The 107,407-nt window shown below is 60.1% G+C and carries 123 protein-coding genes, 1 tRNA gene, 2 pseudogenes and 1 riboswitch (2 of these 127 running past the window's edge); of the genes and pseudogenes, 44 read left to right on the forward strand and 82 right to left on the reverse strand.

What is annotated here, in order from left to right:
• The 29 genes from ACZ5IL_RS15285 to ACZ5IL_RS15425 form a co-directional block, all read right to left on the reverse strand.
• Positions 1–2,969, reverse strand: the 5' end (the start) of a protein-coding gene (locus ACZ5IL_RS15285) for a PLxRFG domain-containing protein (RefSeq protein WP_464592762.1). It extends 9,814 nt beyond the left edge of the window; the window shows 2,969 of its 12,783 coding nt (coding positions 1–2,969); it begins with the start codon at positions 2,967–2,969; its stop codon lies beyond the left edge, outside the window.
• Positions 2,970–3,044: 75 nt separating this feature from the next.
• On the reverse strand, positions 3,045–4,106 hold the full coding sequence (locus ACZ5IL_RS15290) for a hypothetical protein (RefSeq protein WP_464592764.1): 1,062 nt from the start codon (positions 4,104–4,106) through the stop codon (positions 3,045–3,047).
• Positions 4,107–4,108: 2 nt separating this feature from the next.
• On the reverse strand, positions 4,109–5,713 hold the full coding sequence (locus ACZ5IL_RS15295; protein WP_464592766.1) for a hypothetical protein: 1,605 nt from the start codon (positions 5,711–5,713) through the stop codon (positions 4,109–4,111).
• A 1-nt stretch (position 5,714) separates the two neighbouring features.
• The gene (locus ACZ5IL_RS15300) at positions 5,715–6,872 is read right to left on the reverse strand and encodes a tail fiber domain-containing protein (RefSeq protein WP_464592768.1); all 1,158 of its coding nucleotides are present in this window, start codon (positions 6,870–6,872) and stop codon (positions 5,715–5,717) included.
• A gap of 12 nt (positions 6,873–6,884) precedes the next feature.
• A complete protein-coding gene (locus ACZ5IL_RS15305; protein ID WP_464592770.1) occupies positions 6,885–7,340 on the reverse strand; it encodes a GNAT family N-acetyltransferase in 456 nt (151 codons plus the stop codon).
• The gene (locus tag ACZ5IL_RS15310; RefSeq protein ID WP_464592772.1) at positions 7,337–7,570 is read right to left on the reverse strand and encodes a hypothetical protein; all 234 of its coding nucleotides are present in this window, start codon (positions 7,568–7,570) and stop codon (positions 7,337–7,339) included. The genes ACZ5IL_RS15305 and ACZ5IL_RS15310 overlap by 4 nt, the downstream gene beginning before the upstream one ends.
• Entirely contained in the window at positions 7,570–9,330 is a 1,761-nt protein-coding gene (locus tag ACZ5IL_RS15315) for a hypothetical protein (protein ID WP_464592774.1), read from the reverse strand. Before ACZ5IL_RS15315 ends, ACZ5IL_RS15310 begins: the two co-directional genes overlap by 1 nt.
• A gap of 78 nt (positions 9,331–9,408) precedes the next feature.
• A complete protein-coding gene (locus tag ACZ5IL_RS15320) occupies positions 9,409–9,990 on the reverse strand; it encodes a DUF4376 domain-containing protein (RefSeq protein ID WP_464592776.1) in 582 nt (193 codons plus the stop codon).
• 9 nt (positions 9,991–9,999) lie between these two features.
• Positions 10,000–10,641, reverse strand: coding sequence for a hypothetical protein (locus ACZ5IL_RS15325; protein WP_464592778.1), 642 nt, complete (start codon positions 10,639–10,641; stop codon positions 10,000–10,002).
• Positions 10,641–11,489 carry a hypothetical protein gene (locus ACZ5IL_RS15330; protein ID WP_464592780.1) on the reverse strand — a complete coding sequence of 283 codons (849 nt, stop codon included), beginning with the start codon at positions 11,487–11,489 and terminating at the stop codon, positions 10,641–10,643. Before ACZ5IL_RS15330 ends, ACZ5IL_RS15325 begins: the two co-directional genes overlap by 1 nt.
• A gap of 9 nt (positions 11,490–11,498) precedes the next feature.
• On the reverse strand, positions 11,499–11,822 hold the full coding sequence (locus ACZ5IL_RS15335) for a phage fiber-tail adaptor protein (RefSeq protein ID WP_464592782.1): 324 nt from the start codon (positions 11,820–11,822) through the stop codon (positions 11,499–11,501).
• A gap of 9 nt (positions 11,823–11,831) precedes the next feature.
• Positions 11,832–14,702: a beta strand repeat-containing protein gene (locus tag ACZ5IL_RS15340; protein ID WP_464592784.1), complete on the reverse strand. Its 2,871-nt coding sequence runs from the start codon at positions 14,700–14,702 to the stop codon at positions 11,832–11,834.
• A 47-nt stretch (positions 14,703–14,749) separates the two neighbouring features.
• Positions 14,750–15,193, reverse strand: coding sequence for a hypothetical protein (locus tag ACZ5IL_RS15345; RefSeq protein ID WP_464592786.1), 444 nt, complete (start codon positions 15,191–15,193; stop codon positions 14,750–14,752).
• Between the two features lie 15 nt (positions 15,194–15,208).
• Positions 15,209–15,832, reverse strand: coding sequence for a hypothetical protein (locus ACZ5IL_RS15350; RefSeq protein ID WP_464592788.1), 624 nt, complete (start codon positions 15,830–15,832; stop codon positions 15,209–15,211).
• Positions 15,829–16,506 (reverse strand): phage adaptor protein, encoded by a 678-nt coding sequence (locus ACZ5IL_RS15355; protein ID WP_464592790.1) that lies wholly within the window; start codon positions 16,504–16,506, stop codon positions 15,829–15,831. The genes ACZ5IL_RS15350 and ACZ5IL_RS15355 overlap by 4 nt, the downstream gene beginning before the upstream one ends.
• Positions 16,507–16,509: 3 nt before the next feature.
• A complete protein-coding gene (locus tag ACZ5IL_RS15360; protein WP_464592792.1) occupies positions 16,510–16,797 on the reverse strand; it encodes a hypothetical protein in 288 nt (95 codons plus the stop codon).
• Positions 16,798–16,897: 100 nt separating this feature from the next.
• Entirely contained in the window at positions 16,898–17,353 is a 456-nt protein-coding gene (locus ACZ5IL_RS15365; protein WP_464592794.1) for a hypothetical protein, read from the reverse strand.
• A gap of 79 nt (positions 17,354–17,432) precedes the next feature.
• Positions 17,433–18,536, reverse strand: a complete 1,104-nt coding sequence (locus tag ACZ5IL_RS15370; RefSeq protein ID WP_464592796.1) for a N4-gp56 family major capsid protein — start codon at positions 18,534–18,536, stop codon at positions 17,433–17,435.
• 120 nt (positions 18,537–18,656) lie between these two features.
• On the reverse strand, positions 18,657–18,884 hold the full coding sequence (locus tag ACZ5IL_RS15375; protein WP_464592798.1) for a hypothetical protein: 228 nt from the start codon (positions 18,882–18,884) through the stop codon (positions 18,657–18,659).
• A gap of 70 nt (positions 18,885–18,954) precedes the next feature.
• Positions 18,955–20,013, reverse strand: coding sequence for a hypothetical protein (locus ACZ5IL_RS15380; protein ID WP_464592800.1), 1,059 nt, complete (start codon positions 20,011–20,013; stop codon positions 18,955–18,957).
• A gap of 33 nt (positions 20,014–20,046) precedes the next feature.
• Entirely contained in the window at positions 20,047–22,407 is a 2,361-nt protein-coding gene (locus tag ACZ5IL_RS15385; protein ID WP_464592802.1) for a portal protein, read from the reverse strand.
• Positions 22,397–22,843 (reverse strand): hypothetical protein, encoded by a 447-nt coding sequence (locus ACZ5IL_RS15390; RefSeq protein WP_464592804.1) that lies wholly within the window; start codon positions 22,841–22,843, stop codon positions 22,397–22,399. Before ACZ5IL_RS15390 ends, ACZ5IL_RS15385 begins: the two co-directional genes overlap by 11 nt.
• Positions 22,843–23,535 (reverse strand): hypothetical protein, encoded by a 693-nt coding sequence (locus tag ACZ5IL_RS15395; RefSeq protein ID WP_464592806.1) that lies wholly within the window; start codon positions 23,533–23,535, stop codon positions 22,843–22,845. The genes ACZ5IL_RS15390 and ACZ5IL_RS15395 overlap by 1 nt, the downstream gene beginning before the upstream one ends.
• Positions 23,535–23,939, reverse strand: coding sequence for a hypothetical protein (locus tag ACZ5IL_RS15400; protein WP_464592808.1), 405 nt, complete (start codon positions 23,937–23,939; stop codon positions 23,535–23,537). Before ACZ5IL_RS15400 ends, ACZ5IL_RS15395 begins: the two co-directional genes overlap by 1 nt.
• Positions 23,939–24,061 carry a hypothetical protein gene (locus ACZ5IL_RS15405; RefSeq protein WP_464592810.1) on the reverse strand — a complete coding sequence of 41 codons (123 nt, stop codon included), beginning with the start codon at positions 24,059–24,061 and terminating at the stop codon, positions 23,939–23,941. The genes ACZ5IL_RS15400 and ACZ5IL_RS15405 overlap by 1 nt, the downstream gene beginning before the upstream one ends.
• A gap of 10 nt (positions 24,062–24,071) precedes the next feature.
• Positions 24,072–25,661, reverse strand: coding sequence for a hypothetical protein (locus ACZ5IL_RS15410; protein WP_464592811.1), 1,590 nt, complete (start codon positions 25,659–25,661; stop codon positions 24,072–24,074).
• Positions 25,658–25,957, reverse strand: coding sequence for a hypothetical protein (locus tag ACZ5IL_RS15415; protein ID WP_464592813.1), 300 nt, complete (start codon positions 25,955–25,957; stop codon positions 25,658–25,660). The genes ACZ5IL_RS15410 and ACZ5IL_RS15415 overlap by 4 nt, the downstream gene beginning before the upstream one ends.
• Positions 25,957–26,142 carry a hypothetical protein gene (locus ACZ5IL_RS15420; RefSeq protein ID WP_464592815.1) on the reverse strand — a complete coding sequence of 62 codons (186 nt, stop codon included), beginning with the start codon at positions 26,140–26,142 and terminating at the stop codon, positions 25,957–25,959. Before ACZ5IL_RS15420 ends, ACZ5IL_RS15415 begins: the two co-directional genes overlap by 1 nt.
• Positions 26,143–26,146: 4 nt before the next feature.
• Positions 26,147–26,560 carry a hypothetical protein gene (locus tag ACZ5IL_RS15425; protein ID WP_464592817.1) on the reverse strand — a complete coding sequence of 138 codons (414 nt, stop codon included), beginning with the start codon at positions 26,558–26,560 and terminating at the stop codon, positions 26,147–26,149.
• 251 nt (positions 26,561–26,811) lie between these two features.
• Between ACZ5IL_RS15425 and ACZ5IL_RS15430 the strand changes: the two genes are divergently transcribed.
• Positions 26,812–27,006 carry a hypothetical protein gene (locus ACZ5IL_RS15430; RefSeq protein ID WP_464592818.1) on the forward strand — a complete coding sequence of 65 codons (195 nt, stop codon included), beginning with the start codon at positions 26,812–26,814 and terminating at the stop codon, positions 27,004–27,006.
• 295 nt (positions 27,007–27,301) lie between these two features.
• Here the strand turns inward: ACZ5IL_RS15430 and ACZ5IL_RS15435 are convergent, their stop codons facing one another.
• The 18 genes and pseudogenes from ACZ5IL_RS15435 to ACZ5IL_RS15520 form a co-directional block, all read right to left on the reverse strand.
• Positions 27,302–27,517 carry a hypothetical protein gene (locus ACZ5IL_RS15435; RefSeq protein WP_464592820.1) on the reverse strand — a complete coding sequence of 72 codons (216 nt, stop codon included), beginning with the start codon at positions 27,515–27,517 and terminating at the stop codon, positions 27,302–27,304.
• A 110-nt stretch (positions 27,518–27,627) separates the two neighbouring features.
• Complete coding sequence (locus tag ACZ5IL_RS15440) at positions 27,628–27,948, reverse strand: hypothetical protein (protein ID WP_464592821.1); 321 nt, start codon at positions 27,946–27,948, stop codon at positions 27,628–27,630.
• Positions 27,938–28,657 carry a hypothetical protein gene (locus ACZ5IL_RS15445; protein WP_464592823.1) on the reverse strand — a complete coding sequence of 240 codons (720 nt, stop codon included), beginning with the start codon at positions 28,655–28,657 and terminating at the stop codon, positions 27,938–27,940. The genes ACZ5IL_RS15440 and ACZ5IL_RS15445 overlap by 11 nt, the downstream gene beginning before the upstream one ends.
• Positions 28,658–28,768: 111 nt before the next feature.
• The gene (locus ACZ5IL_RS15450) at positions 28,769–29,503 is read right to left on the reverse strand and encodes a hypothetical protein (protein WP_464592825.1); all 735 of its coding nucleotides are present in this window, start codon (positions 29,501–29,503) and stop codon (positions 28,769–28,771) included.
• Complete coding sequence (locus ACZ5IL_RS15455) at positions 29,500–30,042, reverse strand: hypothetical protein (protein ID WP_464592826.1); 543 nt, start codon at positions 30,040–30,042, stop codon at positions 29,500–29,502. The genes ACZ5IL_RS15450 and ACZ5IL_RS15455 overlap by 4 nt, the downstream gene beginning before the upstream one ends.
• Positions 30,039–30,311 carry a hypothetical protein gene (locus ACZ5IL_RS15460; protein ID WP_464592828.1) on the reverse strand — a complete coding sequence of 91 codons (273 nt, stop codon included), beginning with the start codon at positions 30,309–30,311 and terminating at the stop codon, positions 30,039–30,041. The genes ACZ5IL_RS15455 and ACZ5IL_RS15460 overlap by 4 nt, the downstream gene beginning before the upstream one ends.
• 1 nt (position 30,312) lies before the next feature.
• Positions 30,313–30,588, reverse strand: coding sequence for a hypothetical protein (locus tag ACZ5IL_RS15465; RefSeq protein WP_464592830.1), 276 nt, complete (start codon positions 30,586–30,588; stop codon positions 30,313–30,315).
• Positions 30,588–30,929 carry a hypothetical protein gene (locus tag ACZ5IL_RS15470; protein WP_464592832.1) on the reverse strand — a complete coding sequence of 114 codons (342 nt, stop codon included), beginning with the start codon at positions 30,927–30,929 and terminating at the stop codon, positions 30,588–30,590. The genes ACZ5IL_RS15465 and ACZ5IL_RS15470 overlap by 1 nt, the downstream gene beginning before the upstream one ends.
• A 1-nt stretch (position 30,930) precedes the next feature.
• Positions 30,931–31,332 carry an ASCH domain-containing protein gene (locus ACZ5IL_RS15475; RefSeq protein WP_464592834.1) on the reverse strand — a complete coding sequence of 134 codons (402 nt, stop codon included), beginning with the start codon at positions 31,330–31,332 and terminating at the stop codon, positions 30,931–30,933.
• A complete protein-coding gene (locus ACZ5IL_RS15480) occupies positions 31,329–31,475 on the reverse strand; it encodes a hypothetical protein (RefSeq protein ID WP_464592836.1) in 147 nt (48 codons plus the stop codon). The genes ACZ5IL_RS15475 and ACZ5IL_RS15480 overlap by 4 nt, the downstream gene beginning before the upstream one ends.
• Positions 31,472–32,047 (reverse strand): hypothetical protein, encoded by a 576-nt coding sequence (locus ACZ5IL_RS15485; RefSeq protein ID WP_464592837.1) that lies wholly within the window; start codon positions 32,045–32,047, stop codon positions 31,472–31,474. The genes ACZ5IL_RS15480 and ACZ5IL_RS15485 overlap by 4 nt, the downstream gene beginning before the upstream one ends.
• A 237-nt stretch (positions 32,048–32,284) precedes the next feature.
• A complete protein-coding gene (locus ACZ5IL_RS15490) occupies positions 32,285–33,559 on the reverse strand; it encodes a hypothetical protein (protein ID WP_464592839.1) in 1,275 nt (424 codons plus the stop codon).
• On the reverse strand, positions 33,556–33,960 hold the full coding sequence (locus tag ACZ5IL_RS15495; protein ID WP_464596983.1) for a hypothetical protein: 405 nt from the start codon (positions 33,958–33,960) through the stop codon (positions 33,556–33,558). The genes ACZ5IL_RS15490 and ACZ5IL_RS15495 overlap by 4 nt, the downstream gene beginning before the upstream one ends.
• Positions 33,961–34,612: 652 nt before the next feature.
• Positions 34,613–34,873: pseudogene (locus ACZ5IL_RS15500) on the reverse strand (hypothetical protein); the annotation flags it as partial.
• Between the two features lie 9 nt (positions 34,874–34,882).
• Entirely contained in the window at positions 34,883–35,710 is an 828-nt protein-coding gene (locus ACZ5IL_RS15505; RefSeq protein ID WP_464592841.1) for a DUF2303 family protein, read from the reverse strand.
• A gap of 48 nt (positions 35,711–35,758) precedes the next feature.
• Complete coding sequence (locus ACZ5IL_RS15510) at positions 35,759–36,130, reverse strand: hypothetical protein (RefSeq protein ID WP_464592843.1); 372 nt, start codon at positions 36,128–36,130, stop codon at positions 35,759–35,761.
• A gap of 35 nt (positions 36,131–36,165) precedes the next feature.
• Positions 36,166–36,759 carry an MT-A70 family methyltransferase gene (locus ACZ5IL_RS15515; protein ID WP_464592845.1) on the reverse strand — a complete coding sequence of 198 codons (594 nt, stop codon included), beginning with the start codon at positions 36,757–36,759 and terminating at the stop codon, positions 36,166–36,168.
• Positions 36,759–37,220: a helix-turn-helix domain-containing protein gene (locus tag ACZ5IL_RS15520; RefSeq protein WP_464592847.1), complete on the reverse strand. Its 462-nt coding sequence runs from the start codon at positions 37,218–37,220 to the stop codon at positions 36,759–36,761. The genes ACZ5IL_RS15515 and ACZ5IL_RS15520 overlap by 1 nt, the downstream gene beginning before the upstream one ends.
• A gap of 75 nt (positions 37,221–37,295) precedes the next feature.
• On the opposite strand from ACZ5IL_RS15520, the gene ACZ5IL_RS15525 reads away from it, so the two are divergent.
• Positions 37,296–37,454, forward strand: a complete 159-nt coding sequence (locus tag ACZ5IL_RS15525; RefSeq protein ID WP_464592849.1) for a hypothetical protein — start codon at positions 37,296–37,298, stop codon at positions 37,452–37,454.
• Positions 37,455–37,531: 77 nt separating this feature from the next.
• On the opposite strand, the gene ACZ5IL_RS15530 is transcribed toward ACZ5IL_RS15525, so the two are convergent.
• The 3 genes from ACZ5IL_RS15530 to ACZ5IL_RS15540 all read right to left on the reverse strand — a co-directional run bounded on the left by ACZ5IL_RS15530 (position 37,532) and on the right by ACZ5IL_RS15540 (position 38,660).
• Positions 37,532–37,867 carry a hypothetical protein gene (locus ACZ5IL_RS15530; RefSeq protein WP_464592851.1) on the reverse strand — a complete coding sequence of 112 codons (336 nt, stop codon included), beginning with the start codon at positions 37,865–37,867 and terminating at the stop codon, positions 37,532–37,534.
• Between the two features lie 311 nt (positions 37,868–38,178).
• A complete protein-coding gene (locus ACZ5IL_RS15535; protein ID WP_464592853.1) occupies positions 38,179–38,457 on the reverse strand; it encodes a hypothetical protein in 279 nt (92 codons plus the stop codon).
• Positions 38,454–38,660, reverse strand: a complete 207-nt coding sequence (locus ACZ5IL_RS15540) for a hypothetical protein (RefSeq protein ID WP_464592855.1) — start codon at positions 38,658–38,660, stop codon at positions 38,454–38,456. The genes ACZ5IL_RS15535 and ACZ5IL_RS15540 overlap by 4 nt, the downstream gene beginning before the upstream one ends.
• 88 nt (positions 38,661–38,748) lie before the next feature.
• On the opposite strand from ACZ5IL_RS15540, the gene ACZ5IL_RS15545 reads away from it, so the two are divergent.
• From ACZ5IL_RS15545 to ACZ5IL_RS15625, 17 genes are all read left to right on the forward strand, one after another.
• Entirely contained in the window at positions 38,749–39,102 is a 354-nt protein-coding gene (locus ACZ5IL_RS15545; RefSeq protein ID WP_464592857.1) for an XRE family transcriptional regulator, read from the forward strand.
• A 673-nt stretch (positions 39,103–39,775) separates the two neighbouring features.
• Positions 39,776–40,195, forward strand: coding sequence for a hypothetical protein (locus ACZ5IL_RS15550; RefSeq protein WP_464592859.1), 420 nt, complete (start codon positions 39,776–39,778; stop codon positions 40,193–40,195).
• Position 40,196: 1 nt separating this feature from the next.
• The gene (locus ACZ5IL_RS15555; RefSeq protein ID WP_464592861.1) at positions 40,197–40,505 is read left to right on the forward strand and encodes a hypothetical protein; all 309 of its coding nucleotides are present in this window, start codon (positions 40,197–40,199) and stop codon (positions 40,503–40,505) included.
• Entirely contained in the window at positions 40,502–41,503 is a 1,002-nt protein-coding gene (locus ACZ5IL_RS15560; RefSeq protein WP_464592863.1) for a hypothetical protein, read from the forward strand. Before ACZ5IL_RS15555 ends, ACZ5IL_RS15560 begins: the two co-directional genes overlap by 4 nt.
• A gap of 7 nt (positions 41,504–41,510) precedes the next feature.
• Complete coding sequence (locus ACZ5IL_RS15565; protein ID WP_464592865.1) at positions 41,511–42,365, forward strand: ERF family protein; 855 nt, start codon at positions 41,511–41,513, stop codon at positions 42,363–42,365.
• A gap of 1 nt (position 42,366) precedes the next feature.
• Positions 42,367–42,999, forward strand: a complete 633-nt coding sequence (locus tag ACZ5IL_RS15570; protein ID WP_464592867.1) for a lambda exonuclease family protein — start codon at positions 42,367–42,369, stop codon at positions 42,997–42,999.
• 149 nt (positions 43,000–43,148) lie between these two features.
• The gene (locus ACZ5IL_RS15575; RefSeq protein WP_464592869.1) at positions 43,149–43,721 is read left to right on the forward strand and encodes a hypothetical protein; all 573 of its coding nucleotides are present in this window, start codon (positions 43,149–43,151) and stop codon (positions 43,719–43,721) included.
• Positions 43,722–43,938: 217 nt separating this feature from the next.
• On the forward strand, positions 43,939–44,343 hold the full coding sequence (locus ACZ5IL_RS15580; protein WP_464592871.1) for a hypothetical protein: 405 nt from the start codon (positions 43,939–43,941) through the stop codon (positions 44,341–44,343).
• A complete protein-coding gene (gene ssb, locus ACZ5IL_RS15585; RefSeq protein WP_464592873.1) occupies positions 44,343–44,825 on the forward strand; it encodes a single-stranded DNA-binding protein in 483 nt (160 codons plus the stop codon). The genes ACZ5IL_RS15580 and ssb overlap by 1 nt, the downstream gene beginning before the upstream one ends.
• 9 nt (positions 44,826–44,834) lie before the next feature.
• The gene (locus tag ACZ5IL_RS15590) at positions 44,835–45,026 is read left to right on the forward strand and encodes a hypothetical protein (RefSeq protein ID WP_464592874.1); all 192 of its coding nucleotides are present in this window, start codon (positions 44,835–44,837) and stop codon (positions 45,024–45,026) included.
• The gene (locus tag ACZ5IL_RS15595) at positions 45,023–45,250 is read left to right on the forward strand and encodes a hypothetical protein (protein ID WP_464592876.1); all 228 of its coding nucleotides are present in this window, start codon (positions 45,023–45,025) and stop codon (positions 45,248–45,250) included. Before ACZ5IL_RS15590 ends, ACZ5IL_RS15595 begins: the two co-directional genes overlap by 4 nt.
• Positions 45,251–45,255: 5 nt before the next feature.
• Positions 45,256–45,495 carry a hypothetical protein gene (locus tag ACZ5IL_RS15600; RefSeq protein WP_464592877.1) on the forward strand — a complete coding sequence of 80 codons (240 nt, stop codon included), beginning with the start codon at positions 45,256–45,258 and terminating at the stop codon, positions 45,493–45,495.
• Positions 45,488–45,802, forward strand: coding sequence for a hypothetical protein (locus tag ACZ5IL_RS15605; RefSeq protein WP_464592879.1), 315 nt, complete (start codon positions 45,488–45,490; stop codon positions 45,800–45,802). The genes ACZ5IL_RS15600 and ACZ5IL_RS15605 overlap by 8 nt, the downstream gene beginning before the upstream one ends.
• Positions 45,799–46,959: a DUF5131 family protein gene (locus tag ACZ5IL_RS15610; protein WP_464592881.1), complete on the forward strand. Its 1,161-nt coding sequence runs from the start codon at positions 45,799–45,801 to the stop codon at positions 46,957–46,959. The genes ACZ5IL_RS15605 and ACZ5IL_RS15610 overlap by 4 nt, the downstream gene beginning before the upstream one ends.
• Positions 46,949–47,266, forward strand: coding sequence for a hypothetical protein (locus ACZ5IL_RS15615; RefSeq protein WP_464592883.1), 318 nt, complete (start codon positions 46,949–46,951; stop codon positions 47,264–47,266). Before ACZ5IL_RS15610 ends, ACZ5IL_RS15615 begins: the two co-directional genes overlap by 11 nt.
• Positions 47,263–47,451 carry a hypothetical protein gene (locus ACZ5IL_RS15620; protein WP_464592885.1) on the forward strand — a complete coding sequence of 63 codons (189 nt, stop codon included), beginning with the start codon at positions 47,263–47,265 and terminating at the stop codon, positions 47,449–47,451. The genes ACZ5IL_RS15615 and ACZ5IL_RS15620 overlap by 4 nt, the downstream gene beginning before the upstream one ends.
• Positions 47,452–47,456: 5 nt before the next feature.
• Positions 47,457–48,644 (forward strand): tyrosine-type recombinase/integrase, encoded by a 1,188-nt coding sequence (locus tag ACZ5IL_RS15625; RefSeq protein ID WP_464592887.1) that lies wholly within the window; start codon positions 47,457–47,459, stop codon positions 48,642–48,644.
• 8 nt (positions 48,645–48,652) lie between these two features.
• Here ACZ5IL_RS15625 and ACZ5IL_RS15630 read toward each other — a convergent pair.
• Both ACZ5IL_RS15630 and tuf read right to left on the reverse strand, forming a co-directional pair.
• Positions 48,653–48,728 (reverse strand) — tRNA-Trp (locus tag ACZ5IL_RS15630).
• Positions 48,729–48,864: 136 nt separating this feature from the next.
• On the reverse strand, positions 48,865–50,055 hold the full coding sequence (gene tuf / locus ACZ5IL_RS15635) for an elongation factor Tu (protein WP_464592889.1): 1,191 nt from the start codon (positions 50,053–50,055) through the stop codon (positions 48,865–48,867).
• A gap of 202 nt (positions 50,056–50,257) precedes the next feature.
• Here tuf and ACZ5IL_RS15640 point away from each other — a divergent pair, with 202 nt between their 5' ends.
• From ACZ5IL_RS15640 to ACZ5IL_RS15650, 3 genes are all read left to right on the forward strand, one after another.
• The gene (locus tag ACZ5IL_RS15640; protein WP_464592891.1) at positions 50,258–50,818 is read left to right on the forward strand and encodes an RNA polymerase sigma factor; all 561 of its coding nucleotides are present in this window, start codon (positions 50,258–50,260) and stop codon (positions 50,816–50,818) included.
• Between the two features lie 62 nt (positions 50,819–50,880).
• Complete coding sequence (locus tag ACZ5IL_RS15645) at positions 50,881–51,840, forward strand: FecR family protein (RefSeq protein WP_464592893.1); 960 nt, start codon at positions 50,881–50,883, stop codon at positions 51,838–51,840.
• 194 nt (positions 51,841–52,034) lie between these two features.
• Positions 52,035–54,470, forward strand: coding sequence for a TonB-dependent siderophore receptor (locus tag ACZ5IL_RS15650; RefSeq protein ID WP_464592895.1), 2,436 nt, complete (start codon positions 52,035–52,037; stop codon positions 54,468–54,470).
• A 166-nt stretch (positions 54,471–54,636) separates the two neighbouring features.
• Here ACZ5IL_RS15650 and ACZ5IL_RS15655 read toward each other — a convergent pair whose 3' ends face one another.
• The 3 genes from ACZ5IL_RS15655 to ACZ5IL_RS15665 all read right to left on the reverse strand — a co-directional run bounded on the left by ACZ5IL_RS15655 (position 54,637) and on the right by ACZ5IL_RS15665 (position 56,415).
• Positions 54,637–55,347 carry an outer membrane protein gene (locus tag ACZ5IL_RS15655; RefSeq protein WP_464592897.1) on the reverse strand — a complete coding sequence of 237 codons (711 nt, stop codon included), beginning with the start codon at positions 55,345–55,347 and terminating at the stop codon, positions 54,637–54,639.
• 257 nt (positions 55,348–55,604) lie between these two features.
• On the reverse strand, positions 55,605–56,039 hold the full coding sequence (locus ACZ5IL_RS15660) for a hypothetical protein (protein ID WP_309775154.1): 435 nt from the start codon (positions 56,037–56,039) through the stop codon (positions 55,605–55,607).
• Between the two features lie 169 nt (positions 56,040–56,208).
• Positions 56,209–56,415: a His-rich protein BRANT gene (locus ACZ5IL_RS15665; RefSeq protein WP_464592900.1), complete on the reverse strand. Its 207-nt coding sequence runs from the start codon at positions 56,413–56,415 to the stop codon at positions 56,209–56,211.
• A gap of 300 nt (positions 56,416–56,715) precedes the next feature.
• On the opposite strand from ACZ5IL_RS15665, the gene ACZ5IL_RS15670 reads away from it, so the two are divergent.
• From ACZ5IL_RS15670 to ACZ5IL_RS15680, 3 genes are all read left to right on the forward strand, one after another.
• Positions 56,716–57,495, forward strand: coding sequence for an NAD kinase (locus ACZ5IL_RS15670; RefSeq protein ID WP_464592901.1), 780 nt, complete (start codon positions 56,716–56,718; stop codon positions 57,493–57,495).
• Positions 57,496–57,696: 201 nt separating this feature from the next.
• On the forward strand, positions 57,697–58,242 hold the full coding sequence (locus tag ACZ5IL_RS15675; RefSeq protein ID WP_464592903.1) for a response regulator: 546 nt from the start codon (positions 57,697–57,699) through the stop codon (positions 58,240–58,242).
• An 11-nt stretch (positions 58,243–58,253) separates the two neighbouring features.
• Positions 58,254–58,832, forward strand: coding sequence for an Hpt domain-containing protein (locus tag ACZ5IL_RS15680; protein ID WP_464592905.1), 579 nt, complete (start codon positions 58,254–58,256; stop codon positions 58,830–58,832).
• Between the two features lie 205 nt (positions 58,833–59,037).
• Here ACZ5IL_RS15680 and ACZ5IL_RS15685 read toward each other — a convergent pair whose 3' ends face one another.
• From ACZ5IL_RS15685 to folE, 4 genes are all read right to left on the reverse strand, one after another.
• Positions 59,038–60,747, reverse strand: coding sequence for a DUF2336 domain-containing protein (locus tag ACZ5IL_RS15685; RefSeq protein ID WP_464592907.1), 1,710 nt, complete (start codon positions 60,745–60,747; stop codon positions 59,038–59,040).
• A gap of 244 nt (positions 60,748–60,991) precedes the next feature.
• A complete protein-coding gene (locus tag ACZ5IL_RS15690; RefSeq protein ID WP_464592909.1) occupies positions 60,992–61,936 on the reverse strand; it encodes a transglycosylase SLT domain-containing protein in 945 nt (314 codons plus the stop codon).
• Positions 61,937–62,087: 151 nt separating this feature from the next.
• Positions 62,088–62,546, reverse strand: a complete 459-nt coding sequence (hisI, locus tag ACZ5IL_RS15695; RefSeq protein WP_464592911.1) for a phosphoribosyl-AMP cyclohydrolase — start codon at positions 62,544–62,546, stop codon at positions 62,088–62,090.
• Between the two features lie 20 nt (positions 62,547–62,566).
• Entirely contained in the window at positions 62,567–63,265 is a 699-nt protein-coding gene (folE, locus tag ACZ5IL_RS15700) for a GTP cyclohydrolase I FolE (RefSeq protein ID WP_079446462.1), read from the reverse strand.
• 247 nt (positions 63,266–63,512) lie between these two features.
• Between folE and ACZ5IL_RS15705 the strand changes: the two genes are divergently transcribed.
• Entirely contained in the window at positions 63,513–63,968 is a 456-nt protein-coding gene (locus ACZ5IL_RS15705) for an iron-sulfur cluster assembly scaffold protein (RefSeq protein ID WP_464596916.1), read from the forward strand.
• A 90-nt stretch (positions 63,969–64,058) separates the two neighbouring features.
• Here ACZ5IL_RS15705 and ACZ5IL_RS15710 read toward each other — a convergent pair whose 3' ends face one another.
• On the reverse strand, positions 64,059–64,976 hold the full coding sequence (locus tag ACZ5IL_RS15710) for a COG3904 family protein (RefSeq protein ID WP_464592913.1): 918 nt from the start codon (positions 64,974–64,976) through the stop codon (positions 64,059–64,061).
• Positions 64,977–65,252: 276 nt separating this feature from the next.
• On the opposite strand from ACZ5IL_RS15710, the gene yidD reads away from it, so the two are divergent.
• On the forward strand, positions 65,253–65,597 hold the full coding sequence (gene yidD, locus ACZ5IL_RS15715; RefSeq protein ID WP_464592915.1) for a membrane protein insertion efficiency factor YidD: 345 nt from the start codon (positions 65,253–65,255) through the stop codon (positions 65,595–65,597).
• Between the two features lie 212 nt (positions 65,598–65,809).
• Here the strand turns inward: yidD and ACZ5IL_RS15720 are convergent, their stop codons facing one another.
• Entirely contained in the window at positions 65,810–66,856 is a 1,047-nt protein-coding gene (locus tag ACZ5IL_RS15720; RefSeq protein ID WP_464592917.1) for a hypothetical protein, read from the reverse strand.
• Positions 66,857–67,071: 215 nt separating this feature from the next.
• On the opposite strand from ACZ5IL_RS15720, the gene ACZ5IL_RS15725 reads away from it, so the two are divergent.
• Positions 67,072–68,118 (forward strand): patatin-like phospholipase family protein, encoded by a 1,047-nt coding sequence (locus ACZ5IL_RS15725; RefSeq protein ID WP_464592919.1) that lies wholly within the window; start codon positions 67,072–67,074, stop codon positions 68,116–68,118.
• Positions 68,119–68,130: 12 nt separating this feature from the next.
• Here ACZ5IL_RS15725 and ACZ5IL_RS15730 read toward each other — a convergent pair whose 3' ends face one another.
• The 3 genes from ACZ5IL_RS15730 to ACZ5IL_RS15740 all read right to left on the reverse strand — a co-directional run bounded on the left by ACZ5IL_RS15730 (position 68,131) and on the right by ACZ5IL_RS15740 (position 69,943).
• Positions 68,131–68,559 (reverse strand): CBS domain-containing protein, encoded by a 429-nt coding sequence (locus tag ACZ5IL_RS15730; protein WP_425909066.1) that lies wholly within the window; start codon positions 68,557–68,559, stop codon positions 68,131–68,133.
• Between the two features lie 195 nt (positions 68,560–68,754).
• Positions 68,755–69,537: a rhomboid family intramembrane serine protease gene (locus tag ACZ5IL_RS15735; RefSeq protein ID WP_464592922.1), complete on the reverse strand. Its 783-nt coding sequence runs from the start codon at positions 69,535–69,537 to the stop codon at positions 68,755–68,757.
• A 166-nt stretch (positions 69,538–69,703) separates the two neighbouring features.
• The gene (locus tag ACZ5IL_RS15740; RefSeq protein ID WP_464592924.1) at positions 69,704–69,943 is read right to left on the reverse strand and encodes a hypothetical protein; all 240 of its coding nucleotides are present in this window, start codon (positions 69,941–69,943) and stop codon (positions 69,704–69,706) included.
• A gap of 765 nt (positions 69,944–70,708) precedes the next feature.
• Between ACZ5IL_RS15740 and ACZ5IL_RS15745 the strand changes: the two genes are divergently transcribed.
• From ACZ5IL_RS15745 to rpsD, 3 genes are all read left to right on the forward strand, one after another.
• A complete protein-coding gene (locus tag ACZ5IL_RS15745) occupies positions 70,709–71,266 on the forward strand; it encodes a PAS domain-containing protein (RefSeq protein ID WP_079446454.1) in 558 nt (185 codons plus the stop codon).
• A 346-nt stretch (positions 71,267–71,612) separates the two neighbouring features.
• On the forward strand, positions 71,613–72,464 hold the full coding sequence (gene murI / locus ACZ5IL_RS15750; RefSeq protein ID WP_464592926.1) for a glutamate racemase: 852 nt from the start codon (positions 71,613–71,615) through the stop codon (positions 72,462–72,464).
• 329 nt (positions 72,465–72,793) lie between these two features.
• Positions 72,794–73,411: a 30S ribosomal protein S4 gene (rpsD, locus tag ACZ5IL_RS15755; RefSeq protein ID WP_464592928.1), complete on the forward strand. Its 618-nt coding sequence runs from the start codon at positions 72,794–72,796 to the stop codon at positions 73,409–73,411.
• 69 nt (positions 73,412–73,480) lie between these two features.
• Here rpsD and ACZ5IL_RS15760 read toward each other — a convergent pair whose 3' ends face one another.
• Together ACZ5IL_RS15760 and grxD are read right to left on the reverse strand one after the other, a co-directional pair.
• On the reverse strand, positions 73,481–73,747 hold the full coding sequence (locus tag ACZ5IL_RS15760; RefSeq protein ID WP_464592930.1) for a PepSY domain-containing protein: 267 nt from the start codon (positions 73,745–73,747) through the stop codon (positions 73,481–73,483).
• Between the two features lie 367 nt (positions 73,748–74,114).
• A complete protein-coding gene (gene grxD / locus ACZ5IL_RS15765) occupies positions 74,115–74,453 on the reverse strand; it encodes a Grx4 family monothiol glutaredoxin (RefSeq protein ID WP_079446450.1) in 339 nt (112 codons plus the stop codon).
• 302 nt (positions 74,454–74,755) lie between these two features.
• Here grxD and egtB point away from each other — a divergent pair, with 302 nt between their 5' ends.
• Positions 74,756–76,009, forward strand: coding sequence for an ergothioneine biosynthesis protein EgtB (gene egtB, locus ACZ5IL_RS15770; RefSeq protein ID WP_464592932.1), 1,254 nt, complete (start codon positions 74,756–74,758; stop codon positions 76,007–76,009).
• A gap of 43 nt (positions 76,010–76,052) precedes the next feature.
• Positions 76,053–77,018 carry an L-histidine N(alpha)-methyltransferase gene (egtD, locus tag ACZ5IL_RS15775; protein ID WP_464592934.1) on the forward strand — a complete coding sequence of 322 codons (966 nt, stop codon included), beginning with the start codon at positions 76,053–76,055 and terminating at the stop codon, positions 77,016–77,018.
• A gap of 7 nt (positions 77,019–77,025) precedes the next feature.
• On the opposite strand, the gene ACZ5IL_RS15780 is transcribed toward egtD, so the two are convergent.
• Complete coding sequence (locus ACZ5IL_RS15780; protein WP_292611719.1) at positions 77,026–77,259, reverse strand: BolA family protein; 234 nt, start codon at positions 77,257–77,259, stop codon at positions 77,026–77,028.
• Positions 77,260–77,829: 570 nt separating this feature from the next.
• On the opposite strand from ACZ5IL_RS15780, the gene ACZ5IL_RS15785 reads away from it, so the two are divergent.
• A complete protein-coding gene (locus tag ACZ5IL_RS15785) occupies positions 77,830–78,198 on the forward strand; it encodes a hypothetical protein (RefSeq protein WP_464592937.1) in 369 nt (122 codons plus the stop codon).
• Positions 78,199–78,438: 240 nt separating this feature from the next.
• On the opposite strand, the gene purL is transcribed toward ACZ5IL_RS15785, so the two are convergent.
• The 5 genes from purL to purC all read right to left on the reverse strand — a co-directional run bounded on the left by purL (position 78,439) and on the right by purC (position 84,115).
• The gene (gene purL, locus ACZ5IL_RS15790; RefSeq protein ID WP_464592939.1) at positions 78,439–80,649 is read right to left on the reverse strand and encodes a phosphoribosylformylglycinamidine synthase subunit PurL; all 2,211 of its coding nucleotides are present in this window, start codon (positions 80,647–80,649) and stop codon (positions 78,439–78,441) included.
• Between the two features lie 168 nt (positions 80,650–80,817).
• Complete coding sequence (locus ACZ5IL_RS15795; protein ID WP_464592941.1) at positions 80,818–82,038, reverse strand: cytochrome P450 family protein; 1,221 nt, start codon at positions 82,036–82,038, stop codon at positions 80,818–80,820.
• A gap of 313 nt (positions 82,039–82,351) precedes the next feature.
• On the reverse strand, positions 82,352–83,053 hold the full coding sequence (gene purQ / locus ACZ5IL_RS15800) for a phosphoribosylformylglycinamidine synthase subunit PurQ (RefSeq protein WP_464592943.1): 702 nt from the start codon (positions 83,051–83,053) through the stop codon (positions 82,352–82,354).
• Positions 83,054–83,065: 12 nt separating this feature from the next.
• Positions 83,066–83,305 carry a phosphoribosylformylglycinamidine synthase subunit PurS gene (gene purS, locus ACZ5IL_RS15805; RefSeq protein WP_079446443.1) on the reverse strand — a complete coding sequence of 80 codons (240 nt, stop codon included), beginning with the start codon at positions 83,303–83,305 and terminating at the stop codon, positions 83,066–83,068.
• 42 nt (positions 83,306–83,347) lie between these two features.
• Positions 83,348–84,115: a phosphoribosylaminoimidazolesuccinocarboxamide synthase gene (gene purC / locus ACZ5IL_RS15810; RefSeq protein WP_173815946.1), complete on the reverse strand. Its 768-nt coding sequence runs from the start codon at positions 84,113–84,115 to the stop codon at positions 83,348–83,350.
• A 332-nt stretch (positions 84,116–84,447) separates the two neighbouring features.
• Here purC and ACZ5IL_RS15815 point away from each other — a divergent pair, with 332 nt between their 5' ends.
• Positions 84,448–84,771 carry a DUF1476 domain-containing protein gene (locus ACZ5IL_RS15815; protein WP_464592945.1) on the forward strand — a complete coding sequence of 108 codons (324 nt, stop codon included), beginning with the start codon at positions 84,448–84,450 and terminating at the stop codon, positions 84,769–84,771.
• 142 nt (positions 84,772–84,913) lie between these two features.
• Here the strand turns inward: ACZ5IL_RS15815 and cynS are convergent, their stop codons facing one another.
• Positions 84,914–85,414 (reverse strand): cyanase, encoded by a 501-nt coding sequence (gene cynS, locus ACZ5IL_RS15820; RefSeq protein WP_425908980.1) that lies wholly within the window; start codon positions 85,412–85,414, stop codon positions 84,914–84,916.
• Between the two features lie 287 nt (positions 85,415–85,701).
• Between cynS and ACZ5IL_RS15825 the strand changes: the two genes are divergently transcribed.
• The gene (locus ACZ5IL_RS15825; RefSeq protein WP_464592947.1) at positions 85,702–86,325 is read left to right on the forward strand and encodes a hypothetical protein; all 624 of its coding nucleotides are present in this window, start codon (positions 85,702–85,704) and stop codon (positions 86,323–86,325) included.
• 38 nt (positions 86,326–86,363) lie between these two features.
• On the opposite strand, the gene ACZ5IL_RS15830 is transcribed toward ACZ5IL_RS15825, so the two are convergent.
• The 3 genes from ACZ5IL_RS15830 to ACZ5IL_RS15840 form a co-directional block, all read right to left on the reverse strand.
• Complete coding sequence (locus ACZ5IL_RS15830; protein ID WP_464592949.1) at positions 86,364–87,977, reverse strand: hypothetical protein; 1,614 nt, start codon at positions 87,975–87,977, stop codon at positions 86,364–86,366.
• Positions 87,978–88,050: 73 nt separating this feature from the next.
• Complete coding sequence (locus ACZ5IL_RS15835; RefSeq protein WP_464592951.1) at positions 88,051–88,848, reverse strand: hypothetical protein; 798 nt, start codon at positions 88,846–88,848, stop codon at positions 88,051–88,053.
• 156 nt (positions 88,849–89,004) lie between these two features.
• The gene (locus ACZ5IL_RS15840) at positions 89,005–90,210 is read right to left on the reverse strand and encodes a TrmJ/YjtD family RNA methyltransferase (RefSeq protein WP_464592953.1); all 1,206 of its coding nucleotides are present in this window, start codon (positions 90,208–90,210) and stop codon (positions 89,005–89,007) included.
• Positions 90,211–90,453: 243 nt separating this feature from the next.
• Between ACZ5IL_RS15840 and ACZ5IL_RS15845 the strand changes: the two genes are divergently transcribed.
• A complete protein-coding gene (locus ACZ5IL_RS15845) occupies positions 90,454–91,671 on the forward strand; it encodes an NADP-dependent isocitrate dehydrogenase (protein WP_464592955.1) in 1,218 nt (405 codons plus the stop codon).
• Positions 91,672–91,695: 24 nt separating this feature from the next.
• Here the strand turns inward: ACZ5IL_RS15845 and alaS are convergent, their stop codons facing one another.
• Positions 91,696–94,386: an alanine--tRNA ligase gene (gene alaS / locus ACZ5IL_RS15850; protein WP_464592957.1), complete on the reverse strand. Its 2,691-nt coding sequence runs from the start codon at positions 94,384–94,386 to the stop codon at positions 91,696–91,698.
• Positions 94,387–94,642: 256 nt separating this feature from the next.
• Positions 94,643–94,747, forward strand: a riboswitch (glycine riboswitch).
• A gap of 131 nt (positions 94,748–94,878) precedes the next feature.
• Between alaS and gcvT the strand changes: the two genes are divergently transcribed.
• From gcvT to gcvP, 3 genes are all read left to right on the forward strand, one after another.
• Positions 94,879–96,042: a glycine cleavage system aminomethyltransferase GcvT gene (gene gcvT, locus ACZ5IL_RS15855; RefSeq protein WP_464592959.1), complete on the forward strand. Its 1,164-nt coding sequence runs from the start codon at positions 94,879–94,881 to the stop codon at positions 96,040–96,042.
• A 9-nt stretch (positions 96,043–96,051) separates the two neighbouring features.
• Positions 96,052–96,417, forward strand: coding sequence for a glycine cleavage system protein GcvH (gene gcvH, locus ACZ5IL_RS15860; RefSeq protein ID WP_464592961.1), 366 nt, complete (start codon positions 96,052–96,054; stop codon positions 96,415–96,417).
• 76 nt (positions 96,418–96,493) lie between these two features.
• Positions 96,494–99,358 carry an aminomethyl-transferring glycine dehydrogenase gene (gcvP, locus tag ACZ5IL_RS15865; protein ID WP_464592963.1) on the forward strand — a complete coding sequence of 955 codons (2,865 nt, stop codon included), beginning with the start codon at positions 96,494–96,496 and terminating at the stop codon, positions 99,356–99,358.
• Positions 99,359–99,800: 442 nt separating this feature from the next.
• On the opposite strand, the gene recA is transcribed toward gcvP, so the two are convergent.
• Complete coding sequence (gene recA / locus ACZ5IL_RS15870) at positions 99,801–100,892, reverse strand: recombinase RecA (RefSeq protein WP_464592965.1); 1,092 nt, start codon at positions 100,890–100,892, stop codon at positions 99,801–99,803.
• A 298-nt stretch (positions 100,893–101,190) separates the two neighbouring features.
• Here recA and ACZ5IL_RS15875 point away from each other — a divergent pair, with 298 nt between their 5' ends.
• Positions 101,191–101,985 carry a hypothetical protein gene (locus ACZ5IL_RS15875; protein WP_464592967.1) on the forward strand — a complete coding sequence of 265 codons (795 nt, stop codon included), beginning with the start codon at positions 101,191–101,193 and terminating at the stop codon, positions 101,983–101,985.
• Between the two features lie 48 nt (positions 101,986–102,033).
• On the opposite strand, the pseudogene ACZ5IL_RS15880 reads toward ACZ5IL_RS15875, so the two are convergent.
• Positions 102,034–102,913 (reverse strand): annotated as a pseudogene (locus ACZ5IL_RS15880) (IS1595 family transposase).
• A gap of 449 nt (positions 102,914–103,362) precedes the next feature.
• Between ACZ5IL_RS15880 and ACZ5IL_RS15885 the strand changes: the two are divergent.
• Together ACZ5IL_RS15885 and ACZ5IL_RS15890 are read left to right on the forward strand one after the other, a co-directional pair.
• Positions 103,363–103,494 carry a hypothetical protein gene (locus ACZ5IL_RS15885; protein WP_274533951.1) on the forward strand — a complete coding sequence of 44 codons (132 nt, stop codon included), beginning with the start codon at positions 103,363–103,365 and terminating at the stop codon, positions 103,492–103,494.
• On the forward strand, positions 103,472–103,636 hold the full coding sequence (locus tag ACZ5IL_RS15890; protein WP_464592969.1) for a hypothetical protein: 165 nt from the start codon (positions 103,472–103,474) through the stop codon (positions 103,634–103,636). The genes ACZ5IL_RS15885 and ACZ5IL_RS15890 overlap by 23 nt, the downstream gene beginning before the upstream one ends.
• A gap of 344 nt (positions 103,637–103,980) precedes the next feature.
• Here ACZ5IL_RS15890 and ACZ5IL_RS15895 read toward each other — a convergent pair whose 3' ends face one another.
• The 3 genes from ACZ5IL_RS15895 to ACZ5IL_RS15905 all read right to left on the reverse strand — a co-directional run bounded on the left by ACZ5IL_RS15895 (position 103,981) and on the right by ACZ5IL_RS15905 (position 107,109).
• Entirely contained in the window at positions 103,981–104,430 is a 450-nt protein-coding gene (locus tag ACZ5IL_RS15895) for a hypothetical protein (RefSeq protein WP_464592971.1), read from the reverse strand.
• Positions 104,431–105,184: 754 nt separating this feature from the next.
• Positions 105,185–105,472, reverse strand: coding sequence for a hypothetical protein (locus ACZ5IL_RS15900; protein WP_464592973.1), 288 nt, complete (start codon positions 105,470–105,472; stop codon positions 105,185–105,187).
• A 194-nt stretch (positions 105,473–105,666) separates the two neighbouring features.
• Complete coding sequence (locus ACZ5IL_RS15905) at positions 105,667–107,109, reverse strand: caspase family protein (protein WP_464592975.1); 1,443 nt, start codon at positions 107,107–107,109, stop codon at positions 105,667–105,669.
• A gap of 178 nt (positions 107,110–107,287) precedes the next feature.
• Between ACZ5IL_RS15905 and ACZ5IL_RS15910 the strand changes: the two genes are divergently transcribed.
• A protein-coding gene (locus ACZ5IL_RS15910) for a hypothetical protein (RefSeq protein ID WP_464592977.1) crosses the window boundary here: on the forward strand, positions 107,288–107,407 show its 5' portion. Its footprint extends 27 nt past the window's final position; the window shows 120 of its 147 coding nt (coding positions 1–120); the start codon lies at positions 107,288–107,290; the stop codon falls past the right edge of the window.

Raw genomic sequence — 107,407 nt, forward strand, 5'->3', positions numbered from 1 at the left:
GCATTTTCTGCACTTTGCTCCGCCGCCTTCGGCCTGATCTCGAACCGCTGCCTTTGCGTCTGCACGATCTCGTGCGAGGCGGTCAGTCCCTTCTTATCCATGTAGGTCTGCGAACGCTCGCGCGTGCTGAACCACTTGGATTTCGGACCGACGGCCGGGAAAGTGGATACCGGTTTCCCATCTGCTTTCGGCGCCGCGGGCTGCTCCGGAGCGGCCGCCTTTGCGATCGCGCCCTTCTTCGGCTGATCGGACTTAACCCACGACTTAAACTCGTCGATCGGCATCGCCGTGACCGCGGCAAGGCCCTCCCAGTCCTTCGCATAGTTCGCGCTATAGGCCTTGCGCGCTTCGGCTTCGCTGTCGAAGCCGATCATGACCTTGTGTTCGTCGAAGTGGCCGTTCGCTTTGTTTTGATCGACGACGTAGACGGTGCCGTTCCAGTCGTTCGGCGTACCGGCCTTTACGAACGCATCGACATGGTCCTTATCGAACCCGACCGTGCCTTTGATGTAGCCGTAATGGCTTTTCATCTTGACCGACCACGGCTTGCCCTTCGGATCGACGCCTTTGCGTTCCGAGCCCTCCGGATTCTCGATCGAGAGATCTAGCCCGCCGATAGCGTGATGGCCGAGCTTGTAATTACCGGCCTCCTTTTGCGCCTGGGTGGGCTCGTTACGATCGTTCTGCGGTGACGTCGCCGCCTCGTGCGCGGCTTCTTCCAGCGTCGGCCCGTTCATCGCCGGCCGGATCTTGTTCTGGATGGTTACGCCGAGCGCGTCCCATTTCATCTTCGGGCTGCGCTTCACCCCCGCGCGGTCCAGCATCACCTTGCGGGCGGCCGGCTCCATGCCGTCCCACGCATCGCGTGCAGCCGTGAGCGTCTTGGGATCGAACGCCGGCGCCACCTGCGCGGCATCTTTTCCGGACTTCGCGGCCTGTTCGACTATATGGCGGTATTCGTCGGACGCCTTGTTGACGTCCTCGAGTGGGATACCGAGTAGATCCGCGGTGCGCTGGCGTTCGGTCTCAATCAGCTTATCGGCGCCGCTGGTATCGCGGCCGCCCTGCCGGAAACTGTTCCGGCGCTGCCCAACGTCATAGAGCGAGGCGAGCCCATCGCTCGGGAACGCCACCTTTTTGCCGGCCACATCGAAACTGAACGGGACCGGCTTGGCCTCTCGCTCGCCCTCGGGGGCTGGCCGTGACTTGGGCGCAGCGGCCGCGGCCGCCTCGCGAATACCCCCCTCAACCGGCGAAACCGCCGGAACGGTTTCAGGCTCTAGTCCTGGCTCGATCGCTTCCGGTACCGGTTCGGCCGCAGAAGGCTCTACCCGCGCGGTGTCAAGTGTTCCGCCCTCTCCAACGTCCTGTGCCAAGTTTGGCACCCCGATCGCCGGCGCAGCCTCGGCTCCCTCCGGCAACGGCTCCGGATGCGGATCCGATGCAGTCAACGGTGCGGTGCCTCCGAGCGGCGTCACCGTCACGTCCGGATCGTTCATCGGCAGGGTGTGAACCTCGCCGCTGTCGTCAACCACGTCCATACCGTCGGCGTGATAGCCCTGCACGGTGACGTTCAAAGCCGGCACGCCGGGCATTGAGACGGCAACCGGCGTTCCAACCGGGACCATAGCCTCGGCCGCGGCTGCGGTTTCGCTGGCCTTGCCACGCTCCATCGCGCGACCGAGAGGGCCCGCGGGCGGGGCTGCCGGTGTTGCCGACGGCATCGCGCCAGGCGCAGCCGGAGCAACTTGTGCAGAATTTGCACTTGTTGCCGGAGCCGTTGTGCTCGGCGCCGGGACGGTTTCCGCGGGCGTATCGACATAAACCCGTGTCGCGCCGTTCGCCGGGTCCACGGCCGGGCGTTGGGGTTGTGGAGATGCGGCCGCGCCGGAATCTAACGGGGCATTTGGATTCTGCGCCGGAGCCGGAGCTGGCGTCTGCTGACCGCGGCCGGCAACAGCTTGAACAGCGTGCGCACCACCGCCCATCGCGCCGCCGCCGAGTGCGCCGCCGATCGCATTATCGAGAACGTTAATGACGCGCTGGCTCGCCGGCGTTTTATCGCCCAGCACCTCTGAAACACTCTCTTGGATAACCTGCTGCATCCCTTCGGTGCTGCCTTCGGCAACAGCACCGCGCGCGATCGCGTTGGTGACGCGGCCGATGATCGATTGTTTGAGCCTGCCGACGGTTGCCTTGTCGATCGCCCCGCCCAGCACCTTGCTAAGGCCGAGCGTTTCGACTTCGCCCATGATGTCGAGCGCCGCGAGCGGCACGCCGGCCATCATCGAATAATCAACGATCTTCTCGGGCGTGAGTTTTCCGGCTTTCACCTGCTCGGCGATGCCGGGGCTATCGCGGAGCGTCCCGTACATATCGCCGGTGTTCTGGATGTAGGACGGGGCGGCCGCGCCCGCTGCCATGCCGAGGATCGGGTTTTCGGTGACGAACGTGGCCAGCACGCCAGTAACGAGGCTCGGCGCCGACGATCCGATGGCGTTGCCGGTCGAATATTTGATGTAATCCCACGCATCGCTGAACGAATGCACGTCCGCAACGCTACCGACACGCGGCTCGAGTCCCTTGGTGCCGCGGGCCGATGCGTCCTGGACGGTCTTACCGGCATCGTAGAGCGTTTGGTTGCTGAACTTGACGCCGAGAGCCTGGGCAAAGTTGCCCGCCATCGTCCCGTTGCCGATGAGCCCGGCTTCGACGCCGGCGGAGAACGGGCGGGTCTGGCCGGGCGAGCTCGCGGCCTGCTTCTGCTTGAACCCCTCGAATTCCTCGGGCGTCATGGCCGCGTAGGTGCCGGGCTCCTTGGCGTTGAGCGTCGCAACCTGCTGGTCGGTCGGATCGAGGCCGGGCGCGGCAACTCGAGAGGTCGGATTCACAAGCCCCGGACTTAGACCGTATGTGGTCTCCGCATCACCGATTGCAGCGTCGAGGGGATTGAGTCCGAATCCGGCCATGGCGAGGGGCACCCTTGATCGAGTGGGATGCCGCGCGTCCTACGCGGATTGATTGTTCACTATAGTCTGATTGCGTCAGGCTTGCCAATTCATCGGAAGCTGATCTTGCGAAAGTAGGATGCTGGCGCTGGAATCGACGATCTGCGGCGCGCGCGCGACCGGCCCTCGAGTCAGAGGCAAGACCGTAATCTGCGGAGCTTTGATCCCGCCAAACGGGTTGCCCATTGGCTTGTGACCACCAAGCCCGGGGGTGAATCCCTCGAGGCCGCGTGGCCCTCCCGAAAGGTCGGCCGACGGCGCCGAGTTTGACGCCGGCGAGTTTGATGCGACGTCTACCCTACTTGTGTCGAGGCGCGGCGCGTTCGGAAATGCGTCGCGGTAGTCCTGATCTGACATCCGATTGCTGGCGACGTTCGTGTCTTGTGGCGTTGCCCCGATGTTGCTCGCCCACTTTTCGTAGGCTTTAACGCCGCGCGAACCGCTCCCGCCGGCGTTCCCGGGGGAAAAGAACGTCTCTCCGCCATAATCGGACCGATAGGTGAATGCGCCGCTCTTTCGCTGCTTATCCGCGAAACTTCCGGACGCATTGTCTGTTGCCAAGTTCGAGACGTTCGATCCGGCGAGCACTTTGTCGAGGTTGGTCTCGATCATCGACAAGACTTTCGGCCGTCCGAGCGCCTTGGGGTTGTATCCCGCGTAGTACCCGTGCTCGTCGATGCCGCTGGTCTTGTGCAGAGTGGCCTGCGCGGCCAGCGACGTTCCGCTCATAGCCGCCCGGTTCATCATGGTCTCTAACACTGCCTGGTTCGCCGTCGGGTCCAGGTTCTCGCCCGCGGCAATCGCCATGATCTTCTGTCGAAGTGCTGGATTCTCCTTGAGCTCGGCTGCGAACCTCGACCGATCGATCCCGGACACCTGCGCGGGCGACGGCGGCGTTGCCGCTGGCTGGTTGGGTTGGCTGGTGCCGGTACCGACCGCGCCGCCATTGAGAGGCGTCTTCTGAGACATATCCCCGACGAGATATGGACGGGTGGCCTCGGCGCTGACGAACATATCACCAAGGCCGGGCTGCTGCCGGCTCAGGTCGGTGGGGTCGAAAATGTTGCCAAGGCCCGTGCCACTGTAGTTATCGAACATGACTATCGCCCTTTAGGCAGATACGCCTGCGCCTGCTGTTCATGCAGCGCGTTTGCGTATTGATCGGCGCTTACCTCGTCCTTGAACACGCCAAGGTTCTCGCCGCTCTGCTTGAAATGCTGGATCGCCTGTTCGTTCGAGACCACACGGCCGCCGATGACGGTAGGGATAAGCACCGCCTTCCCATCTGGCAGCGTGACCGTGATCGAGCGCACGGTGCTGATCGATCCGTCGGCATTCTTTACCGTCGGGCGCCGGCTCAAGTCGATGTTGCCTTGCCGAACCATGCCATCGGGCGGCTGCTGGGTGGCAAGGTAGAGCGGCTGACCTTTGCCGCCTGCCACCGCTGCCGCAGCGGTCGGCTGTGCGGCGATGCCTGGTGCTGCCGCAGCCGGCGCGGACGCGGATCTCGCCAACATGGCCGGTAGGCCGATTCCCATCGCTACTCCCTGCGGTGCTGTCGGCGTCGGTTCTGCCGGCGTACTCGACGGGGCACTCGACGGTGGCGGTGCTGTCACCGAGGCCGGGCTTGTCGGCATGGGTAGCGCGCCGGCTCCACCGGCCCCGGCTACCGGCTCGCCGGTTTTCTGGTTGACGATGATCTTTCCAGCAGATGACTTTCCGCCAGGCGCCGCGGCAACTGGCTGTGCAGCAACCTCGGCCGGGGCGCCGGGGACAGGCTTGGCAGGCTGTGCCGGAACACCAATTCCCGGCGCGGAGGTCGCCGCGTAATCATCCTGCTGCTTGAGAAAGGCGCGCACGTCCGCATCGGTCGGCGGCTTGCCGTCGATGCTCGCCTTGGTGAGAACATCTTGCGCAGCGGCATACCGCTCCTGCGGCGTCTTGCCCTTGAGCCCGCGGGCTTGCTGGGCCTCGGCCGCACGGATATCGATGTCCTTTTTCAGCTTATACTCTGCAAGATCCCCGCTGAACTTCTTCGCGGCCGCCGCATCCTTCATCGTCTCGCTAAAGAGCGCCGACGGGTTCGCCCATCCCTCGATGGTCTGCCGAAGCTGATCGGGGCTATCGAACTGATAGATGTGCTCCTTGCCCTTGCTATCGGTGAACGATGCCGTGGCGTTGAATTTGCCGCTCTCGTCAGTCTCAGCGCGCAAGCCATCGAACTTGCCCATGCGCGTGCGCATTTCCTTGGGCAGGGTATTGAAGAACTTTCCCATTTCGGTTTCGAGGCCGGAATAATCGCCAGTGTTGGCGCCGTCGTAAAGCTGGCCGATGACCTGGCCCATCGACTTGATCTGCTTCTTTGTGTTGGTGTCGCTCGACCACTTATTCCACTTCGCCGCGCTCTCAACATCGCCCTTGGATAGAAAGAAGCTCTCCATTTTCGGCGCATAGTTCTGCGAGAACCACTCGTCCGGGTGGTTCGGATCGGCTTGGCCGTTGGCCACCGCAGCCTCGAACCCGGCCTTGCCCTGCTGGCCAAGCGAATCCATTTCGGCTTTTTGCTGCTGGGTGCGCTGCATGTCGTGCAGCTTCATTTCGTTCATTGCGTTTGCTTGGCGACCTTGCTGAATGCGCTGGCCAAGGCCGTAGCCATTCTGCATTCCGGTCACAAACGAACCAAGGCCGATTCCCCATCCCGACATATTAGGCCGCCTTCTTCATGGGTTTCTGCTTCGGCGCGCGCGCGCGCGCCGTGTTCCTAACGCCGAGGCCGACCGCGTGCTCGATGCGATCAACCTGCCCCGATAGCTCCTGCACCGCGCCCATCGTGATCCCAATGGCATCCATGAGCGGGATCATCTTGCCGTCGCCGTGGCCGGTTGCCTTCTTGAAGTCCTCGGCATAGGGGCCGGTGTGCTCGGCCGCGCCGCCGTCCGCGATGCCCTCTTTGTAGCGCCACCGCTCGACCGGCATCTTTTTGACCGCCTTGAGGTTGCCCTTCGACTTCTTCTTGTCCTTCTTGAACTTCTTCGACGATGCTCCCATGAACATGCCCATGATGCCGCCGATGCCCTGCATGATGCTGGCGGTCTGCTGCGCCTTCATCTGTTCTTGGGTCTGCCATGCCGAAACCGACGTCTTGTACTGATCGTTCAGGATGTTGGCCTGGTTAGAGTATCCTGCCATCGCACCCTGATATCCTTGGCTCACCATCGGAACGGCGGCGAGGAATTGGCCGTTCGCGGCGTTGGTTACGTTCGCCGCGCCGGTACCGGCGTTCAGCCCGAGCCCGACAGCCTGCGATGCCTGCGCCGGCAAGCCGTTCCCGATGTTGATGGCGTTGCCGCGGAGCGCGATGCCCGTCTGCTCGACGGTCTTGCGCGCGTTCGTCTCGGCGCCGGCCGCGGTAACTGCGGTCCCAAGATCGGCGGCGCGATTGATGCCGGCAAAGCGCCCCGAGTTCGGGTTGACACCCATCGCCGACATCTGCCGGTTGGTCGCCCCGCGTTGCTGGGTTGCGTTGCTGATGACATCGGCTTTGGCGGTGGCCGCTGCTGCGGCCTGACGCTCCGGCGTGTCGTAGTTCTGCGCCTCTTCGACGAATTGATCTTGTAGCGGCTGGAATTTATCGACGTAGCGATCGTGGGCCTCCCTCGCCCAGGACTGCTGCTCCAACGCCGTGTCGTACTGGTTTTGCGTAACCTTCTGCGCCAGCGCATCGATCGGCTTTTGCCGCTCCTGCGAGACCGCATAAGTGTCCTTGGCGAACGAAAGCCACTGTTCGCCGAGTTTGGCATTCATCAATGCCGCTTGCCCGATCTGCGGATCGGGAGCCGGAGGCGAACTTCCACCCTTGCCCATCGTTCTTGTCCTTTACGCCGCGTGCTTCGCTAGATTGAGGTCAATCCAGCGGCAGTTCTCTTTGAGTAAACCCATGATGATCTCGTCCCGCCCGCCCGGCGCGGCTCTACGCATTCGCCCCTCCTCGATAAATCCGAGGTGAAACCCGAGCCGCAACGAATCCGAATTGATCTCGTCAACTTTCGCGGTGACACGCGGAAGACCGAGCTGCACGAACGGATAGGCGAACGATCGATACAGAAACTCGCGCGTCATCCAGCGCCGCGAGCCATCGGAGGCGATCGAGATCAAGCAATTGCACTGATCGAATCCGCTCCACACCGTCACAGCGGCGATCTCGTCGCCGACTTCGCAAGCGATCGCGTACGCATCGCTGGGAAACACCGTCCCCGGCGCAATGACTGCCGCCGCCCACTGGCAAAATTCCTCGGTGCGGCCATCGATGTGCCCGTACGCCACGCGCTTCATGGCTTCACCTGCGCTGCAATGACGTCGATCGCCGCCCGGAGCGCCTCGTAGTCCGCCAAAAGCTTGTTATACGCCGTGTCCGTCACGGTCCCGGTCACGGGAACGGCGGTCGATTTCGGAAGTGAAACGAGCGCAGCGAGATCACGACGACGCACCGCTGCGGCCGGCCGCGCTTTCGGCCCGCGCGCGCCGGCGAGTATCTCAAGCCGTTCTTTATCGATCGCGTCCATCAGCTCGCCGCCATCGATCGGAGTTCAGCCACGCTGGTCGCAAGGGCGATTTGCTCCACATTCGCCGTGCCGAATACGTCAACCTCCCATTTCCGCGCCTTAAATCCGGACGGCAAACGCACGACGGCGCCGGTGCGCGTCACAGCGGCTTTCAGCACACCATCGGCGTAAACGTTCACGGTTATGGTGCGGGCCGGCTCGGGGAGCGGAATGAGAGGATCGCCCGCGACCGCATAAGTATTAACCTCGGCTCCGTTCAATTCCGCGCCCAGTCCCAGCGGCGATGCCAATAGGGCTTCATTCGCGGCTATGGCCGCAGCGCGCGCAGCATCGATGTTCGCAACATCCTGCAAGGACGGTGCGTTGTCGGAATCGACCCGGATAGCGGCGAAATTGCTGGGAGCTGCCAACAGGAGCGGCTTGGATTTCCAATATTGATCGAGCGGCGGACCGCTCGGAGCATCGAACCGCTCGATCGCCCCCGTGCTCGTCAGGAAGTAGAGCGCGCCCTCCGAAATATCGTAATAGAAGGCAATCGCGCGGATATTCGAGCGGGTGAGAAAGGCAACATCACCTTCGGCGATGATGCTGAAAGAGCCGATGAGTGGCGTCCCATCTGGATTTGTGGCGTTGTAAGACGCGACATAGCGGCCGGAGGCTTGCCCGGCACAGATCGTCGCGGGATTAAACTGCTGCCATGCTTCACGGCTGAATAGCTTGCTGGTGACGAGCTGCACCTGCCCGCTCGCGCCGGCGAGCGCTAATCCCTCGTGGCTCGCATAGGCGATGGCAAAACCGAGATCCACAACGCTGAACGGGTTCACGCACGGCAGGTTGGACTCGATCTTAATCATCTGCATCGAGGACGGATCGGTGCCTTGCACCAGATACGGCATTCCCTCGGTCATAACGATCAGAGACGTGCCGATCGCGCCGAGCGCCACAATGTCGTAGTCGGTGGTGAGCACGTAGGCTTCTGGCCAAGCGTGCGGCAGCCACGGCTCGCAGAAATGGAGATCCCGTCCCGTAAACCCAGCCATCATGCCGTTCGGCATGGTGGTGAAGCCCTTCAATCCGTCCGGAGGCGCATTGTAGGCGCGCGACGGAATCACCTCGCCGAACGCATCCTCGGCGATTGTATCGACATAATCCGAGTTCGAGACATTGCGCTCTGCGATGAAATAGAGGTCGGTCCCGTTATTGCCGGTTTGCGTGCGGTAAATGCGCTGCTTGGTGATATTGCGCCCGCCAGGATCGCCCTCAAAGCCGGACAATGTGACCGTCTGGCCTACCTGCAATCCGACGATATCCGAGGCCGGGTTCGGCTCCGATTCCTCGCCGTAGGCGGTCACAAACGTATAGACATAGACGCGCGAGATCGTCGCACCGCTCCCTGATCCGGAAACGACGCCAGAAAGCGCGGCCGTGGGAAATGGCACCGCGAGCGGGTACTCCGTGCTCCCGACACGCATTTTCGGGGCGCCGTCGCCTGAAATATAGAGCCGATCGGTCGCGACAGGGCCGGGCACCGCGCGGACGTAACCAGCCCAACCGAGCCATGTATCGGAGTGGCGGCAGAGCGACTGATACCCGCCCGGATAGCTCTCGAATTGAGAAATGTGCTGTGGTTCACGAAGCGGAGCCAGCTTGCCGCTATCGAGGCGCGTGTTCACGGCCTGCTGCGCGGCGTTGGGCGGCAGCAAGTTGGCGCTGATGCGGGGCTGTTCGCCCGAAAATGCGTTGAGCAACCACGCGCCCATGACGATAAGGCTTCCTTTTCAGAAAGCCGCGCGTCCTACGCGGGAAGACCTATCCTATAACCGATTTGCCGGCCGGTCTCAACCGAACGCCGCGTCAACCTGTGCAGCGCCGGCGATTTCCTCGGAATCGATCTTAGCTGCAACGGTCGCGAAGGTGGCGAAGCACGTGGCGACATGCTCGAGCACCGCATTCGAGATCGCAATCACTTCGGCCGCGGTCAATGTGTGAACGCTGTTGTCCGCCGCAACCCATGGCGTTGTGAACCCGCTATCGGCCGCGGCAGCCAAACGCGCGCCCATAATCATCTGCTTGGAGCGATCGTCAGTCGCGATCGGGATGCCGTTGACGATGACGCCACCGACTTCCTTCCGCCATCGCCTGTCCGCCGCATAGGCTTTGAGGTCGGTCTTTAGGTCGCCGTAGGAGATCACCTGAACGATGTTGCCCTCACCATCGCGGCTGAACGTGTAACCAGTGGGGACGCGGCCCGCTGTCATAGCCGCCGGCTGCACCCGATAGACGCCGATCGCGGCGAGCTCCTCGTCGGTCCACAGCTCCGCGACGTCCCATCCGTGCTGCACGTCGTTGACGTCCCGGAAGGACGCACCCTGCATGATTTCGACGAACGTATCCGCTGGGTTCTCTTGTACGATCAACATCACCTGTCCTCATGTCCACGAAATGTAAACGCCACCATCGCCGCCGGAAGCCGCGGCGTGCTGGTCCCCATACGGCCATGTGAAAGACCCTGGGCTGCCCGGAGACCCGCGGCTTCCAACGACGATTACGAGCGATTGGCCTGGCACGAGAAGCCCTCTACTGACGGTGCGCACAGAGCGCCCACCGGGGCCGCCATTTCCGGCGTAATAATAGGCGTGGTTCTCTGTAGACCCGAAATACGAAATGACATGCTCCCACCCACCGGCGCCGCCGCCCGGACCGCCACCGGGATAGTGAGAGTCTCCACCCGCGGCAGAGCCGGCAGAGCCGTTGCTCGTGTTGTTTGTTCCGTAGACGCCACCGGCCCCACCACCACCGGGATACCCGATGACATTGAGCAAGCCGGAATTGGGGTAGTAGTAGGCTTGAGAATAAGTACCGTCGCCTCCGGGATTTCCGGACGGCTGCGGATTCTCCGCCTGCGCGCCAGCAGAGCCGCCGCCGCCGCCGCTGGCCCCGCGAACGTCAAACGTCATCGTGCGGTGCTTGGGGATCGGGAGCGAGTAGACCCCAGGCGTCGTGTAGCTAAGGCTCCCCGGCACAATCGGAGCGTGGCGGCCGATCAACTTAGGCCGAAACGGAAAGCACATTAGGTCACTCTCCACGCTGACACGTGGCAGTAGCCGCCGTCGTACCACATCGCACCAACGAGCGCGTAGGCCCCGGAAGATGATGTGACGAGCGGCACCTGACCATCAGGAAAGACGAAGTTGCCAGACCAGCTAATCGTCTTCCCGCCGCCAGCAGGCTGCACGAAAGCGAAGTTGATCACCTGCCCGCTCTTGAGGTTAGTCGGGTTGTTCATGGTGACGTTGCCGGACAACACGATGTAGAAACTGCTGCCCTCATTGGCATCAAGGGCCAGCGAGCCAGAAACCCCCGATTTGGTCACGCGAGCGGCGGCTGCCCAAGCCTTTTCCGGGGTGACACCATCGGTGCTGGTGTTCGACATGATGTCAGTAGCCGTCGCGACATCCTTGTGCGCCATCGCCCCGAGCTCATCCATCACTTGCGCAACGCGCAGCGGACTCATCCATTTGTTGGCATCTACGCCCGCTAGAGCATCCGCTTCGGAGGCGGCGTTCGCGATTGCGACGTAATCGTCCGGCAAGTCATCGAGCAGGGTTTGGAGCGCGCCGAAGAATTCATTGAAGGCGCCGGCTGTGACGCGAAGACCCACGTGGCTGCCCGCATCGAAAGCTGCCGCGGAGGTGCCCTCCTGACCACGCGTCACTGTGAACATATCGCCGCTGCGATCGGTGCAGCGCATGATTTCATAACCGCCGCTCGCGTTGACAACGGTCAGCGGGAACCAATCTCCCGCGCCAAGGGTGGGGAATTTCGACCCGGCTCCCGATCCGACCGAAAAGGTCGTAGCGACATCATCGATCGCGCCTGCGAGCACCGAGTTGGCGTTGTTCGTGATTTTGATAGCCATCTTTTGTCCTCACCCGAGCGATCGAACTTTGAAAACCACCATGTCTTGCTCCACTTCGCCTGTGGACGTCCCGACGGTGAACACGATCTCGTAGGTTTCGCCATCGTCGCCGCCCTCGACGCGGTAGGTAATTCCGTCACCGGCGGCGTTCGGCTGATAGTCGTTAACCTCGAGCGGCGTCACAGCCGGATCGACAAACCCGCTCGCTGTCACCGTCACATCAATGACAGACGTGATTGTCTCGCCGCTTTGCAGCCACCTCGAATAGTTGATGGAGCGGTCTTTCTTCTCGATTGGGGTCTTGGTGTATGTATCGAGCCGTCTCGGCTTCATGACTTTCCCCTATGCGACAGAAGTGCGCCGCTCCGGCGCGGCTTGTGAAGGTCTCTCTTTTGCTGGAACAACCGCGGTGCGTCGTTCTTCCATAACGATCGCTGTGCGGTTTTCTGCTGGAACGATGGCCGTTTGCTCTCTCGACAGCACCGACATGAGGCTGAACGCGCGCGACCGCCTACCGACCAGTGCGACGCGACCAGTGATTGCTAAGGCTCTGACGTGGCGTGATGCGACTGCGGTTGGTTGCGCGCCTATGATCGAGATCGCGCCGGCATAAGTAATCGCGCGCCGACCGGCGGTCGCATCCGGAATAGCGCCAACGATGGCGATAGAGCCAGCGGGAGCCAAGGCGAATTTATGTTCGGTGACGTTGGCGGTAGGCTGCGAACCGGCGACCGACAGATTGCCGGCGACAGCCGCGGCTTCCTGATGATCGGACGCAACAGAAAAGCCACCCTGGCCTTCTGCGCGAATATGCCCAGCACTGGCGATGACGATCTTATCGTTCGTCGCAAGCCCAACATTCCCGATTAAAGAACACGACCCGGTAGAGGCCAGTGTTTCCTTGTGGTCGGTCGCCTGCGCAGCACCTTCCGAACCGACCGTCGCTACTGAGCCAGCAACAGCGTGTGCACTCTTCCCGCCCGTCGCTTCGGCGTACGGCACCGCGCCTGAAACAGACACGCCGCCGGAGATTGCAACCGATGATTTGTGGTCGCTCGCGCGCGCAGTCGGTGTGCCACCCTCGACAGAAATGCTCCCCGCTTCGGCTATCGCTTCCTTGCGGTCGGATGCAAAAGTGAAAGCCACCTGCCCGACGTCAGCAACGTGCGCCGATGCCGCCAACGCACTTACGTGAGCACTCGTAAATGCCACGGCTCCCGTCACACTAACGGACCCGGCAACCGCCGCAGCACTGTCCGTGGTATCCCACTCAACGAATCCTGAAAGAGGCGGATAGGTCAGAGAGGAGAAACGAACGCTAGTTGTGAATCCCCCGCTGCTGGCATTGGCCTGAACGCGCCATGCCGTGAGCCCAACGCCAGAGACATCGATATTGGTGAAGACTGTCGCGCCATTATAGCGCATCGACGCCGTTTTATTCGGGACGTCCAGGTCAACCGTGAAAACGCCATTGGCAACAGGGGCTGGCGTGCTTGGGCCTGTGGCGATGATATTGCCTACTGCGTCCCCAGCTATCCAATTCGACCCATTCCAATCAAACCAGAAACCATTTCCATTGACGCTGTTGCGGACGCTAAAAATCCCAACGCCTTCGAATGTTTGTTTGTCTTTCGCGGTCCTCTTGGTGACACAGTAGGACACACCTGTGGACGAGAACGTCAGGTTGCCGTTTGATAGCGTGCCGGTTCCTGTGAAATTGACGATTGACGCAGGATCGAGGGTGGTTGGACCCGCGCCGATACCTGTGGTTACGGCTGCGATGCCAACACTTGTAGAATCGGAAACGGTCCCGGCAATCGCTTGAGCGATGATGACCGCCGTAGCAACCGCATGTGGCGTGGCACCAACAACTCGAACTTGACCGACAGAGGCTAGAGCGATGCTATCTGAAGCCGCGACGCCGATGCTCCCGATGATTGAAGCCGACCCGGACGCCGCTGTGGCCCTCTTGTGATCGCTCGCGACGGCGACAGGCAAGCTCCCCGAAATGCTGGTCAGCCCCGGCGTCGCAACCGCCAGGTTATCGAGAGTGGCGGTGCCTGCTGCCGGTGTGACCGAAATCACGCCCGCCGTGGCCCGAGCAGAAATGTCTATGGCTGCGAGGATCTGCGAGCCGATCGCGGATATCGCGCCGGGGGAAGCGAATGCGTCCTGCCTGTCGCTTGCTGAAGCAAGACCGATTGCTCCGGAATCTGTGCACGAACCCGCAATTGCGAAGGCCGCCCTGTGGACAGTCGCCGTTGCTTCCGCCGTGTCGCCAACGACGCCAATATGCCCAGCGGCCGCAGAAACAGACTTGTTATCGCTGGCGCGCGCAAGAACCGGATTGCCATCAACCGAGACGCCGCCTGCTAACGCAATGGCTGCTTGGCTATTCGAAGCGAACGCGAACCCGTTGTTGCCAAGTATGGAACCATGCCCGGCCGCGGCGGCAGACCGAACGTTGGCGGTTCGTGTTGAGACACCAACCTTACCGAGCGCTTTTATCGATCCCGAAGTCGCGACGGATGTGCCACTGCTCCCCGTTGCTGGCCTAATCGCAACAACGATCGACGACCATCTCACGTAGGGCTGATTAGCATTCCCGTTGGTTCGGGTGCGCGCTCCCGTCGCGCCCGCCGTCGTCTGCGTTCCGTCTCCAATCCAGCTAATCGTTCCGGATCGTCTAACCGATATTGTCGGCGTACCGGCCGATACGGTACCAGAGCCAGGGCCGTCCCAAGTGCTTTCCGCATAAAGCAGGAAGCAGCCATTGGTAATAGGAGTTATCGATTGATAAGTCGTCGTAGTCCTGGCTGCTCCCGCGGGAGACGTCCCCGAATTCGCCGTGACCGCAACAACATCAAACGGAGTCGTCGTATCGACCCCGGTGAGCCGAAACATAAAGCCTTCGGTGTCGGCCGAAGCATGCGTAAAGGTGTAGTTCCCAGACTCGCCGGAAGCCACCTTACCGGCGACATGTATTGCGACCGTGTAGGGGTCGGGGTTGTCGATTGCTGACGGACTACCGGAAGCCGCCACAAAGCCGGATGGCAAACCTACGGACAGCGCCGGAACGCTCGACCCGTCACCGACGTGGAGAACCGATAAGAGAAAGTCGCCGTTGGCGATACTACTCGGCGCGATGATGGTTGTATTGGTTCGGGTGGCCAGAGTTGGCGTATTGCTGACCGAACCTACGGCGATTGCCATCCCAAATTCCTATTGCGGCTTGGCGATAACCGCACCCTTTGAGGCGACTATGCGTTTACGCTCTGTTGGAACCAGCCGTTCGATGCGTGAGGACCAACAGTCAGCGTGTTGCCATCGGTCGCGGTCAGGTCAGCCGGCGTGGCGTCGAGCAGCATGTAGCCAAGGAGCTTGTCGGCGGTGGTGTCACGGATGACGGCGCGCCGCGCGGTGATCGAACCGCCGGATGCGGTCCAGACCTGATTGTCGCTCGTGAACTTGGCCACACCACTGGATCGGGTCCATGTCACGTTCGCCAGAGTGGCGCCGCCATTGGTGTAGCCGTTCGCGGTCGAGAGCTCGTTGGTCAGGTTGGCGTATGCATCGTGCGAGCCGGAAGGCGTGTAGGATGACGTGTGCAGTGTGATCTTGAACGTGTGGCCGTCGAGATCGATGGTGCCATCGCCAAGATATTCCGCTACGCCGTCGTAGAGCGTGAAAGTACCAGCCGCCATTGTTGTGTCTCCTTGTTAAAAGTATCGCCCGCGCGTGCGGGTGCGCCCGCCCTGCTGGCCGCGGATGCCCTCGTTCGAGAGGGAGTTGAGTCGGCTTTCGAATAGCGAGATCAGCCCGGCGCCGAGCTGCGGATTAGCGAAAGCCATGTTCGGCATGATGAGCAGCTCGCCGGCGGCGCCGTTGGCGAGATCATCGCCGTACTCGTCAAGTAGGAAATCAGGCAGCGTCAACGCGGTTGCGGCTGGCTTGGCGATGAATTCAACGAACAGGGTGCCGGATGACCGCGGAACGGCTTGGATCGAGCCTCGCTCCGGTGCGACGTACCAGCTCGCAGCCGCGCAGCCGATCTCGGCGGTGCGCCAGTTGGGGCTCTTTTTCGCAAGCTCATTGAGCGTGATCGGATCTAGCGGGCGATCGTCGATCGCGCACGATGAAATCTGATACAGAACGGAATCCGGCTCTAGCGAGATCGGTTCGGCATCGTTGCCGGTGGTGATTATGGTGTCGGTGCACTTCCAGAGCTTTGTGCGCTCGCAAAACTTGGTCGCGGCAGTCCGTAGGCAGCGAACCATGAGCGGTTCGGGCGCGCTGCCGGCGTAGGGCAACACCAGAGGCAGGAAATCGTCGATATCCCTCATGTGCCGGCCACTCCCGGACGCGCATTCGGGCTGTTGGCGCCCTCAACTTGGGTCTTAAGACCGACGGCGACGGCGAACGCCTGAAAGTGTGCGACCGAGCCCGCGGGATTGCCGGCCTCGTCGTCCTTCGACATCGCGCGAAACAGCACGTAATCAAGGATCGGCGAGAGATAGATGTCTTGCAGGCCGATAGCCTGGGTGTAATCCGCAGCGATCGGAGTCGGGAGCTTCGACAGCACCGCCTCAACCTTCCCGGTGCCATCGTTGCCCGGGTAGACGTAGAAGGATTGAGGGCTTTCTTCGTCAAAGACGAACTGCCGAGCCTCTTTCTTGTACTTGGTGCGCGTCGGATCGTGCCAATACGGCTCTTGAGCGTCGAGCGCGTCTCGCGTGGTCACTCGGATGATCCTGCCGCCAACGCGCGGCGGCCCAATGGTGGTGATGTTGCGTACCACCCGCAGCAGCGACAAATACTGCTCTGGAATCGCTTGATAGGTGCCAACCGCGAGCGAGAGAACATCCGTCACCGAATTCGCGGACGGCTTTGCCAGCAGGATCGCCTTGACGGCTTCGTTAATCCATTCGGCCAACTCAGGCTTCGTCCAGCGCACCGCGTCCTCGTCGTTGAGAACGCGGCCTGCCAGTGTCATCACCTGAGTTGCCGTGATGGTCATTGCTTACTTGGCCTTCGCGGGCTTCTTGACTTCGGCGTCATCCTTTTCAGGAGCGTCCGTTGCGGTATCCGCAGTCGCCTCAACCCGCGCAGTATCAACCGCCGCCTTCTTGGGTTGCTTTACGAGCCGATAGCCCTCCTTGATCGCAAGGAAGGTCTGGATATGATCTTCGTCCTCGACCTCGCACACATGCTCAGGCTTGCCCTTGATGTGCGTGAAGAAGTGATAAACATCGTCGCCGAGCTGGACCTTCGTCCCTTCGGCACGCTTGATGAGACACTCGATGAGCATGTCGGCTTCCTTCGCCTGCTGAGAAAAAGGCCGGACAGTGCGAACCGCCCGGCCGAGGTTCGAGCGCCGGGCCTTGGGGAGGCCCGGACTCGGGAAAGCGTTAGCCGCGGTAGAGGACCGTCAGTCCGACCTTGCCGGCCTGCGCCGCGTCCGGGATAGCGCTGATCTTCACGCCGATGCCGCGATCGACATCGGATCGAGCGATGCGGAATGCCGTTTTCAGCGTCGGCCGAGCAACTCCACCCGCCTGCGCAACGGTCGATGCAGAAAAGAACTCGGCGCCGCAGGTACGGCCACCGTCGTTCACGCCGAAGCTACCACTCATGATCCCGACATCGATCGTGATTGCCGGCGTGCCGTCAGTGTCGAGATCGTCCGAGTCGAGGATGACATCGACAGCATCGCAGCCTGCTGGCAGCGGACCCATTTCGATGATGTTGTTGAGCGTAAGATCTCCGGTCGCGAGGTCGATCGCAGCGCGATAGCTGACGATCTCGCCAGCATTGGCAGGGGTCGGAGCAAGCACGCCGCCCTTTGCGTAATCAGTCTGTAGCATGGTGAGCCTCTGCTCGTTGAAATGGAGGGGATTTGTTGAAGCGCCGCAAAGCGGCGCCTCACGATGTCATGGCCCGGATTTAGGACGTCGGGTTCGGATCCTTCGCCGCGGTGTCGAGCGCGAGGATGCCGAAGTCCTTGTTGTTGAACCGCGTCTTCTTGACGCCGACGATAGTGCCGGCCGCGGTCGTCGGCTCGTTGCCGTAGTCCTTGAGCTCCTCCTGCCAATCCATGCGGAGGCCGCCCTTGGTGCCATAGGCGATGACGCCGGCCTGCCGTCCCATGAATAGGGCCCGGGCGGCCTTGACGTTGCTGCCCGCGCCATAGTCGTCGAAACGAATCACCGACTCGTGGCTGTGCAGCACGGCGTTATTAATCATGCCGAGACCGCCCTTGAAGATCGGGTTCGACCGACCTTCGGCCGCAGCCGCCGCCTTCTGGATCTCGAGCCAGCCGCCGGTATCGCTGCTGGTGCGCAGATCGTGCTCTTGGAACGGCGTCATCACGGTAACGTAGTGGCCCTCGCCACCGATCTGCACCGGCAGCATATTCGCCGCGGTTGGATCCAGCGCGCGCATCATGCGAGCCTTCACCGTCGCACGCTCGACGACGGACTTCGTCATGATATCTTCCGCGGCGATGGTGGCCTTGGAGACGGCATCACCGCCGTAGACGACGTGCTGACTATCCGGCGCCTGGATGGCGTTGGTGGCGTGACCGGTCCATTCCTCGGACTCGATGAAGTCCTCGTTGATGCCGCGCGCACCCGACAAGTAGATGAACAGCATTTCGTCGAAGAACTTCGCCCAATAGTCGGACAGACGATCGCGGCCGGTCTTGCGGAGATTGTGCACGGTGCGCTTGCGCGTCATGCGGCCACCGGCCGAGACGGAGTGACGCAACTGGTCGATAACGACCTGATCGGAGTAGAATTTGAGGCTCTCTTCCTTGCCCTCAACGCGCTGATCGCCATAGGTGGGACGGCCGCGCAGTTGAACGGAGAGATCGTAATCGACGGTATCGCCGGGCCCGGACTCGAGATCGGTCAATCGCTGAATGACGGCATTGTCACTCGTGCTGATGAACTTCCGTTCGAAATAGCTCTTTTTGAGGGTCTCGTAGAAAAGCGAAGCGGACCAACGCTTCTGAGCTTTCGCGTCGCCGAAGGGAACGGTAGTGCGCATCGGATCGTACTCCTTGTGAGCGCATGTTTGCGATCACAATCGGCGCGTCCTACGCGGATTGCTTTGAATTGAATCTTTATGCCCGAGAATCAGTTCGGTTTCAAGCGGCGCTGTGAAAACTCAACACTCTGCGCAGCGCAGCGGCCCGCGCGCTTCGCCAGTGAGACCAAAGCCGATCTTGTTCTCCTGATGGTTCATCATCCTGCGGATAATGAAACTCTCAACGACGTCGAAGATCAGACTGACCGAGTTGCCCGACTTATGTTCGACCCGCATGGTCCCGAGTGAGCCATGGTTACGGTCGCTAAACGAAATCGTTTCACCGACACGAACATTTAGCGCGAGCATCTTTGCCTTCCCCTGCTGATGAATGGATGCCCGGTATGGTTCCGGGCATCCTGTTGATGGTTACGCGCGGTTACGCGCCGGCCAAGTAGGCGTCTTTGTCCGCATCGCTGAGGCGAGAGAATGCTTCCTCGAATGCGTGCGCGTCTCGCTTCTCGAGTCGCTCGAGCCGTGAGAACTTGCCGCCCTCGGCGTCCTCGATCTCGTCTTGAGGCACGCGAGCGAGCGTCGGTGGCACCTGCGGCCTCTTGCCGGCTACCACGGGCGTCTTGTCCTTTTTCCCGTCCTTCTTGCCGTCACCCTTCGGCTCCGGCGCCTGGCCCAACGCCGCTTGAATGTTGGCGTGCGCCTTCCGCAGGATCCGCGGATTGAACGGGTCGTTGGTAGTTTGTTGCAAGGCGCGCACCTCGCCATCCAGCATCCGATTTAGCGTTTCGTTGCTGGCGTACTGTTTGTGCTCGCGCAGGAACCCCTTGACGGTCCTGTTCGACCAATCAGCCATCGCTTTGTTGAACGACTTTTGAGCGTCGTTGATTTGCGATTGCAGGGAAAAGCGCTGGTCGGCGAGGGTTTGTTGCTGCTGGTGATACTCGCGAGCGGTGAGATCGCCGGCGTCGAACTTGTCTGCGAGTTCTCCGATCTGATCGGTGAGGGCCTTCAACTTATCTTCGGAATCCTTCGGCAACTGCCACTCTTGCGGCAAAACCGAGCGCGTGATGTCGAGGTCGTCTTCCTCGTCATCGCCATCGGTCGCATTATCGCCGGTAGCGCCATCCTCAACGCCAGTGTCGGCCACCTTGTCGCCGTCCGCGCCGTCCGCATCGTCCTCGTCGGAGCCGCCGTCGCCGTCGTCGCCGTCTTCGTCTTCTTCGGCTTCTTTCTTGCCTTCGCCATCGTCGTTGTCGGACCCTTCGTCATCGTCCTCGCCGTCGGCATCATCACCATTGGTGTCGTCACCGTCACCGTCACCGTCGTCGTCGCCACCGCCATCGATGCCGGCGCGCTCCTCATCGGTCATGTCGGCGAGCTGCTCGTCGCTCATGTCGCCGAACAGGGCCCTCTTTTCATCGTCTGCACCGTCCGTCGGCGGGTTTGCAGCGGTTCCGGCTAGTAGCGCATCCTTCGTGCCCATGGGGGTTCCTTCTCTGTCGTTGTTGCTGTGTGGTTACGCTGGTGTGGCGCTGATCCCGGGAGCTATCGCGGTTCCGGGCGGCGGCATCATCTGGTCTTGAGCCGGCGGCGCGATCTGGCGCGGACGGTCGATCGCTTCCAGAAGCGCGTGCGCTCCGGACTTCCGTACCGGAAGGCCCTCAAACCCGGCTTCCAACAAGAGATTGTCAGCCACCGGAACGGCAGGCGCCGCCATGAGCATCTTGATGGCGGTGTCGATCGCCGTCCCCTGCGCGGTGGCGTTCATTCCAACCGCGTTGGCAAGCGTCAGCTTGATATCGGCATGGAGCTTGTCCACTTGTGCAGAATAGACGCTGGCCTGCGCCATGGCCTTCTTCGCGGTTGCCACCTTTGTGGCGAGCTCCGCTTCCATGATCGCGTTCTGCATCGCATCCATGCGAGCCTTGGCCTGCATAGAGGCAACCTGCTCCGGCGTCGGCTCATCTTGATCGGGATCGGATAGGCCGGTCGCGGAACGGATCCGCTTCACAATCTCATCGCGGTTCGGCAAGTCCATGTTCTCGACAAGGAGGTCGATTATCGTGACTGCTATCTGCGGCGGAAGCACCTTGAGCGATTCAAGAAGCGACTCGGCCGCGGCCTGGCGCATAGTGGCGTGCCAATCTGCCTCGGTGATGACGTAATCCGCCTTGCTGCGGGTGATGTCGTCCTCCGGTAGCCCGGAATTCAGGGTCACGAACTCCGGTGTGCCGCGCGTGTTCGTGATTCGGAATTGCTTCTCCTCGGTGTAGAACTGTTCGATCAGGCTCAACTGCTTCTCGCCGTGCACCGCATTGGCGAGGCGCAAGTGGTCGAATATGTTCGTGGTCGTTGTGGAGCCCTGATCCTGCCGGCGCTGGATGGCGACGCCAGATGTCGCGTTGGTGTGCCGGCCGAGCAATTCGTCTGTGATGCCGCTCGCCTGCTGGATCATGACGATCGACCGAGACATGAGCTCGAGGTGGGCCGCTGCCAGATCACGATCTACGTTCAGTGTGAGCTCGTAGCCCTTCTTTTTGATGATGATCGCGTTGGGGTTTGCCACCTCCTCGGCAAATTCCTCGAGCGAAACATTATCTGGCAGCGCTCCCTCGTCCATGATGACCTTGTTATTGGACAAGATCGCGAGGGACTTGGAGGCGCGCTTGTTGATGTCGCTCTGGATGTCGCGTAGACCGCGGATCATGCCATATGGCATCCCGTCGCGGTCGCGGCGGTAGCACCAGATCGGAGTGAACGGGAAACGGTTGTGCCGATATGGGCTTTCACCGCAATATAGCACGCCTTGCGCGGTGAAGATGCAGACGTGCATCCGCATCGTCGCCTTCTTCTCGATGCGCGCCCGGCCGGAGCGCACTTCCTCGTCGTGCGCATCACTGAAATCGTAAATGTCGCCGGAAAACATGCCGCCGACCATCCTGTGACTTGATGTCGGCTTTCGGAACCAGCACTCGATTGCGCGAACGCGGGGTCGGTAATACCCGTCGATATCGTCGCGCATTGCACCGCCCTGGTCGCGCTCAATCTCAACGCTATCCATGGCCTCGTCGCCGTCGGACTCGATTCCGCTGGCGTAGATGTTCTCGTGGTCTAGCGATTCATCGATCAGTTGGGCACGCTTGGGGAAGATCGCCTTGAGGATGTCGGTGTCTACCCATTTGGAGCGGTAAACGTAGCGCGCGTCCTCGAGCGTCAACTCGGTGCAGGCGCTATCCCAAAGCATGTTGCGCCATGACTCGTAGCGGTCATAGACCGGATCTGCTCCGTCGCCCTCCTCAACTCCGCATTCCAGCCAGCCGATGCCGACTTTAACAGCGTCCTCAAAGCCCCGGCTGCGGTGGAACGGCGATCTATTGACGTCGCTCAGATACTTCATAAGCGCAGTCTTGCGCTCCGCCGGCTTGCTGTCGGTCTTGCGCCGCGGCAGGATCTTGTAATCCATCCGGCTACGCTTTTCGGTGCCAGTGACCCAATTGATTGAAGTCGAAATCACGTTGTAGACCAGCGGTACCTGCCCGCGGTCTTCCACCGTCTTCGCATCCTCTGCGTTCCATTGGATATTGTCGTAGCAGTCGGCATCAACCTGCTGCTCGTACCGATTTTCGTACTGACGATCGAGCTCACGCCGATACAGAGCCATCAGCGTTGCGTGCAGGCCCGCCATTTTCTCGCCGTCGAGATCGAACCTATCAGCCCTTTCCCTATTGCGCCGTGCGCCGCGGTATGTATCAGCCTTGCGCGGCTTCTTGCCCGTCGGTGCCGGGTCTGGATCGTTCGGGATCGGGGATTCCGCCCGCTTGGTGCGGCGGTTGCCCATATCGAGGTCGTTCGGCAGCGGATCTTCGTTAGCGTACATCGTCCTTAACCTCCACCTGCCGCTCTTTGCCGGTCTGTTTGTTAATGATGAGGATGTCCGCTACGGCGTCCTGATGACTGGTCGGTCGCGGCGGAATTCGCTTAATCAGATCCTCGATGTGGTCTCGGATGATCGATGTGATGCGGTAGAGGTTGGGCCAGTCGGGTGTCATGCCGAGGCCGAGGGCGAATTCGGTGGCCTTTTCCAGCGCGAACTCCGGCGATCCCGATTCCTCGGACCATATCCACGCCAGATCGAGCGTCACCACGCACGGCACGCCGCCGTGCATCGGCAGCAACACCATGCAAGGCCAGCAGCCCTCGCCTTTGTCTTTGTCTCCGAGCCACCATGTGCCGTACACGGTGATGTCGCCGTGCCGTTGGCGCCAAGCGTATTTCGATAGGTCGAGTACCGGCGTGATGAGCGATCTGTGCATCACGCCCTCGCTTTTCTCAGTTCAGACGCGAGGAAGGCGGCGCCGCGCTTGGTCAGCTCGTAGACCGAGGCTCTCCGGTAAAGCGTGTCGATTTCGCCGACGGTTGCTTCTGGCTCGAACTTCTTCTTGGCGGGCACCTGATCATATCGAAGAAACCGAATCAGCCCGCGCGTCAGCGCCTCTTGAATCAGACAATGATCGTCGTCCGCCTTCCTGCTGTTGCAGTCCACGTATCCGATCTCGCCGGAGGCATTCGCCATGCAAAGAATGTCAGCGACGGTTCGCTTGCTTGCCCCCGCCTTGGCGTCCGGCCGCTTATTCCACGGCTTGAATGTCTTCAAAGCCTCGATGTCGGGCCACTTGCCCTCGAACGTGATCGCCCTGTCGTCGATGCTGACGAATGCCGCAGGCTTATCGAACGGGAAGTCGATCAGGCTGATAATTCGGCTGGCATCGATCTCGCCGACCGCCTCCTCGAGGTGCTGCTTGACGTAGGACCACATCGCACGACGCCCGATCGGGTCGGCTGATCGGCTCGAGAAGATATCGACCTGGAAGTGTTCGACCGCGGCCACGATGAATTCCATCGCGCCTTGTACTGGCGGGTCAGGGATGACGCCGGCGCCCTTCCAGCCGCTTTTGTAGCTGTGGATCACGCCGTCGAAGTCGAGGCAAAGGGTCGGTTTTGCCATCAGACGATACCCCGATACGTGCCGCGCTCCGGCAACGATGGAAGCTTCTCCGCCTCCACCTCGGTCGGGCGGGCCGGTCCCGGCTCAAAATCCGGTGAGTGTGGGCAGTAACTGGCGTGTTCCTGCCCTGAGATCGTGAAGCACGTGCAAATGTATTTTTGCGCACGTTCCTTAGCTCTGCGCTCACACACCTCCGCCGTTACGTCGGTGGTGACGATGCCCGGCTTCTCTTCGGCCTTCTCCGGCTCGTCGAACTCGTCCTTGATGAAGGCGAGCGCGTCGTCGATGTCGGAGAACGCAGCTAAGGCGCAATTGTAGGAATCCGGCGGATAGGATGTGAGGACGGCATAGCCCCCGCGTGGGAGCTTCTCGATTCTCAAGGCGGTGTTTTTGTGCTCAGGCATCATATCCTCCCTGCTATTGCTGCGAGTTCGGCGATCAGGAAAGCGGTCAGCACACACGCGACGGCAGCCCCGCTGACGATCAGAACCAAGCACAACCTTTGAAATCGCTCTTCGATGTCCATTGTCGTGCTCCTATGCGGCCATGCCGCTCGTCCGTTTCTTCCGGCGGCTGCCTGCGGTGATGTGTGGATCAGTGAACATCTGCGCGTGCTGGCGCAGTGCATCCATGGCGTGCTGATGGCCGTTCTTCAGCGGCTCGTCGGCGTAAGTGCCGAGCCGATCATTCCATCGCTTGCGGTAATGGTCAGCGTGGTTGAGCCCGACCTTGGTGCGGGTCTGGTCGAACCGATACGTCGGAAATTTGTCACGGCACTGACGAATAGCGATTCCGACGTTCGGCGTTCTTGGCACAATCTCGATATTTCGCAGGCCGAGCTCATAGAGCATGTCCTGCGCTGTTTTCAGTTGTTCGATGCCCCAAGCACGCTGCACACCGTCATGCGGCAGATAATGCCGGCCCCAGGTGTAACCGAGGCTCTGCATGTGATTAACGATGGTCGAGAACGGCGCGTCAGAAACCTCGTAATAGTCGATGAAGTTTTCCCAAGGCCCGACCTTCTGGTGAAACCAGATTGCATTGTCGTCGTTCTTGCCGAGATCCCAAAAGGTATTGACCGGCAGGCTCGGGTCGTGCGGCAGATCGCAGATACGCCCTTGCCGGCGAGCCGCGGCCATCTGCTCGGCGTAGTAGACGCCATCGGTTGACTGCTCGAAAGCCTCTTCCGGTGTTGACGGGTACTCTTGGCGCATCAACTGCGCGTCGCTGCCGAAGTCGTTGTCGCGTGTAGCGATGTACCAGGCGCGCTTTCGCGGCGAGATTTCCCGGCCGATGGTGTTCTCTAGCCTGTTGAAATAGTCGTGTTCCTTGCCGGTGATGGTTACGAATTCCGGATCGGTCTCGTATTCGTCAGCATCCCACCATGAGGCGAAGTGAAACTTGTATTCGCGAACGGAAAGCTGCCGCTTGAGTTGAGCGACCTGCTGCGACTTCTGACACTTCTCGTAGAAGTCGCCTTCTCGGCCCTCGGCGGTGCTCTCGATGAAGCAGAGGCCGGTCTGCGCGACAGCGGGAAGCGAACCTGAGACGATTTCGCGGGCCTTGTCGGGGAATTTTGCGCAGATTTTGCCGAATTCCGAGACGTGCAGAAATTGCAACGTGCCGGACCGGGCAGAGGTGGTTACGCCCAACGTGGAACCGTTGCCAAGGATCAATTCGGAGGCGCTATCGCGAACCAGCGGTGCTATCCGCTGGATCACAGGCAGCAGCTTGTCGTATGCAAACTTGATCTTGCGGAAGATCTTGGTTGACGCGTCCTGATCTTGGGCGATCACGGCGGCGTTTGTGTTCTCGGTGAACAGGCAGGTGTCCAGCATGAGAAGCTGGATCATGGTTGAGAACCCGCGCTGCCGAGCTTTCAGGATGACATTTCGGTACCAAAGCTCGCGGAGCAGCTTTTCCTGTTCTGCCCACGGCACGAAAACGACGTCCCGCCCGTCCTTATCAAGGACGCGGTACAGATTGCGGAGGCGCCAGAAGGGATCACGGGCAAGCGCCATGATCTCATCGTGTGGCATCGCTTCTAGGTCGGCGAATTGCGTCTCCGTGCGACATCCTGACGTTACCGCGTCATCGAGTGGCCTACCTGGAATCGGGCCAGTCATCGACGCACCCGCCGCTTCCGGGTGAGGAGCTGGTACTGGAAAAGGCCCTTCTCGATGTAGTCGCGCTCGACGATGTGTCCGCCGAAGCGGGTTTTCCGCATGTCGCGGAGCCTGGCCGAGATTGATTGCATTGGCGCGAGGATATCGAAGCGGCGGTAGAGTTCTTTCCGGATATCGGAGAGCGTGCGCGGTCTGCCGTCGCGCATGACGGCAAAGACATGGTCGTACTGCTTCGTGAGGCGCTCTCGATCGCGCCCCGCGTCGTACGTCCTGCCGCTGAACCGCCGCTGGGCCATCAGTTCGACTTCTCCTCGAACTCGCCGCACCAGTCAGAAGAATCGACCAGCGGCCAGATCGCCACCGCCCCATCCTCTCGCCCGACGGTGAGCGAGACATGAGCCTGCGGCGCAGCACGACGACAGTCGCCAGAAACGCCAATGACATGCTCGAAGAACCGGCAGTCCGCGCATTGCTTCGCCATCGGCCTACTCCTCGCCGCCGCCGTTGGTGTGCTGGTTCAGCGCGTCCTCGAGGGCTTCGACCTCTGCCTCTTTCGCGCCAAGAACGGTTTCGTACTTGTCGAAGGCGACATGGGCCCGTTTTTCGACTCGAGCTGCTCGCTCTGCGATTTGGCTGCTGCGCTCGTCGAGGTTCGCGATCATGGATTTCATGCTGAGTGCGACGTGGCTGGGCGATGTCATGGGCTTGTCCTTCCGGGCTTCTGATGCCGGTTCGATCGGGATGCGCTGGGAAAGATCGGTGTACGGATTGTAGGCAGCCTGCTCTTGCAGGCCGCTTTCCTCGAGGATGGTCTCTGCGATCGCCTGCGGCTGCGCGCTCGGCGTGCGCAGAACGGTGCGGAGGCGCTGCTGGCTGGTGCTGATGCCGCGATCGATCATGCCGCGCTCCCGGCGTTCTTCTTCCGGGCGCGGTAATCGCGCATATAGGCCGCGCGATCTCGCTTTGGCTTGCGGATCGGGACCACGTTGGAATTATTGCAGGGCTCTCCGCGATTAGCCGATCTATGCAGGTGCTTCGCTTCACCTGTGGAGGGCGGCGTCTCACCCATCGCGGATTGGTATGCTCCGATAGCCTGCGTACCGGCCGGACTACCCTCCAAATGAACTCGTGATGCTTCCGGCACGCAACGATGCACTCTGCCGACGAGGGCAAAGGGGCGGTTGCAAGCTGGGCACCGATCTTGAAGCATTACCTTGACCTTTGCCGAGGCTTTGAGACCGGGAGCTTCGGCGGCTTGGCGGTGAGCCTTGTCGGCGCCGGCGGTGGTGGCGTGCGTGGTGTCTTGATCGACACTTTGCCGATGCCGATTCCCGGCCCTGGCTGAGACGGCATTGCGCCGTTCGGCATGGGCTGCGTCGCCTGTGCTTTGCTGGGGGGCGCTTTACGCTTCATTGCGACACGCGCAGTTGGCCGGCTTGGATCTGGCGAAGGCGTCGCGCTACTTCGCGCTTGCCGTTCGGCGTGTAGAACCTCGCTCCGCTGCGATACCGACGGCGGCTGCGGCGGCGGCCTCTCGATGGCACCGGCGGCAAAGTCATCGCATCCCGCATATGCGGACTCGCAAAGACCGACGAAAATAGCGACGCCCCTATCAGGAATAGATCTTTCATCCGCATCGTTCACGCCCTCCGCTTCGGCTTCGCCGATACAGGCGGCATAGCGATCTTCAACTTTCGCACGGGGAACGGCTCGCCGGTACGCTTGAAGGTCTTGATCGCCTTGCACTCTCGGTAGTTCGGCGGGCCGATGTGCAGGACAACAGCGATGCACTTGTCCGATGGGACGCGCTTGCGCTCGAGGCGCCGCGTGGCGCGCACGACTTGCGTGGGCGACATGAACTTGGTTACGCGGTGCGCTCTCGATCGGATGAGAGTGTCCACAACAGATTGAATCTGGCGCATTGGAAGGGCTTCCTTGTGCGGTGATGGTTACGGAGGCTCGGCGATCAGCCGATGATCTTGCTCAAGCGATCGATCTCAGCGTGCGCACGCAGCGTCATGCGTTCGATTTCCGCGGCGTCGTTTGCGATGCCGTGAACAAGTCCGGCGCCCTGTTGCTCAGGCGATTCACCACCTCCAGAACCAGAAGCGCCGGCTGGCTTAGGTTCGGAGCCGATCAACTGAGCCACAAGCATGATGATGCGGTCCGTGAGGTCCGATACGGACTTCCTTGCATCCGCTACGTCCGAGAACGGTGTCTGCACCTTCGGCGGTCTGATCACCTGGTTCTTGAGATTGTCGTAGGCACGTTGATCATCACTCATCATCGTCATCGTCCTCGTAGGATTGCGAAATCGTGTGGATGCGCGGTGTGCGCGGGCGATCGTCTTCGTCATCGACGGTGCGCGTAACCACTTCAGCGCGCGTAACCGACTCGGCAGTGGTTACGTTGGTTGCGGTCTGCGGCTGCGGGCGGATCACGCTCGGTTCAGCGGCAGCGTGCTCGATGATCTTTGGCTCAGGCAATCGTGGGCGGATCGCGGTGCCCATCAATTGCTGCGCGAACAGGCGGATCGGATCGTCGGGTGGCGTCTCGTGCTCGATGTTCTGCTTGTTCTTCCATCGATCTGGCGCGCGGTTGGTCAGCCAGAACTCGCCGGCGCGTGGATCAGGCGGAACGTGTTCGAGATACGGCGCATAGATCGGCTTGCTCGCGCCGGCGGGCATGAAGATCTTGATAGCTTCGTGGGTGTAACCGACGGCGCGCTCGAACATGCTGTGCTCGACGCGCTCGTTCGCCGCCTCTGCCCCCAGCTTGCACGACTCGAAAAATTCGGGGTGGCTGATCTTCCACTGCCAGATTGTGCTAATGGCAACATCGAACGCGGTGGCGAGTTCAGCTACCGTTGCGCCTCTAGCGCACAAGGCTTTCGCAACACTCGGGTGGATTTTCGGATTGTAGATCGGCGGGCGGCCGGGATTATCCGCGCGCTTGTCGGTGGCCGATTTTTTCGGAGTTGCGCGCTTCTTCGCCATGCATGATGGCGTAACCGCTTCGCTGGTTACACGTAACCAGGGGGGCAGTGGTCAAAACTATCAATGGTTACACATTGAAAGAATTGACCAGTGCAGGTGTGCGTAACCACGTCAGCCGACGGCCTTGCCACTACCGATTCCGAACAGGCCGCCAGATAGCGCGGTCTGCCTTTCCTGAACGCGCGCGTCGAGATCCTTGTCATCGGATGGGGCGTAGTTGTTCTTGCGTTTCCACCGGAAGAACATGCCGCGTAAAGTGTTCTGGCCGTAATTCTCAATCTCCTTGATAAGATCGAGCGCCGCGCGACGACGTGGATCGCTCGGACGCGGCTCCCCTGCCGGCTTGTAGAGACCCTTCCCGACGTGTTGAAAGTCCGTTGTGGCGTAAATGTCCTCGGACGGATTCGCCAGTACACCTTCAAGGATATTGATGATCGACAGCGCGGCCCACTCATACCCCATGCGGAATAGCGGCGGCGGCAACTCGTTAACGCGGCTACTGCTGTCGAAATGATAGATGTCGTCCCGCTTCTGAGCGAGCATGGCGGCGACCTCGCATTCATCCCAATCCGGGTCGCCATCAGCGACTGACCGCTTCGCCAGTTCAGCAAGGATATCCTGAAAGGCCGCCTCTCGATCGCGGGCCTCTTCCGCCAACCCCTCGTCGTCGAGGCCGCGCAGGTCGCATAGGGCAGCCCTTTCCGGGCGTGTTCGCCGGAGTGCGTCTCTCGCTATGCCGGCAGCGTCGCAATTAGTGAGATAGAGACCCTTCTCCCTCCAACGTTCTTGCAACACTTGTGCGATCGCTTCGGTGAGGCGCTGCTCTTGGCTCTCGGTTACGCTCATTCCCCCTCCTTCTCAGGACCGGCGAGACGGCGGATATCTTCATGCGCCTTGCGCAATTCGTCACGGTATTCCGGAAAAATCATGAAAGCGAAATTCCCAATAGCAACGCGAAGCTGTTCGCTCCCTGCGCCAATGTAGACGCCGAGAAGATTGTCGAATATCTTGTAACGAGTGGCGGTCACCGCCTCGTCGCGCTCTTGCTGGGCCTTCTCCATTCTGTCGTGTAGCTGTTGGTTCTCGTTGACGTAGCTATCGCAACAAGCCAATGCTTGATCGCGCTCTTGCTGGAGGCGGGTGGCGCGGTCTTCCAGCGTCCTCACCAATGCGTCCACGCGCGGTATTGATTTCGCGTCGAGCAAAGGCGGTCTAGCCTCCAACTCCTTCACTCTCGCTTGCAGCGCGTCTCGTTCTTTGAGGAGCGAGTCGAGTTGGGTGGCGGCTTCGCGCAATGTCGTGTCGTTACGATAGGCAAGGGGCTGGTCAATCTCAGCCCGCAGCCTCTCACTCAGTCCAGCAATGTCATCGCGCGGGGTGGTCAAGACTTGCGGCCTTCGAATTCTTTGAAAATCATGTCCCACTGATGGAAGTACGACCGCACAAGATCGGGGTACATGGACAGAACTACCTCGCGTTTCTTGTCGTCATAGGCCCCAGCGAGAATAGACGCCAACGCTTGCCCCATCGCGTTTATAACTTCAGCTAGATTTAATTCGCCGGAACGTGCAGGAGCTATTGCGGCTTCACGGATCGCATGAACTAAAACTGTCATTTCATGCTGTTTTTCTTCTCGTGTCAGGATCAGCGCCATTCTACTCGCCCCTCTTTCTGCTGGCGTCCTCGGATTGGGCGCGGCGAACTACGTCCACAAGCGGGTGCTTGATGTAGTCCGGGAATCTGAACCCAATATTGGCAATTCGGCCTAGAACGCACCGCGACCATTCGGTGCCGCCGCGTGCGAGGATCTCCGCCGTCTCGTCGATGCTTTTTGGAAGCGCCTTTAAACGAGATTCGTATCCGACCATGTTCTGGTAAGGCCGCCAGATTTCCTCCAGGGCGAACTTTTCGAGGTTAGTTACGCGCCCCATCACTTTACCCCCGCGGCGCGCGGCATGAAGCCAAGGTCCACAAACCGTGGACATTCGAATTTCTGCGATGTGAGCGTCCAGACCAAGCGACCGTGCGGGTGGGAGCTACCTTCTTCTTTCAGGCGCTTCCAACCGGTTCGACTTTCAATGTTTCTGAGAACTCGATTTGCCTCTTGCGCTTGTTCTGTCCATGGGACCGCAATCAGGTCCAGATCGCGCGTGAACGAGCCGTGCATCGCGATGGCGTATCCGTAGGACCATCCCACCAGCCGAGCCACGGTGAAGAACGCTGCATAGTCTGGGTCGATTATCCCGTAGGGCAAGCCGTCGTTCGTCACCATCTCACTTCTTCTCCACGGATTGCGCGAGTGCGGCGCGGACACGCTCAAACTCCAGCCGCGTAACCATGCTGCCCGGCAGGCAACCTTTGTGCGACCGGCAAAAGAACTCCACGAATTCGGATGGCCAGTTGTTCGGATGTCCCTGGGGGAAGCCTTCGCGCCGGGTTTCATCGAACCCGTAGTCGAGATCATCGAGCATCGCCCGCAATGGCTCGCGCCGAACAGATACAAGCCTGATGACACCGAGGCGCTCGACGGATTCTCCTGGGCGGAAGCCCATGCACTTTTTGACTGCACAGAGTTCGTCGCCGGCCTTAGCTTTCAGCCAGCCCATGCGCCGGGTCACGTCCTTGGAGCCGTCCAGGAATTGCGGGGTGGTCAATGCGAAGGAAAGCAGCCTCATGACTCAGCACCCCCGTCGCGGGCGGGCTTTGCGATTCGGAATGGAAGCCGCAATTTGCGCGCCATGCGCCGAACCTGATCGGTTGTCTTGCCGCGTTTGATCTGGCGATATCCCTTGTTGTTGTGGTGGCGGCGCAGTTTCATCCTTCACCTCCGTCGCGGGCGGAGCGGATCGAGGCATTCAGCATGGCGCGGTAAAACGGCCTAGCGACCTCTCGCCATACTCCAGCAGCTTGCATCGGAATGGGCTTGACCTTTTGGTTTCCGAAACTCCACGCCGCTTTACATTCCTCCACGATAGCATCGAGGATTTCGCGAGTTGGTTCTTTCGGGACAGAAACAGTGTCAGCCCTTATGCCCGCTTCGTTCTGCACAAAGCCGGATGCGAAATCCGTGGCCATGTTGAGCACGTCAGCGATGCATTCGGCGTATTCCTCTGTCCTACTGTCGGACAGATTGAACCTCTTTTGGAAAGAAGCTTTGCAGAACCCAAGAGCCAACTCTTGATTATGCCGCGCAATCGCTTCCCTCCTTTCGCCCGGAGGCTGCAATGTGGCGAGGGCGGCTCTCGCTTTGTCGCCAGCTTCCTTTAGCGCATTCCAGGCAAGGGTGGTCCTGCCGTCCCAATGGCCATTCCATTTGACGCATGATCGGTAGTTAGCCTCCGCTTTTTGCAGAAGCTCCAACGCCTCTTTGATGCTCGGTGTCTGGGTCATGGGCGGGGCTCCGAACAAACAGGGATGCGAGAGCCGTCGAAATCACAATGCATACATGCGGACCAGCCGCATTTCGTGCAGCCGGGGCCGTTGCAATAGCCGCCGCTTTTGACGAACACATCAACCCGACCCGGCTCGTCATCGTAGTCTTTGAGGATATGACCTCGTCTACGCGCAACGTTAAGCCAAGCCTCATGCCACTCATCAAAATCCATTCCAGGCTTGATATCACCCATCTCACCGCTCCCCCTGCTTGTCGCAATCGCTGGCGCGGATCATCTCTACGCTAGTCTTGATCGTGAGATGATCTGGCGCGTCCAATCGGATAGGAGCCTTGCCGCCATCTGGCGCGAAGTGCTTGAACCGGTCGCAATCGATGGCGTGGGGGTCTAACGAGACGGGCGCTTCATGCGATACTAGCAGGTCGGATGAAGCTACCGGATTTGCAACGTTGACAGCATCCGACCCTTTGCCGCGCGGCGTTTCCGCTGTGCTAGGCCTGCTGTTCGTATCCGACCCTTGCTGAAGGCTTTCGCCGTGGGAACTGGGATTATCTTCTACCCGTATTCCCGTCTCGTTAGATTTCGTTGCCCCTTCGCTGGCGTGGGGGTGTGTGGCGAGGGCTTTCGCATTCTGGAACAGAACCTTCTTTTCACAATCTGCTGGGAACGCCTTCTTGTTGCGTGAAAATTCCAGTTCGATTTCTGACACGGTCCATGCCAACGCCTCCCTCAACCGCGCCTCTGCGCTGGCATTGGCCAACTGCCTCTTCATTTCCGCTAAGGCCGACTGAAAAACCTCATGTGGTGATTTAGGCTGCGCTGCATCTGACATGCCAAGCGCGCGGAGCATCTCAGCTAGATCGTTTTGCAATTCTGCGCTGGCATTGGCAGCCACATGAGCGGGCTTGGAGAGGGCTTGCGCCGCGATGCATTCGACAACTATCTGTTCCTCATACGAACCTTCACCGAGACATTGAGGACAGCACTTCGGGCCTTCAACGAGTCCGGTCCCATCGCATTTGTCGCAAGTGCGATCCTGAAGCGACAGGACTTTGCGGGGCTTGACAGACTCCCGCTCCCCCACCCCAGCGTCAGCCCCGCCATGATCGGGCACAAGCTGCGGGGTGCCTTCTTTCGGGCTTACCGCTTCGTCAAGCCTACGGATGAACTCTCGAAAGTAGCTTGCCTGTTCAACGTCAGCGAACTTCTCTTGATTGGCGTATCCGTCGCGGACCTTGCGAATACGGGCTAGAGCCGATTGTGCTGCGATATCTCGTTCGATCAAACCCGCAGCCGTTGGCGGGTAGAATGTGTAGCTCCCGTCCGTCCACTTCATGCGCCACGCCACCGGCTTCTGATCCTGCGCGGCGAGACGCTTGCCATCGGCTTCGATTAGGTCGGCGGCGGCGAGACGTGTTTTTGTGACAACCGGATGGAGGTCCGCACTTAACACACGCGGCCATCGCAAGTCTCTCACCAACTCCGCGCGCTCGGATTTGCGCTCAGTCATGCTTCACCCCTTCTCCCGCGCAGGCGATCAAACTCCTCGCGTTCGGCCAGTTGCTTTCGTGTCCGCTCCTCACGCGCCGCAGCCTCACGGCGCGGGCGCATGATCTCCTCGCAGGCGAGATAAACCTCGCGCACCGTCGGCAGGAAATCCTTTTGCGTCGGCAGCCCGGTCGCGGGATGCGTCACGGCCTTGATGACATCCTCGGGATACCGCGCCAGCGTTGCAGTGATCGCCGCGACGTAGGTGTCGGGGTCGTGAGCATCACCCTTGCGATAGCAGCCGAGGAGGAGCCGCGCCCGCTGCGTCGCGTACTCCGTCAGCCTCGTCTGGTCCGTCGTCGAAACTTCGAATTTTTTCGAGGAGACGATCAGCGGCTTGAACGACGTTTCCTGATCTTCCATTCGTAACCACCCTGATGGTTTCAGGTTGACGGATTTCCACCTGCGGCAGCGGCGCGGCTTGGCGCGCAACCTCCTCCGCGATGGCCTTTTCAAAAAACTGGACGCTGTTCGCCGGCGCGCCGTGCTTCCTCGCCGCGGCGGAGCGCGTGGCGGCAACAATCACCTGCGGCGGCCAGCCGTTCGCAAGCCACATGTGGACGCGCATGGCGGCGCCGCACCAACCGGGGGGTGTGAACCGAGGATCATGGCCCGCAATGACCATGAGCTCGTCGGCCAACTTGATCGCTTGATCGCTGATGAGCGGCTCGCGCGCGTCCTCAGCAACAGCAATACTATCCCTTCCCTTCTCTTGGGAATGGTCCGGGACGCGATCAGGAGTCCCGCCGGGACTCCCGCCGGGATGCGGGTGGGAATGCCGAATGTGCCGCTTGGACAGCGCTCGGGATTGCGGGTTTAGGGCACGAAGCATTGCCGCCGCGACGGCGATGGCAGTCTCGATTGTAGATGGATCGAAATCAGATCCCCATCGCTTAGCATTCCCGGCCCCGCTCGACTTGCGCTGCGCCAGTTTTTCCAACCAGCCTTCAAGAGCCTTCTCTGCGACAACCGGGTGATAAAGGCGGTCGTCTGAACATTTCACCCAGCCGCGCAACGCAGCGCTTTTAACCCTGCGCCAAGCCTTGACGTCGCGTCCAAACTCGGCGAGCCGAGCAAGGGCAACATCATCATCTGGAATACTCGCGCCCGGCACTTGATGATAACTCTTGAGCCATAACGTCATACCGGCACGCCATTCAGCGTCCGACGCGAGCGCATGAAACTCCGACCCAAACAGCCGGCCGATATCGACAGGCATGTAGGCAAAATCTCGCAAATCGAGATCGTCCGGCGTGAGTGGGGCGGGAAGCGTCATATCGCGGTTCTAGGCAGGCGTGCCGTAGACCGTGGTGAGCGTTTCAACCGCACTGGTTACGGTATCGACGATCCGATGAAACTCGTCCTGTCGGACGTTCTCCGCCCGAGATAGTTGGACCCCGAGTTTTAGTTTTCCGTCGTCGATCTGCCGGCGCATGAACGCCATGATCGGAACGGCAGGCTCGCCAAAATAGACCGGGATCGAAAGCGTGATCGACTGCGGTAAGGCGATCGTCCCCTTGGATAGGGCGTCCTGGTCCTTCTTGTAGTTGATCTCTGTCAGATCGCCCATTCGGACAGAGCTTCCGAAATTGACGTTCTGAGCGACATGCAAATCCCGACAAAGCTCGAGTAGATCGGCCCCGGGCGGAGATTTGATGTCGATCGCGTTTTCCTCCAAGAACGTGGCAAACGCCACATGGCTCATGAGGACGCCGCTTACCTTATTCCACGTCTGCCATTCGAGAGACTTCGGCAGCACCAGCGTGGCGCGATGCACGCCCAGCTTTGCCTCCTTCTCACCATGATAATCGATGATCGAGGTAATGGTGTCGTTTGCGATGTCAGCAAAGAGCAGCGTGTCGGGCGTCTTGAAGCGGTTGATATAGCCCGACAACGATTCGGCCGTCTGCATTTTGACATGCTGCGACGTTACCTTCGGCATCAGCACGTCCGCCTTATTAGGCGATGTGACATCCTTGAGTTCGTAGCCTCCGGCGAGTGATCCGTGCGGAGACGGTACGGCCACGAGCGTGCGCCCCTCCGGGGCGTCGATAACAACGGGTTTAGCGCCAACCTTGGCGGCGAGCGCAACAGTGGAATCAACTTCTGACATTGGTGGGGCCTCTTTCTGGTCTGGTGATGAAAGTGATTTGGTCGCGGATTAGCCGCGACCAACGCGGTCAAGGTGAGCGACGCCGGCAGCGCGTTCAGCCTCTCGCTTTGCCTCGCGCTCGGCTTCTTGTTCGGCCAGTAGCTCGAGCTGGCGTGGATCTTCTCGGGTCAAGTTGCCGTGCCTATCCATGAAGAAAATTCCCTTCGCACGCGGCCGCTTGGGCAGCTTCAAGGTCACGTCGGGCTGTAGAGTCACGACAGTATCGTCGGACTTGTCCGGCTCGACGGTGATTGCGAAGGTCAACTTCCCGGACTTGCCGGTGTCTCGCACCGCTTGCACTAGTTCCTGCAAATCTCTCGCGGCGTCAGCGAGAGCTGCACCTCCGCGAATTTCCGAAAGCACGTCTAAAAACGACTGCATTGGTATCTCCTATTGCTGATACGCGCGTTGGTTACTCAGGCCGCCGCCGCGGCGTCGAACTTGCCGTGCTCGTTGCCCCAGCCATCGAAGCCCGGGCGGGTTTCGCGGCTGAATAGATCGGCTCTGCGAAGCGCGTTCGGCGTGCAGGCCACAACATGGTCATAGAATTCCACCGGCTTGCGCGAGTGCTCGCGGGCTATGCCGTCGATGCGGACGTCAAAGATATCGGTCGATTCCAGCGCGCGATGCCGCGGTCCGCCGAGCGTGCAGACGAGGATCGGCTCGTGCATGGTGCGAACCCGATAGCCCGGGCCCATGCGAACAGCTCCATTTTGCGTCGTCTTGCGCCACGACATTTCCGTGACCGGGACAAAGCCCCACGCCTTCGCGACTTCTTGCGCCTGGCAGGTTGCCATCATCCAGCCGCACGTCCAGAGCAGCAGCAGGCAATCACCGCGGGCCAACTGGCCGACGGGTAGCGCCTTGATCGCATCGAGTGACATGCAATCGTAATGTGCCTGCGGGGCCTTGGCCTCGCCCGCCTCCGACCGCAGTTCGAAGGTCCACGGCGGATCAGCGACGATCACGTCGTAACCAAACATCTGCAAAGGCTCGAATGGCCACGTCATCAATCTTGCCCTACAATTCTTTCGTAATGACAGAGCATCACCAGCGCCAAGTCCTTGACGCGCGCGCATGACGGCAAGGTCTTGACGGCGAATGCCACGAGAGGTTCGAGTTGCCGGCAAGCGCGTCGCGCGGCGCCAGCCTCACGCCCGAAAGCCCTGCCGATCCGTGGAGAGCCGGCGAGCGTTAGGTGTTTACAAAGAGCCATCGCGACTTTGCGGGCTCGTCTCACGTCGCGATCGCGCCGTTCCGATGAAATATCATCGACACTGAGACCGCTTGCGGCGGCGACCGCTTCTTTGATCTGTTTAAGGCTAGGCTGTCTTACGGTCCCGCGCCGATCGACGATTTCTCTGATCGCGTGGGTGAGATTGACGAGATCCTGACTCCCCCATTGAGTGAGCTCGCTGAGGACGCGGCCGAGCCTTCCCCTTGGCAACGCTGCGTGTTCGTCGCAGTGCATTGGTATCCCCCAAATTTCGGATCGAACTTGCCCATCTTTTTGTCCAGCGCCGATTCTCCCGGAGGAGGATCGTTCATGATCTCGGATATGATCGAGCGAGGGGCGCTCGCCCGACGCTTCGCGTCAGCCAGCATTTCAGGCGATGGCCGACTTGCTGCGGTCGGGCCATCACTCTTTCGCTTATTGTTTTTGACGCGATATCTCGTCTTCTCGCACACCTTGCATTTACGTTGACCCTTCGGGCCTACGTAGAGCGTTTCACTGTTCAGGGCGTGCCCATAGATGCAATGCGTCGTAGGTATCGGCTTCATTTAATCGCCCTCACCAACCAGAGGGCGAACCGCGCCAACAACGAGGTTATCAGGCCCGGCAACGGCTTCCGTATCTTCGAATTCGCTCTTGAGTTTGTTGTACTGTTTGAGGCGCTCGGCCTTGTATGCAGCTTCGATGCTGGCGTAGGCGCCGGCTCCGATTTTTCTGACTGCGGAGAGTCGATAACGAAGCTGCCACAGCGTCCAGTAGCTGATGCCATAATCCTGCTCTATCCCCCGTAAAGCGTTTTCGGAGTCCCCTGGTCCCCGTGCCCTCATCCGCGTTAGCTCTCGCGACCACTCCGCAGCTTGTTGAACGAACGCGGTTTCACTCATTTTGATGACCCGTCAAAAACTTTTTGAACCTATTAAATTGGTTCCATGGTTTGCTTTGCGGCATGGAAAGTGAACGCTACGAAGAGGTAGGCTTTTGCAAACCCTCACGGGAAAGCCCGCGAGGCCCAGGAAGAATTCAGGCCTTAATTCTCTTGATCGACTTGCCCACCACAACGCCGAAGAGAGTTGAAAAAACTACAGAACCAATGATCCAAGCGATAATCGTCAAATCGCCCTCCTCCTCACAATCAGAACCAACACACCAAACACGAACAGCGAATAGGAAGCGAAAACGATGCTCGAGGTCATCGTCATGCTGGCCTCGCGAGCGTCTTTTGCCGGCCGATGAACTGCGCACGTTCCGCGATGTCGCAAATCTGTCGGCGCCTGATGAAATAACGAAGTGCCGGACCGCACACGCCGAGCTTGGCGGCGATCTCGTCAATCGAGAGATCGGTCCGCAGCATTCGGCGGACTTCTGGAATACGGTCAGCGAGTTTGGCGTCGGGTTTGGGCCCCGGCTTACTATCCGGCACGAAGCGCGTCCGCACGATATGGCGGCGGAGCATTATGCCTGCGGGCTGCCTCATGCGACGCGCCCTTTGCTGGCCGCCTCGCGGCGACGTTGCATGAAGGCGCGGACTTTCTCCGCTGTAACGAGCGTTACAGTCTTGCCGGCCTCTAGGCGCTCGACCAGCTCGGAATTGCCGCACGCGGCTTTCCCGAAGTACGAGGCACCCATCCCGGTCTGGCCGAGAAAGACGCGAATTTCATCAATAAGTGCGGTTCCCATACCGCGAAAATTATCCTCTTTAGAGGATATGTCAAGCATCCTCTATAGAGGACGTGCAAATTTATCCTCGATAGAGGACATTGGCGGCATGTCAAATCAGGATTGGCGCGGCAGATTAGCGGCCGCGATTGCAAAGTCCGGCAGATCAGAGCGCGAAATTTCGCTTTCTGCCCATCCCCCGGGGAAGGCCAGCTTAGGCCCAGGTTATGTCCACTCAATACTGAAAGTGGGGAAAGACCCGACGGTCGGCAACCTGCAAGCGATCTGTGATGCGGTCGGCGTCAGCATATACTATGTGCTTGGTGGATTTGATATTACTCCGGAACGCGAGGAGTTCCTTCGGCTTCTGGTCGATGCTGATCCGAAGGATGTTGATGCAGTCGAGCGGCTTCTCGACGGCGGGCGCAGGCGCGCAACAAGTTCAGAGCCTTCTTCCGAGTAGATTCGTCTGCCCTGTCGAACGCAGCCAGAGCCTTCATCACCAAATTCATTAAAACCCCCGCTCGGCGTTCTTGTTTGGTTCATGAAAACATGAGCCGGTCCACTAATCAAGGAACTTAATCCTACACTTAAGAAGCATTTTAAATGTTGGTTTGGCGGATAGTTCTACATGAATAATAATTCATGTAAGTGGTTGTTTTCAAAGAAGGTTACTACCGCGCGTTTCCATTGATCCGCCCGAGACATAGCGGATGCCGTGCCCCATTATCGCCACGATATAGACCGTATCCGAACATAAATCAATTTGGTCTATCCTCTTTAGAGGATGTTATTGTTGACATGTCCTCTAAAGAGGATATGCTCCCTTCCGTCAAGACTGCGGAAGGGACGTCCTCTCATGGGTTGGTGTCGCGCCGAAATAGTGCACGAGGACAGTTCTCGAACTGTCGTCGAGTACGGCGTCGATCCCCTCGCTGATCCTCCCAAGAAACCGCAGTCAGCCACAGAGCGAAGCATCGAGTACGCCGATGATTGGACGCACGTCCATCCGGTCTTCTGGTGCTGATCGGAGGAACAATGGTCTACGAAGAACCAGAGGAAGCCGGGCCGGTCGCCTCGCTCATCGCGAGCACGCTGTTCGTTGCGATGGCGATAGTGTGGGCGGGCATCCTGTCATGAGCGAGGTCGCGAACAAGCCCGATGTCGCCCTGTGCTCACAGTTCGACGAGCAGGTGAAAGACATCATCGCCGGCAAGATGCCCCTCCCGAATATGGCTCCGATCGATTGTGATGTCGGAGCGAAAATCCTGCATTACCGCGAAATGCATTGCGGCTCCGCTTTGATGCCGGACACCAGGGACAAGCACTGGAACGCGAGATTTTTCCTCGACTATGGCCAAGGCGGTCAATTTTACGGCTCCGGCATCGTCGCATGGATCACGTGGAAAAACGGCGTTTACCGCGCGGTCGGCATGAAGTTCGCCATCTGCGATCACAAGCCAGTCGAAGGCGCCAGCGCGAACCATTCGCGCGGCTGGCACCCCGCCCGTTGCTCGAAATGCGGGCTCGATATGTCCGTCGATAGTGGAGACTGACATGAGCGAGATTTTTGATCGCACAGAATACCGCGAGCGAACCGTCGAAAACCTTGTGCTGCTCCCGATCACGGATAGGCAGTATCTCGATGGCATGGAATGCCTACCGCCGGTCGTCTGGAACGCCAAGGGCTTCCTCCTCGGCGAGCCTTGCAGCCATAGCGCGGACGGGCACCGCGATACGTTTCGTCCCTTCTTCACCATCAATGACACGCATTTTTATAAAGGCGATGGGCCGGTCACGATCGAGACGTTCCTTGGCTTCACGCGCGCGCAAGTAGACGCCGCCATCGAGCGGGGGAAGCAATGAGCGCCGAATCCGCCGAACTCGTCGCCATTGAAACGTTGAAAGCCGCCGTGGTGTTCGCCGAGGGCGGAGCCGAGGCTGTTGTCGCCAACATCGAGACAGCCGTGCGCGCGACCGACACGGATATATCCACGCCGAAGGGTCGCGGCGCGATCAAGAGCCTTGCTCGCCGAGTATCGAGCGCAAAGGTCAAGCTGGACGAGCTCGGCAAGGATTATGTCGCGGACCTAAAAAATCAGGCCAAGACTGTCGATGTCGAGCGCAAGGTGATCCGCGATCGGCTCGATGCTCTCCGCGATGAAGTCAGCAAGCCGGTTGACGATTTCGAGGCGAAGCAACAGGCCCGCATCGACGAGCACCAGGCCGAACTCTCCAAGTTCGAAGCTGCGGCGATGTTCGAGGATATCGAACCAACCGCCGCCGCAATTCAAGATCGGATCGACCGCGTAAGCGCGATCGGCGGAAACCGCGATTGGGAGGAATTCCAGAATCGCGCCGACGCCGCGCGAGCGAAGGCGATCGAGACGCTAACGATGATGCTCCACGTGGCGAAGCGCCGCGAAGCGGAGCGCGCCGAGCTGGAAAAACTCCGCGCCGATCAGATCAAGCGCGAGGAAAGCGACCGGATCGAGAAGGCGAAGCGGGAAGCCACCGCTGCCGCCGATGCGAAAGCCGCTGCCGAACAGCAGCGTCTCCAGCGCGAGAAGGACGAGGCCGAAGCCCGCGCCAAGCTCGCGGAGCAAAGGCAGAAGGAAGCCGAGGAGCGCGCCGCGCGTGCCGCCGAGGAAGCCGCGGCCGCCGAACGCGAGCGCATAGCCGACGAACAGGCCGCCGCAAAACGCGAAAGCGAGAAGCGTGAGGCCAACAAGCGGCACCGCGCGAAGATCCACACTGCCATCAAGGCCAAGCTGATGCAGCTCGGGCTGTCCGATGATCTCGCCGTCGCCGTGGTGAAGGCGATGGCAAGCGGCGAAGTCCCCCACGTAACCGTGAATTATTGAGGCCGCCATGACCGGAGCAGTTGCAGAACGTCAGGAGCTTCAAGCGATCGAGGAAGTGCGGCAGCCGTCGGCGATCGCGCCGGCGGCACCGCCCTCCGTTATCGCCCTCAACCCCATGGCTATGATTGCGCAGGCGCTCGACCGCGGCGCAACGCCGGAGTTAATCGACAAGCTGTTCGATTGGCAGGACCGGCTCGAAAAAAAATCCGCTATCCGCGATTTCGACGCCGCGTTCGCCGCGGCGAAGGGCAAATTCCCCAAGATCGTAAAAGACGCGAACGTTAATTTCCAAGCCAGAAACGGCGGCGCGGAAACCGATTACTGGCACGAAACGCTTGCCGGCATCGCAGAGGCGGTCAACGGGCCACTCGCCGAGCATGGCCTAGCCTATAGCTGGGAGCCAAAGCAACTCGATGGCGGCCGCATCGAGGTAACGTGCATCCTCTCGCACATCAGCGGCCACTCGCGCCGCGCCACCCTCGCCGGCAGCCCTGACGCGAGTGGCAACAAGAACAACCTGCAAGCCGTCGCATCAACGGTGAGCTATCTCGAGCGCTACACCCTCAAGGCCATTCTCGGCATTGCCTCGGCTCACGACGACGACGGCCAGGGCGGAGCGCCGATCTTCCAGCCCGATCCCGGCCGGACACAACAGCGCGCACCAGCCGAACCGCCGCGACCCGCGCAAAAGATAAGCCCAGCTCAAGCCGCCGAACTCACGATCAAACTTGATGCTGCCAAGGAGAAGGGCGCCGACGAGGCGCAATTCTGGATATTCGCGCAAGCCAGCAAAGTCGAGGACGTCACCACCGATCGGCTCCCGACCATCATTAGCGCGCTCAAATCGAGGTACGGGGTCTGACATGCCTATGGAGATTTTCAACTGCCAGCAGGGCACCGATGAATGGTTCGCGTGCCGCAAGGGCATCCCGACGGCGAGCGAGTTCAGTACCGTCATGGCAAAGGGGAAAGGCGGAGCCCCGAGCAAAACCCGCGCCGGATACATGAGCCGTCTCGCCCGAGAGGTCATCACCGGCCAACCGCAGTTGCCGACCTTCTCGAACGAGCATACCGAACGCGGCCGCTTGCACGAGGATCGCGCCCGCGAGGTCTACTGCTTCACCACCGGTCTTATCACCCGCCGCGTCGGCTTCATCCGCAACGGCAACGTTGGATGCAGCCCGGACTCATTGGTCGGCGAGGACGGCGGACTAGAGATCAAGTGCCCAACGGAGGACATCCAGAAGAAGCGCATCGCGCTGCAAAAGCTGCCGACTGAATATAAGGCGCAGATTCAAGGCAGCATGTATGTCACCGCCCGCGATTGGTGGGATTTCGAATCCTACTTCGATGGCATCGAGGCCGTCATTATCCGAGTTGAGCGCGACGACACCTATATCCGCAAACTGGCCGAGGAGCTTGCGATCTTCAACGATGAGCTCGCCGAGCTCACCGAGAAGATGCGACGCGAAGGCTTGGCGCAGGCCGCGGAGTAGCCGGACATGATAGACCGGCAGCACGGTAAAATCCTGGTCGAGTGCGATTCATGCTCCGAGATTTTCGAGGGAGAGACTGACGCATCTTGGCATGATGTCTGGAATACGGCTAAGCACGACGGTTGGCGGACGCGCAACATCGCGGGTGAATGGCTCCATGGCTGCCCGAAGTGTGGGGTGCCTACATGACATCACGCGCGCCTCAGATCGTATTCGAATGGAATGGCGAGGTGATGCGTCCCCTCGCCTTCCATCGCGATCTCTGCGCGCGCACGTTCGAGGCTGGCAAGCGGTACAAGCTGATCGAGTTTAGCGAGCGGTCGCGTGAGACCCACGATCATTTCTTCGCGACAGTCGCCGGCTATTGGCAGAACTGGCCCGAGAAATATGAGCGCGTGCTGCCCTCTGCCGACCATCTTCGCAAGCACGCGCTGATCCGGACCGGCCATTACATTCAGTCCTTAATGGCTCATGCCTCGCTTGAGGAAGCGACGATCTACGTTCGCGATTTCATCCGCTACGTCGATTACGCCGAGGGCAGCATCACCAGCACCCACGGCACCGCGACCGTGATGCGCATCGCGAAGTCGCAGCGCAAGCAGGTGATGGACGCTGCGGAATTTCAAAAATCTAAACAGGACGTTCTTGAATTCTGCCAGGCCGTCACCGGCATTTCGCCGGAGCAGATGCTCCACGAAGTGAAGAAGGGAGCGGCGGCGTGAACGATGCGGACATCCCGATCGGAGCGGCTTGCGGTAACTGCCGACATTGGCGCGCAGGCGAATGCTACCGTTATCCGCCGCTGATGGAGCCGTATCCATGGGGCAATGAACCGCCGATCATCTATTACCCAGCGGCAGTTCGACCGAGCGTTGCTGCCACAGACCCTGCCTGCGGAGAGTGGAGCGTTGCGACATGAGCAAGCGCGCGCACATCCGCATGATCGACAAGGCCGCCGCGCTGGCCGCGCAGGTGCTCGAAATCCCGTACGAGCATCGCGAGCTGATGTCGGCCGAGCAAGTGCTCTCGCTTCTGAACTTCGACCACGATCCGATTCCGCACGCGCACGGCGGATCGGATGAGCATTTCAATCTAACCGGCCTGTCGATTATGGCGCACCGGCAAAAGACGGCGACGATCGACGTCCCGCAGATCGCCAAGACGAGGCGGATCGCGACCGACGACGCGCGGCATCAGGCGATCATGGCGGCTAAGACCGCCCTCGCCGGCACAGACACGAACGCGGTGATCGAGGCGCTCGCCCCGATCGCGAAGAAGCAATGGCCGAAGCGGAAACTTGAGGGCCGGCCGTTCAACTCCAAGGGCAAGAGGAAATTCGGCTGATGGCTGGCAGCGTGAACAAGGTGATCTTGGTCGGCAACCTCGGCGCCGATCCTGAAATCCGCCGCACCCAAGACGGCAAGCCGATCGCGAACCTGCGTATCGCGACATCGGAGACTTGGCGCGACAAGAACACCGGCGAGCGCAAGGAGCGCACCGAATGGCACAAGATCACGGTGTTCAATGAGGGCGGCGCGAAATTCGCGGAGCAGTACCTCAAGAATGGGATGAAGGTCTACGTCGAGGGCCAGTTACAGACCCGCAAGTGGACCGACAGGGACGGCGTTGAAAGATACTCCACCGAGGTCGTTTTCCAGTTCAATGGCGCGCTGACATCGCTGGAAAAGGCCGAAGGCCGCCAGCAGTCGCCCGACGACTACGGCACGACGCGCACGCGCGAATCCTCCGGACAGAACAACTACGCGAGCGCCCATGGCCGAGCGCAGCCTGGTCGCAACGACATGGACGACGACATCCCGTTCTGAGGTGCTGAAATGAAAGTCGCCCTGGAAACCAACGAGCGCCACGTCAGGCAAATCATCAACCTGATCGACGTCACGAGAGATCTGGCAGAGGTCGATCGGCTGCGGGGCATCGCGGCCGACATGATCAGGGAATCGGCCAACGCCCATTACGAAGCTCAACTCGCCGCAGTTCGATACACCATGGGGGAACGCTTAAGATGAGGATCCAGCCAAAACCCGATTTCGTCGCCACGATAATCGAGGCGCTGCCCGCGGAAGGCCCGGGCGTCCAGTCTCGCGAGGTATTTGTCGCGATCGGTCGCAGATCAACGCCGGCCTACGTGCGCATTGTGCTGCGGCAGTTGGAGTGCGCCGGCCAGATCGTAGGCGTTGGGCACTCCTATGAGCGCGTCTATCGCCGGGCCTTCGCCGCGGAGGTCGCGTAACCGGGATGACCCGCCTGAACTGCATGAAATGCGCCGGCGAAGGAACGATCTACACGTCGCGTTACGGCGGTAACGATCCTGACGTGTACCCGGCCGGCAAATGCGAGGCGTGCGCCGGATCAGGCGACCAATCTTGTGAACGCCAAGGCTGCAAAGAGCGCGCCGTCGGGCTCAACGACGACGGCGAGGCCATGTGCGGCGATTGTCTCGCCGAATGGGCCGAAGAACAGATGTGGGATGATTGATGCGATGATGACGCTAACTGACGCACAAAGAATTGTCGCCCTATATGGGAAACTCGAAAACGCGAAGAAGCGATTGGCCGAGATTGATTCTGCCCGCGCCGACGGGACCGGCATATCAGTCCTGTTTAAACAGAAAAATCGAAGCGGCAATTGGGGCGATGTCGATGGGCTCAAATATGTAGCGATGTTTCGAACTGGCGAGTTAAACGACATCGCCGCGATCGTGCTCGCACGATTGTCTGATGAAGTTGCCGCTCAGAAGCGCCAGATCGAGCGGGAACTTCTTTGGCTTGGAGCGTGCCCATGACCAAGACCAACATTGAATGGGCGCAGCACGTCTGGAATCCTATCGCTGGTTGCTCGATCGTCTCGCCTGGCTGCACCAACTGCTATGCGATGAAGATGGCCTATCGCATCGAAATGGCTAACGCCGAGGCCGCGGCGAAATACCTGCCGGAGCGCTCCCCACATTACAACGGCACCACCAAGCGGGTGAACGGGAATGCTGTCTGGACAGGGCACGTGGTCCGCTCCGAAAAGGCGCTGGGGATACCTTTGAGGCGCAAAGTCCCGACCACATGGTTCGTCAATTCGATGTCGGACCTATTCCACGAGTCCGTCCCTGATGAATGGATCGATCAGGTCTTTGCCGTCATGGCGCTGACGCCGCAGCATACCTATCAAATCCTCACGAAGCGCAGCGCGCGGATGCGAGCTTACATGAACGGCATCCCTTCGAAGATACCGTTCCTCGGCAGAATGCCGCTCGAACGAACCCACCTTGAGGCGGCCGGCCACATGGAGGGTGACGGCGGATACATGGACGCGCTCAAGAAAGCCGGCAACGTCTACAGCCTGTATCTCGATGCGCCCTGGCCCCTCCCAAACGTCTGGCTCGGCGTATCAACCGAGCGGCAGAAGGAAGCCGACGAACGGATTCCGGATCTGCTGGCGGCGCCGGCGGCGGTGCGCTTCATCAGCGCGGAGCCGCTGCTCGGGCCGATCGATCTGAAACGCTGGATGCCGACCGGCAAATGGGGGAAGGCCCCAATCACCGGCGCCCCGGTCTATCACCAGACCTATTTTATGACGAAGTGCGGTCATTGCGGCTGGCTTGGATCATCTGAGCTGGCACACGAGATCAGCTATGGCGATGACGCCGACGTTGCCTGCCCTCAATGCAATGAGATTTTCAACTGCGACGACTTCGGGGATGGTCGCGGCCTCCATTGGGTCATCGTCGGTGGCGAGAACGGCCCCCGGCCGATGCATCCTGACCATGCCAGATCGTTGCGCGACCAATGCGCGGCGGCCAACGTGGCGTTTTTCTTAAAACAGTGGGGGACCAACATCCCGGATGAAGAACGCGAGGGCCGATATCGGCGCGTGCCAAAGAGTGTCGCCGGCCGGCTCCTCGACGGCCGCGAGCACAATGGTTTCCCGGGAGGTCAACATGCCGGATAGTCATGAAACTCTCGAACACGCACTCAGGCTGCACAAAGAGGCACGGAGGCGGATCGGCGAGCTCGAGAGAGCAGTAACCGCTCTGAACCTGGACAACGAATTTTTGTGTTCGGTTCACTGCTCGATGGCCATCACACAGGGCACCGCATGGTCGGTTGAACTGCCAGCCAATCAGGAAGTCGTCCGACAATTCTTTGAGGCCGCCTTGCTCAAGGAGCGCGATACCGAAGCGCGATATCGTCGCAAACTGGACGCGGCCAGAGCGGCATTGCAGGCCGATCAGGAGCGGCCGGAGGCGGCCGGATGACGAAGGCACTGCCCTTCACAGAAGCGTCGATCGCTAGGGCCATCCGCGGCGCGGAGAAGGCCGGCAAATGCGTGCTCGGGATCCGCACGGATGGGACTATAATTGTTGGGGACAAGCCTGTTGATATCGCCCTGCTCGTCCCGGCCGCGCGGCAGGATGAGCCGGCCTCCAAGTGGGAGGACTAGCCTGGATGGCTTCCATGAAGACCGATCTACCGTTTCTGAGCTGCGAGGAAGATCGGCACGGAAACGATCGGCTATATGTCAGGCGCAACGGAAAGCGCATCCGGATCCGGGAGCCGGAAGGCTCGCCAGCCTTTGCCAAGGCATATACAGAGGCCGTTGACCGCCTTGGGGAGCCGCCGAGCCGCCGCGAAAAACCAACCGAAACAATTCAGGATGGCTGGCCCAAAAGCACGATCGGATGGCTTGGGACTCAATACTTTACATCGAAGGGTGAAGGCGAATTCTTAAAACTCACCAGGGAGTCGCAGCGAGCGAGACGGAATAGCCTGGAAGAGTGCTTTCGGTTGCCTCTGTCGGATGAAGATCCGGACCAGATGGGTAATTGCCCGCTGAAATACCTCTCGGCGCAGAAGGTGAAGCGCATGATCGAGGCGGTCGATGGAGCCGGTGCTCGAGCAAATCGCCGTAAGCACTTGTCGGCGCTATGCTCGTGGGGCGTCGAGAACAACCACCTCGCGTCGAATCCGGTCCGGGATATCAAGGCAGGCCGCAAGATCAAGGGCGGCGGCTTCTATACTTGGACGATCGATGACGTCCAAGACTTCCTGAACTTCCACAACGGGACGGATTTGAAGGCGCGAAAGGCCCGCCTGGCGCTCGCCCTGCTGCTATTCTCCGGCGCTCGGCGGCAGGACATTGTGACCCTCGGGAAGCAGCACACGCGCTCCGGCGACTGGATCAAGTACGTTCCGCTGAAAACGCTCTACAAGCGCCGCACGCTCGTTCAGAAGCCGCTGTTGCCGGTGCTCAAACAGATCATAGCCGAGAGCCCTTGCGGCTCCATGACGTTCCTTGAAACAGAATATGGCAAGCCGTTCACGCCGGCTGGGTTCGGCAACTGGTTCGGGGAACGTTGCGGCGAAGCCGGTATCGAGGGGCGCGCTCACGGTCTCAAAAAGGCAGGCGCCACGATTGCCGCCGAGAACGGTGCGACAACACGTCAGCTTATGGCGATGTTCGATTGGGAAACACCCTCAATGGCCGAGGTTTACACCCGGGCAGCCGAGCAAAAACGGCTTGCTGGCGAGGCTATGTTCCTGATCTCGCTGGACCGCACCGAGAACGAACTTTGTCGCACCTCCTCGGAGGTTGACTGTCGCACCGAAAAAACTGGAGAAAAATCAAGTGGATAGGAATGGACTGGCAGGAGTGGCAGGGCTCGAACCTGCGACCCCCGGTTTTGGAGACCGGTGCTCTACCAATTGAGCTACACTCCTGTGAGGGCCGCGTCGCCGCAGCCCCTGACCGTTTCAAGCATGACGAGCGCCCTGATTGCAAGTGGCAAGCAATCCCCGGATCGCGAGTTCCTGCGAGGCTGCCACGTCTGGCCGACGCTGACGGCGCTCCACGTCCTTACTCAATAATGCTGGCGACGACGCCTGCTCCGACGGTACGTCCGCCCTCGCGGATGGCGAAGCGCAGCTTCTCCTCCATCGCGATCGGCACGATCAGGTGCACTTCCATCGCGATGTTGTCGCCCGGCATCACCATCTCGGTGCCGGCCGGAAGATGCACAACACCCGTCACGTCGGTGGTGCGGAAATAAAACTGCGGACGGTAGTTGGTGAAGAACGGCGTGTGGCGACCGCCCTCCTCCTTGGTCAGGATATAGGCTTCGGCCTTGAACTTGGTGTGCGGCTTCACCGAACCCGGCTTGCACAGAACCTGGCCGCGCTCCACGTCCTCGCGCTTGGTGCCGCGCAACAACGCCCCGATGTTGTCGCCCGCCTGCCCCTGGTCCAGAAGCTTGCGGAACATCTCCACGCCCGTCACCGTCGTCTTCTGCGTCTCGCGGATGCCGACAATCTCGATTTCCTCGCCGACCTTGACAACCCCGCGCTCCACCCGGCCCGTCACAACCGTGCCGCGTCCCGAAATCGAGAACACGTCCTCAACCGGCATCAGGAACGGCTGATCGATCGGTCGCTCCGGCTGCGGAATGTAGGCGTCGACATTCTTCATCAGTTCCAGAATCGCGTCATGGCCAAGCTTCTGGTCCGAGTTCTCAAGCGCCGCCAGCGCCGACCCCTTCACGATCGGAATGTCGTCGCCCGGAAATTCGTACTTCGACAGAAGCTCCCGCACTTCCATCTCAACCAGCTCAAGCAGCTCCGGATCGTCAACCATGTCGCACTTGTTCAAAAACACAACCAGCGCCGGAACGCCGACCTGACGCGCCAGAAGAATGTGCTCGCGGGTCTGCGGCATCGGGCCGTCCGCCGCCGAAACAACCAAAATCGCGCCGTCCATCTGCGCCGCACCCGTGATCATGTTCTTCACGTAGTCCGCATGGCCAGGACAGTCGACATGCGCATAGTGACGGTTCGCCGTCTCGTACTCCACATGCGCCGTCGAAATCGTGATGCCCCGCGCCTTCTCTTCCGGAGCCTTGTCAATCTGGTCGTACGCCGTGAACGTCGCCCCGCCCGTCTCCGCCAGAACCATCGTAATCGCAGCCGTCAATGACGTCTTGCCATGATCAACATGACCAATCGTCCCAATGTTGCAATGCGGCTTGTTACGTTCAAACTTCGCTTTGGCCATTCCTCACCCCTTACGATCCGGCACACGGGCGGCATCGAACCGCGGTGGGTTACTGCGGATAATGCCCCCATTCAAGCCAAATTCCGCACCGACTTCCTGGCCTGACCTTGACCACGAGGAGCTGATCCCGCTTCGAATGCGGGAATGATTTAGATGCGATCTAAAGTTACGAGCTTGCGCTGCACCTTATTTGTCTCTGTATATGCCTGCATACTCAGACAGGAATCGTAGCGTGGCGCCGGCCGGCATTCTTGACAACGACAACCTTCTGGATCGCGCCATCGAAGCGCACTACGCCGAGATCAAGGCGGCGGTGCTTCGCCGCGGCTGCGCACGCGGGTTCGTCTCGGATGTGGTCCACGATCTCTATATCAAGCTTGCCGAACAGCCCGACGTTCTGAAGGGCAAGCGTTCACTATGCGCTTTCTTGTGCCGCTCGGCGATCAACCTCGGCATCGATCGCATGCGCCGGGCGCGGCTCGAGCAGCACCTTTTTTCAGGAACAGCGGTCGAGGCGCTCGCGGTTCCTGCCGAAACGGCCGCGCCTGATTATGGCCTCGAGGTCGAGGCTCGCCTCGCGGTGTTGCGCGAGGCCATTGCGGAGCTTCCCGCGCGACGGCGCGCCGTTTTCGTCCTGCACCGTCTCCACCGACTCGAGCCCGACCAGATCGCGCGAAAGCTCAATATCTCGCGAAATATGGTCGACCGGCACCTTCGGCGGGCACTCGCGCATTGCCTCGATCGCCTGCTCGGTATCGAGTAAGAAGTCCTTCTTAAGAGGACTCGCTCGTCTCCATAACGGGTGAGAAGCGATCAGGAGTCGCGATGACAACCGACCAATCAGCGCAGGCAAGCCGCAAACGACATGAAGAAGCCGCTGCCTGGGTGCTGAAAAATCGCGACATGAATCAAAGCGCACACGAAAGTCGCGCATTTGAGGAGTGGCTCGACCGAGGCCAGGAGAACAGAACGGCGTACGAGGCGGCCGAGCGGCTGATGGGCGAAGCGCGTACGGCCATTTTGAACGATCCGGCCCTACGGAATTTCAAAGTCAAGCCGCGCCCGCGTGTCGCCAAGACGCTTGCGGTCGCGATTCTCGGCGCGGCGCTCGCCGGCGGCGCCTTCGTCTATTCCGACGGCCCGATGCGGCTTCTGGCCAACGCGAGGTCGGGCACGGGAGAAATGCCGACAATCGAACTGGCTGACGGCACGACCATCCAGCTCAACGCCTTTTCCGCCATCTCCTACCGATTTACGGCAGAAACTCGCACGGTAACATTGCTGCGCGGTCAGGCATTCTTCCAGGTTGCGAAGGATACAAATCGTCCGTTTGTTGTCGAGGCGAATGGCGGGCTGACGACCGCGCTCGGGACGGCCTTCGATGTCCGGCTGGATCCAAGCTCAACGGAAGTGACGGTGACCGAACATGCTGTATCGGTCACCCCTCATACGCACGCCGCCCCTGCAGTCCGGGTGAACGAGGGCCAGCAGGCCGTATATGACGGTGACGGCAGGGTGAAGGATGTTCGGCAAGCCGACACTCATACCGCGCTGGCGTGGCGCCGGGGCCAACTCGTGGTGGACAATGCGCTGTTGGCCGACGTTGTGACAGAGATAGGCCGCCATTTTGCGGGGCGTATCATCATATCGAATTCGGACCTCGCCGCACGCCGCGTCAGCGGTACATTTACCGTCACCGATACCGATGCGGCGCTCGCGCTCTTGCGCGAGTCTCTGGGACTTAGTGTGATCCGGATGGGCCCGCTGATCGTGCTGCGGGGCTGAAAATCCATCCTTCCCATCGTCACGCACAGACTTGACGTCAATGACGTCACAAGGCGCTCGATCGATACTTGAAGCCTTCCACGTTACTTTCCTCCTCGTCCAGAGTCCCAAAGCGTTCCCTTCGTTCGTCACTCCATTGAAAGGCTGACTGTCCGCCATCCCGGCGGAGCGGCATGATTTTGGGGACGAGTTCGATGGCGGGGGAAGCAACGGGGCAGCGGCGACAATCACAGATTTTGAGGCGGGCTCGATCACTCCTGTTGGGGACGACGCTGCTTGCAACCGGTTTCGTCGTGCCGGCAGTTGCTCAGAATGCGCCTGCGTCCGTGGCGCGGACCATGTCCATTCCTGCTGGCCCGCTGACGACGGCCTTGAATCGGCTGGCCGCCCAAACCGGAATGCAGGTGTTGTTCGATGCGTCGATCGCGCGGGGCAAAACGACGAGCGGCGCCCACGGTGAGCTGACTGCTAACCAGGCGTTGTCGGCGATCCTAAGCGGAACCGGCCTCGTCGCGCGGGCAACCGGTCCAAACGCGATCACGATCGTTTCGCCGTCATCGGCCGGCGGCGCCGCGCCGGCCGGAGCGATTTCGCTCGATACCATCGACGTACAGGGCGAGACCGCGGGGGGGCCGGTGCAAGGTTACGTTGCAAACCGCAGCGCAACAGCCACCAAAACCGATACGCCGCTGATCGAGGTGCCGCAGTCGATTTCGGTCATCGGAGCCGAGCAAATCCGCGACCAGAAAATCATTTCGAAGCTCGATGAAATCCTGAACTATACGCCGGGAGTCACTACTTCCACCTACGGTCAAGATCATGGCGATGATTGGTTTATGATCCGCGGATTTCAGGCGCAGAACAATGTTTTTCTCGATGGCCTGCAGCTTTTCAGCGCTTCTTTTTCCAGCTGGAAACTGCCGCCGTTCAATCTTGAGCGGGTCGAAGTGCTGCGCGGTCCGGCGGCAATGATGTACGGCGGATCGGCGCCGGGCGGACTGGTCAACGCCGTAAGCAAGCTGCCTCCCGCGGAGCGCCTTGGCTTTATCGAGGCCGGCGTCAACAATTTCGGTAACGCTTACACGCAGTTCGACTTCGGCGGTCCTGTCGCGACCGAGCCGGGAACCGGCAAGATTCTCTACAGGATCGTCGGCCAGGTCAATCGCGGCGGCACCCAGACAAACTTCGTCCCTGACGACAGCTATTTCATTGCGCCGTCCGTGACCTTTCTACCCGATGTGGACACGCGGCTTACGGTGCTCGCCCTGGCATCCCAGAACAAGACCATGCTGTTCGGTTTTCTGCCTTATGTAGGAACAGTGGTCGACGCTCCGTTCGGCCGGATACCGACGAACCTGTTCAGCGGTGACCCTTCTATTGGCTACCACAATAAACAGCAAAAAATGGTCGGCTATCAATTCGAAAAGCATCTCTCGGAGAACGCGACGTTCCGCCAGAATGGGCGCGTTGCGAATCTCGTTGTTGACTATAATGCCTTGTTTGGCGGGGGCTACGCCACCACTCCGGCCGACGCCACCATCTTGCGGAACTACTTCGTCGCCCGCAACAATGCAACTCAACTCAGTCAGGACAGTCAGTTTGAGTATCGCTTCGCCACGGGTCCGGTCCGGCATACCGCGCTGGTCGGTCTCGACTTAAGGCATTATACGCTCGACGACAAACAGGGTTTTGGTCCCGCTACCGAACTGAACCTCCTTAATCCGGTGTATGGCGTTAACCCGCCCTTCGACGGCGCATTTTTTCGAGACGGCAGTATTACACAAAGGCAGGCCGGCCTCTATCTGCAGGACCAGATTAAGTGGGATCGTCTCACGCTGGTCCTGTCGGGCCGCAACGACTGGGTGAGCCAAATCGATAGGAATTTTGGTACAGCGGTGGACCGACAGGACAGCAAGTTTTCCGGCCGCGCCGGCATGATCTACAACTTCGACAATGGCGTCGCACCCTATGTTTCTTACGCAACGACCTACAACCCGCTCCCGTTCACCAATGCCGCCGGTGTTTTGCTGCTGCCCGAAACCGGAGCGCAGACCGAAGTCGGCATGAAGTATCAACCGACTGGTCTGAACGCGCGGTTCGGCATCGCTTTGTTCGACCTCAAACGCACGAACGCCCTGACCACCGACCCGAATAATCCGCTTTTCCAGAGACAGACCGGCGAGGTGACGTCACGCGGCCTCGAGCTGGAAGCCGTGGCCAATATCACCCGCGATTTCAAAGTGGTTGCGAGCTATACCAACTACCAGCTATTCATCAGCAAGGATCTCGATCCGACCTTGATCGGCAGCGTTCCAGTCAGTGTCCCGCGGCAGACCGCTTCGTTCTGGACGGACTACACGTTCCGGGAAGGCCCGCTGGACGGCTTTGGTCTCGGCGGCGGCGTGCGCTATGTCGGCTCATCTTTCGCGGACACCGCCAATCTTATCGTAGTGCCGTCTAGGGCGCTTGGCGATCTTGCCGTTCACTACGAATGGGCGAACAACTGGCGCGCGGCTGTCAACATTATGAACGTCGCCGACACCACTTATGTCTCAGGCTGCGGCTCTTTTAATTTATGCTACTACGGCGACCGGCGCCGCATCACGGGAAGCCTCTCCTACAAGTGGTGATGGTTGCTTTAAGGTGACGCGCGCCTGCGGCTATGGATACCGCGGCACGAAATAGGTCGACCGCATTTGATCCGCAACCGAACAGCAGATCGCATCATGCGCAACTAAAAAGGCCGGCAAAGCCGGCCTTTCGCCAATCAACGAAACAGATAATCTGGAGGCGATCTCAGTAATGAGGGACCGCCGGTCCGCCCCATCCGAAGCGATAGTTCACGCCGGCCTTGACGGTATGCTCGTCGTTGCGGAAGCTCGCTCCGACAACATCAGCCGGCGAACCCGCACCGAAAGTCGTCTTGCCGAAGTTGTAATACTGGTACTCCGCCTTAGCGGACCAGTTCGGCGCGAACATATATTCGAGACCTGCACCGACAGTGTAACCACTGTCCCGATTTCCATTGGTTGTGAAAGCCTGCGGCGCCCCGGCCGCGTTGGAGACACCCAGCGTGCTATCTCTGAACGCATAGCCGCCCTTGGCATACAGAAGGGCCGGTCCCCAGGCATAGCCGAGCCGACCGGTCACTGAGCCCAGGCCGGGGTTACCACCAGTCACAATACTGCCGCCAGGGAAGACCACATCTCCTCTGTAGTTGGCGAGCCAGCTATATTGGGCCTCGATGCCAAGCACCCATTGGTTCGCGAACTGGTAGTCGGCACCGCCCTGCACGCCTCCGAGGAAACGACCGTCGCTTCCTCCAAGGCCGCCGCCGAACGCACCGCCGAGATGGCCGCCAACGTAGAAACCAGTCCAATTGTAGACAGCCTGCGGCGGCGTAGAGGGCAATGGCGCCTTGGTATAGGGTCGCGGCTGAAGGTCAGCCGCAAATGCTGGTGCGGCGAAGGCTGCAACGGCAGCGACAGTAAGCAAGACCTTTTTCATGATGGGTTTCCCCTCTCATTGGATTACCATCAACGTTCGTTCACCATGGTCAAACAACGTGGCGCGAATTTGGTTGCCGGGCTTCACAACGGTGATGTCGGCGCTCCACAACGCTGTTCCTATGTAGGAACTGCCGCCCGGAAAAACAGGGCCTCGTTTGCCGCGGTTCCACCACAGAGTTCGCGCGGGCCTGAGGGCTTCAGACTCATCAAAATGTGAAACTGATTTGGGACCCGAAGCCCAGCCCCTCCGGTGGCTCAGCGCGTCAGCTTCTCGAGCTCCGGGAACGGCGCGTAGACCGCGCCCGCACAGATGTCGTCAACCTTCTCAATCATGCGATCGAGCCGCGCATCGACGTACACGACCGCGCGCTGCACCACACCCCGATAACTGCCGTCGATCTCTCGGGCGTTATAGCGCAGGCAACTCACATAACGCAGTCGGCCACCGACGGTGCGCTGAGCCGGTTCGGCCATCGCGGCGTCCCGAATACCGGCGGGATTGTTGAGGTAGGTTCTGAGAAACGCCAGCAATTGAGCGCGATAATCGGCCGGAAATGGTTGATTAGCCACCCCGCGATCATCGGTATAGACGAGACCGCCCTGCCCACCGCCCTGCTCGCTGTCGGTCATGCAGGCCGCGAGCGATGCCGCCAGCATCACGATCGCCAGGAATTTTGCAGATGCCCCCAACGTCCGTCCGTCTTTCCGGTTTGTATTTCTCCCGAAAGCACTAAACCGTCCGCTGTCGAAAACAAATTCGTATTTCGCTTATCTGCGCAAAAGTTCGTGTTGCGACGAATCGAGGCTTGCGGCAGCCAAAAGCGATCGCCGCAAGCCCTGATCTCATTTCGTGACGGAATTAGCTCTGCTTGGGGGCAGCGTGATGATGACGGTGAGCGCGATGGTGATGAGATTTCGCCTTGGCCTTGGCGTTGGCGTTCAGTACTTTCGAATTGACGGTCGCCGTCTTGGCCGCCGGGGCCTGGTCCGTGCGGGAAGTGCCGGCCATCGCAGGCGCAACAAAAACGGAAGCTGCGAGCAGCGCGGCGGAAATCGTCTTGAACATTGATTGGTCTCCTAGGAGCGTGGGATCGCCGAGGTCGCCGTCCGGATGGCCGGGACCTTCGATCAGACACCCATCATGAAACCGCGTCGCTGAATGCACGCTGAAGCGCGATGGCAGCTTCTGTTCACCTTGATGAACAGTTAGTCATAAGCGCGACCGGCGGAGCCTTGCCCTTTCCGCTAACCATGGACCGACCAGGGCCTCGACACGCGACTGCAAAGCGCGGTTAAGTACCTCTTCGATAGCCGGCGCGACCGGAAACAACACGTCGACGGCAGCTGCGGAAGCCTGCGAACCATCATGCCCTCACCCCAGTCCTATAACCGGATCGCCTTTGTCGCGGGCGCAAGTCCAGAAGCCCAGCAGGCGCTGACAGAATTGGTGGAGACCTATGGCAATCGCGATCCTGCGGACGCCGATGTGCTGGTTGCGCTCGGCGGCGATGGGTTGATGCTGCAAACACTGCAGCGGAACATGCGGTCGGGAAAACCGATCTACGGGATGCATCGCGGCACGGTTGGATTTCTGATGAACGAATACAGCCGGCATGATCTCCAGGCGCGCCTCGCTGCCGCGACCGACACCGTTATCCATCCGCTGTTGATGCGCGCGACCGATATTCATGGCACGATTCACAATCATCACGCCATCAATGAAGTATCGGTATTTCGCCAGACTCACCAGGCAGCGCGGCTGCGCATCCTGATCGACGAGCGCGAACGCATGGCCGAACTCGTCGCCGACGGCGTATTGGTTGCCACGCCAGCCGGATCGACCGCCTATAACCTGTCGGCGCAAGGACCGATCCTTCCGATCAACGCGGCACTGCTCGCTCTGACTCCGATCAGTCCCTTCCGTCCGCGGCGCTGGCGCGGCGCGCTGTTGCCAGATACGGCCATGGTGACAATCGAGGTGCTTGAAGGCGAAAAGCGCCCGGTGGCCGCCGTCGCCGATCACGATGAAGCTCGCAACGTCCGCCGCGTCGAGGTCTCATCGGACAAAATGATCTCAATGCGAATGCTGTTCGACCCGGGCCACAGCCTCGAGGAACGAATCCTCAGAGAGCAGTTCGGACACTGAGTCCCTTCCCTCTCCCTATCTTTTAGAGCAGACGGTTTCGAGCGACGCGAGAAACTGGTGAGGCAATCGATCTTTTGTCGCCCCTCGCAGGCTCGAACGTCGCTGTCCTCGTTTCGCCTCCCTGAGGGAGACAGAAGGAACGGCAACCATTCATTAACGGCGACGGCATATAGTTAACGGCAAGTATACCGGGCCCGCATCATGTACGGCATTGACTTCAACAAGCTGCGGTTTCTCGTCTGCGATGACAACGCACACATGCGCCGCATTCTGCGCACGCTGCTGCATTCGTTTGGCGCGCGCGAAGTCTACGAGGCCGAGGACGGAGCCACCGCCCTCGAAATGTTTACTCACTATGTTCCGGACATCGTCATCGTCGACTGGGCGATGCCGATCTTCGATGGCATCGAGCTTACGCAAATGATCCGCCAGCCGGACTCGAAGGGAAACCCGTTCGCCCCGATCATCATGCTGACCGGACACTCGGAGAAGCGGCGCGTCACGGTCGCGCGCGATGCTGGTGTCACCGAATTCCTGGCCAAACCGATTTCAGCCAAGGGGCTCTATCAACGAATCCTGAACGTCGTGGTCTCGCCACGCCCTTTCATCAAGACCAAAAATTATTTCGGTCCGGACCGCCGGCGCAATACCAGCAACAGCTATATTGGCCCCGAGCGCCGCGGCACCAAGGAGCCCGACGTCATCCCGCAGCCATCGCTGCTGGATAAGGCCAGAGCCCCGGGCTAAAAGGCAGGGCGATGCAGAAGAAAGATCCCGCCGAACTGACGATCCAGGCATTCGCCGACCATCACGTCATCACTCCGCCCAATCGGCTGCGCAACGTCGTTCGGCTGATCGACGAGAAAAATTTAGACGACCCGATCGCGCTCGCCGAAAAGGCACTGGCAGAGCTTTCGGACGAATTCTCCAAGTGGATGGCGATCGAGTGTGACCGCCTTGTCGCCGCCCACGCGGCCATTCTCAAGAACGGATTTACGCCGGCCACGCGCGACGAACTGTTTCGCGCCGCGCACGACATCAAGGGCGACGCCGCAACCTTCGAGTATCCCGCCGCCGCCGCGGGCGCCGAAAGCCTCTGCCGCATCATCGAACATTCGCCAGATCTCGATCGGGTACCTGCGGAGTTGATCGCTTATCACATCAATGCGATCCAGGCGATCGTGCGTGAGCACGCCAGCCCCGGCACCGAGGCCATGGCAAGGGAGATCAACCGGAAACTGCGTCTCGTCGCCGATGAATATCTCGCAACGGTCAACCAGGACCGTCCCGAACACCTTGAAGCCATTCTCGCGCCGAGCATTGCGCCGACAGAATAGCGCTCGGCCATTCCTGCAAGCGGCTGAAGATCTGTTCTCACGCGGCTTCTTTTATCGCTAAGATTTCCGCTGGAAGATCAGCCCTATCGAGCGTTTTTTGAACGAAGTGGAATCCGCTTCGCGTAAAGAGAACGCGTCAAACCAAAAGAAATCCTTTTCCGTTTCCGTGAGCGGTGAATTTTAAGTCTTCGCTCGCGCGAACGAACTACGCTGCCGCAAGCAAATCGCTGAGCAGCGGTTCGCGATATGCTCGCGGTGAATCTTTGGGCTCGCCAAAACTCGGCTCACGAGACGCGGACTCGTATGACGCCGGCTCGTCAAACCTCGGCTCGAGGCGCTCCGGTTCATAAGACGCAACAGCGTAAGACCCAGCCTCGCAAAGTTCGGCTTCGTAAGACTCAATTTCGTACGACTCAATTTCGTAAGGCTCAACTTCATAAGGCTCCGCTTCGTAAGGCTCCGCTTCGTAAGGCAAAGCTTCACAAGACCTCGTGTCGTCAAGCTCAATTTCATCAAGCTCGCGTTCGTCGATCTTAGTTTTGAACGCCAAGCGGTCAAGAAATCGCGGCCTAAAATCCTTCACCGCTTCACGGAGACGGTGAAGGACTCTCGTATTTTGATTTGATGCGTTTTCTTCATGCAAACCGGATTTCACGTCGCTCAAAAACGCTATCGAGGGCGCAGGTTCGAGGAACTCCTCGCGAAACTCAGGTTCGTAAAACTCCCGCTCGCAAACCGGCATTTCATCAATTTCGTCGCGCGTCGGCTCGGCGGCTGCTTCGGTCACCAGTTCGTCACAGAACACACGCGCTTCCTCACGCGCCGATTCCGTCGCGAAACGCCGCAGCAGGATCAGCAGAGGCTCCGAAACCTCAGCGGGCGCCGTTTCGCACATCGTCAGCACACGCTCGACCATGCGGCGGCGTAGCCGCGTCGTACCGCCGACCGTCCCGACAAAGCCAATCTCGTCGCGCGCTTCCAGCGCAGCGCGAAACGCAGGGAACGTGGATTCCGGCAACCCCGCCCGCGTCAGCAGCGCGGGAAGGCTCGCGCCGCCGCGATCGTGAACCAGCGCGGTGACGCGACTTAAAGGCAGGCCGGACAGTTCCACCAGCGCATGGTCGAACAGCTCCGTATTGCCTGACAACAGCGCGCGCAAAATCAATCCGGGGGTGAGTTGCCCGGTGGCGCGCAGATGCGCGACCAGACTGCACATGTCGCCGTCTCGCGCATGTGCAGCGATGTCAACGATGGAGCGATCGCGCGCATCGCTAACCGCGCGGCCGGCGCGATCGGCATTGAGCCAGCTCCGTGAGACAACGAACTGCGCCAGCGAGTTCGAAAGCTTTGTGGCCAGCGCGAGCCGCGTGACCACGGGCAGATCGTCGAGCGCCAGCATCGATTCCCGGATCGCCGCGAGATGACCATGCCGCTCGACGATGCGGTCCCATGACATCGGCGCGATATTCGCGCCCGGATTTTCGATCAGTTCGAGTGCCGCCGCCGCCGAGCCAACCTCGACAAGGGCCGCACAGACCGACACCGGCACGTGAACGCGGCGCGCGACGGCGCACTGCACCTCGCAGCTACCTGTCGCGACGATGTCGACGAGGTCCGCGTCGATCAAGAGCGGCGAATGTTCGAGAATCGGAATAGCGACCGACGGTTGATCGACCGATAGTGCCCGGACAATGGCCGGCGGCGCGCTCGCGCTACGCGCGAAAACGTCCGCCATCGCCCGGCGAACCAGCGGAGACGAGTCATCGAGCTGCAACAGCAGCCCGCCCTCGGCAGCAGCGCGGTCGTCATCGGACAGATCGGATATGAGCCACGCGCGGGCTAGCGCTTGCGTCGCTTCGGCCCGCTCGCCTGCGGGAGCGGTCCGTACCCAGCTTAGGAATTGCCGAACGATCATGGTGTTTCCGGCTTACGCACCGACACCGCGAAACGGTGTCGGTCATAGAAAATAAACCATGACGCTTAACAAAGGGTTCACCATAACCGTTTGCCTTCGTTGACGCTTCGTTAACGCGGCGAGTTCACACGCACGATGAGACGATCGCGTTAGATCGTCATTGCGAGGGGTTAGCCGTGCGCAGCGTCGTTCGGAAAACGACTAACGACTCTGGACTACAACTCGTCCAGGGTTCGTTGCGCCCCTACCCGCTATAAGCACCGCTGCGATCGCTGAACAGATCGAACGGCGGGCGCGGATCTGAAACCGATGGGTCCTGCGCCGTGGGAGATGGTGCACCCCACAATTCCTGAACGACCGGAGACACCGGCTGAGTACGCTCGCCGACCTGAAACAGCGAACGGAACGTCGGCTGGCTTGGCGCGGCCGAGGATGATGCCGCGATCGGCGCGACGCCGCGCACGTCGGGCAGGCGTGACAGATAGGCCGCTTGGTCGGATGGTGTCGAGGACTGCGTTTCAGACGTCATGGCTATACGGGTCGCGGGCGAATTGGCGGCAACCGCGTAGCGCCGGTCCAGATCGGCATAGACTTCCGACACGCTGCGCGCGCGGCCATCAGAATCATAGAAGATCGGACGGTTGGCGGCGGCGGCATTGGGAAACAGCCGCGCGCCGGATGCTTGCGGATTGTCCTGCGCATTCGCGATCAGCTTCGCGGCTCCGCCGACGCCCATGAAATGCGCCATATAGAGTTCGCTGTCAGTCGGACGGCGGCCGATCAGGCCGGTCAGCTTGAAGCTGTTGGACTGCGTCAGCACGCCGGCCATGGCCGACGCGATAGCCGGGTCATCACGCAGCTTGAGAATGGCGGCGCGGGTCGCCGGATCCGCGACGGAATAGGTGCCGGCTGGCGATTTGGCGATCGCATCGGCATAGCCGTTAAAGCCGAGCGCCGGCCCCGCCTCCTTTACCGTGCCGAGCCACGTCTGCTCAATGAACTGATAGAGGCCCTTGGCGGAGGACGTGCCGGCAGCGGCATGAGGATTGAAATTGGATTCCATCTTGGCGGTCGCAAGCAGATATTCGAAGCTCGCTCCCGTGGCCTCGGCTGCCCGCTTGATGGCGGTGGTGATTCCGCCCAAAATTCCGCTCAATCCCGAAGCGGCGTTGGCGGCATCGACGCTCATCTTGATCTCCGCTCCCCGCGACCGCCCGCCTGCACAGCACCGGAAAATCCGTCGTCTATTCCGACGTTTCCAGACGGCTATTCGCTCGGATCGCAAGGTGGAAGATTATGGTTAACAGAGCCTTAACGGATGCCTGCACAACCCTAAGCCGTCAGGCTTTCGCGCCGTAAACATCGGCTGGATCGAAGAGCCTGTCGGCATCCACAAACGAAAGGCGCATTTTGTCGCCATCGCCTTTTGTCACCGCCCGGTAGAAACACGAGCGCCGTCCCGTATGGCAGGCGGCGCCTTGCTGCTCAACCTTGATCCAGACCGCGTCCTGATCGCAGTCCGTTCGCATCTCGATCACTCGCTGGACCTGACCCGAACTCTCACCTTTCCGCCACAACGCCTTGCGTGAACGGCTGTAATACCAGGCATCGCCGGTCTCAACGGTCCGCCGCAGCGCCTCTTCGTTCATGTGCGCGACCATGAGAACGTCGCCGGTTTTGGCATCCGTCGCGACGCAGGTCACGAGTCCGGACGCGTCAAAGCGGGGCTGGAACAGCAGCCCCTCCTCGGTTTCGGATGAGGGTTTTGATCCAGACACAGGAAATCCCTTCGGAATCATCGTGGAGGGATTTAACGCGGCTACCCTCGTACCATGGACAGGAAGCGCGCCTGCTCCGTGGGATTGTCGCGGAATACGCCCGTGTACCGGCTTGTGAACGTCATCGCGCCATGCTTGGCGACGCCGCGCACCGACATGCAGGTATGCTCCGCCTCGATCATCACGGCGACGCCCCGCGGTTTAAGCACCTCGTCCACGGCCGCGGCGATCTGCGCTGTCATGTGCTCCTGGGTCTGGAGCCGCCGGGCGAAGATGTCAGTCAGGCGCGCCAGTTTGGACAGCCCGACCACCCGCTCCACCGGCGTATAGGCGATATGTGCCTTGCCATAGAACGGCATCATGTGGTGCTCGCACTGCGAGGTGAACTGGATGTCACGCACCAGTACGAAATCATCATAGCCTGCAGTTTCACCGAAGGTCCGGTTCAAAACCTCGGCCGGACACTGATGATAACCCTGATAGATCTCGTCATACGACTCGATCACCCGGCGTGGAGTATCGAGGAGCCCCTCGCGGTCCGGATTTTCCCCGATATAGGACAACAACGTTCTGATAGCGCCTTCGGCTTCGTGCCGCGACGGGCGCTGCCGGTTCGGCTGAACCGCCGCCAAAAACTCCGACGGGTCCAGCTGGGCGGGCGAGAATCCGGCAGGTTTGACGTTATTGGATTTGACGTCAGAAGGTTTGCTGCCGCGTAGCGGCTTGATCAACGCGTCCATCTTCACTCCGTTCGACCGGCCTCGCGTGAGACCGGAGTGTCACCGGGCAGACGGGGCAGCATTGCACGCCACCGGACGCCTGAGTCCCTTGATATTCAACATTGCAACGTCCGAATCGAACTTCAATCCGGTGCGCCGGAAAATCGCTGGATTGCGTTTCCAGGCAATAGATACATATATAGGCTTCGAGGTTCCCGCCGCCAAGAGCGTCGCTCCGCCTCTTTCAGCGAATTCAATGTCGAAACCTATGCTGAACGACGTTTACAACACTCGCATTATCGAACTGGCCGGCAATATTCCGCGCCTGGGCCGTCTTGCGGCGCCAGACGCCAGCGCCACCGCTCATTCGAAGCTGTGCGGGTCCACCGTCAAAATCGACCTCAAGATGGATGGCTCTATTATCACGGACTTCGCGCACGACGTGAAGGCCTGCGCGCTCGGCCAGGCGTCCTCCTCGATCATGGCGCGCCATGTGGTCGGCTCGACCGCCAGCGAACTCCGCGAGTTGCGCGAGATCGTTCGCAGGATGCTGAAAGAAAACGGCGCGCCGCCCGAAGGAAAGTGGGCCGATATCGCGCTGCTCGAACCGGTGCGTGATTACAAGGCGCGCCACGCATCCACCATGCTGACGTTCGATGCGGTCGTCGATGCCATCGGTCAGATCGAGACAAAATCAGCCGCGCTGACCGCCGCCCAAAGCTAAAGTTCCCCGGTTACCGTTCGCGGAAAGCCGTCAGATCAAATCATAGAGACACGCTCTGATCCCGTCAGGAGCGGAAAGGCTCTCGTGTCGTTATTGAGGCCGGTCCGAAGCAGCGCTCGCCGCCGCGTGCCCGGCGGATTCCGCTTCGGCTGTCTTGGTCGGCTGGCCGGCCATCGTCACCGCAGCGGATGCATTCGTTATGCCAGGAAAGCGATCCTGCACCGGCTTTGTGACAAGATCGGCAACCGGCGCGTCGGCGACCTCCCCACCCGGCAACACATCCGCGACGCGGTCTGTCGTCATGAGATTGGCGGAACGCAATTCCGCTGGCGACAATTCGTGAAGGGCCTCCCAGGGAGGAATACTAAGCGCCAAGTGCAGCAGATCTCCGGACCCGCCCATCTCGAAGGTGTACTTGGCGAGCCGACCAATGTCGCGCTCTACGATCATCAAATCCTCGGCAGTATAGCTCGCAGCCCTGGCATCGTCCGCGCGATCACCCATCCAGATCTGATGTACGCGAACATGCGCACGCTCAGGCACATAGCGGGTTTTTCCCGACAGCAACACGAACACGCACATGGACTCGCAATAGGCTTCGGGCAACACAGCTGCGCGATCACCCGCCACCGTCTTGACGACGACGCTAGCCCCAACCGTGGTGCGCACGCCGAGTTCTCGCCAGCGCCGCCCGAGCGCAATGGCATCGTTGACCGAGCCGCCACCGGAATCGAGCACGACCGTCGTACCGGTAAGATCGCGCCCGGCAGCGAAGTCGTTGAAGGCTTTCGGAGTTTCGCCCGTTACGAGGCCAACGGCGCTGATCCAGCTCCCACAGTGCGGCTCACAAGCAATCCAGGAGAAACGCATCGGATGCTTGCGCGCCTCGAGGTTTTCTTTCGTCGAACCCTGCTCAAACGCAGATGCGAAACCTGAAAAGGCAAAACAAAAAGCTGCCGCGCACAGAAGCGTCCGTCGGTAGAAGCCGGATGATTTCGCGAACCTCAATTCGGTCCCTTCCCCACAGCCGATGTTGCCTGATCTAACGCAGCTCGATGTTCCAATCCGATGCAGTAGCCCGAACGCATAACCCTACGTTCAACACGATGATCCTGTTAGCAGAAAACTAGCCGTGAGACTTGTCAGCGTCCATAAACCTTTGCTGCGATTGTTCCTGGGAGTGTGCGATATTCTGCCACCTGTGGCGATATTGCAGCTTGATCTGGTTCCCCGGAGGAACCTGCGGCATGCATCTCTCGCACCTGAGAGGAAAGCTCCGCGTTCATGAAGCCGACGCCGCAAAGTTCCAGGTTCTGCCCGGTTTGCGCAAGTGCCGCTTTGCGGCTGCCCCGCAATGTCGGCCGAGCGTTGATCTGGATCTATCGCCATACCCTATCGCCGCTGGTAGGTTTCAACTGCCGGCACCTGCCGACATGCTCAGCCTACGGCGATGAAGCAGTCGAGCGTTTCGGGCTTTGGGGTGGCGGCTGGATGACGTTGGCACGGATCTTACGCTGCCATCCTTGGGGAACCTCCGGCATCGATAATGTTCCCGTAGCGAAACCATCCGGCGCTACCTGGTACCGGCCGTGGCGTTACGGCCGCTGGCGCGGCGTGAATGCCCCGTGAGAGGATTCCCATAGCGTTTTCGAGCGAAGGGGATATCGGCTCGCGTGAAGAAAACACGGCAAATCAAAATCATAGAAGCACCGCTTCTGATCCCATCAGAAGCGGAAAGGCTCGAATGAAGTATGTCGAGAACTGAGGTGTGGTTCGTTTGAAGAAAAAGACGTCAAAACAAAAAGGTTCAACCCGATATTGATACATCGGATCCGGGAGCTTCAATGCGCGAGAACCTCGATTTCGCCGTCAACGCCGTTGACGACCTCGAAGCCCCTCTCGAAGACCTTGCCTTCGTTCTTGGCGATGACGCGATACTCACCCTCGGCCAATATCACGCTGGGAAATGCTCCGATCGATTCCTTGATGACATCACCCCCAGGCGTCAGAACTGACCACGCAGTATTGGCCAGCGCTTCGCCGCCCTTGTCGCTGACGAGTTTCAGGGTGATGAGCGCGGCACGGTGAGAGATCGTTACGTCGGTCAACTTGCCTGCTTGCACACGGATGTCCGAGCGTACGACCGAGTTCGCGTCGCCATAGGTGGAGACGATGTAGTAAGTACCTTCTGGCAAGAGCATAACGTCGCCCCCAGCGACATTAGGCACCAGCGGCGCGCGCTCGGTACCCTCGAACTGACTACCCTTGTAGATGCTGAAGGAAATCTGGTTGGGCGGGATCATCGATGCGCCGACTCGACCCTCGATCTGCAGGCCGCCCGCCGGCAACACGAACGACTCGCGGTCGGTGTCAGGCTTGAGTGTCACGGGCCGCGCGGCGCTGACCAGCCCCAGCGAAACGTGCACGACATAGCCCCCCGGCGGGAGCACGAGGCTGGGAGTTGCATCATGGTTTTCGCGCACTAGCTTGAAGGCACCGGTCTCGTCGGGTCGTTCGGAATAAACTCGCCAGATCAGCCCGCCGTTGATGACCGGCAGATCCTTGCCGTAGCGCGCGGTCAACGACAGAACCCCCTGCGCGGGAGCCGCGATGCTGGGCGGCGCCGTCAGCGGCACGGCGGCGGCCGGCACCTGAGTCAATGGCGCTGGCAGATTTGGCGTGGATACCGGACCGGAGGACGGCGCAAGGCTGATCGCAGGTTCCGGCGGCGCTTCCGGAATGGATGCTGGCGGGACTGGCGGCGGACGTTCGCCAAACAATTGTGCTGACGCGGCGTATGGAAAGGTCGCGAGAAGCGTGACGACCGAAACAAGGAACGGCCATGAGCGTCGGCTCAAATTACATCGATGATGTCCCCCGAAGATCATGGCGCCGGTTCTTCCCGGAAAACACGGCGAATTCAAGCCTCGGGACTTGCTCAGAATTGCATCCCGCTGTGGAAGACTTAAAAACCGGCCCATCGGGTTGAAACACCGCTATCCGATGATAATTTCTGCCAAGCAAGCAATAAGTCATTCTGTCTTTTGCTCACCGTGTCCGCCGGCAGCATGGTAACCGATGCCGGCAGTCGGAGAATCCTATCGTGCTGGAGGGTTTGAAAGGTCGCGACCAGAATGGGTCGAACGGCCAAAAAGTAGGATTGGGTAGCGTCAGGCGGCCAGTGATCGGGCTGGCCCTGGGTGGCGGGGCCGCGCGCGGTTTCGCTCATATCGGCATTCTCCGTTCCCTGATCGCGCACGGCATCGAGCCCGATGTCGTGGTGGGCACGTCGATTGGAGCGGTGGTTGGGGGCGCCTATGCCGCCGGTCGTCTTGATATTCTGGAGGAGTGGGCGCGCAGCCTGCAGCCTCGCAGTCTCTTCAGTTATCTGGATATCCGGTTGAACGGCTCCGGACTGATCGGCGGAACCAAGCTCACCGCCCAACTCGAGGCGTCGCTCGGTCAAATCCAGATTGAAGAACTGCCACTCAAGTTCGCAAGCGTCGCAACGGAAGTCCGCACCGGCCACGAAATCTGGCTTACGCACGGGCGACTGGTCAATGCCATGCGTGCGTCCTATGCCCTTCCGGGCATCTTTGCGCCGATACTGGTTGGCGACCGCTGGCTGGTCGATGGCGCGCTTGTCAACCCGGTGCCTGTTTCCACCGCCCGCGCGCTGGGCGCCGAAGTTGTGATCGCGGCCAACCTGTCCAATGACGTGTTCGGCCGCAGCACCACGATATTCTCTCATGGTGCGCAGAACGACGCGCAGGAGGAGGTCGTCGAGCCCCCGCCGCGCAAACTTGGCTTCGGCAAGTTCTTTTCGCTCGAGCGAACGGTCAAGCGCGAATTCTTCGCCGGCGGCAGTCGCCCGGGTGTTGTGTCGGTCATGACCGACGCGTTTAACATCATGCAGGATCGAATCACGCGCGCGCGGCTCGCTGGCGACCCGCCGGACCTTTTGATCTCGCCGCGGGTCGGCCAGATCGGCTGGTTCGACTTCCACCGCGCCGGCGATCTGATCGCGCACGGTGCACGTGCTGCGGATCGAGCGATGGACGCAATTGTAGAAGCGATCGAAGTTCTCGCGCCGGCGTCGGCACCGGACGTTGCTGGCGTCGCGGACCCTGAAAGCGGGACCGATCCTTAATGCAGCACGTACTCAGGCCGTGTTGATGTACTCGCGCAGCGCCTCCTGCTCGGCTTCATATTCCTGGACGCGCAGCTTGACGACATCCCCGATCGAGACCATGCCTACCAGCTTGCCCTCCTCCACCACCGGCAGATGCCTGAACTTTTCCGCCGTCATGACTTCCATGAGGTGAGCGACCGTATCCGACAGACGGCAACTGACGACCTTGCGGGTCATGGCTAGGCTGACCGGCTCATCAAGCGCAACTGCGCCGCGTTTATCCAGGGCATGGACGACATCCCGTTCGGACAGAATGCCATCAATGCGGGTACCGCTCACGACGAGCACGGAACCGATCTGCTTTTCCGACAAAATCTTGAGCGCCGCCGAAAGCTTTACGTCGGGCGCGACGCTTGCGACTTGAGAACCCTTGGCGCTGAGAATGGCACATACTGTCATTGTCGCTTCCCTTGGAGGGATCGCGCGGGATCACTTTGCGCGATCCTTGTCTTTAGCGTTCAGGCGACAACCAACATCCAGTTTTGTTCGCGAGTAGAACGCACCAACGGGGTCATCGTTTCCAGCACGCGAACGAATTTAAACTCGCCTGACCAGGGGATGATGAATGAAATCAGCCTGCATCGCAAGCGATCGTTAGACATGATCCGCGTCGGAAGACGCATTCTCGGCGTCGCGCGGAGAACGAGGCACCGGATCGAACAATGAAAACAATAGAAGGCCCGCCATAAAGCCGCCCATGTGAGCCTGCCACGCAACGCTGCCTGGCTCGGCGCCGATTGCAACTGATCCCATGCCGAAAATGATATTGACCCCGAACCAGATTGCGAGAAACGCCAACACTCGGGGATTTTGCAGGGCGCGCGTCAACGACAGCGCGGGCACCTGCGCGGCAGCGTCGGCATCGCCGCGGCCCAAGGACAGAAAACTTCCCTGCGCGAAGGCGAAGCGGATCGCCGCAGCCATTGCGCCCGACACCGAGGCTGACGCGCCGATCATCGGCGCAATATTGTGCTCATGGGTCACAAGATGCGCGATTGCGCCGGCAACGGCGGTCACCGCCATGAAAAGAAAAAACCTGAAGGCGCCGAAACGGCGCGCCAGCGCGCTGCCGAAAGGCAGCAACCACAAGATATTGAAGCCGATGTGACTGAGGTTGGCGTGCAGCAGCGAATAGGTGACGAATGTCCAGACCTTAGCGCCGCTTCCTCCGGGAAACGCTGTCGCCAAAAGATTTGGATCGTAACGCTTCGGAATGAAGCCGAACGCCTCAATGATCCAGTATTCCAGATCGGGTGAAACAGCCGACCACGCGAGATGAACAACCGCGAGAAGGCCGATATAGGCAATCAACGGCCCCGGCAGGGTCAGGATCGGTTCACGCCGAGGTTCTGACGAAGGGTCTGAGGGAAAATCCAAGGGTGACGACCTGGTGGCTCAAGCGGGCGAATCCGGCTCATGAAAACCGGGTAAATGGCGGCGGTCCAGACGGCCCTTCCCTGGTCCGCCTATCGCGGGACATTCTCGACAACACAACGCTTTCAAACAAGCGTCAAAACAGCCGCGCGAGAAACGCATGAATACGTTACTCGCTCTGCCGCTTGCGGAACACCCACCATTTTAGTCCTTTGTAGAAAAGCACCATTGCAGTCAGCGACGCTGCGCCCTTCAGAAACCACATAAGCATCTCCAGAGGACTTCGAGCGCCGTGCTCTCTCTCCCTTTCCGCTGGAACCTCTTCCTTTTCTGCTGAGACCGCTTCTTTTTCTGCTGGGAGCTCCTTTTCCGCTGAAACCTCTCCTTTTTCAGCTGAGACCTCGCTCACCTGAACAACGGATCCAGCGCGAGGATGATCAGCCACATCCTTGATAAGGTGAGCCGGTGGGAACTGGACTTCTGCAACGGGCGTTCGGCTACTCCCGAGCTCATCAGATTGGGCCGGAATACAGGCCGATTGAAGGCCGATAGTAAGACCCAGAATGGGCACCCAAAACCGCAAGACTCTCCCCGCCTGTCTCATTCAGCGTTTGCCTCTGCCAATATCGAGTACAGGATAGTCGGCGAACCGTGCTCTATCCGGTCTCATACCACCACCATTTTGGCCGGCCGTCCGGGCCGGATTATGCCGACTCATACTCAGTCCGGCTCTCGCTGTCGATGTCGGCGGCAGCAACTTACCAGATCGAAGGGGCGGATTTTTCGAAGAAATCTCTCGGGCCGCACGGGATGCGCCTCGACGCCAACCGTAAAAGTAAAGGGAGGGTCTGAGAAACCCTCCCTTGATCGTGTGGGGCCGGATGGATTTCGATGAAAAGAAATCCGCTTCCGATCTTCGTGACGGTTGCAACTGCTCGACACATCCGCGGAAACCTGAAGAGAACGCATGACGCGGCGGGATCATAGCCTGTTTCCGGCGAACCTGGCTCGGTGGTTAATTTAACGTTAACGGCACAATTGCCTGGGGTCGCTGACGCAAAAGCCGCCTCCGGCATGGACGCTGCAACACCGCTCCTGCACAACAGCAAACGGCTGAGGTGCCTTGAAATAGGACAGATTTGTCCGGTTGGACCTCGGTCAGGACGGTTGCATCATGAAACACCCATCGAACCGCACATTCTTCGCCTACTGGGATGAGAAACGTGATGGCGAGCGTGCTCCGGACCGCCGCGTCATTGAACCGAGCGCAGTTCGCCAGCTGCTCGGGGACATCTTCGTGCTCTCCTACGAGCCGGAGCGCGGTTATCCGTTCCGAGTTGCCGGAACCCGGATCTGCGCCCTGCTCGACCGCGACCTTAAGGGGGAGAATTTTTCAACACTGTTCGCGGCCGCAAGCCGCGCCCAAATTACCGACATGCTCGGCATCGTGTCCGACGAACTATTAGTCGCGGTCGCTGGTTTGACTGCCACCGAGCGGAACGGATCGCTCGCACACTTCGAACTGCTGCTGCTCCCCTTCAACAATCGCACACATACCCCAACCAGCCTGACCGGGTTGCTGGCGCCGATGCAGCCCAGCCGGCAGCCCGTGATGGACTTCACGCTCACTTCGTGGCGCTATCTGAATCATCCGCCGCAACGTTTTGTCCCACGCGCACTGAAAAAGCTCGAGATCGCGCGCGGCTTCATGGTCTACGAAGGATTGCGCTAGGGCCTTTCGACCGAAATGAAGCAGGAGCACCATGTTCTTGGTATTACGAGTCTTTCTCCGAACGAAGCGTTTCGTTCGAGTAGCGCTGAAACCCGGCTCATTTCTTTGTTAGTATTAAACCGCATCATATTGAAAAATATGATATTATAGACGTTTTCTGGATCAAACCCAAGGGCCGGTCCAGGACTTTCCACGCATCGCTCTCCACGGCACAAAGCCGTTGCACCCACCGTGATGTTGCGAGCGTTGGGGATCGTTTTGCATTAAGGTATCACTGTCCCGAGATGGACAAATCGACACAATCCGTAAAAACTCCACGGTAACCGACCGTCCCTAATATTTTCGCGTGTCACACACTCCTACCATTCTTGTCCTCGATTCCGGCCTCGGCGGCCTCACCGTGCTGCGGGAGATCGTCGGCGTCCTCCCCGCTGCGCGATATGTCTATGTCGCCGACGACGCCTTCTTCCCCTATGGCCGCCTCAGCGAAGACGAAATCATCGCCCGCGTGGTGCCGCTTGTCGGAGAGTTGATCGGCACCCACGCCCCAGACATCGTGGTGGTCGCGTGCAACACGATGTCCGTCTCGGTTCTGGGGCCCTTGCGCGCCGCCTATTCGGTGCCGTTCGTGGGCACGGTTCCGGCAATCAAACCGGCTTGCGCCGCGTCGAAAACCAAGCGCGTCTCGGTACTCGGCACCCGGGCGACCGTGCAGCGCGAATACACTCAGGCGCTGATCCGGAATCACGCGCAAGCCTGCACCGTAACGCTTGTTGGCGCGGCGCGCCTGGCTTCGTTGGCGGAGGACGCCTTGAACGGCAAACCCGTCAGCAACGCCGATATCCTGAGCGAAGTCACCCCATGTTTCGTTCCGGCGGGCAATGGTGGAGACCTGCGCACCGATGTCGTCGTGCTGGCCTGCACCCACTACCCGCTGTTGCTCGATCGGCTGCAAAGGCTCGCACCATGGCCGGTGTCATGGATCGATCCGGCGCCCGCGATCGCCCGCCGCGTCGCCGACCTGCTGAAATCACTCGAGCCGAGCGCCACCGGCGGCCGCGAATTCCCACCCGAAATGATCTTCACCTCGGGCCGCTTCGACGCGCTGACGGGCGCGCTCGCGCCGTTCTTCGGCGGCCGCGTCCCAGCCCGACCCGCATCTCATCAGCTGATGCCAGAGCCGGCGACAAACCGTTGAAGATTCATGGTTTCACGCAGGATCAAGCCGTTAATCTTCGGTGCGAAGTGATATATCGAAGACTAGCTCCGCGGCGCATTCGCGTTTGGCGTTCTCCGGTCGAAAATGGCTCCGCCATGGTTTGACAGGAAAGCGGTTTGTCCCTAGAAAACGCCTGCGCGCGGGCCAAAATCGGCCCGCGTTGTGTTTCGCGACCCGTGGTCCTGCCCGTCAAGCTTATGGGCCGGACCTGTCGGCGGCGGATTTGTCATGATCCACATGTCCAAATCATCCGCACAGGAGGGCGCGTTTCCTCGATCCACAGACTTCAATTTTGACAAGAGGACGCGATGACTAAGCGCAATGAGGCGAAGTACAAGATCGATCGCCGTATGGGCCAGAACATCTGGGGCCGCCCGAAGAGCCCCGTTAACAAGCGCGAATACGGCCCCGGCCAGCACGGCCAGCGCCGCAAGGGCAAGCTCTCGGATTTCGGAACCCAGCTCCGCGCCAAGCAAAAGCTCAAGGGCTATTACGGCAACATTTCCGAACGCCAGTTCTATGCGATCTATGTCGAAGCTACCCGCATGAAAGGCGATTCGGGCGAGAACCTGATCGGCCTGCTCGAGCGCCGCCTCGACACCGTGGTCTATCGTGCGAAGTTCGTGCAGACCATGTTCGCCGCGCGCCAGTTCATCAACCACGGCCACGTCAAGGTGAACGGCCGACGAGTCAACATTCCGAGCTACAAGCTGAAGGTCGGCGATACCATCGAAGTGAAGGACGCGTCGAAACAGCTCGCGCTAGTGCTGGAAGCCAACCAGCTCGCCGAACGAGATGTGCCCGATTTCATCGACGCCGATCACAACAAGCAAAGCGCGAAATTCGTCCGCATCCCGCAGCTTGCGGACGTGCCTTTCGCGGTGCAGATGGAACCCCATCTGATCGTCGAGTTCTATTCGCGCTAACCCCACCGCCTCAATTTAAAAAAGCCCCGGATCGCTCCGGGGCTTTTTTTATGTCCGAGGTCGAAGCAATTAGTTGTCCGGTTCGCTTTTGATGACCTCACCACTCTTGGGATCGACACTCAAATCGTAGCGGACGCCCTTGAGATCGGCCTCCAACTCCCAATGGCCATCATCGGCCTCAACCTTACTGAAATTTGTGTATCCTTGAGCGGTTAGCTTCTCGATGACCTGATCGGACTTCATCCAGTCTGCGCCCGGCTGGTCTGCATGGGCCGGGCTGGTAGCCGCTGCCCAAACAAGCATCATCGGCGCTAGGGCGATAAAACGGGTTCTCATTCTTGTCTCCGTGCAAGGTACATGGCTGAGCCAAGAACTGTCCTTGGTCGGGAAGGTTCCTCATAGAAGCTCGCCCCCGCGCCGTCCCACGCTAACGCCCCACGGATGCAACCATTAGACTGGTCACGGCGACGTGGCTGGAAAGCGTGCCTTATCCGCACGGACTCTGAGGATTCCTGGCGCCTGCGTGCGAGGCAGTCGCGATGCCAACCGTTTGCGGTCACGCGACCCTACGAGTCGCGCCGTCAATGCCGCCGCGACCGGAGATTCTTTGAGCTGCGTTGACGGATGGCATCAACGCCCAGCGTAGCGATGTCCGCGACGATGCGATCCAGTCGTGCTGGACCGACGGCGCGTGAGGCCGCCGTCAGGCCGACGCCGGTGTGTTGAGCGTGATGCCCTTGTCGCCGAGAAGTTTCTGCAGCTCGCCAGCCTGGAACATTTCACGGACAATATCGCAGCCACCAACGAATTCGCCTTTGACGTACAGCTGCGGGATCGTCGGCCAGTTCGAGTAGGTCTTGATGCCGTCGCGCAGTTCGGGATTTTCGAGCACGTTCAGGCCCTTATAGCCCACGCCAATGTGGTCGAGAATCTGAACCACCTGCCCCGAAAAACCACACTGGGGGAATTGCGGCGTGCCCTTCATGAACAGAACAACGTCGCTCGACTTCAGTTCGCTCTCAATGGTGTCCTTAATGCTCATCCATCACATCCTTTAGCCGCAAGTTACCGGTGCCGCGAACAGCCCGTCGCAGCTCGCTGCTATATATAGTCCGAAACTGTTGTGTAACAAATAAATTGCCGGGAGCATCAACCTATCGCGCAGGGCGTTCTGGGGTGTGAATGATGCCCCTGAAACAGACCGTCAGGACCGCGCTGTTAGGCCCGGTCGGGTCGGGGCCTCGGATCTCGTTCCCGGCAATACTCCATTCCATAACTTGCGAACGGATCGTTCCACGGAACCCAATGTCCGGAGCAACGTTCTTTCCCAAACCGGAGATTTCCGTGACGAACTCTGCGTCTGCCGCAGCCGCAATGGCCGCCCCGAACCCGTCGCTATTTTCCGGTTCACGGACGTTGGCCGGCCGCCTGACAGATGCATTTCTCGCCGTCCGGAGCGAAACGGAGCGGCGTGCGGAGCCGCTAACGCCGGAAGACCAGATGGTGCAATCAATGCCGGACGCCAGTCCGACGAAATGGCACCGTGCCCATACGACCTGGTTCTGGGAACAGTTCCTGCTCGGGGAGCACAAGCCCGGCTACATTCCATTTCATCCGGATTACGCCTTCCTCTTCAATTCGTATTACGTCGGAGTGGGTCCGCGTCATGCCCGCGCCCAGCGCGGCCATCTGACCCGTCCCGGCGCGGAAGAAATCACCGCCTATCGCCGGCACATCGACGCCGCGGTCGTCAAATTCTTTCACGATACCAGCGACAAAATGCTGGCCGGACTGATTCCGCTGATCGAAGCCGGCCTTAATCACGAACAGCAGCATCAGGAGCTGATGCTGACGGATATCCTGCACGCATTTGCCCAAAATCCGATGGCGCCGGCTTACGACACGCTATGGACATCCGCTGCTCCACACGCCGGCAGAGGATGGACAAGACTGACTGAGGGCATCCACACCATCGGACATCAGGGCGATAGCTTTCATTTCGACAACGAGAAGCCCGCGCACCGCGTTTTGGTCGGCCCGGTAAAGCTCGCGCGCGGTCTCGTCACTAATGCCGACTGGCTCGCTTTCATGGACGACGGCGGCTATCGCACCGCCAGTTTGTGGTTGATGGACGGCTTCGCTGCGGCGACTGGCGAGGCTTGGGAAGCCCCGGGCTACTGGCGGAAGACGGCCGATGGTTGGCAGGTCATGACGCTTGGCGGCTTGCGGCCGATCGATGCCAATGCTCCGGTCTGCCACGTCAGCTATTATGAGGCCGATGCCTTCGCGCGCTGGAGCGGCAAGCATTTGCCAACTGAGATGGAATGGGAAGTCGCGGCCCGAGCCGAACAGCTCGACGATGCGTTCGGCATGGTCTGGCAGTGGACGCGAAGCGCATACTCGCCCTATCCCGGATATCGCGCCAGCCAAGACGCGCTCGGAGAATACAACGGCAAGTTCATGGTCAACCAGCTCGTTCTCCGCGGCTCATCGTTGGCGACCCCGGAGCGGCACAGCCGCGTCAGCTACCGGAACTTCTTTTATCCGCACCACCGTTGGCAATTCACCGGTCTGCGCCTGGCGGACTACGGCGTTTGATCGCTGCCAACTCAAGTGCGTCGCGTTGCGCAGGGAGAATGCCATGAATCTGCATGCTGCCGCTTTAGCCAAGGGACCTGGATCCGACGAAAGCACGCGGGCATTCGCGAGTGACGCGATCACAGGATTGTCTCACCATCCGAAACAGCTCCCGCCAAAGTATTTTTACGATGCAACAGGCTCCGAACTGTTCGAACAGATCACGCGGCTTCCCGAATATTATCCGACACGCACAGAGCTCGGTATTCTACGTGATCGGTCCGCCGAAATTGCTTCGATCATTCCCACACATGCGGCGCTGGTGGAGTTCGGGGCCGGCGCTCCCACCAAAGCGCGGCTGCTGCTGGCCGCGTGTGAATTTACCGCCTATGTGCCGGTGGACATTTCGGGTGACTTTCTCAACGCACAGGCTCGCGACTTGCGAAAAGACTTTCCACATCTGAAAATCTATCCGGTGACCGCCGATTTTACCGCGCCATTCATTCTACCCGATCAAGTCGCGGCCATGCCGAAAGTCGGATTCTTCCCCGGATCAACCCTTGGCAACTTCGAACCTCACGAAGCCTGCCGCTTCCTGCGTGGGGCTCGCAATATCCTGGGCGAAGGCGCGTACATGCTGATCGGCGTCGATCTCGAGAAGAACGAACGGACGCTGTACGATGCCTATAACGATGCCGCCGGCGTCACCGCGCGCTTCAACCTGAATATCCTGGCGCGAGTCAACCGCGAACTCGGCGGCAATTTCGACCTCTCCGCCTTCGCCCATCGCGCGATCTACAATCGGGATCGACACCGGATCGAGATGTATCTCGTTAGCAAAAAGCCGCAGACGGCCCGCTTGCAGGGCCGCAGCTTCTCCTTTCGCACCGGCGAAAGCATCCACACCGAAAGCAGCTACAAGTATAGCACCGACCGTTTCAACGCTTTGGCGAAGGGCGCTGGTTGGACGCCGATAGCGGCGTGGACCGATCCGGAGCGAATGTTTTCGGTTCACGCGCTGATTAGCTGAGGCGGGACTACTCCGGCACGCCGGTCTGCAAAGCCAATGCGTGCAGCACGCCACCCATCTGACCCTTTAGCGATTGATAGACGATCTGATGCTGCTGCACACGAGACTTGCCGCGGAACGACTCCGAAATGACGGTTGCCGAGTAATGGTTGCCGTCACCGGCAAGATCCTGGATCGTCACCTGGGCGTCCGGAATCGCCTCCTTGATCATCGATTCGATTTCCCGCGCTTCCATCGGCATCAAAGTGCCTCCTAAATCCGGCTAGTGAGGTGGTTCAAACGTTCGCTTTATTTTCCTGAGAGTCAGTCAAGCGAATTTCTGAACCAAACACACTAGAATCATAGAGTTACTAGTGTCCCTTTGATTCCTAAATTCGCATCAAAGGTTGCCGCGGAGACATGCGAACTTCGGAATCGGGACACTAGCCCGGATCATGCACCGGAATCGCCGTGACGTCTGCTCAACTTAACGCGGTCGCCCGATCCCCGTCGCGCCGATCAGTCCTATATTTGCATGAATCTTCCAACCGCAAGAAAGCGACCGGAAGATACCCGGTCCCGATCACCCGGTCATGATGACGCCGAACCCAGGCCGCATCGGGCCGTCCGTCGGCGATTAGATCAAGTCAGGAGCCGGAAGCGTGCGGCGTCGGAGGGGATGGAACAGTTCATTCACGCAGATGGGACCGCAAGGTTGATGTAGGTCAAGGGCGCGAAGCTCCCGCGCGCGAGGCTTCGGAGAGAACCTGCGGTTCAGCGGCGCGATGCGCAGGCGTCCGCGGCTTTCCTCTCTCGAAGAAGGAGTACGTAAATGTTGCGTCAATTTCTCATCGCTTCGGCAGCCGTAGCCATGCTGCTGGTCACGACCTTCCCCAATGACGCATTCGCCCGTCGTGGCGGCGGTATGCACGCCGGAGGTTTCCACGGCGGCGGCATGCACCGAGGCGGTGCCGTGCATCGCGGCGGCGCGGTTGCAGGTCGGGGATACCGGGGCGGCACTGTTGCCGTGCGCGGCGGACACTACGGCTATCGTGGAGGATACGGCTATCGCGGCTACGGTGTCGGTGCCGCGGCAGTGGGTGCGGCAGCGGTCGGCGCAGCTGCGACGGGAGCCTACTACCGCAGCGGCTGCGGCTACAACGCCTACGGCAGCTGGGTTTGCCCGAACTATGGGTACTGAGCGGCGCGATGCTCCCGGGCTTGAGATGTTCGACAACGATGGTGACGTCATCGGGATGATAGCTTGTGCGCCAACCGGAAGCTATGGTTGGACCCACCATCGTTGCGCTCGTGCATTGTGTCCTCAGCACAGAACTGCCGTACGCCCGTTTCAGCAGCCGTCGGCACATTCGTGCTGAGTTGGGTGACGAGGGCCGCGCTGCACTAAATTTCCGGCACAGGCGTGTCCTCTAGCCGGACGTCAGCTTTTCGTCGCCATATAGTCCGGCAGCCAGCTTTCAAAGCCGCGCTGCAAGGTCTTGATGTGGACGGCGCGCTCGCCGGCAATCGCGATCTCGTGACCACCGGTCAGCCCGATCTGAATGCAAGGCACCTCCACCGCCTTGAGCTTGGTGAAAACGCTCAAGAGGTCCTGCTCGTGAACGGTCACGATATAACGCGCCTGATCTTCGCCGAACCACCACGCGTGCGGCACGATCGCGGCCGCCGCCGCGTCGAGTGCAGCGCCGATGCCACTCGCCATCGCCATTTCCGCCAGCGCGACGAGAAGTCCACCATCGGAAACGTCATGAACGGCCGTTGCCGTTCCCGCGTGAATCATGCCGCGCACAACATCGCCATTGCGCTTTTCCGCGGCGAGGTCGACCGGCGGCGGCGCTCCCTCCTCGCGTCCACAGATATCGCGCAAGTAAACCGACTGACCGAGCCAGCCTTGTGTATCACCGATCAGCAGGATCGGATGTCCCTCCGCCTTGAAGGCAAGCGAGGCTGACTTGGTGAAGTCATCCAGCAAACCGACGCCGCCGATCGAGGGCGTCGGTAGAATGCCACGGCCGTTTGTCTCATTGTAAAGCGAGACGTTGCCGGACACGACGGGAAAGTCGAGCATACGACAGGCATCGGCGATGCCCTTCAGGCAGCCGACGAACTGGCCCATATTCTCAGGCCGCTCCGGATTGCCGAAGTTGAGGTTGTCGGTGATCGCCAGCGGCCGGCCGCCGACCGCTGTGATGTTGCGCCAGGCTTCCGCGACCGCCTGCTTGCCGCCTTCGAATGGATCGGCCTCGCAATAGCGCGGGGTCACATCGACAGTAAGCGCAAGCCCCTTCGGTCCTTCCTCGACGCGCACCACCGCCGCATCGCCACCGGGCCGCTGCACGGTGTTACCACCGATGACATGATCGTACTGCTCCCACACCCAGCGCTTCGAACACAGCTCCGGCGAGGCAATCAGTTTTTCCAGCGCATCGACGACGGGCAAAGGCGGTGCAACGTCGCGCGCCTGAATGACGGGCAACTGCGGCGACGGCACATGCGGCCGGTCGTATAGCGGCGCTTCCGACTCAAGCTCCTTGATCGGGAGGTCGGCCATCACATCGCCGCCGTGCTTGACGACGAAGCGCTTGCTTGGCGTGGTGGAGCCGACAATAGCGAAGTCGAGGCCCCACTTTCTGAAGATCGCCTCCGCCTGCTTTTCCTTCTCGGGCTTCAGAACCATGAGCATGCGCTCTTGCGATTCCGAGAGCATCATCTCGTAGGCGCTCATGCCCTGCTCGCGCGTTGGCACGCTATCGAGATCGAGATCGACGCCGAGATCGCCCTTGGCTCCCATTTCCACAGCCGAACACGTCAGCCCCGCCGCGCCCATGTCTTGGATCGCGATGACGCACCCGGCATCCATGATTTCGAGACAGGCTTCCAGCAGCAGCTTTTCGGCGAAGGGATCGCCGACCTGAACGGTCGGACGCTTCTCCTCGCTGTCATCGTCGAATTCGGCCGACGCCATGGTGGCGCCGTGAATGCCGTCGCGGCCTGTCTTGGAACCGAGATAGACAATCGGCATGTTCACGCCCGACGCTGCCGCGTAGAAAATCTTGTCGGCATCGGCGAGCCCGACCGCCATGGCGTTGACGAGGATGTTGCCGTCATAGCGGGTGTGGAAGCGCACCTGTCCGCCGACCGTCGGCACCCCGAACGAGTTGCCATAGCCGCCAACGCCGGCAACGACGCCCGATACCAGATGCCGCGTCTTGGGGTGCGACGGATCGCCGAAGCTCAGCGCGTTGAGGCAGGCAATGGGTCGCGCGCCCATGGTGAAGACGTCGCGCAAGATACCGCCGACGCCGGTGGTCGCACCTTGATAAGGCTCGATGTAGCTCGGATGGTTGTGGCTCTCCATCTTGAACACCACCGCCTGCCCGTCGCCGATGTCGATGACGCCGGCGTTCTCGCCCGGCCCCTGGATCACCCACGGCGCTTTCGTCGGCAGTCCGCGCAGATGGATGCGCGAGGACTTGTACGAGCAGTGCTCGTTCCACATCGCCGAAAAGATGCCGAGCTCGGTGAAGGTCGGCGTCCGGCCGATCAGTTTCAAAATGCGCTCGTACTCGTCCGGCTTGAGGCCGTGCGAAGCGACAAGCTCGGGAGTGATCTGGGGTTCGTTGTTGATCATGGGTCCTGACGCGATTTACCTCCTTAATAAGGAGATCGGATGCGCGGGAAAAGGTCTTTTACCGGCCGATTTCGCGCTTTCCATGGGTTGCGTGGAGCCGAGGCCGGGAATGCCGTCTGGCTAACCTGCACCGAGCGACACGGCGGTGAATAACACGCGATCTGACATTTACGCTACGAGCCGTACAGGCAGTTGCGTCAGCCCCCGCATGCCGAGGCGCTTGTGCCACTCGGTACTCCTCGCCTGCGTAGCCAGGTGCATGTCCGGAAAGCGCGCAAAAATGCGTTCGAACGCGATGGCCGCCTCCGCCCGAGCAAGTTGGAAGCCAAGGCAAAAATGTACGCCCGTGCCAAAGGAAAGGTGCGGGTTCGGGTGCCGCGTGATATCGAAACGATGAGGGTACTCGAATCTGGCCGGATCGCAGTTCGCGGCCGCGACGAATCCGGCAATCATGTCGCCACGACGGAACTGTCGGCCCTGCCAAACGAGTTCGCCAGTCACGAAGCGCGGTTTCGTCATCTGGACCGGCGATACGTAGCGCAGGCACTCTTCTACGCAAGTCGGCATCAGGCCCGCATCACGGCGGATCTGATTGAGTTGATCCTCGTGGGACAACAAGGCGAAGAGCCCGCCTGAAATCAAATGGGTCGTGGTTTCCTGGCCGGCACCGAACAGCAGAAAAATCATCGATACCAGTTCGTCCTCGCTGAGGGTCTGGCCAGCGATTTCGGCATCGCGAAGCTCTGCGATCAGTCCGTCGGACAGCGCGCCACCTCCCGATCTCGAACTACGGCGCAAGTAGCGGACAACACTGATCACACCGGGAATGGCGCGGATGACCGCGCCAATACTGGCGGTGTTCTTTAACCCGCCCAGCCAGTTCTTGAATCGATCGTGATCTTGATCCGGAAGGCCGAGCATCGCGCAGATGACTGAAAGCGGCAGGTCCCGGCAAAACTCGGACATGAGATCGACCTCTGTCCTCCCCTTCAATCTGTCGAGAAGACGATCAGCGATCTCGGAAATCATCGGCCTCATCGCCTCTATCGTGCGGCGCGCAAACGCTTGGTCGACGAGACCGCGCAGACGGCGGTGTTCAGGGTCGTCGTGACCGAGCATGTTTAGCGCGAGAAGGCCGATCGTCCTTGGAAGGAACCTCAGTATTCGCAGTTGTGTTCTGCTCCCCGCATTGGCGGGATCGCGCGCGAAGTTCACATGATCCTTCAACAGCGCGGCGCAGGCGTCATGCGTAACGGCCAGATATGTGTAGCCGATGATCGGCAACCTAATACGAACAATCGGCCCTTCGGCTCGCATACGGTCGAGCGTCGGAAAAGGATTCGCGTGAAATTCAGGCGAAAGAACATCGAAATCGCGCGCCTTGATCATGATGTCATGATCCTCTCCGGAGCAGATAGACGTGTTCGTCGACAGAAAGCCCCAGCCATTCACATAGCCACTAGAGTCTGCCACCGCTTCACGGAAACGGTGACAGACTCAATCTTTTATTTGACGCGTTTTCTTCACGCGAACCGGACTCCACCTCGCTCGAAAACGCTTTAGGACGAGCGGATCAGCGCTCAAGCCGATCTCTGTACGATCCATTCTGAATATGCCTGGCTGATGGCACCGCAATCACCAACACATGGTCTCCCAGGAGGGACACAAGGCAGTAGCATGTCAGCGGACTGCATCCACGATGCTACGCTGCCCGCTCCAGATGCGCGACGAGCCCTGCAAACAGCCCGCGCCCATCGGTGCAGCCCATGATGTCTTCGACGTGATTTTCCGGATGCGGCATCATGCCGAGCACATTGCCGCGCTCGTTGATGATGCCAGCTATCGACTGCGCAGCGCCGTTGATATTATGCGTATCGCCGACCTCGCCAGACGGCGAGCAATAACGATAGAGAACGCGACCCTCACCCTCAAGGCGGCGAATGGTGTCCTCGTCGGCGGCGTAGTTGCCCTCGCCATGGGCGACGGGGACGCGGATCACCTGCCCGGCATTGTAGCCGCGCGTGAACGGCGTGTCCGAGCGTTCGACTCGAACATGCACGTCATGGCAGATGAACTTCAGCCGCGCGTTGCGCATCAGGATTCCCGGCAAAAGCCCGGACTCGCACAGAATCTGAAAACCGTTGCAAACCCCGAGCACAAGACCGCCATCCGACGCGAAGGCTCGCACCGCGTTCATGATCGGCGAGCGCGCGGCGATGGCGCCGCAACGAAGATAGTCGCCGTAGGAGAAGCCGCCCGGCGCCACGACGAGATCGGTGCCCTCGGGAAGAGAGGTTTCCGCGTGCCACACCATCGCGGGCTCGCGCCCGGATACGAGTTGCAACGCGCGCGCCATGTCGCGCTCGCGATTGATGCCGGGAAAGACGAGGACGGCGGATTTCATGTCGTGCGTCGCCTAGCCCAGAACCTCGACGCGATAGTTCTCAATCACAGTGTTCGCCAGTAGCTTGTCGGCGGCAGCCTTAAGCGCGGCTTCCGCCTTCGTCTTGTCGCCGGCGAGTTCGATGTCAAACACCTTGCCCTGACGCACGCTGGCGATGCCCTCGATGCCCAGCGATTTCAGCGCGCCCTCGATGGCCTTGCCCTGCGGATCAAGAACTCCGGTTTTCAACGTGACGGTAACGCGTGCCTTCATATCCAGCTTCTATCTTTGTCCGTCTTCAGGAGGCAGCGAAAACTATCCCTTCACCAGCACCGGGCCGGCGCCGACCGGCCGGTCGTTCTCCATCAGAATGCCGAGCCGTTTCGCAACTTCGGTGTAGGCCTCCAGGAGCCCGCCAAGGTCGCGACGGAAGCGGTCCTTGTCCAGCTTCTCGTTCGACTTGATGTCCCACAGCCGGCACGAGTCGGGTGATATTTCATCGGCGACGACGATTCGCATCATCTCATTTTCGAACAACCGGCCACATTCCATCTTGAAATCGACCAGCCGGATACCGATGCCGAGAAACAGCCCGGTGAGGAAATCATTGACGCGGATCGCCAGCGCCATGATGTCGTCGATCTCCTGCGGCGTCGCCCAGCCGAACGCCGTGACGTGCTCCTCCGACACCATGGGGTCGTTGAGCTGGTCGTTCTTGTAATAGAACTCGATGATGGAGCGCGGCAGCTGAGTGCCTTCCTCGATGCCGAGCCGCTGCGACAGCGAACCCGCCGCGACGTTGCGGATCACGACTTCCAGCGGCACGATCTCGACCTCGCGGATCAACTGTTCGCGCATGTTGAGACGGCGAATGAAATGCGTCGGCACCCCGATGTCGTTGAGGTGCTGGAACAGGTACTCCGAAATCCGGTTGTTGAGGACACCCTTGCCCTCGATCACCTGATGCTTCTTGGCATTGAACGCAGTCGCGTCGTCCTTGAAGTGTTGAATCAGGGTGCCCGGCTCCGGTCCTTCGTAAAGCACCTTGGCCTTGCCTTCGTAAATGCGACGCCGACGGCTCATTGGGATGTACCGTGTGTTGTTGAAATCCATGAATCTGGTGTGCTCCGAGCGCTTGATGTGACCGTGGCGGAGCTGCCGCGAAAGCCAGGAGCCCTGAACAAGAACAGGAAACAGAACAAGAACCCCAGCCTGTTCGCAACGTAGCCGATTGAGTCACCCCGCACAATCAATGCAGGCCGTCAGAAGCGAAGTTTTACCCGCTGCCTGCGACCTTGCGCCTGTTGTTCCCGGATAGGCCCTTTCCTATCTAGTATCTTACTTAGGAACTCCAACCGGTCGCGGCAACGCGGCCGGTCGGCAGTTTCGGCAACAACGGAAACCGGACCCAGGCCATGAACTCATTCGAAAAGCGTGAAGAGGGTTTTGAGAAGAAGTTCGCCCTCGACGAGGAACACAAATTCAAGGCCTTTGCCCGCCGAAACAAATTATTGGGCCTGTGGGTCGCGGAGAAGCTCGGAATCACCGGCGACGCCGCCAGCGCGTATGCCAATGAGGTCGTCACCGCCGACTTCGAACAGCCGGGTGACGACGACGTGCTCCAGAAGGTGATGCGCGACCTGACCGCCAAGGGCGTCGCACTCACGGAACAGCAGGTCCGCGCGCAAATGGATATGCTATTGGCGGACGCCGTAGCTCAAGTGAAGGCGGGGACGTAAACTTCTCCCGCCTCCCTCATTTTCGCAACAAAATTTGCCCGCGCCGGCTTTGCGCTAGGCGCGGATCAGACAGGGGCGATTCGCAACGCGTTGCCCCTGCTTTTCTTCGTGATGACCACGCCGGTCGAGCGGAGCCGTTTTCTCACGCCTTCTCGAGCTGGTGCTCCACATTACCCCCGGTGGCAGTCCCGGCAGGGGCGGCATACTTGAACGGCAGGAATTTGCCGCACATGCCGATCTTGACGCGATCGCCCTTCGGGCTGGCAACGCGCGAAAGCTCCAGGTCGAAGTCGATGGCCGACATGATGCCGTCGCCAAACTGTTCCTCGATCAGCACTTTCAGCGCCGGTCCGTTGAGCATCACCAGTTCGTACAAGCGGTAGATCAAGGGATCGGTCGGTGGCATCGGCACGCCCGCGCCGCGCACAGGCACCTCGCTGAGCATCGCGGTTTCCGCCTTGGAGAGGCCGAACAGCTTTCCGGCGATCGCAGCCTGCGGCTTGGACAGCCTCATGTGGCCGAGCAGCGAGCTGACGATCAAGATCTCGGAATAACCGCCGATCTCGCCTGCGATGTATGACCAGCTCCATTCCTTCTCGCGCTTGACATCGAGAATCTTTTCCGTGAGGTCGGATCGTTTCATCATCATCTCCCATCTGACTCGAAAGGGCCTGGGACAATCCATTGCAATGCCCGTGCCACGATGGCGAAGGCGGGTCCGGACAGCGTTTGACTTGAGAAATCGGCGCGGACGGCGAGCGATTGATCGGAATTTGCGCAACGAATGCCGCATATGCAGGCACCCGTCATAGGGTACGCAGTTCCACGAGGGGAACGCTACCTTTCATCCTCTTGCTCGCGCGGCGATATAGGATTATATTCCGCATTATGATCCTGCCTCGCACGCCTCCCGCCCTCACCCGCCTTCGCGTGAAACCAGACGAACCGGCCGAGGGACCGCCCGCGATCGATGGCCACCGGCCGCCGGGCCTGCGGCGGATGCACAGCGACTTGACCGTCGCCAAGGTACGCCGGCTCGTCGAAACCACCGGCCTCAGCTATCGCGAGATCGGCGAGAAGGTCGGCATTCCCCACAGCAATATTACCGGCTGGAAGCGCGACCACGGCTGGCAGCGACCGCCCCATGCGCCGCGCCACAAGGACATGAACCCCACGGCGCGCGCGGGACGGCGGCTGAAGCTGCGCAAGCTGGCCGAACGACTGCGGGCGCTGGCCGAGCGCGCCGTGCGCGAACTGGAAGACGCGCCGAACATCGACGTCGAGGAGATGATGCGGGCGTTGCAGGTCTTGAAGATGGCGCGGCTCGAGGTGATCGGCGGATACCGGCGACGCAAATCGCTGGGCCTTGCGGAAACCGGGCGTGACCGGCTTTCGCGCGACGAAGCGATCCGCACTGCGCTCAAGGACTTGCACCGCGGCGGCGTCGATATCGACCGCGCCCCGCAGGAGGCTTTGGATTTGGTGATCGATGCCAATTTGCCGGTGGAGGCGGATCATCCGGCATTGAGGGAGAGGAGAGCTAGGCGGAGGTAGAAGCGTGAAGCGATTGGACTTTGTCGGGATTTAGCCAGCTAAGCCTTTGCCTTCGCATTTAGCCGCGCATGGTTCGCAGCCCACAGCTCATGTCGCCCCTCGAAGAACGATTTCAAACCAAGATATATCTGCTGGGTCGCGTCGGCGAAGCTATGTAAATCACGCGTGATGTTATAATCCGCAAACTTCGCATGCTCACCGCTTAGATTCTTCCACGTGTACGGAACATAATGGTCCATGAACAGTTCGTGTGAGGTTAGCAAAAGTAGCGGATTAGTTGGCTCGCCGTAGGGATTTATACGACGTCCCCATGTGACGAATTTTCTTAAAATCCTTTTTTCCTTTTCCGTAAAATGGTCGCGTAATACTGCAATGACAATTACAGCATCCGGTAATTTCTGCGCGACCGCTTTTAACTTCGCCACGTCCTTGGGCTTGATGACTGCGTCACGACCTAGAGACTTTGTCTCGCCAATAATTAGTCGGGGCGGCTTTTCAGGCGTTAGCCTATCCTCACCTCTCCAAGCGACGAAATCGACTTCCTTCTCGATCCCGTCGAACGCGAATTTCATAGCGGTCGAAAAAGTCATCCTATCAGCGAAACTGTGAAAGGTTTCCAACACACGCAGCGCAAGGATCGCACTATATGACCCACGCCCGTAATCGGGAACGGAAAATGGGCCGACGACCCGATAAGTCCAGTTTCGATTGTAATCCAGTATATCCGCCTGCGGAAAATCGTAAGGCTTCAAACAGCGCTCGCAGATGATCCGATAGTCGGCTGAGGTCAATGTATTCCAATTCATGGCCTTACAATGCTGGCACTTTGTCTCAAGTCCGATCCGAATAATGTTTCGTTTGGTAAATTCCTCCAACTTTACGACAGGCAAGCGCTGACTAGCATTTCTTCGGGAGATTAGGTCTGTCCACTCCTTCAGTGGAGCTGTCCTAAGCCCGAAATTCTCTTCAGTGACACCGTCTTCATTATTTTTCCTACGAAGTCCGCCAGCCATCTTGTTCAGTAGTTGAATCGTCGGCAGGTCAGCCAGCAAATTAGTTGCCCAAAGCCCTTCAAGATTCTCCAGCATTTGCTTTGCGATGTGGCCGGGTTCAGACAACTCGGCTTTGACCCCAAGCTGATTCAAAGAGCCAACAATGGCCTCGTCCGTTCGCAGAAGCGTGACCCACTGCGAAAAACTCTTGTACTGTTGCGGGTAAACCCAGCCCTCGCTGCTGACCGCAACACGTTCACCGCCCATTCCAAGACGGGGCCACGAGCGATCGAACGTGTTGAACGGAAGAATAGACGCAATATCTCGACCTGCACCATACGAAGACACTTGCAGCACATTGACCCAGCGATGCTCGCTCCGGCCATACTCACGAGAAAATTCCGGTTCAATTGGCGAGAACTCGGTTCGAAGTTGCTTCTCGTCATCCTTCACTCTCAATTCGACAGACTTTTTCTCAACCGAAACCTTCATCCTGTGATCGCGATGAACGTGGCTGTTGCGGTGTTCAATCCAAATTGGATTGCGCCAATGTTTCACCACGAGTGCGCCGCTTGGCAGGCCGGGCTTTAAGGACTTGACCAATGATTCCACTACTGGCCGCGCGAGAGAGCGCGCAAACTCGATCGTGGCGTTATGCATGAGCCCCTGTGGATTTCCAATGATGGGGCGATGCTGCAACTTCAAAATATCGAAAATGTCGTCGGCTAACGCGTTAAACCATTCGACCGGTATTGGGAGAACCGGACGCGGGCTCGAGTCTTAGATTCCATAGGTCGATTAAATCCGTCGGGCGTTTCGGATCAAACACGAAGAGGGTTAACTCGTGGTGCCAGTAACGCTCTAGGTTAAGTCCGTACCGAGTTGCCGCGAGTGGAAAAAAGCCGCGACCTCTATAAGCCTTTTGCCACGTAGCCGGGTCCGGCTTGCATTTGAGCGGCTCAAACACATCGATATAGGTACTTTGGATGTAATCGGCGGCCTTGCTTTTGAGGTAATGACCGAAGACGGCTTCGGTAAGTGCGCTCCCTCTCTCGGCACTGACGAGAAGATTCTCTCGGGGGGTACGCTGAATAAATTGTTGCTCAGTCTTGTAAAGGTGAGCGAACACGTCATCTATCGGCAGGCCAAACGGTGGCTCCCACCAAGCTTTCTCTTGCTCACTCTTGAGCATTTCGGCCAACGTCATAACGGTCGGATAGATGAAGTGTTCTTCGCGTAGCCTATTGAGTCCCGCAGCTTCAAGCAGTCCCTCTTCGGCCTCGACATAAACGTCGGGCTCAAAAAACCGAACATATCCGGCTGCCACATCCGCACCGATAACGCGATCGAACGCCCCTGGCTTCCATTCGCGTGGCGGCTTCGTAAATACCGGAATAATCGGGTTGTAACTGCCACCCCACAAGCACGCGCAGACCCGCATAATCGTTCGTACCGATTTAAGGTCGGTCGGTCGAACGAGGAAACCTATGCGTGTCGGCCTTAGCGTTACATTTGCAGAGATTTCTGGCATGCGCTTAACCTGCCGAGCGGTTCAATATAATTGCGACCTCCCCACCCACCCATCGGCGACTCACATTGACGCAGGAAGGATAGTCCTCGACTGCGTTTGGGCACAGAATTTGGCTAAACATGTCGTACCCTTCGGAAAGGTTCGCGGACAGACGTTCTATTGCTCCTTCCCCTCCCCCATCTTCCCCGCCAGCCCGTCCAACACACCCGCCAGATCGCTCTCCACCGCCGCCGCCTCGATCTCCACCACGCGATAGCCGCGTTCGGCGAGCCACGCGGCGCGGCTTGCGCGGTCGCGCGCGATGGTGTCGCTCTCGTCCGCATTCACCAGTTCGATCGCAACGCGCTGCGCGAACGACACGAAATCCGGAATGTGCCGGCCGACCGGGGTCTGCCGCTTGAACTGGCCGGCGAAGCGGCGGTCGCGCGTCAGCGCTTGCCACAGGATACGTTCGGCATCGGTGGGATTTCGTCTGAGCAACCGCGCCAGCCCGCGCACCGTGCTGCTGCTGTCTGCGGACGCTCCGCCCGGCCCCTGCTCGGCCAAAAGCGCTCGCAGCCGCGTCGCCTGCGCGCCGTCGAGCACGCCGCCCTTGGCCGGCCCCTTGCGCCCTTCCGCAATCGCCATCACCACGCCGTGCAGCGTGTGCATGTCCTGCTTGGTCGGCTCCATGCGGGTGAAGATGTTGCGCAGGTTGACGAGCATGGTGTCGCGCTTCTCGGCCGGGCGGAGGAATTCCACCTTGTCGAGCTCACTGACGAGATTGTCGAAGAACGCCTGCATCTGGTGTTGGGAGGCCCGCTCCGAGCGTTCCGGCATCGCGAACGGCAACTCGCCGCGCGTCACCAGCTTGAACCATTCGTAACCCATCAGCAGCACGGCCTGCGCCAGGTTGAGCGAGGCGAAACCCGGATTGACCGGATAGGTGATGATGCGATCGGCCATCGCCACCTCCTCGTTCAACAGGCCGGCGCGCTCGCGGCCGAACAGGATGCCGACATGGCCGCCGGCCGCGATCTGTGCGGTCGCCTCGACCGCCGCCGCTTCCGGCGCCACCACCGGCTTGGCCTGATCGTGAGCGCGCGCGGTGGTCGCGAACAGCAGCGTGCAGTCGGCGACCGCCTCGGCCACGGTATCGAACAGTTCGACCCGCGTGAGGATGTGGTCGGCGCCCGCCGCCGCGCGCTCCGCCGCGATGTTGGGCCAGCCGTCGCGCGGGTTGACGATGCGCAGCCGCGTCAGGGCGAAATTGCCCATCGCGCGCGCCGCCATGCCGATGTTCTCGCCGAGCTGCGGCTCGACCAGAATGACGGTGGGGCCGACGACGTCGATGCCGGTTTTCGTCCTGTCGGTGCCGGACATCTTGCCTCGTGTTTCAGTTCAAGCTGAGATTCTGGTTCAACGGCGCTGCGGCCCACGTCTTCGATTGCGCCTATACAACTTTTTCTCAAGTGAAATAATGAGTTTATGAAGCGTCTTGATTTTCCGGCGGAAGGTGAGAGCCGGCTGCCAAGTCCGGCTTCCGCCTGCGCTGTCGCGATGCTATAGCCCGAGCCGTCCAGGCTGCCCCTCCAAGCGCTTTATCCCGAAAAGGCCCGAGCCCCCATGGCAAAAATCAAGGTGACCAATCCCGTCGTCGATCTCGACGGCGACGAGATGACCCGGATCATCTGGCAATACATCAAAGACAAGCTGATCAATCCCTTCCTGGATATCGACTTGATGTATTTCGACCTCGGGATGGAGTCGCGCGACAAGACCGATGATCGGATCACGATCGAGGCGGCCGACGCCATCAAGAAAGTGGGCGTCGGGGTGAAGTGCGCCACCATCACTCCGGATGAAGCAAGGGTGAAGGAATTTGGCCTCAAGCACATGTGGAAGTCGCCGAACGGCACCATCCGCAACATCCTCGGCGGCGTGATCTTCCGCGAGCCGATCATCTGCAAGAACGTGCCCCGCCTCGTCCCCGGCTGGACCAAACCGATCATCATCGGCCGCCATGCCTATGGCGACCAGTACCGCGCCACCGACATCAGGTTTCCGGGCAAGGGGACGCTGAGCATGAAGTTCGTCGGCGAGGACGGCACGGTGATCGAGCGCGAGGTGTTCAAGACGCCCGGCCCCGGAGTCGCGATGGAAATGTATAATCTCGACGATTCCATCATCGATTTTGCGCGCGCCTCGTTCAATTATGGCCTGCTGCGCGGCTACCCGGTCTATCTGTCGACCAAGAACACCATCCTCAAGGTCTATGACGGCCGCTTCAAGGACATCTTTCAGGATATCTATGACCGGGAGTTCAAGAAGGACTTCGAGGCCAAGGGCCTGACCTACGAGCATCGCCTGATCGACGATATGGTGGCCTCGGCGCTGAAATGGTCCGGCGGCTACGTCTGGGCCTGCAAGAATTACGACGGCGACGTGCAGTCGGACACGGTGGCGCAGGGCTACGGCTCGCTCGGCTTGATGACCTCGGTGCTGCTGACGCCGGACGGCCAGACGGTCGAAGCCGAAGCCGCCCACGGCACCGTGACGCGGCACTATCGCGAGCATCAGAAAGGCAAGGAGACCTCGACGAATTCGATCGCCTCAATCTTCGCATGGACGCGCGGCCTGTCGCATCGCGCCAAGCTCGACGACAATGAGGCGCTGGCAAATTTCGCAACCACGCTCGAAAAGGTTTGCGTCGACACCGTTGAAGCCGGCTTCATGACCAAAGACCTCGCGCTTCTGGTCGGCCCCGACCAGCGCTGGCTCTCCACCACCGGCTTCCTCGACAAGGTGGCTGACAACCTGACCAAGGCAACGAGAGCGGAGTAACACCCGCGCGCTCGCAGTCCCCGGTTACGCGCCCATCGCCGCGGCGATGGCGTCGAGTGCTGCGCCCGCTTTTGCCCCATCGGGTCCGCCGGCCTGCGCCATGTCCGGCTTGCCGCCGCCGCCCTTGCCGCCGAGCACCTCGGACGCCTTGCGCACCAGATCGACCGCCGAGAAGCGGGTCACCAGATCGGGTGTCACGCCGACGACGACGCTGGCCTTGCCGTCATCGCTGGTCGCGACCAGCGCGACGACGCCTGAGCCGAGTTGCTTCTTGCCCTGATCCGCGAGGCTCTTGAGATCCTTGATCTCGATGCCTTCGACCGAACGCGCCATCAGCTTGATGCCGCCGACATCGCGCACGCCCGCCGCGCTCGACGTTGCATTTGCGGTTCCGCCGCCGCCCATGGCGAGCTTCTTGCGCGCCTCGGACAATTCACGCTCGAGCTTCTTGCGTTCCTCCACCAGCGCCGTGATCCGCGCCGGCATGTCCTCGAGCGTAGTACGCAACTCGCCGGCCGCAGTTTTCGCAAGCTGGATGGCGTCGTTGGCGTGACGACGCGCATGATGCCCGGTCAGCGCCTCGATCCGGCGCACGCCGGACGCCACCGCGCTTTCGCCGGTCACCGAGATCAGGCCGATATCGCCGGTGCGCTTCACATGGGTGCCTCCACAGAGCTCCACCGACCAGCCCAGCGCATTGCTCGCCGCGCCCTGCCGTCCCGTGCCGCCCATGGACACCACGCGCACCTCGTCGCCGTACTTTTCGCCGAACAGCGCCCGCGCCCCGGCCTCGCGCGCGTCGTCCACCGCCATCAGCCGTGTGGTCACCTCGCCATTTTCCAACACGACATCGTTGGCGATGTCCTCGATCCGGCGCAGTTCGTCCGCGCTGATCGGCTTGTTGTGAACGAAGTCGAAGCGCAGCCGCTTATCGTCAACAAGCGACCCCTTCTGAGCAATGTGATCGCCGAGCACTTGACGCAAAGCTTCGTGCAGAATGTGAGTCGCGGAATGGTTGGCCCGGACGGCCGACCGTCGTTCATGATAAACATCGACACGCACGGTATCACCCACCTTCAAGAGTCCGTGTTCGCGCCCGATATGGTGAACTATAAGATCACCAGCCTGCTTTTGTGTGTCGATTACTTCTGCGAGAAGCTGCGCACTGTTCGCGTCCGAACGGAATATTCCGCGGTCGCCCACCTGACCACCGCTTTCCCCGTAGAATGGAGTCTGATTGAGAACGATCCTGCCACCGTAACCCGGTTCAAGTTGTGTGACTTCCTCGTCTCCTCGGACAATTGCAATAATCTGAGCTTCTGCGCTCTCTGTCTCATAGCCAAGAAATTCGGTCGCACCGAACTTTTCGCGCAAAGCAAACCAGACAGCCTCGGTGGCCGTTTCGCCAGACGAAAAGCGAGCCGCCCGCGCCTTGGCCTTCTGCTGTTCCATCGCGTCGGTGAACGACGCGATGTCCACGCCAATGCCGCGCGCGCGCAACGCGTCCTGCGTCAGATCAAGCGGGAAGCCGTAGGTGTCGTACAGCGTGAACGCGGTCTCGCCGTCGAACATGTCGCCTTTCTTCAGCGACACGCTCTTCTCGTCGAGAATAGAGAGTCCGCGCTCCAGCGTCTTGCGGAAGCGCGTCTCCTCGAGCCGCAGTGTTTCCTCGATCAGCGCTCGCGCGCGCTGCAACTCGGGATAGGCCTCGCCCATCTCGCGCACCAGCACGCCCACCAGCCGCCACATCAGCGGCTCCCGCGCGCCGAGCAACTGGGCGTGGCGCATCGCGCGCCGCATGATCCGGCGCAGCACGTAGCCGCGGCCTTCGTTCGATGGCAGCACCCCGTCGGCGATCAGGAACGAGGACGCGCGCAAGTGATCGGCGATCACACGCAGCGACGCCTTCATCGGGCCTTGCGGGTCGGCGCCGGTCAGATCCGCCGCAGCGCGGATCAGCGCTACAAACAGGTCGATGTCGTAATTGTCGTGCTTGCCCTGAAGCACGGCGGCCACGCGCTCAAGCCCCGCGCCGGTGTCGATCGACGGCTTCGGCAAGTTCAGGCGGCTACCATCCGGCAGCTTCTCGTATTGCATGAACACGAGATTCCAGATTTCGACGAAGCGGTCGCCGTCCTGGTCCAGCGATCCCGGCGGTCCGCCGGGAATCTTGTCGCCATGATCGTAAAATATCTCCGAGCACGGACCACACGGACCGGTGTCGCCCATCTGCCAGAAATTGTCAGCGCCACTGATGCGGATGATGCGCGATTCCGGCAGGCCCGCGATCTTCTTCCAGAGCTCGAACGCCTCGTCGTCGTCGATGTAGACGGTGGCGGTAAGCCTGTCCTTCGGAAGTCCGAACTCTTGGGTGACCAGCTTCCATGCGAGTTCGATAGCGTGGTCCTTGAAGTAGTCGCCAAATGAGAAGTTGCCGAGCATCTCGAAAAAGGTGTGATGCCGCGCGGTGTAGCCGACATTGTCGAGATCGTTGTGCTTGCCGCCCGCGCGCACACATTTCTGCGAGGTGGTGGCGCGCTGATAGGGCCGCTTTTCAACGCCCGTGAAGACGTTCTTGAACTGCACCATGCCCGCGTTGGTGAACATCAGCGTCGGATCGTTGCGCGGAACCAGCGGGGACGAGGGCATGATGTGGTGGCCGTTAGCCGCGAAGTAGTTCAGAAACGCCGACCTGATGTCGTTAACGCCGCTCATTGTGTTCCATTGCGTCAAAAAGGGCTCGCGACCCTGAGCATGTATTCCGCAAAAGTGGATACCGATTTTGCGGTCAGAGTACGCGCAAGTTAGACTCGCATTGTGTCCAGCGACCGCTTTTAGACGTGGGTGGGCGGGCTGTCCAGAAAGTGTGCAGGAGGATCAGAGGCTTGGCCGGGTCCCAAATAACATTTGTTGAAAGATGCTGCACTGCGTTGACAACCTTGTTCAAACCGTATTTTCCTCATATCTGCTTATAAGTCGCGCCGGGAGAGATCGGCCGCTTCGGAAATGGAAGCAGGCCGGCGCCGAAGGAGCAACCGCCCCGGAAACTCTCAGGCAAAAGGACCGCGCGACTGGTTTACATCTGGAAAGAGACCCCTGGGCCTAGCCGGAGGGGTCCGCCGACGGGATAATACTCTCAGGCACAGCGACAGATGGGGTTTCTACAGGTTTTCAGGGAATTTTCCCTGTCAACCACGAGGACCCCTGATGGCGACGCATGTTTCCGAAGCGCCGACCCTGCAAAAAACGCCCCTGCACGCCCTCCACCGGGCACAGGGCGGCAAGATGGTTGCGTTTGCAGGCTATGACATGCCGGTGCAGTACGCCTCTGGCGTGCTGAAGGAACATCTCCATACCCGCGCCGGAGCTGGCCTCTTCGATGTCTCGCACATGGGCCAGATCGCGCTGCGGCCGAAGTCCGGCGACGTCAAGGACGCCGCGCTGGCGTTGGAGCGGCTGGTGCCGCAGGATATCGTGGCGGTCGCATCGGGACGGCAGCGCTATGCCCAGTTCACCAATGCGGCCGGCGGCATACTCGACGACCTGATGGTGGTCAATCTCGGCGACCACCTGTTCCTGGTCGTTAACGGCGCCTGCAAAGCCGCCGACGAAGCGCATCTGCGCGAGCACCTTTCCGAGGTCTGCACCATCGAGGTTCTGGCGGATCGCGCGCTGATCGCGCTGCAGGGTCCGAAGGCGGCGTCCGTGCTGGCGAAGACATGTCCTGAAGCGCCGGCGATGCGCTTCATGGATGCCGGGGCGCAGAGGGTGCGAATCGCTGGCGTCACCGTGGACTGCTTGGTCTCGCGTTCAGGCTACACCGGCGAGGACGGTTTCGAAATTTCGATTCCCGCGGCTCAGGTCGAGGACGTGGTGTCGGCATTGCTTGACGATCCCGACGTGATGGCGGTCGGACTTGGCGCTCGCGACAGCCTGCGACTGGAGGCCGGCCTTTGCCTTTACGGTCACGACATCGACGCAACGACAACGCCGGTCGAGGCCGCTCTGGAATGGTCCGTGCAAAAAAGCCGGCGGAACGGTGGCGCGCGCACGGGCGGTTTTCCCGGCGCAGATGTCATTCTGCCCCAATTCGAGCAAGGTGCGCCGCGCCGCCGCATCGGGCTGAGGCCGGAAGGCCGCACCCCCGTGCGCGAGGGCGCGCTGCTGTTCGCTGATGCAAGCTCGGTCGATCCGATTGGCACGGTGACATCGGGCGGCTTCGGACCAAGCCTGAACGCGCCGATCGCGATGGGCTATTTGCCGACATCACATGCCGCCACGGGCAGTCTCGTTTTTGCAAACGTGCGCGGACAACGGCTGCCGCTGCGGGTATGCGCTATGCCTTTCGTTCCACACAATTACAAGCGTTGAGGATTTGTCATGACCGTTTTGTATACCACCGATCACGAGTGGCTCCGCATTGAGGGAGATACTGCAACGATCGGCATTACCGGCTACGCGCAGTCACAGCTTGGAGACGTCGTCTTCGTCGAGCTTCCGAAAGTCGGACGCCAGCTTAAGAAGACCGAAGCCGCGGCGGTGGTCGAGTCGGTCAAGGCAGCTTCAGACGTCTATGCGCCGATTACGGGTGAAGTCCTGCAAGTCAATGACGCACTCGGCGCAGAACCTGGACTGGTCAATTCCGACGCAGAAGGTAAGGCGTGGATCTTCAAACTCAGGATCGCCGACAGAAGCGAACTCGAAGGTTTGATGGACGAGGCAGCGTACAAGGCCCACACAGCGTAAGCATTTTTGTTCTGCCTGGCACAAAGCCCGGCATGAGGCATTCATAACTTTATTCAGGCATCCAAGGAGCCTTTCAATGATCGCCCGTGAAGAGCCCGCTACGACCTTCGCGCGTCGCCATATCGGTCCATCGTCACGCGATATCGCTGCAATGCTGGAAACCGTGAGCGCGAAGAGCCTTGAGGCTCTGATGAACGAGGCGCTGCCCTCGTCGATACGGCAGGCTGCGCCGCTCGATCTCGGTCAAGGCTTCAGCGAAACCGAAGCGCTGGCGCATATGCAAAGCCTCGCCGCGCAGAACCAGCCGTTCACGTCGCTGATCGGGCAAGGCTATTCCGGCACGATCCTGCCCGCGGTGATCCAGCGCAACATCCTGGAAAATCCGGCGTGGTACACGGCCTATACGCCCTATCAGGCTGAAATCAGCCAGGGCCGGCTGGAAGCGCTATTCAATTTCCAGACCATGATCTGCGACCTCACTGGCCTCGATGTCGCCAACGCATCGCTGTTGGACGAAGCAACGGCGGCGGCGGAGGCAATGGCGCTGGCGGAGCGCGCATCATCGGTGAAAACAAAAGCGTTTTTTGTCGATCATGACGTGCATCCGCAGACCCTTGCCGTGCTGCGAACCCGCGCAGAACCGCTGGGCTGGACGCTCATCACCGGCGACCCGCTGCGCGATCTCGACAAAGCGGACGTGTTCGGCGCGGTGCTGCAATATCCCGGCACATCCGGCGTTGTACGCGACCTGCGCCCAGCCATCGCCGCGATCAAGGCGAAAGGCGGCCTTGCAGTGGTCGCAGCCGACCTGCTGGCGCTCACGCTGCTGACCTCGCCCGGCGAACTCGGCGCTGACATCACCGTCGGCTCCGCGCAGCGCTTCGGCGTGCCGATGGGCTATGGCGGTCCACATGCCGCCTACATGGCGGTTAGTGACGCGCTGAAACGGCTGCTGCCCGGCCGCATCGTCGGTCTGTCGGTGGATTCACGCGGGGCGCCGGCCTATCGCCTTGCTTTGCAGACCCGCGAGCAGCACATTCGCCGCGAGAAAGCCACCTCCAACATCTGCACCGCGCAGGTGCTGCTGGCGGTGATCGCCTCGATGTATGCGGTCTATCATGGCCCAAAAGGACTGGCGCAGATCGCGCGCACCGTGCATCGACACACCGCGACGTTGGCGGCGGGATTGACGAGGCTCGGTTTCGCGCCCCTGAATAGTACAGCTTTCGATACGCTGACCGTGAACGCCGGCGAACGGCAAGGCGAAATCGCTTACCGCGCAAGCAGCCAGGGCATCAACTTCCGGATCAACACAGACGGCACCCTCGGCATCGCGCTCGACGAACTCACGATACCGGAGACTGTCGAAGCGGTGTGGCGCGCATTTGGCGCCACATTCTCTTATGCCGACGTCGAAGCGCACGCTCCCGATTTGCTGCCAGCCTATCTCGAGCGCAAGACACCCTATCTGACCCATCCGGTCTTTCAGGAACACCGCTCCGAAACGGAGCTGCTGCGCTACATGCGTAAGCTCAGCGACCGCGATCTCGCGCTTGACCGCGCAATGATCCCGCTCGGCTCCTGCACGATGAAGCTCAACGCCACCACCGAAATGATTCCGCTGACATGGGCAGCTTTCGCGAACCTGCACCCGTTCGCGCCGATGGAGCAGGCGGAAGGCTATCACATACTGTTCGAAAACTTCGAACAATGGCTGCGCGACATCACCGGCTACGATGCCGTCTCGCTGCAGCCGAACTCTGGCGCACAGGGTGAATATGCCGGGCTTCTGGCGATCCGCAGTTATCATGCGGCACGCGGCGAAGGGCACCGCACGGTGTGCCTGATTCCCTCCTCGGCGCACGGCACCAATCCCGCCTCCGCCAACATGGCCGGCATGGACGTCGTGGTGGTGGCTTGTGATACGCGCGGGGACGTCGACGTCAACGATTTGAAGGCCAAGGCGGCGCAGCACGCCGATCGTCTCGCCGCCATCATGATCACCTATCCGTCGACACACGGCGTGTTCGAAGAGCACATCCGCGAAATCTGCGACATCGTGCATGGCCACGGCGGACAGGTCTATCTCGATGGCGCCAACATGAACGCGCAAGTCGGCCTGTCGCGGCCCGGCGACTACGGCGCCGACGTCAGCCATCTCAACCTGCATAAGACCTTCTGCATCCCCCACGGTGGCGGCGGACCGGGTATGGGCCCGATCGGCGTGAAGGCGCATCTCGCACCTTTCCTGCCCGGGCACCCCGAGACCGACGGTGCAACGCCGTCCGCGGTCGGACCGGTCTCGGCGGCGCCGTTCGGCTCGGCCTCGATCCTGACCATCTCCTACATTTACATGCTGATGATGGGCGGCGAAGGCCTGACGCGAGCGACCGAAGTCGCGATCCTCAACGCCAACTATATCGCACAGCGGCTCGACCCGCATTTCCCGGTGCTGTATCGCAACGTCAAAGGGCGGGTCGCGCATGAATGCATCATCGACCCCCGCGCACTGAAGGCCAAAACCGGCGTCACCGTGGACGACATCGCCAAACGGCTGATCGACTACGGCTTCCATGCCCCGACCATGAGTTTTCCGGTGCCCGGCACGCTGATGATTGAGCCGACCGAATCCGAATCGAAAGCGGAGCTGGACCGATTCTGCGACGCCATGATCGCGATCCGGCACGAGATTGCCGAGATCGAGGCGGGCCGCTGGAAAGTCGAGGCATCGCCGCTGCGCCATGCACCACATACCGTGCATGACATCGCCGACGACGCCTGGTCACGGCCCTATAGCCGAGCCCAAGGCTGCTTCCCGTCCGGAACCTCGCGGTCGGATAAATACTGGTCTCCGGTCGGACGGGTCGACAATGCCTATGGCGACCGCAATCTCGTCTGTTCCTGTCCACCCATCGAAGACTACGCGCAAGCCGCGGAGTAGAAGATCACAGGCTGCATTCCACTCAGCGTTCTCATCCTTCTCCTTTTGGGAGAGGGATGAAGGATGGCAAAGCCGGACGCTGGGGATGTCGGCAACTCAACATCCACAGCGCCCGTCTCTTCCAAGAGGCGCGACACAGATTTCCACGAAAGATTCCCGTCTTCGCGGATCGCACCAACCCGACTCGCACGAGCCCGGGGTCTTGGAAACTCACCTCAGAGTCCTTCATCGTTTACGGAAACGGTGAAAGACTCCATCTATTGATTAGACGCGTTTTCTCACGCGAACCGGTATCCACTTCGCTCGAAAACACTTTAGCCGGTCGACCTAAGCGTTCTCGGCAGAAAAATGGTCTTCGGCTTGACCCGGACACGTCCGTGTTTGGTGGAAACGCGGCGATCAACATCATCGAGCGCGCTTGTGCTTCCGTAAGACGAAAGACTCAATCCTCCGCTTCCGTCTCGTCATCGTCGGCGTCCCGCTCAGGACTGCCGGCCAGAATCTGCTCTGCGATCAGTCCCGAATTCTGCCGGATGGCCGTCTCGACCTTGGCGGTGATGTCGGGATTGGCCCGTAAGAACGCTTTCGCGTTTTCGCGGCCCTGCCCCATGCGCTGACTGTCATAGGAGAACCAGGCGCCGGATTTTTCAACGATGCCGGCCTTGACGCCAAGATCGAGGATTTCTCCCATCTTGGAGATGCCCTCGCCGTACATGATGTCGAATTCGACCTGTTTGAAAGGCGGCGCCAGCTTGTTCTTCACGACCTTGACGCGAGTCTGATTGCCAACGACCTCGTCGCGTTCCTTGATCGCCCCGATGCGGCGGATGTCGAGGCGCACCGAGGCATAGAACTTCAGCGCGTTGCCGCCGGTTGTCGTCTCCGGCGAACCGTACATCACCCCGATCTTCATGCGGATCTGGTTGATAAAGATCACCATGGTGTTGGACTTGTTGATCGAGGCGGTAAGCTTGCGCAACGCCTGGCTCATCAGCCGCGCTTGTAGCCCCGGCAGCGCGTCACCCATCTCGCCCTCGAGCTCGGCACGCGGCACGAGCGCCGCAACCGAGTCGATAATCAGCACATCCACAGCGCCCGAGCGCACCAGCGTATCGGCAATTTCCAGCGCCTGCTCGCCGTGATCGGGCTGCGATATCAGGAGATCGTCGACATTCACACCGAGCTTGCGGGCGTAGACCGGATCAAGCGCGTGCTCGGCGTCGATGAAGGCGCAGATGCCGCCTTTTTTTTGCGCCTCGGCGACCGCATGCAGCGCTAGCGTGGTCTTGCCGGAGGACTCCGGACCGTAGACCTCCACGATGCGTCCCTTGGGGAGGCCGCCAACGCCGAGCGCGATGTCGAGGCCCAGCGAGCCCGAGGAGATAACCTCCACATCCATGGACTTGTCGTTCTTGCCCAGCTTCATCACCGAGCCCTTGCCGAACTGACGCTCAATCTGTGACAGCGCGGCGGACAGGGCCTTGGACTTATCCATGGAGGATCCTTCGACGATACGCAGGGCAGCTTGGGACATAGGCCGGGCTCCTTATGAACGGGATTCGCGGGCGGGACAACGAATGGCGCCGTGGTTGATTGAATGGAAAATATGTACCTCATTTGTTCTAAGTTCGCAATATGTTCTTTCGCTAATCGGGGCAGATGTATACCCTTTGGACATGTATCAACCGATTGTGGTATATGCCTGCCCGTTCAACAATAGCTAGATCGACACTAGCGGACTCGCGGGCAGTTCAATGCAGGAAACACAGTCTCCACACCTGCCAAATCCTACCATCTCGGGGTTGGGGGCTGCATGTGGTCCCGGCTTTCTAATGTTTGCCCATTATATGGAATGGCAGTTGCCATCATGGGCGATCATTCTGATCGGGGTCGTCAGCATTGCGGGGCTGCTGGTCGCCATTGTGGGGTATTGCATTTCGACGTTGAAATGGCTGCGGCATCTGCGGAACAATCCACCGGGCTGGTCTCGGGCGATGGGGCGCAATTTGGTTCCGTGGATACTTGGAATAATGGGTTTTGCTGGCGTCTTATTGCTAGCCGGAACCGCGATTGGGGCTGTCTTCTACTTCGGTCAAGGGAAGGCAGTCACCGCTGTGAAAGCAGCGACTCCCCCAGAGCAGTTCGTGAAAGAGCCGACTTTAACGAAGTGGGTCGATGAAAAGCACCCCTTGGTATTTCTGGGGACGCCTACGCGAACGACCGATAGGCTCCGGGTACTCGTTGAGTACTCAATTTATCGCAACGGTTGGATGTCCCCGGTTCGGTTTGAGCTTGATCCGGTCAAGGAGCCGATAAAGGGAAAGCGGTTCACGCTTCCGGTGGCTCATACTGGAACTAAACAGAACGGCGGCGTGGAAGATTTGTGGTGGGGAACGGACCCACAGTCTGGTAATCTCGTTACCAACAATCCCCTCTATGAGGGTAATGTGGCGGCCACCCTAACAAGGGGTCGAATTGTCATTGTGGGCCCAGATAATAAAGAGCAGAACGCCACCTATTTTGAAATAGTGCGCGGCCTTAACGACCAAAACGGCAACGTCAGGTTCATGATCCTGCAAGGTCGCGAGGTGTCGGATTGGGTATCTGAGTGGGAGAAGGAAACTTGACAAAGATCAAGCCCCACAAGCGCTTTGATAGCCTACTTCACGCCATGGCTACTCGACCCGCACCTTCGGGAACGCCTGCAAAAGAAGCTCGAACATCAGGCCGGGCTGCTTCCGCAGGTTATGGCGATACTCGAACTCGCGCAGGTAAAGCTGCAAGTGCTTCTTCGAAACCCAAACGTAAGTCCCGTTGATCCCGCGCTTCACCTGCGACCAGAAAGACTCGATTGAGTTGGTGTGAACGTCGCCGCGAACGTATTCTTTTGCGGAGTGATCGACCGCTTCATGGTCGTAACCATATTTCTCTTTAAGCAGCTTGAAGCTTGACGCTTCGTCCGTATGGACGCGCGAGCCTTCTTTCACAAACCGAACGATATGCGGCAGGATATGAGCCTTGGTGCGGGCATGAACGACACGCGTAACGACATCGCCTCCCCGCTCAATCATGCCCATGACAATCGCTTTGTCGTCCTTGCCCTTCTTGTCCTTTGCCGCCGATAAAAGTTTCGTCAGCTTCAACGGTCTTGCCGGGACCGCCCATCGGATAGTCGCCGTCCACGTAGCCCATATAGAGCCGGATCAAATAGCACATGCGCCAAGCGGTCTTGTAGGTCACGCCTAGCTGGCGCTGCACTTCCTTGGCAGCCACGCCGTTCCGCGTCTCGCAAAACAGGAACATGACGTAGAACCAGTCCCGCAGGTTGGTACGGGTCTTTTCAAACGGTGTGCCAGCGGTCGGATAGACCTGATAGCCGCAATGCTCGCACTCGAATGAGCGGCGGTTTTTGACCCGGTAATAGGTCGCCCGTTTCTGACACTTAAAGCAGGTCAGACGTTCACCGAACCGGGTGCGCATCAAGTGCGTCAGGCAGCTATCTTCGTCGGGGAACCGCTTCTGAAACTCACGAATTTTCGACGGCTTTTGAGCCATTACACTCTCCCTCCTAGGAGAATGCTCATTCTATATCATGGTATGTTCTACATGTCCATAGGGTATATATCCGTAGGGTGGTACTGGCCGGTTCCCGGCCTCAGTGAGTGGCCTAAGTTGAAAAACGCAGTGGCCTATTTTAGGTTTTGTTGGTGTGGTCGTGGTGCACCCGCACTCTGCGAGAGACCAATCCGGAGCGACGGCACCGCGCTCCGGGCCAAGGCCGCCTCAGTGGGCGGCCTCTTTCATTCGTGCATCGCGCGCTTACGGGCCTCCTCGGTTAAATCCCGGGTACTGGCCGGTTTCCGACCTCAGTGGTCCTATTTGATCTTGAACCAAATGAAGACCTAGTCGTTTATCAGCCATCACCGCACGATCTGTTGCGTCCCTATCCGATCGCGAAATCCTCTCCTAATTTGATCTTAAGAGTCTGGTGCCAGCCTACCGTGATGAAAAAGATCCTGGTGCTGGCGATCGTGCTGGTCGCAATCAATCAATGGGATACGAATTACAATCACGGCACCCTGACCCGGGCCGGCTTTTCCTTGGCAAGGGCTCTTGGCCAAGCATTCGGCATATAAAAACGTCGCCGGCTGGATCAATGCACGCGAGATCGACGACGTTACGGCCGTTGTCCTCGCAGGTTGCAAGGGCGTGCTGCTTTCCGATTCGACGCTCGACCGGCCTGACGATGCCGATCGAATCCAACCCGTCATTGTCTAAGTCTGGCGATCGACAAGCCTAAGCCGCATTGATGCGCGCCTCGACTCCGACGGTTACCCCCCGGCAATCGTATACAGACAAGGTCAGCAGTGTTGCCGGAAATCATCAGCACGACGTGGAGTCGGCAGCGCCGCCAAAATCCTTTTGACTGTGCAACGCGATTTGCATTTGCTGGCGATCGCTGGGTAGCAGGATTAAGTACGATGCTGGAAGCAATTACTGCCGTCTTTGGAATTATGAGCGCCGGCATTTTCCTGGCTCACGCGATTGACGGCTACTGGTCGCGGCCTTAACCGGACCACGACGCGGGCGCGCCTGATAGGCCACCCTGCTCTGTTCGGCCGTTACATCTCCGCCAGATCGAAGTCCTGACGTAACCGCGCAGCCATGTCCCGGACACGCGTGCGCCACAGGCCCGGATCGGCGATCGGCCCGGCTTCCGGTTTGATCGTCAGCATCGCATTCCACGGGTTTCCGCCGTAAACGGTCACCACGAATCCACGAGCCGGCGCGCCGTCAAGCGTTTGCAGCGCCTTCAGAATGATGCCCGCCAATTCGTCGGCGGTTTTGCGGCGGTCGTAGCTCTCCGGCTGGTCCGGCGGCGTTGCGGCGGCTTCTTCAACCGGACCCGCTGTCCCCGGCTGTGGCGAGGCTTCGGCGCCAAGCGATTCCGATGAAGCGAGCGGGTTGTCTTCGGGCAGCTCGGCCTCAGGCAGGGGCGCGTTATGACGCGTCCCCAAAACGTTCTGGATCAGGGCCATTAATCCCTTGTCCAACCCGCTGCTGTTACCCACGTCGGTTGCTCCAATCGATTGAGCTATGGCACCCGGACAAATCTGCTGCCCTTTGGCCGACCGTGGATATCTTGCAGGTGTCTCAGCTCAGCGCTACCCCTATCAGCACCGCGACAAGCACGCCGAAGCCGCCTAGCGCAATATTGAGAAAATTCCGGGCCAAACCAGGTTCGGTGGTCAGCATGGTGTTTCTCCGGTACACAAAACAGATTTGCGTAGAATGAGCGCCGAATCTTAATCAAAACTTTCCAATTGATGGTCTGCTGGCCGAATCAGCAGCCGCTCCTGGCCGCAAGTTCGCATGAGCAGCGCGAAGAGGGCCGACATGACCGGCAACGATCGGGGAGCGCCTGAACCTACGGCGAAGTCCGCCTCATCGGCGGCGGGGCACGTGTGTTTATGGAAATCCGTTTTCTCGACGGCCTTGGTGAGCCTCGATAACGCTACAGGCCGGAAAATCTCCTATATCTGGACCGCAACACAGAAGCTTTCATCCAGTTAGGATGCAAAATGTAGCATGTTTCATCTGCGTCCAGCGAAAATCCAGTTTGAACCTTTGCCGCGGTGCAGAGACAGAGAAAGGGCTGGGGGATTGCACTGCCCAGTCTAGACGCAACGTCACCGGGCGATCATATTCCGCTCAGGTGACGTTGTTGTTTGTAGGGTTGTCATGGTCAGAGCGAATGAGCCTGTTTCGCACGCGCGAGGCGTCTCAGTTGTCCACTAATTCGAAGATGAAAACCGCCGGGGCAAGCTAGTTTGCCGTGCCGCCTGCGGCCCCTATCCTGGACTTTGCCTTGTTTTTGGCAATGGCCTTGGGCTGACCCTCGTTTCGCACGCCACCCCAGGGATCGTTGCCTCCCGCAGCATCGGGAATTTTCCGTAGCGTGTCCTTGTAAGCTTTCTCGATGGCCTTCTGTTTCTCGATCTGCTCCGGCGTCTTTCCAGGCCCGTCAGCCATCATGTTGAAATGCGGCGCCTGGGCGAAAGCCGGCCCCGACACCAGAACCGCCATGAGCATGGATGCGCGTAGAACCTTCATCATAACTCCTCCCCACAGCGCATAGCATAGACGCCAGATCCTTTCGGTTTCAAGCGGCTCACCGCTCGAAAACGCCGTGAGTCTCGAGACACGAGTGATGCGCCCGACAATCGCTCAAGCGTGTCGTTCGTTGTGAGGGAACCTTGAAGGGACCGGCCGGCGCCGACCCCGACCAGTGCTTGCCGAATGCGTCCTTAAAATCGGCCCGTTGGACTGCCCACGTTTCCACCTCGGCCAGAACCGCCGTACCCGCCCGGGCCACGTCCGAACCCTCCTCCGCCAAAACCACCGATGATGCCGATTGAGGGTACCGGCACCGGTACGTAGCTGCGCGGAGGCGGCACGTCGTCGACATAAACATCGTCCGCTTCGCGATGACGTTGGCGTGGAGGCGCCTCGCCACGCCGGGACGGCTGGGCTTGTTTTTTCTTTTGCGGCGCTTCGACTTTCTTCTTCGGCTCCTGCGACGGCGCGCTGCAAGGACAGGTCGGGCCGGCCGTTACAGCGGCCACCGCCACGGCCGGATTGTCGGGCCGGTTGCGCAGACGCTCCTCCAGCTTGCGTGCCGTCGGCGTCAGATCGCTATCGGGATAATCGGCGAGGAAGGCGTGATATCCGGCCGCCGTATTGGCGAGGACCGCCCTGCTCCAGGCCGCCATACGCCGGTGACGATCGAGCCACTGCCGCGCCTCCAGATCGAGCGGCGAGTCAGCATAGAGGCCAAGGAACGCCTCATAGGCTTGGTCGCTGCCGTCGCCGACAATCAGCTCGTGCGCTTGCTCAGCGGTCTTGCCTTTCAGCTCACTGCGCCATTCCGCGACCGTCCGCCTGCTCTTGGAAACGGCAGGAGACGCGGCTTCGGATGCTGCGGGAAAAAACTGGAAACCGTCCGTCAGCGAGGAACTGTCCCAGGGAGTCTGGCGGCCATTCGTCGTTTTGTTGACCTCCAGGCGAACATGCTTGAAGGCTTCCTCGATCGAAAGCCCCGGCTGCCGGCTGACGGACAATAGCGCGGTCGTGTAGGGGCTGTCGGCGCCCGTGCCGTCTTCCGCCTCGGCGCCCGGCGACGTTGAAAACGACAGGAATGTGCCGGGCGCGGCCACCTTGGCATCGACGATGGCGAGACCGTGTCCCACCGTCTTGTTGATCGCGGGGAACGGGTTATTGCGGCACGCATCGAGAAGAACGATGCGCATGCGGCTCGGAACCGATGTCAGCGTATTCATGATGTCGTTCAGGCGAACCGCCTGCAGCGGGATATCGGCTTCGCGCTTTGGATCGAGATCGACCGGGACCAGGAAATTCTCGCCATCGACCTGCAAGCCATGACCGGCGTAGAAAATCAGCGCGATGGTGTCAGGGCCCTTCTCTGCGATCTTTGCCGCGAATTCTCCGGCCTTCTCGCGCATTTCGGTCTGCGACAGGTCGGAGGCCGTCAGCACTTCGAAACCGGCGTCGCCAAGCATCTGGGTCATAGCCCTGGCGTCGTTGGCGGGATTTGGCAGCGGCGTCACTGCTCGATAGGCCGACTGACCGATCACCAACGCGAGTCGGTTTTCCGCAGCAGCCGGATGCGCGGTCAGCACCATCGCAGCGATCGCCCCGAAAACGATCGAGCGGATCATTGAAAATGTCATGGAACAGCTCCGCGCAAATCTCTTCCAACCGTTGTCGATTCACCGGCCGCGTTAGTTCATCGCGCGCGCATGTGTCGCATGTCAATTCGACCTTCGCCGGTCGGTCGAACCACGTCCTCTCTACCGCTTCGGCAGGTTTAGGGCCCGTTCGCATTTTGCCTGTGGTGCAGACCACAGGATGGCCGACAGCTACGTAGAAACGATTGCAAGGCAGGCGCTTTCGATCAGCGGCCACGATCTGCTGCCCCTGCGGCTTTGGCGGCACACCGTCAAGAACGCCGGGAAGAAACGGCGATCA

This window comes from Nitrobacter sp. CN101, from assembly GCF_055390255.1.

Excerpts from the sequence above, each read along its gene's own strand:
- ACZ5IL_RS15290 (WP_464592764.1), bottom strand. The coding sequence starts at position 4,106 with ATGTTCGATAACTACAGTGGCACGGGCCTTGGCAACATTTTCGACCCC.
- ACZ5IL_RS15295 (WP_464592766.1), bottom strand. The coding sequence starts at position 5,713 with ATGTCGGGATGGGGAATCGGCCTTGGTTCGTTTGTGACCGGAATGCAG.
- ACZ5IL_RS15300 (WP_464592768.1), bottom strand. The coding sequence starts at position 6,872 with ATGGGCAAGGGTGGAAGTTCGCCTCCGGCTCCCGATCCGCAGATCGGG.
- ACZ5IL_RS15305 (WP_464592770.1), bottom strand. The coding sequence starts at position 7,340 with ATGAAGCGCGTGGCGTACGGGCACATCGATGGCCGCACCGAGGAATTT.
- ACZ5IL_RS15310 (WP_464592772.1), bottom strand. The coding sequence starts at position 7,570 with ATGGACGCGATCGATAAAGAACGGCTTGAGATACTCGCCGGCGCGCGC.
- ACZ5IL_RS15315 (WP_464592774.1), bottom strand. The coding sequence starts at position 9,330 with ATGGGCGCGTGGTTGCTCAACGCATTTTCGGGCGAACAGCCCCGCATC.
- ACZ5IL_RS15320 (WP_464592776.1), bottom strand. The coding sequence starts at position 9,990 with ATGTTGATCGTACAAGAGAACCCAGCGGATACGTTCGTCGAAATCATG.
- ACZ5IL_RS15325 (WP_464592778.1), bottom strand. The coding sequence starts at position 10,641 with ATGTGCTTTCCGTTTCGGCCTAAGTTGATCGGCCGCCACGCTCCGATT.
- ACZ5IL_RS15330 (WP_464592780.1), bottom strand. The coding sequence starts at position 11,489 with ATGGCTATCAAAATCACGAACAACGCCAACTCGGTGCTCGCAGGCGCG.
- ACZ5IL_RS15335 (WP_464592782.1), bottom strand. The coding sequence starts at position 11,822 with ATGAAGCCGAGACGGCTCGATACATACACCAAGACCCCAATCGAGAAG.
- ACZ5IL_RS15340 (WP_464592784.1), bottom strand. The coding sequence starts at position 14,702 with ATGGCAATCGCCGTAGGTTCGGTCAGCAATACGCCAACTCTGGCCACC.
- ACZ5IL_RS15345 (WP_464592786.1), bottom strand. The coding sequence starts at position 15,193 with ATGGCGGCTGGTACTTTCACGCTCTACGACGGCGTAGCGGAATATCTT.
- ACZ5IL_RS15350 (WP_464592788.1), bottom strand. The coding sequence starts at position 15,832 with ATGAGGGATATCGACGATTTCCTGCCTCTGGTGTTGCCCTACGCCGGC.
- ACZ5IL_RS15355 (WP_464592790.1), bottom strand. The coding sequence starts at position 16,506 with ATGACCATCACGGCAACTCAGGTGATGACACTGGCAGGCCGCGTTCTC.
- ACZ5IL_RS15360 (WP_464592792.1), bottom strand. The coding sequence starts at position 16,797 with ATGCTCATCGAGTGTCTCATCAAGCGTGCCGAAGGGACGAAGGTCCAG.
- ACZ5IL_RS15365 (WP_464592794.1), bottom strand. The coding sequence starts at position 17,353 with ATGCTACAGACTGATTACGCAAAGGGCGGCGTGCTTGCTCCGACCCCT.
- ACZ5IL_RS15370 (WP_464592796.1), bottom strand. The coding sequence starts at position 18,536 with ATGCGCACTACCGTTCCCTTCGGCGACGCGAAAGCTCAGAAGCGTTGG.
- ACZ5IL_RS15375 (WP_464592798.1), bottom strand. The coding sequence starts at position 18,884 with ATGCTCGCGCTAAATGTTCGTGTCGGTGAAACGATTTCGTTTAGCGAC.
- ACZ5IL_RS15380 (WP_464592800.1), bottom strand. The coding sequence starts at position 20,013 with ATGGGCACGAAGGATGCGCTACTAGCCGGAACCGCTGCAAACCCGCCG.
- ACZ5IL_RS15385 (WP_464592802.1), bottom strand. The coding sequence starts at position 22,407 with ATGTACGCTAACGAAGATCCGCTGCCGAACGACCTCGATATGGGCAAC.
- ACZ5IL_RS15390 (WP_464592804.1), bottom strand. The coding sequence starts at position 22,843 with ATGCACAGATCGCTCATCACGCCGGTACTCGACCTATCGAAATACGCT.
- ACZ5IL_RS15395 (WP_464592806.1), bottom strand. The coding sequence starts at position 23,535 with ATGGCAAAACCGACCCTTTGCCTCGACTTCGACGGCGTGATCCACAGC.
- ACZ5IL_RS15400 (WP_464592808.1), bottom strand. The coding sequence starts at position 23,939 with ATGCCTGAGCACAAAAACACCGCCTTGAGAATCGAGAAGCTCCCACGC.
- ACZ5IL_RS15405 (WP_464592810.1), bottom strand. The coding sequence starts at position 24,061 with ATGGACATCGAAGAGCGATTTCAAAGGTTGTGCTTGGTTCTGATCGTC.
- ACZ5IL_RS15410 (WP_464592811.1), bottom strand. The coding sequence starts at position 25,661 with ATGACTGGCCCGATTCCAGGTAGGCCACTCGATGACGCGGTAACGTCA.
- ACZ5IL_RS15415 (WP_464592813.1), bottom strand. The coding sequence starts at position 25,957 with ATGGCCCAGCGGCGGTTCAGCGGCAGGACGTACGACGCGGGGCGCGAT.
- ACZ5IL_RS15420 (WP_464592815.1), bottom strand. The coding sequence starts at position 26,142 with ATGGCGAAGCAATGCGCGGACTGCCGGTTCTTCGAGCATGTCATTGGC.
- ACZ5IL_RS15425 (WP_464592817.1), bottom strand. The coding sequence starts at position 26,560 with ATGATCGATCGCGGCATCAGCACCAGCCAGCAGCGCCTCCGCACCGTT.
- ACZ5IL_RS15430 (WP_464592818.1), top strand. The coding sequence starts at position 26,812 with ATGCACTCTGCCGACGAGGGCAAAGGGGCGGTTGCAAGCTGGGCACCG.
- ACZ5IL_RS15435 (WP_464592820.1), bottom strand. The coding sequence starts at position 27,517 with ATGTCGCCCACGCAAGTCGTGCGCGCCACGCGGCGCCTCGAGCGCAAG.
- ACZ5IL_RS15440 (WP_464592821.1), bottom strand. The coding sequence starts at position 27,948 with ATGATGAGTGATGATCAACGTGCCTACGACAATCTCAAGAACCAGGTG.
- ACZ5IL_RS15445 (WP_464592823.1), bottom strand. The coding sequence starts at position 28,657 with ATGGCGAAGAAGCGCGCAACTCCGAAAAAATCGGCCACCGACAAGCGC.
- ACZ5IL_RS15450 (WP_464592825.1), bottom strand. The coding sequence starts at position 29,503 with ATGAGCGTAACCGAGAGCCAAGAGCAGCGCCTCACCGAAGCGATCGCA.
- ACZ5IL_RS15460 (WP_464592828.1), bottom strand. The coding sequence starts at position 30,311 with ATGGCGCTGATCCTGACACGAGAAGAAAAACAGCATGAAATGACAGTT.
- ACZ5IL_RS15465 (WP_464592830.1), bottom strand. The coding sequence starts at position 30,588 with ATGGGGCGCGTAACTAACCTCGAAAAGTTCGCCCTGGAGGAAATCTGG.
- ACZ5IL_RS15470 (WP_464592832.1), bottom strand. The coding sequence starts at position 30,929 with ATGGTGACGAACGACGGCTTGCCCTACGGGATAATCGACCCAGACTAT.
- ACZ5IL_RS15475 (WP_464592834.1), bottom strand. The coding sequence starts at position 31,332 with ATGAGGCTGCTTTCCTTCGCATTGACCACCCCGCAATTCCTGGACGGC.
- ACZ5IL_RS15480 (WP_464592836.1), bottom strand. The coding sequence starts at position 31,475 with ATGAAACTGCGCCGCCACCACAACAACAAGGGATATCGCCAGATCAAA.
- ACZ5IL_RS15485 (WP_464592837.1), bottom strand. The coding sequence starts at position 32,047 with ATGACCCAGACACCGAGCATCAAAGAGGCGTTGGAGCTTCTGCAAAAA.
- ACZ5IL_RS15490 (WP_464592839.1), bottom strand. The coding sequence starts at position 33,559 with ATGACTGAGCGCAAATCCGAGCGCGCGGAGTTGGTGAGAGACTTGCGA.
- ACZ5IL_RS15495 (WP_464596983.1), bottom strand. The coding sequence starts at position 33,960 with ATGGAAGATCAGGAAACGTCGTTCAAGCCGCTGATCGTCTCCTCGAAA.
- ACZ5IL_RS15505 (WP_464592841.1), bottom strand. The coding sequence starts at position 35,710 with ATGTCAGAAGTTGATTCCACTGTTGCGCTCGCCGCCAAGGTTGGCGCT.
- ACZ5IL_RS15510 (WP_464592843.1), bottom strand. The coding sequence starts at position 36,130 with ATGCAGTCGTTTTTAGACGTGCTTTCGGAAATTCGCGGAGGTGCAGCT.
- ACZ5IL_RS15515 (WP_464592845.1), bottom strand. The coding sequence starts at position 36,759 with ATGACGTGGCCATTCGAGCCTTTGCAGATGTTTGGTTACGACGTGATC.
- ACZ5IL_RS15520 (WP_464592847.1), bottom strand. The coding sequence starts at position 37,220 with ATGCACTGCGACGAACACGCAGCGTTGCCAAGGGGAAGGCTCGGCCGC.
- ACZ5IL_RS15525 (WP_464592849.1), top strand. The coding sequence starts at position 37,296 with ATGATCTCGGATATGATCGAGCGAGGGGCGCTCGCCCGACGCTTCGCG.
- ACZ5IL_RS15530 (WP_464592851.1), bottom strand. The coding sequence starts at position 37,867 with ATGAGTGAAACCGCGTTCGTTCAACAAGCTGCGGAGTGGTCGCGAGAG.
- ACZ5IL_RS15535 (WP_464592853.1), bottom strand. The coding sequence starts at position 38,457 with ATGAGGCAGCCCGCAGGCATAATGCTCCGCCGCCATATCGTGCGGACG.
- ACZ5IL_RS15540 (WP_464592855.1), bottom strand. The coding sequence starts at position 38,660 with ATGGGAACCGCACTTATTGATGAAATTCGCGTCTTTCTCGGCCAGACC.
- ACZ5IL_RS15545 (WP_464592857.1), top strand. The coding sequence starts at position 38,749 with ATGTCAAATCAGGATTGGCGCGGCAGATTAGCGGCCGCGATTGCAAAG.
- ACZ5IL_RS15550 (WP_464592859.1), top strand. The coding sequence starts at position 39,776 with ATGAGCGAGGTCGCGAACAAGCCCGATGTCGCCCTGTGCTCACAGTTC.
- ACZ5IL_RS15555 (WP_464592861.1), top strand. The coding sequence starts at position 40,197 with ATGAGCGAGATTTTTGATCGCACAGAATACCGCGAGCGAACCGTCGAA.
- ACZ5IL_RS15560 (WP_464592863.1), top strand. The coding sequence starts at position 40,502 with ATGAGCGCCGAATCCGCCGAACTCGTCGCCATTGAAACGTTGAAAGCC.
- ACZ5IL_RS15565 (WP_464592865.1), top strand. The coding sequence starts at position 41,511 with ATGACCGGAGCAGTTGCAGAACGTCAGGAGCTTCAAGCGATCGAGGAA.
- ACZ5IL_RS15570 (WP_464592867.1), top strand. The coding sequence starts at position 42,367 with ATGCCTATGGAGATTTTCAACTGCCAGCAGGGCACCGATGAATGGTTC.
- ACZ5IL_RS15575 (WP_464592869.1), top strand. The coding sequence starts at position 43,149 with ATGGCTCCATGGCTGCCCGAAGTGTGGGGTGCCTACATGACATCACGC.
- ACZ5IL_RS15580 (WP_464592871.1), top strand. The coding sequence starts at position 43,939 with ATGATCGACAAGGCCGCCGCGCTGGCCGCGCAGGTGCTCGAAATCCCG.
- ssb (WP_464592873.1), top strand. The coding sequence starts at position 44,343 with ATGGCTGGCAGCGTGAACAAGGTGATCTTGGTCGGCAACCTCGGCGCC.
- ACZ5IL_RS15590 (WP_464592874.1), top strand. The coding sequence starts at position 44,835 with ATGAAAGTCGCCCTGGAAACCAACGAGCGCCACGTCAGGCAAATCATC.
- ACZ5IL_RS15595 (WP_464592876.1), top strand. The coding sequence starts at position 45,023 with ATGAGGATCCAGCCAAAACCCGATTTCGTCGCCACGATAATCGAGGCG.
- ACZ5IL_RS15600 (WP_464592877.1), top strand. The coding sequence starts at position 45,256 with ATGACCCGCCTGAACTGCATGAAATGCGCCGGCGAAGGAACGATCTAC.
- ACZ5IL_RS15605 (WP_464592879.1), top strand. The coding sequence starts at position 45,488 with ATGATTGATGCGATGATGACGCTAACTGACGCACAAAGAATTGTCGCC.
- ACZ5IL_RS15610 (WP_464592881.1), top strand. The coding sequence starts at position 45,799 with ATGACCAAGACCAACATTGAATGGGCGCAGCACGTCTGGAATCCTATC.
- ACZ5IL_RS15615 (WP_464592883.1), top strand. The coding sequence starts at position 46,949 with ATGCCGGATAGTCATGAAACTCTCGAACACGCACTCAGGCTGCACAAA.
- ACZ5IL_RS15620 (WP_464592885.1), top strand. The coding sequence starts at position 47,263 with ATGACGAAGGCACTGCCCTTCACAGAAGCGTCGATCGCTAGGGCCATC.
- ACZ5IL_RS15625 (WP_464592887.1), top strand. The coding sequence starts at position 47,457 with ATGGCTTCCATGAAGACCGATCTACCGTTTCTGAGCTGCGAGGAAGAT.
- tuf (WP_464592889.1), bottom strand. The coding sequence starts at position 50,055 with ATGGCCAAAGCGAAGTTTGAACGTAACAAGCCGCATTGCAACATTGGG.
- ACZ5IL_RS15640 (WP_464592891.1), top strand. The coding sequence starts at position 50,258 with ATGCCTGCATACTCAGACAGGAATCGTAGCGTGGCGCCGGCCGGCATT.
- ACZ5IL_RS15645 (WP_464592893.1), top strand. The coding sequence starts at position 50,881 with ATGACAACCGACCAATCAGCGCAGGCAAGCCGCAAACGACATGAAGAA.
- ACZ5IL_RS15650 (WP_464592895.1), top strand. The coding sequence starts at position 52,035 with ATGGCGGGGGAAGCAACGGGGCAGCGGCGACAATCACAGATTTTGAGG.
- ACZ5IL_RS15655 (WP_464592897.1), bottom strand. The coding sequence starts at position 55,347 with ATGAAAAAGGTCTTGCTTACTGTCGCTGCCGTTGCAGCCTTCGCCGCA.
- ACZ5IL_RS15665 (WP_464592900.1), bottom strand. The coding sequence starts at position 56,415 with ATGTTCAAGACGATTTCCGCCGCGCTGCTCGCAGCTTCCGTTTTTGTT.
- ACZ5IL_RS15670 (WP_464592901.1), top strand. The coding sequence starts at position 56,716 with ATGCCCTCACCCCAGTCCTATAACCGGATCGCCTTTGTCGCGGGCGCA.
- ACZ5IL_RS15675 (WP_464592903.1), top strand. The coding sequence starts at position 57,697 with ATGTACGGCATTGACTTCAACAAGCTGCGGTTTCTCGTCTGCGATGAC.
- ACZ5IL_RS15680 (WP_464592905.1), top strand. The coding sequence starts at position 58,254 with ATGCAGAAGAAAGATCCCGCCGAACTGACGATCCAGGCATTCGCCGAC.
- ACZ5IL_RS15685 (WP_464592907.1), bottom strand. The coding sequence starts at position 60,747 with ATGATCGTTCGGCAATTCCTAAGCTGGGTACGGACCGCTCCCGCAGGC.
- ACZ5IL_RS15690 (WP_464592909.1), bottom strand. The coding sequence starts at position 61,936 with ATGAGCGTCGATGCCGCCAACGCCGCTTCGGGATTGAGCGGAATTTTG.
- hisI (WP_464592911.1), bottom strand. The coding sequence starts at position 62,546 with ATGATTCCGAAGGGATTTCCTGTGTCTGGATCAAAACCCTCATCCGAA.
- folE (WP_079446462.1), bottom strand. The coding sequence starts at position 63,265 with ATGGACGCGTTGATCAAGCCGCTACGCGGCAGCAAACCTTCTGACGTC.
- ACZ5IL_RS15705 (WP_464596916.1), top strand. The coding sequence starts at position 63,513 with ATGCTGAACGACGTTTACAACACTCGCATTATCGAACTGGCCGGCAAT.
- yidD (WP_464592915.1), top strand. The coding sequence starts at position 65,253 with ATGAAGCCGACGCCGCAAAGTTCCAGGTTCTGCCCGGTTTGCGCAAGT.
- ACZ5IL_RS15720 (WP_464592917.1), bottom strand. The coding sequence starts at position 66,856 with ATGATCTTCGGGGGACATCATCGATGTAATTTGAGCCGACGCTCATGG.
- ACZ5IL_RS15730 (WP_425909066.1), bottom strand. The coding sequence starts at position 68,559 with ATGACAGTATGTGCCATTCTCAGCGCCAAGGGTTCTCAAGTCGCAAGC.
- ACZ5IL_RS15745 (WP_079446454.1), top strand. The coding sequence starts at position 70,709 with ATGAAACACCCATCGAACCGCACATTCTTCGCCTACTGGGATGAGAAA.
- rpsD (WP_464592928.1), top strand. The coding sequence starts at position 72,794 with ATGACTAAGCGCAATGAGGCGAAGTACAAGATCGATCGCCGTATGGGC.
- ACZ5IL_RS15760 (WP_464592930.1), bottom strand. The coding sequence starts at position 73,747 with ATGAGAACCCGTTTTATCGCCCTAGCGCCGATGATGCTTGTTTGGGCA.
- grxD (WP_079446450.1), bottom strand. The coding sequence starts at position 74,453 with ATGAGCATTAAGGACACCATTGAGAGCGAACTGAAGTCGAGCGACGTT.
- egtD (WP_464592934.1), top strand. The coding sequence starts at position 76,053 with ATGAATCTGCATGCTGCCGCTTTAGCCAAGGGACCTGGATCCGACGAA.
- ACZ5IL_RS15780 (WP_292611719.1), bottom strand. The coding sequence starts at position 77,259 with ATGCCGATGGAAGCGCGGGAAATCGAATCGATGATCAAGGAGGCGATT.
- ACZ5IL_RS15785 (WP_464592937.1), top strand. The coding sequence starts at position 77,830 with ATGTTGCGTCAATTTCTCATCGCTTCGGCAGCCGTAGCCATGCTGCTG.
- purL (WP_464592939.1), bottom strand. The coding sequence starts at position 80,649 with ATGATCAACAACGAACCCCAGATCACTCCCGAGCTTGTCGCTTCGCAC.
- ACZ5IL_RS15795 (WP_464592941.1), bottom strand. The coding sequence starts at position 82,038 with ATGATCAAGGCGCGCGATTTCGATGTTCTTTCGCCTGAATTTCACGCG.
- purQ (WP_464592943.1), bottom strand. The coding sequence starts at position 83,053 with ATGAAATCCGCCGTCCTCGTCTTTCCCGGCATCAATCGCGAGCGCGAC.
- purS (WP_079446443.1), bottom strand. The coding sequence starts at position 83,305 with ATGAAGGCACGCGTTACCGTCACGTTGAAAACCGGAGTTCTTGATCCG.
- purC (WP_173815946.1), bottom strand. The coding sequence starts at position 84,115 with ATGAGCCGTCGGCGTCGCATTTACGAAGGCAAGGCCAAGGTGCTTTAC.
- ACZ5IL_RS15815 (WP_464592945.1), top strand. The coding sequence starts at position 84,448 with ATGAACTCATTCGAAAAGCGTGAAGAGGGTTTTGAGAAGAAGTTCGCC.
- cynS (WP_425908980.1), bottom strand. The coding sequence starts at position 85,414 with ATGAAACGATCCGACCTCACGGAAAAGATTCTCGATGTCAAGCGCGAG.
- ACZ5IL_RS15830 (WP_464592949.1), bottom strand. The coding sequence starts at position 87,977 with ATGCATAACGCCACGATCGAGTTTGCGCGCTCTCTCGCGCGGCCAGTA.
- ACZ5IL_RS15835 (WP_464592951.1), bottom strand. The coding sequence starts at position 88,848 with ATGCCAGAAATCTCTGCAAATGTAACGCTAAGGCCGACACGCATAGGT.
- ACZ5IL_RS15840 (WP_464592953.1), bottom strand. The coding sequence starts at position 90,210 with ATGTCCGGCACCGACAGGACGAAAACCGGCATCGACGTCGTCGGCCCC.
- ACZ5IL_RS15845 (WP_464592955.1), top strand. The coding sequence starts at position 90,454 with ATGGCAAAAATCAAGGTGACCAATCCCGTCGTCGATCTCGACGGCGAC.
- alaS (WP_464592957.1), bottom strand. The coding sequence starts at position 94,386 with ATGAGCGGCGTTAACGACATCAGGTCGGCGTTTCTGAACTACTTCGCG.
- gcvT (WP_464592959.1), top strand. The coding sequence starts at position 94,879 with ATGGCGACGCATGTTTCCGAAGCGCCGACCCTGCAAAAAACGCCCCTG.
- gcvH (WP_464592961.1), top strand. The coding sequence starts at position 96,052 with ATGACCGTTTTGTATACCACCGATCACGAGTGGCTCCGCATTGAGGGA.
- gcvP (WP_464592963.1), top strand. The coding sequence starts at position 96,494 with ATGATCGCCCGTGAAGAGCCCGCTACGACCTTCGCGCGTCGCCATATC.
- recA (WP_464592965.1), bottom strand. The coding sequence starts at position 100,892 with ATGTCCCAAGCTGCCCTGCGTATCGTCGAAGGATCCTCCATGGATAAG.
- ACZ5IL_RS15875 (WP_464592967.1), top strand. The coding sequence starts at position 101,191 with ATGTTTGCCCATTATATGGAATGGCAGTTGCCATCATGGGCGATCATT.
- ACZ5IL_RS15885 (WP_274533951.1), top strand. The coding sequence starts at position 103,363 with ATGAAAAAGATCCTGGTGCTGGCGATCGTGCTGGTCGCAATCAATCAA.
- ACZ5IL_RS15900 (WP_464592973.1), bottom strand. The coding sequence starts at position 105,472 with ATGAAGGTTCTACGCGCATCCATGCTCATGGCGGTTCTGGTGTCGGGG.
- ACZ5IL_RS15905 (WP_464592975.1), bottom strand. The coding sequence starts at position 107,109 with ATGACATTTTCAATGATCCGCTCGATCGTTTTCGGGGCGATCGCTGCG.